Source organism: Caballeronia sp. RCC_10 (genome assembly GCF_041360715.1).
GTDB classification, from domain to species: Bacteria; Pseudomonadota; Gammaproteobacteria; order Burkholderiales; family Burkholderiaceae; genus Caballeronia; species Caballeronia grimmiae.
This window is the reverse complement of sequence record NZ_JBFUPT010000016.1, coordinates 1-104,915: the sequence shown is the minus strand read 5'-3', so window position 1 is coordinate 104,915 and position 104,915 is coordinate 1. Positions and strand designations below refer to the sequence as shown.

General features: G+C 62.9%; 73 protein-coding genes and 5 pseudogenes. 24 read left to right on the top strand and 54 right to left on the bottom strand.

The window, feature by feature from the left end; genetic code table 11:
- Nucleotides 1-259: 259 nt before the first annotated feature.
- From AB6804_RS23660 to AB6804_RS23650, 3 genes are all read right to left on the bottom strand, one after another.
- Complete coding sequence (locus AB6804_RS23660; RefSeq protein ID WP_370888549.1) at nucleotides 260-3,013, bottom strand: type VI secretion system Vgr family protein; 2,754 nt, start codon at nucleotides 3,011-3,013, stop codon at nucleotides 260-262.
- A gap of 16 nt (nucleotides 3,014-3,029) precedes the next feature.
- Nucleotides 3,030-4,946, bottom strand: coding sequence for a type VI secretion system baseplate subunit TssF (tssF, locus tag AB6804_RS23655; RefSeq protein ID WP_370888548.1), 1,917 nt, complete (start codon nucleotides 4,944-4,946; stop codon nucleotides 3,030-3,032).
- A gap of 1,002 nt (nucleotides 4,947-5,948) precedes the next feature.
- A complete protein-coding gene (locus AB6804_RS23650) occupies nucleotides 5,949-6,632 on the bottom strand; it encodes a CBS domain-containing protein (RefSeq protein ID WP_370888547.1) in 684 nt (227 codons plus the stop codon).
- A gap of 192 nt (nucleotides 6,633-6,824) precedes the next feature.
- Between AB6804_RS23650 and ptsP the strand changes: the two genes are divergently transcribed.
- Together ptsP and ptsG are read left to right on the top strand one after the other, a co-directional pair.
- Nucleotides 6,825-9,362: a phosphoenolpyruvate--protein phosphotransferase gene (gene ptsP / locus AB6804_RS23645; RefSeq protein WP_370888546.1), complete on the top strand. Its 2,538-nt coding sequence runs from the start codon at nucleotides 6,825-6,827 to the stop codon at nucleotides 9,360-9,362.
- Nucleotides 9,363-9,406: 44 nt separating this feature from the next.
- Complete coding sequence (gene ptsG, locus AB6804_RS23640; RefSeq protein ID WP_370888545.1) at nucleotides 9,407-11,191, top strand: PTS glucose transporter subunit IIBC; 1,785 nt, start codon at nucleotides 9,407-9,409, stop codon at nucleotides 11,189-11,191.
- Between the two features lie 46 nt (nucleotides 11,192-11,237).
- On the opposite strand, the gene AB6804_RS23635 is transcribed toward ptsG, so the two are convergent.
- Nucleotides 11,238-12,341 (bottom strand): AI-2E family transporter, encoded by a 1,104-nt coding sequence (locus AB6804_RS23635; RefSeq protein WP_370888544.1) that lies wholly within the window; start codon nucleotides 12,339-12,341, stop codon nucleotides 11,238-11,240.
- Nucleotides 12,342-12,822: 481 nt separating this feature from the next.
- Between AB6804_RS23635 and AB6804_RS23630 the strand changes: the two genes are divergently transcribed.
- Genes AB6804_RS23630 through AB6804_RS23605 form a run of 6 tightly spaced genes read left to right on the top strand, consistent with a single transcriptional unit; the run spans nucleotide 12,823 to nucleotide 22,335 of the window.
- The gene (locus tag AB6804_RS23630; RefSeq protein WP_370888543.1) at nucleotides 12,823-14,112 is read left to right on the top strand and encodes an efflux RND transporter periplasmic adaptor subunit; all 1,290 of its coding nucleotides are present in this window, start codon (nucleotides 12,823-12,825) and stop codon (nucleotides 14,110-14,112) included.
- A gap of 59 nt (nucleotides 14,113-14,171) precedes the next feature.
- Nucleotides 14,172-17,387, top strand: a complete 3,216-nt coding sequence (locus tag AB6804_RS23625; RefSeq protein ID WP_370888542.1) for an efflux RND transporter permease subunit — start codon at nucleotides 14,172-14,174, stop codon at nucleotides 17,385-17,387.
- Nucleotide 17,388: 1 nt separating this feature from the next.
- The gene (locus AB6804_RS23620; RefSeq protein WP_370888541.1) at nucleotides 17,389-18,876 is read left to right on the top strand and encodes an efflux transporter outer membrane subunit; all 1,488 of its coding nucleotides are present in this window, start codon (nucleotides 17,389-17,391) and stop codon (nucleotides 18,874-18,876) included.
- Nucleotides 18,877-18,878: 2 nt separating this feature from the next.
- Nucleotides 18,879-20,159: a paraquat-inducible protein A gene (locus AB6804_RS23615; protein WP_370888540.1), complete on the top strand. Its 1,281-nt coding sequence runs from the start codon at nucleotides 18,879-18,881 to the stop codon at nucleotides 20,157-20,159.
- Complete coding sequence (locus AB6804_RS23610) at nucleotides 20,156-21,757, top strand: intermembrane transport protein PqiB (protein WP_370888539.1); 1,602 nt, start codon at nucleotides 20,156-20,158, stop codon at nucleotides 21,755-21,757. Before AB6804_RS23615 ends, AB6804_RS23610 begins: the two co-directional genes overlap by 4 nt.
- Nucleotides 21,757-22,335 carry a membrane integrity-associated transporter subunit PqiC gene (locus AB6804_RS23605; protein ID WP_370888556.1) on the top strand — a complete coding sequence of 193 codons (579 nt, stop codon included), beginning with the start codon at nucleotides 21,757-21,759 and terminating at the stop codon, nucleotides 22,333-22,335. The genes AB6804_RS23610 and AB6804_RS23605 overlap by 1 nt, the downstream gene beginning before the upstream one ends.
- Nucleotides 22,336-22,468: 133 nt before the next feature.
- Here the strand turns inward: AB6804_RS23605 and AB6804_RS23600 are convergent, their stop codons facing one another.
- The 8 genes from AB6804_RS23600 to AB6804_RS23565 all read right to left on the bottom strand — a co-directional run bounded on the left by AB6804_RS23600 (nucleotide 22,469) and on the right by AB6804_RS23565 (nucleotide 30,314).
- Nucleotides 22,469-23,434 (bottom strand): hypothetical protein, encoded by a 966-nt coding sequence (locus AB6804_RS23600; protein ID WP_370888538.1) that lies wholly within the window; start codon nucleotides 23,432-23,434, stop codon nucleotides 22,469-22,471.
- Between the two features lie 59 nt (nucleotides 23,435-23,493).
- Nucleotides 23,494-24,276 (bottom strand): enoyl-ACP reductase FabI, encoded by a 783-nt coding sequence (fabI, locus tag AB6804_RS23595; protein WP_370888537.1) that lies wholly within the window; start codon nucleotides 24,274-24,276, stop codon nucleotides 23,494-23,496.
- Complete coding sequence (locus AB6804_RS23590; RefSeq protein WP_370888536.1) at nucleotides 24,273-25,466, bottom strand: acetate/propionate family kinase; 1,194 nt, start codon at nucleotides 25,464-25,466, stop codon at nucleotides 24,273-24,275. Before AB6804_RS23590 ends, fabI begins: the two co-directional genes overlap by 4 nt.
- Before the next feature lie 4 nt (nucleotides 25,467-25,470).
- Nucleotides 25,471-26,409 (bottom strand): phosphate acetyltransferase, encoded by a 939-nt coding sequence (locus AB6804_RS23585; RefSeq protein ID WP_370888535.1) that lies wholly within the window; start codon nucleotides 26,407-26,409, stop codon nucleotides 25,471-25,473.
- 10 nt (nucleotides 26,410-26,419) lie between these two features.
- Entirely contained in the window at nucleotides 26,420-28,735 is a 2,316-nt protein-coding gene (locus tag AB6804_RS23580; protein ID WP_370888534.1) for a DUF3141 domain-containing protein, read from the bottom strand.
- A gap of 177 nt (nucleotides 28,736-28,912) precedes the next feature.
- Nucleotides 28,913-29,716 carry a polyphosphate kinase 2 gene (ppk2, locus tag AB6804_RS23575; protein WP_370888533.1) on the bottom strand — a complete coding sequence of 268 codons (804 nt, stop codon included), beginning with the start codon at nucleotides 29,714-29,716 and terminating at the stop codon, nucleotides 28,913-28,915.
- Nucleotides 29,717-29,735: 19 nt separating this feature from the next.
- Nucleotides 29,736-29,993: an RNA recognition motif domain-containing protein gene (locus tag AB6804_RS23570; RefSeq protein ID WP_370888532.1), complete on the bottom strand. Its 258-nt coding sequence runs from the start codon at nucleotides 29,991-29,993 to the stop codon at nucleotides 29,736-29,738.
- 132 nt (nucleotides 29,994-30,125) lie between these two features.
- Nucleotides 30,126-30,314, bottom strand: coding sequence for a DUF2964 family protein (locus AB6804_RS23565; RefSeq protein WP_244796426.1), 189 nt, complete (start codon nucleotides 30,312-30,314; stop codon nucleotides 30,126-30,128).
- Between the two features lie 177 nt (nucleotides 30,315-30,491).
- Here AB6804_RS23565 and AB6804_RS23560 point away from each other — a divergent pair, with 177 nt between their 5' ends.
- The gene (locus AB6804_RS23560; RefSeq protein ID WP_370888531.1) at nucleotides 30,492-31,478 is read left to right on the top strand and encodes a hypothetical protein; all 987 of its coding nucleotides are present in this window, start codon (nucleotides 30,492-30,494) and stop codon (nucleotides 31,476-31,478) included.
- Between the two features lie 24 nt (nucleotides 31,479-31,502).
- On the opposite strand, the gene AB6804_RS23555 is transcribed toward AB6804_RS23560, so the two are convergent.
- The 29 genes from AB6804_RS23555 to AB6804_RS23415 form a co-directional block, all read right to left on the bottom strand.
- Nucleotides 31,503-31,901, bottom strand: a complete 399-nt coding sequence (locus tag AB6804_RS23555) for a hypothetical protein (RefSeq protein ID WP_370888530.1) — start codon at nucleotides 31,899-31,901, stop codon at nucleotides 31,503-31,505.
- 13 nt (nucleotides 31,902-31,914) lie between these two features.
- Nucleotides 31,915-32,418, bottom strand: a complete 504-nt coding sequence (locus tag AB6804_RS23550) for a hypothetical protein (protein WP_370888529.1) — start codon at nucleotides 32,416-32,418, stop codon at nucleotides 31,915-31,917.
- Nucleotides 32,415-33,002, bottom strand: a complete 588-nt coding sequence (locus AB6804_RS23545) for a hypothetical protein (RefSeq protein ID WP_370888555.1) — start codon at nucleotides 33,000-33,002, stop codon at nucleotides 32,415-32,417. Before AB6804_RS23545 ends, AB6804_RS23550 begins: the two co-directional genes overlap by 4 nt.
- A gap of 38 nt (nucleotides 33,003-33,040) precedes the next feature.
- On the bottom strand, nucleotides 33,041-33,514 hold the full coding sequence (locus AB6804_RS23540) for a glycine zipper domain-containing protein (protein WP_370888528.1): 474 nt from the start codon (nucleotides 33,512-33,514) through the stop codon (nucleotides 33,041-33,043).
- Between the two features lie 18 nt (nucleotides 33,515-33,532).
- Nucleotides 33,533-34,462: a DUF2950 domain-containing protein gene (locus AB6804_RS23535; RefSeq protein WP_370888527.1), complete on the bottom strand. Its 930-nt coding sequence runs from the start codon at nucleotides 34,460-34,462 to the stop codon at nucleotides 33,533-33,535.
- Between the two features lie 10 nt (nucleotides 34,463-34,472).
- On the bottom strand, nucleotides 34,473-35,720 hold the full coding sequence (locus tag AB6804_RS23530; protein ID WP_370888526.1) for a DUF3300 domain-containing protein: 1,248 nt from the start codon (nucleotides 35,718-35,720) through the stop codon (nucleotides 34,473-34,475).
- A 370-nt stretch (nucleotides 35,721-36,090) separates the two neighbouring features.
- Nucleotides 36,091-37,086, bottom strand: coding sequence for a 2-hydroxyacid dehydrogenase (locus AB6804_RS23525; protein ID WP_370888525.1), 996 nt, complete (start codon nucleotides 37,084-37,086; stop codon nucleotides 36,091-36,093).
- 37 nt (nucleotides 37,087-37,123) lie between these two features.
- Nucleotides 37,124-38,713, bottom strand: coding sequence for an aspartate:alanine exchanger family transporter (locus AB6804_RS23520; protein ID WP_370888524.1), 1,590 nt, complete (start codon nucleotides 38,711-38,713; stop codon nucleotides 37,124-37,126).
- A gap of 87 nt (nucleotides 38,714-38,800) precedes the next feature.
- Nucleotides 38,801-40,894, bottom strand: a complete 2,094-nt coding sequence (glgX, locus tag AB6804_RS23515) for a glycogen debranching protein GlgX (RefSeq protein ID WP_370888523.1) — start codon at nucleotides 40,892-40,894, stop codon at nucleotides 38,801-38,803.
- Nucleotides 40,887-43,388 (bottom strand): glycogen/starch/alpha-glucan phosphorylase, encoded by a 2,502-nt coding sequence (locus AB6804_RS23510; protein ID WP_370888522.1) that lies wholly within the window; start codon nucleotides 43,386-43,388, stop codon nucleotides 40,887-40,889. Before AB6804_RS23510 ends, glgX begins: the two co-directional genes overlap by 8 nt.
- A gap of 154 nt (nucleotides 43,389-43,542) precedes the next feature.
- Complete coding sequence (locus AB6804_RS23505; RefSeq protein WP_370888521.1) at nucleotides 43,543-44,445, bottom strand: SMP-30/gluconolactonase/LRE family protein; 903 nt, start codon at nucleotides 44,443-44,445, stop codon at nucleotides 43,543-43,545.
- 22 nt (nucleotides 44,446-44,467) lie between these two features.
- Complete coding sequence (locus AB6804_RS23500) at nucleotides 44,468-45,409, bottom strand: 3-hydroxyacyl-CoA dehydrogenase (protein WP_370888520.1); 942 nt, start codon at nucleotides 45,407-45,409, stop codon at nucleotides 44,468-44,470.
- A 23-nt stretch (nucleotides 45,410-45,432) separates the two neighbouring features.
- Nucleotides 45,433-47,532: an ABC transporter permease gene (locus AB6804_RS23495; protein ID WP_370888519.1), complete on the bottom strand. Its 2,100-nt coding sequence runs from the start codon at nucleotides 47,530-47,532 to the stop codon at nucleotides 45,433-45,435.
- Nucleotides 47,533-47,559: 27 nt separating this feature from the next.
- Nucleotides 47,560-49,101 carry a sugar ABC transporter ATP-binding protein gene (locus AB6804_RS23490; protein WP_370888518.1) on the bottom strand — a complete coding sequence of 514 codons (1,542 nt, stop codon included), beginning with the start codon at nucleotides 49,099-49,101 and terminating at the stop codon, nucleotides 47,560-47,562.
- Between the two features lie 25 nt (nucleotides 49,102-49,126).
- Complete coding sequence (locus AB6804_RS23485) at nucleotides 49,127-50,254, bottom strand: sugar ABC transporter substrate-binding protein (protein ID WP_370888517.1); 1,128 nt, start codon at nucleotides 50,252-50,254, stop codon at nucleotides 49,127-49,129.
- 64 nt (nucleotides 50,255-50,318) lie between these two features.
- On the bottom strand, nucleotides 50,319-51,065 hold the full coding sequence (locus AB6804_RS23480; protein ID WP_370888554.1) for an N-acyl homoserine lactonase family protein: 747 nt from the start codon (nucleotides 51,063-51,065) through the stop codon (nucleotides 50,319-50,321).
- Between the two features lie 52 nt (nucleotides 51,066-51,117).
- Nucleotides 51,118-52,050: a 3-keto-5-aminohexanoate cleavage protein gene (locus tag AB6804_RS23475; RefSeq protein WP_035966552.1), complete on the bottom strand. Its 933-nt coding sequence runs from the start codon at nucleotides 52,048-52,050 to the stop codon at nucleotides 51,118-51,120.
- Nucleotides 52,051-52,071: 21 nt separating this feature from the next.
- Entirely contained in the window at nucleotides 52,072-52,878 is an 807-nt protein-coding gene (locus AB6804_RS23470; protein WP_370888516.1) for an SDR family oxidoreductase, read from the bottom strand.
- Between the two features lie 34 nt (nucleotides 52,879-52,912).
- The gene (locus AB6804_RS23465) at nucleotides 52,913-53,653 is read right to left on the bottom strand and encodes a GntR family transcriptional regulator (protein WP_370888515.1); all 741 of its coding nucleotides are present in this window, start codon (nucleotides 53,651-53,653) and stop codon (nucleotides 52,913-52,915) included.
- A 133-nt stretch (nucleotides 53,654-53,786) separates the two neighbouring features.
- The gene (locus tag AB6804_RS23460; protein WP_370888514.1) at nucleotides 53,787-54,062 is read right to left on the bottom strand and encodes a DUF3325 domain-containing protein; all 276 of its coding nucleotides are present in this window, start codon (nucleotides 54,060-54,062) and stop codon (nucleotides 53,787-53,789) included.
- Nucleotides 54,059-55,660 (bottom strand): PepSY-associated TM helix domain-containing protein, encoded by a 1,602-nt coding sequence (locus AB6804_RS23455; RefSeq protein ID WP_370888553.1) that lies wholly within the window; start codon nucleotides 55,658-55,660, stop codon nucleotides 54,059-54,061. The genes AB6804_RS23460 and AB6804_RS23455 overlap by 4 nt, the downstream gene beginning before the upstream one ends.
- A gap of 14 nt (nucleotides 55,661-55,674) precedes the next feature.
- Complete coding sequence (locus AB6804_RS23450; protein ID WP_370888513.1) at nucleotides 55,675-55,950, bottom strand: DUF3649 domain-containing protein; 276 nt, start codon at nucleotides 55,948-55,950, stop codon at nucleotides 55,675-55,677.
- A gap of 25 nt (nucleotides 55,951-55,975) precedes the next feature.
- On the bottom strand, nucleotides 55,976-58,198 hold the full coding sequence (locus AB6804_RS23445) for a TonB-dependent receptor (protein ID WP_370888512.1): 2,223 nt from the start codon (nucleotides 58,196-58,198) through the stop codon (nucleotides 55,976-55,978).
- Between the two features lie 231 nt (nucleotides 58,199-58,429).
- Nucleotides 58,430-59,764 carry an MFS transporter gene (locus AB6804_RS23440; protein ID WP_370888511.1) on the bottom strand — a complete coding sequence of 445 codons (1,335 nt, stop codon included), beginning with the start codon at nucleotides 59,762-59,764 and terminating at the stop codon, nucleotides 58,430-58,432.
- Nucleotides 59,765-59,831: 67 nt separating this feature from the next.
- Nucleotides 59,832-60,617: an SDR family oxidoreductase gene (locus tag AB6804_RS23435; RefSeq protein WP_370888510.1), complete on the bottom strand. Its 786-nt coding sequence runs from the start codon at nucleotides 60,615-60,617 to the stop codon at nucleotides 59,832-59,834.
- Between the two features lie 389 nt (nucleotides 60,618-61,006).
- Entirely contained in the window at nucleotides 61,007-62,566 is a 1,560-nt protein-coding gene (locus AB6804_RS23430) for a SulP family inorganic anion transporter (RefSeq protein WP_370888509.1), read from the bottom strand.
- An 81-nt stretch (nucleotides 62,567-62,647) separates the two neighbouring features.
- Complete coding sequence (locus tag AB6804_RS23425) at nucleotides 62,648-63,310, bottom strand: carbonic anhydrase (protein WP_370888508.1); 663 nt, start codon at nucleotides 63,308-63,310, stop codon at nucleotides 62,648-62,650.
- A gap of 179 nt (nucleotides 63,311-63,489) precedes the next feature.
- A complete protein-coding gene (locus AB6804_RS23420) occupies nucleotides 63,490-64,281 on the bottom strand; it encodes a DUF2182 domain-containing protein (protein ID WP_370888507.1) in 792 nt (263 codons plus the stop codon).
- A gap of 23 nt (nucleotides 64,282-64,304) precedes the next feature.
- Nucleotides 64,305-64,907 carry a DUF1326 domain-containing protein gene (locus AB6804_RS23415; RefSeq protein WP_370888506.1) on the bottom strand — a complete coding sequence of 201 codons (603 nt, stop codon included), beginning with the start codon at nucleotides 64,905-64,907 and terminating at the stop codon, nucleotides 64,305-64,307.
- Nucleotides 64,908-65,077: 170 nt separating this feature from the next.
- Between AB6804_RS23415 and AB6804_RS23410 the strand changes: the two genes are divergently transcribed.
- Nucleotides 65,078-65,848, top strand: a complete 771-nt coding sequence (locus AB6804_RS23410; RefSeq protein WP_370888505.1) for a CpsD/CapB family tyrosine-protein kinase — start codon at nucleotides 65,078-65,080, stop codon at nucleotides 65,846-65,848.
- A gap of 1 nt (nucleotide 65,849) precedes the next feature.
- On the opposite strand, the gene AB6804_RS23405 is transcribed toward AB6804_RS23410, so the two are convergent.
- On the bottom strand, nucleotides 65,850-66,752 hold the full coding sequence (locus tag AB6804_RS23405; protein ID WP_370888552.1) for an ATP-grasp fold amidoligase family protein: 903 nt from the start codon (nucleotides 66,750-66,752) through the stop codon (nucleotides 65,850-65,852).
- 449 nt (nucleotides 66,753-67,201) lie between these two features.
- Here AB6804_RS23405 and AB6804_RS23400 point away from each other — a divergent pair, with 449 nt between their 5' ends.
- The 8 genes from AB6804_RS23400 (at nucleotide 67,202) to AB6804_RS23365 (ending at nucleotide 77,538) form a co-directional block, all read left to right on the top strand.
- On the top strand, nucleotides 67,202-68,701 hold the full coding sequence (locus tag AB6804_RS23400; protein ID WP_370888504.1) for a tyrosinase family protein: 1,500 nt from the start codon (nucleotides 67,202-67,204) through the stop codon (nucleotides 68,699-68,701).
- Nucleotides 68,702-69,048: 347 nt separating this feature from the next.
- Complete coding sequence (locus AB6804_RS23395) at nucleotides 69,049-70,008, top strand: ABC transporter substrate-binding protein (RefSeq protein WP_370888503.1); 960 nt, start codon at nucleotides 69,049-69,051, stop codon at nucleotides 70,006-70,008.
- 6 nt (nucleotides 70,009-70,014) lie between these two features.
- The gene (locus tag AB6804_RS23390; RefSeq protein WP_370888502.1) at nucleotides 70,015-71,556 is read left to right on the top strand and encodes a sugar ABC transporter ATP-binding protein; all 1,542 of its coding nucleotides are present in this window, start codon (nucleotides 70,015-70,017) and stop codon (nucleotides 71,554-71,556) included.
- Complete coding sequence (locus AB6804_RS23385; protein WP_370888501.1) at nucleotides 71,549-72,607, top strand: ABC transporter permease; 1,059 nt, start codon at nucleotides 71,549-71,551, stop codon at nucleotides 72,605-72,607. Before AB6804_RS23390 ends, AB6804_RS23385 begins: the two co-directional genes overlap by 8 nt.
- The gene (gene yjfF / locus AB6804_RS23380) at nucleotides 72,604-73,638 is read left to right on the top strand and encodes a galactofuranose ABC transporter, permease protein YjfF (RefSeq protein WP_370888500.1); all 1,035 of its coding nucleotides are present in this window, start codon (nucleotides 72,604-72,606) and stop codon (nucleotides 73,636-73,638) included. The genes AB6804_RS23385 and yjfF overlap by 4 nt, the downstream gene beginning before the upstream one ends.
- An 8-nt stretch (nucleotides 73,639-73,646) precedes the next feature.
- Nucleotides 73,647-74,369 (top strand): FadR/GntR family transcriptional regulator, encoded by a 723-nt coding sequence (locus AB6804_RS23375; RefSeq protein ID WP_370888499.1) that lies wholly within the window; start codon nucleotides 73,647-73,649, stop codon nucleotides 74,367-74,369.
- Between the two features lie 201 nt (nucleotides 74,370-74,570).
- On the top strand, nucleotides 74,571-75,017 hold the full coding sequence (locus AB6804_RS23370; RefSeq protein ID WP_370888498.1) for an SgcJ/EcaC family oxidoreductase: 447 nt from the start codon (nucleotides 74,571-74,573) through the stop codon (nucleotides 75,015-75,017).
- A 166-nt stretch (nucleotides 75,018-75,183) separates the two neighbouring features.
- Entirely contained in the window at nucleotides 75,184-77,538 is a 2,355-nt protein-coding gene (locus AB6804_RS23365; RefSeq protein ID WP_370888497.1) for an EAL domain-containing protein, read from the top strand.
- Between the two features lie 515 nt (nucleotides 77,539-78,053).
- On the opposite strand, the gene AB6804_RS23360 is transcribed toward AB6804_RS23365, so the two are convergent.
- Both AB6804_RS23360 and AB6804_RS23355 read right to left on the bottom strand, forming a co-directional pair.
- Nucleotides 78,054-78,398 carry a hypothetical protein gene (locus tag AB6804_RS23360; RefSeq protein ID WP_370888496.1) on the bottom strand — a complete coding sequence of 115 codons (345 nt, stop codon included), beginning with the start codon at nucleotides 78,396-78,398 and terminating at the stop codon, nucleotides 78,054-78,056.
- A 332-nt stretch (nucleotides 78,399-78,730) separates the two neighbouring features.
- A pseudogene (locus tag AB6804_RS23355) lies at nucleotides 78,731-80,302 on the bottom strand (methyl-accepting chemotaxis protein); the annotation flags it as partial.
- Between the two features lie 311 nt (nucleotides 80,303-80,613).
- Between AB6804_RS23355 and AB6804_RS23350 the strand changes: the two are divergent.
- On the top strand, nucleotides 80,614-81,720 hold the full coding sequence (locus AB6804_RS23350) for a helix-turn-helix domain-containing protein (protein ID WP_370888495.1): 1,107 nt from the start codon (nucleotides 80,614-80,616) through the stop codon (nucleotides 81,718-81,720).
- Between the two features lie 150 nt (nucleotides 81,721-81,870).
- Here the strand turns inward: AB6804_RS23350 and AB6804_RS23345 are convergent.
- Together AB6804_RS23345 and AB6804_RS23340 are read right to left on the bottom strand one after the other, a co-directional pair.
- Nucleotides 81,871-83,364: pseudogene (locus tag AB6804_RS23345) on the bottom strand (ShlB/FhaC/HecB family hemolysin secretion/activation protein); the annotation flags it as partial.
- A complete protein-coding gene (locus AB6804_RS23340) occupies nucleotides 83,265-85,916 on the bottom strand; it encodes a hemagglutinin repeat-containing protein (RefSeq protein WP_370888551.1) in 2,652 nt (883 codons plus the stop codon). The gene AB6804_RS23340 and the pseudogene AB6804_RS23345, both read right to left, overlap by 100 nt.
- A 1,719-nt stretch (nucleotides 85,917-87,635) precedes the next feature.
- Here AB6804_RS23340 and AB6804_RS23335 point away from each other — a divergent pair.
- Together AB6804_RS23335 and AB6804_RS23330 are read left to right on the top strand one after the other, a co-directional pair.
- The gene (locus AB6804_RS23335; protein ID WP_370888494.1) at nucleotides 87,636-89,423 is read left to right on the top strand and encodes a CoA transferase; all 1,788 of its coding nucleotides are present in this window, start codon (nucleotides 87,636-87,638) and stop codon (nucleotides 89,421-89,423) included.
- 56 nt (nucleotides 89,424-89,479) lie between these two features.
- Nucleotides 89,480-89,923, top strand: a pseudogene (locus AB6804_RS23330) (GMC family oxidoreductase); the annotation flags it as partial.
- Nucleotides 89,924-89,977: 54 nt separating this feature from the next.
- Here AB6804_RS23330 and AB6804_RS23325 read toward each other — a convergent pair.
- The 6 genes and pseudogenes from AB6804_RS23325 to AB6804_RS23300 form a co-directional block, all read right to left on the bottom strand.
- Nucleotides 89,978-90,670, bottom strand: coding sequence for a glutathione S-transferase C-terminal domain-containing protein (locus AB6804_RS23325; RefSeq protein WP_370888550.1), 693 nt, complete (start codon nucleotides 90,668-90,670; stop codon nucleotides 89,978-89,980).
- Nucleotides 90,671-91,989: 1,319 nt separating this feature from the next.
- Nucleotides 91,990-92,804, bottom strand: a pseudogene (locus AB6804_RS23320) (2-hydroxyacid dehydrogenase).
- Between the two features lie 104 nt (nucleotides 92,805-92,908).
- Nucleotides 92,909-93,286: a septal ring lytic transglycosylase RlpA family protein gene (locus tag AB6804_RS23315; protein ID WP_370888493.1), complete on the bottom strand. Its 378-nt coding sequence runs from the start codon at nucleotides 93,284-93,286 to the stop codon at nucleotides 92,909-92,911.
- Between the two features lie 380 nt (nucleotides 93,287-93,666).
- The gene (locus tag AB6804_RS23310; protein WP_370888492.1) at nucleotides 93,667-96,420 is read right to left on the bottom strand and encodes a putative bifunctional diguanylate cyclase/phosphodiesterase; all 2,754 of its coding nucleotides are present in this window, start codon (nucleotides 96,418-96,420) and stop codon (nucleotides 93,667-93,669) included.
- 1,166 nt (nucleotides 96,421-97,586) lie between these two features.
- Nucleotides 97,587-98,042 carry a methyl-accepting chemotaxis protein gene (locus AB6804_RS23305; protein ID WP_370888491.1) on the bottom strand — a complete coding sequence of 152 codons (456 nt, stop codon included), beginning with the start codon at nucleotides 98,040-98,042 and terminating at the stop codon, nucleotides 97,587-97,589.
- A gap of 10 nt (nucleotides 98,043-98,052) precedes the next feature.
- Entirely contained in the window at nucleotides 98,053-99,339 is a 1,287-nt protein-coding gene (locus AB6804_RS23300; protein ID WP_370888490.1) for an NRAMP family divalent metal transporter, read from the bottom strand.
- Between the two features lie 632 nt (nucleotides 99,340-99,971).
- On the opposite strand from AB6804_RS23300, the gene AB6804_RS23295 reads away from it, so the two are divergent.
- Both AB6804_RS23295 and AB6804_RS23290 read left to right on the top strand, forming a co-directional pair.
- Complete coding sequence (locus tag AB6804_RS23295; RefSeq protein WP_370888489.1) at nucleotides 99,972-100,544, top strand: hypothetical protein; 573 nt, start codon at nucleotides 99,972-99,974, stop codon at nucleotides 100,542-100,544.
- A 39-nt stretch (nucleotides 100,545-100,583) separates the two neighbouring features.
- The gene (locus tag AB6804_RS23290; protein ID WP_370888488.1) at nucleotides 100,584-101,168 is read left to right on the top strand and encodes a hypothetical protein; all 585 of its coding nucleotides are present in this window, start codon (nucleotides 100,584-100,586) and stop codon (nucleotides 101,166-101,168) included.
- A 10-nt stretch (nucleotides 101,169-101,178) separates the two neighbouring features.
- On the opposite strand, the gene AB6804_RS23285 is transcribed toward AB6804_RS23290, so the two are convergent.
- Together AB6804_RS23285 and AB6804_RS23280 are read right to left on the bottom strand one after the other, a co-directional pair.
- Nucleotides 101,179-101,457: a hypothetical protein gene (locus AB6804_RS23285; RefSeq protein ID WP_370888487.1), complete on the bottom strand. Its 279-nt coding sequence runs from the start codon at nucleotides 101,455-101,457 to the stop codon at nucleotides 101,179-101,181.
- Nucleotides 101,458-102,551: 1,094 nt separating this feature from the next.
- On the bottom strand, nucleotides 102,552-104,186 hold the full coding sequence (locus AB6804_RS23280) for an MFS transporter (RefSeq protein ID WP_370888486.1): 1,635 nt from the start codon (nucleotides 104,184-104,186) through the stop codon (nucleotides 102,552-102,554).
- Between the two features lie 255 nt (nucleotides 104,187-104,441).
- On the opposite strand from AB6804_RS23280, the pseudogene AB6804_RS23275 reads away from it, so the two are divergent.
- Nucleotides 104,442-104,915: pseudogene (locus AB6804_RS23275) on the top strand (hypothetical protein); the annotation flags it as partial.

Below are 104,915 nucleotides of genomic sequence, written 5' to 3'. Positions count from 1 at the left end.
GCCTCAAGGGTTCGCTGCGCGGACCTTACGCTCGCCCTTGACCCGCCAAACCACCCACTGAGAATTCAAAAGAGGCCAAATTGCATTAAACCGTGCGCGTCAGTGCTCGAAGCGTGGTATACATCCTTCGCCTTTTCGCCTAATCCTCGAATCTCAATCTCTAGCCCCTGAATCGCGCCTCCCAATCGGTCTTGCAGCCGCAGTGAGACGTTAGAAATGAGGCTTACTTCTTGTGAGCTATGATTGTTTAAATTTTTAGTCACGGGAACACCTCATAATTTCTATTAACGTAGCTATGTTCGCCCTCTTTGCCCGCGTCGGGACTTTCGAATGCGCCATTTCCGCTTGATTCGACAAGCCAGCCTCCACTCGGTCCAACCAGAAGGTCCAGTTCCTCAGCGGTTTCAGTGTATATTCGTGCCGTCCGTCCATGCTCGTCGAGTAATCCACTTTCCACGACCTCTCCGCTCGCGCGACGCGCTATGTATTTAACGCTGTCAAAATCGGCTAGCCAATAGTCATCGTAAACGTCAAGACGATTACTATACGGTTCTGGCATTCCAGGAAAACAGCCTTGCGACGGCAGCCTTCTTTGTTCTGGAAAGTCATGACTGGCCGCATAGGCTGTCCAGTTTCCCAACGTTCCATGTTCGATACCCGCGCCGTTTATACGGATATAACTACCTCGAGCATGCAACAGGATTTCCTCAGCAGCGGCGATTTCAATACGCTTCTTCTCGCTGATTAGCTTGAGCACCTGATTTGCTACAATTTCGATATCGCCTTTTTGCGCTGCAATATCGACCTGCCCAGATGCAGCAATCAATTTAATTCCAAACTTTTGGACGAATATTGCTAGACGCTCTCGAATACTTGCAAAAAATGACTTCTCACTGGCGATCGCAACGTTTGAACCGGATGTAAGCGCAATGTTTTGGTTGCTCGCGATGTGAGTATGCGAAGATGCTGACATCGCTATACCCGATGCACTGGACAGCACAATATCGGGACGACCGAGTTCGGGAAAACTTCCATATTCGTTAGTGAGACTGCCTTTGATCGCATCGGTTTGTGCATCAAGGGTGCTGGCAATTTCGCTTTGGTCAGCCTGAGACAACTGAGCTCCATGCTGTTGTGCGAGATGAGCCAACTGCTTATGGTGATGGCTTGCTTCCTGAAGCCTCTGGACGGTTTGCGGAATGTCTTTGGCCGGAGCAGACGCCCCTGACTTCGCTTCGGTGGTGACTAAAACGCCTCGATTCGCCCGAACGACGCCATGCGCTTCGGTTGCCAATTCGAACCCTTCCCCTCGCGCCTTCTGTCGCCCTTTGTCTCCATCGATGTGGGTGTTGTACCCCAACACTAGCCGTGAGTTCGCATAATCGCTCGCCACCTGCACCTGCAGTTGGCCCGGCGTGTCGTCCGTCACCACCATGTTCGACCCCTTGTACATCCCATCCAGGTCTTGGCTGCGCCAGCCCGAAAGCGCATGATTCGCGTATAGATCCCAAGGCGCCTCGTTACCGTCCGTCACGTGGCTGCCTAGAATGAATGGCCTGTCTGGATCCGAGTTCAGGTAACCGACATATACATGATCTCTCACGCGGGGAATCCACATCGCTCCATAGCGCTGTCCCTGCCACACCTGCGCGAGCGGCACCCAGCAAGACGCGTTCTCGTCGCGCGAGTTCACCCGGTCCCATACGAACCAAATGCGGATGCGCGCCATTGCATCGCTCAGCACGCCCTTGTTCTCATAGCCCGTCACCACCGCCTTTTCAGCGAAGGCACGCGGCTTCTTCGCCTTCAGTGGCGTGCGGTAAACGTGGTCGGAGGGCTGCGCTGTGAACCTGGTCCGGCATGTGTACTCACGCGTCAGTTCCCCGCTTTGCGTACGCATGTCGTTGTTCACAATCTCGAGCTTTGTGGCAACTACAAGGTATCGCCGGTTCACGGGTGCGACCGGGTGCCCTATCAGACTGAACTGCCGCCCGGCTCGGACGCCGCGCAAATTGCCTTCCGCCTTGATGCGCAGCGACTTATTGCGGTGCGCGTCGGCTCTAACCGTCGCCAGGTGATCGGCTTCGAACTCTTCGTTGTTATGCGGCGCGTTGAGCCCCATCGCACCTTGTTGCGGCTGCGCATAGTCCGCCCAGGCGTACTCTTCGGCGTTGTCGTGTGTCGCGTCCCGGTGATTCGACGTGGTTCGTTCGAGCCGTGCGGTAGATCGGGTGTAGTCGTAGTCGATCACCGCGACCTTTCCAGTGGTGAGTCCGCGTGAGTACTTCAGCTTGTGAATATGCTCTTCATCGATGCGCTGACCGTCCCGTTCGAGGTAACGGATTGTCTCGTAGGCCGGTCCCTGCATTGGGTAGCCCTGATTGTCCATAAGTACCAGCGTATCGCCATCGAAGTAAAACGTTATGCCCCACTCTTGCCACAGGCGATCGAGATAGCTCCAGTCCGACTCCCAGAATTGCCGTTGGTAGTCGCGTTTAGGATAGGGTCCGTGTCCGTTGAACGCACCCAGCAACTTCCATCGGACGCTTAGAGGATATGGTTTAAGAATCTCGTCCGAAATCTCTCGTACGTCCATATCTCTGAAAGTACGATTTTCGCGATTCAAGCTTGCTAGCCATAAGGCGGGCCGTAGACGGAAGCGGTAGAACACGCGCCGCTCGTCGGAGCCCAGACACGTTGCCTCGGAAATGATCCCGATGATTTCGCGCACCTCGGCACCGACGTTTGCTTCGTCTGCACCATCGCAACCTTCGATTGCGATCTTCACGCAGAGCCGCTTGCCGATGAGCGTGTTCACATCGACGTACTTGTGCATCTCGTTTACGTACAAGCCACTGGCTTCAATAGTCGAAACGTCAACCAAGTAGTCGTAAAGCTTGCCGAGCTTCTCGACCCCGCTCAAGCGGGCGGCCTCGAAGATATCCTGCCCGAAGTATTTCGGGAACGCATCGCTGGCCACTGCCAAGGTGCGCGGCTGATTGTTCCAAGCCATCTTATAAACCTCTTTCTCAGAAAACGCCGCGCATGCCGTTACGTGTCGGCCAAGTGAAAATCACACCCCGCTGCCGCGTCTGCAGCACGGTGCGCGTGAAGCTATGCGAAGAAACATGCCGCGCCACGTACCGCTCGAGCGCGAGCGCAAACGTGAACGGCGACCATCCATCCAGCCGGTGTTCATCAAATGTAAGCGTGATCGCCATGCCGCGCGTGAGCTGCAACTCGTTGTCAATGGGGTGCATGTCGTACACAGGCATCACGCTTGCACCGATAAGGCTGTCGAGCCAGCGCGCCATCGTGGGGTCACCTGCACCCAGATAAGGAAGCAACATTTGGCGTAGGCCTTCCCCTGGCTTCGATTCGTCGAACTCATCGTCGAATATCGCCAATTCGAGTTGAAGCTGGCGCACCAGCGCCCAGGCGGTCTGGCCGCGCGCGCCAAGCGCCAAGGGTGGCTTGGGTACAGTCGGCCCGCGAACGAAGCCAACGGACGCCACAGCCTTGGCATCCTTGACTACGAGATCGTTAATCCCGTCACTGGGCAGCATGCACGGCAACTCGCCATTAGTCAGCCATGTCTGCAAGGTGACGTACTGAACGCCGCTGTCGTCTGGCTCCCCATCCAAGCCGAACAACTTCAAGCGCGTGCGGGTGTGCACGAACTGCTGACGGACCTCATAGCGGCGTTCGTTGTCAGCACTGACGTCCAGTTCACGCCACAGCATGAAATAGCGTGGTTGACGTAGCGTATCGTCAGGGAGCGCCGTATCAAGAGGCTGAAAGACGACTTTCTCTGAGTCCTTTTCGACCTGCCCCGAAACAAGATCGACCGAATGCACTTCGTAATCGTCGGGTGCGTCGGTAATTGGCGTGATCCTGTGCTCAGTCTTCTTTCCGTCGATCGCTAGCCGCGTGGTGGTCTTCGGAAACAGGTTCGAGACGGGAGTACAAAACAACGCAAACTGCGTCACATCGATTTGCTGGTCCAAAGACGCCACCTCACACGAGAGCAGGAGCACGATCTCGACTTCGGGACCGCGGATCCGTTTTAGACCGGCAGCCAAACCAGTGAGTGCAAAGAACCAGAACCGCGCGGGCAGCGCAAAGAACTCATGCACCAGCATGCATCCGTGGAATTGCTGAATGACCGGACGCAACATACTCTCGCCGGACTTCAAACCCTCGTATTCCACGTTCATATAGGGTCTGCCAGGCAACCTCGCCCCAAAGACCTCGCCCGTCTCGAACTGACCGGGCACCCCCATAACTATTCCGATCACGGAGGTATGAATCAATTCGAAAAGACGGGACGCGAGGCGCTCGTCGCCGCTGAGATAAATCGGAAGCCGGTTGAGCCCTTCCAGCTTGCAGAACGGCATGCCGTTGAGCGTGGCTAGCCGCAAACGCAATGCGCCGCACACGCGAGCGGAACGCTGACTCTCGCTCACAAACCGGTACAAAGAAGGAATATCGGCGGGGACGCCGGTTGCGCGCACCGTGGCTATCTCGATAGGCCAGACGGTCACAGGCTGGCTGGTGCGAAATTCGGCACTCGGACCCCGAACCTTCGTATGCGGCGTTAATTGGGTGCCCCGCTGCAAAGTAAGTCCATGCGGATTGTGCGCGGCCTGCGCGTCGGGATAAAACCGCGCTACCGCTACCGATGGTAGAGGTGCTGCAAAATTTGGGTTGACGCGCTCGAGTGTTCGCAGTGGAATATCCAAAGACCAGCGATCGATACGCATCTGCGATCGCGCGGCGACGAAGGCAAAACCCTGGAGCAGACGCATTGCGTAGCGGTCTCTCACATCGCCTGCCTGCGCACCGAGCCTGCCTGCGATCTTAGGATACGTGTGGGCAAACACACCGAACGACTCGATGATGTAATGAGATTCCCGTTGGTAGTACTCACGAATTTCCGGATCCATGGCCGTTCCACCCGAACGCTGCAGGTCTTATATAGTTGGTCAGCACGAGCTCTCACCAGTCATCGATAGACCGATTTGGCAGCGCGTTCGTTCGAGACGGCCTCTCCCCAGCCGAACTGAAACTACCGGCACGATTCGTTCGCGATGCGCCAAGTTGGAGGGAATTTATCTCAAGCGACCACTGCGGAGTAGCCGGCCAGGCCACAATTTCACAAAACTTTGCATTGTTTGCGATCAGCCAGCGCTTGAAAAGCACAGTGATATCAAAAGGCGGCACATATTTTCTTAATGGTCGTGACGCAACCAGTCGCAAAGAAGCTCCAAAAGGAAGCGCGAATGTCCGTGTGCAACACGCGGTGGCTAGCGAGCGTCGCTGACTTCGCTGGGCTAGTCCAATGATAAGTAGCGTTGTCATGCACCGAATTAACGAGCATAGGAAAAGGGGCGAGGTCGTGCGCACGTCGGAACGCTGCCGCGCACCGTCCGCAACTACACGGGATACTTGATAAGCGCTGTGGTCTCTTAGTTCATCTAACTCAAGTGGGTTGCGGAAGGCTCCGCCTTCAAGGCAAAAAACGCGCCCAAGAACACCTGATGCTCCCACACCAAGCCAAGCATCCGCTTGGCGGCTCACGCGGTCAATACTGCGACTTTGGCCAGAAGAACGCGCTAATCGAGCAAGGCGGTGCGCAAGATGGGTCACCACTTCGGCCAGCCACCCGGCGCCGCCAAGCCGACCGCAGACAGTAACCAGCGTAACGCCACAGGTCGCCAACAGTGCTCGCATCGAGGTGCCACCCAACCGCAACGTCAGCTTCGAGCCGGTTGCGATTCCTAAGCACTATCGACGCTTCACTGACTCTGCCCGCGAGATCCTCGCCATGTATGCCCGAGGCGTAATGTGCGCGAGATTCAGGGGTTTCTTCGTAAGCAATACGCACCAATTCCCAACACCCCGGTGCCCCGCAAGGTCAAGACTGAAAAGAGGCTACGTCGACCCCTTCACTCCCCCTCCCCCTCCCCAAAATGCGTCACCACCCCCCGCACCCCCGCCACGTTCTCTGCCGCGACCCTCAGCGCATTCCCCTCTTCCGCGCTCTTCACAGCACCCCATAAATGCACCGTCCCCTGCTCGACGACCACGCTCTCACGCGCAATCGCCCACGGATGCCCTTCCATCGCCAGCAGCACCGCGTCACGCAGCGCGGAGTCGTCGCATTCCCCGGCATCGGGCGGACATGGCGTCCTCGTCACCAGCGCGCGAATCAGATTCGCCCGGCTGATCACGCCGACCACGCGGCCATCGCGCATCACGGGCACTCGCTTGATATGCCGCTGTGCAAACAGATCGGCGATGTCCCCGATCGGGCACGATTCCGTGATCGTCGCCACGTCCGTCGACATCACGTCCTTCACCTTCCGCGCGTGCTCCTTCACGTACTGACTCGCCATGTCGCGCGCCGACGGCAGCATCTCCAGCCACCACGCGCGATCCTTCAGTCCCGTTCCAAGCTCCGCGCGATGCATCAAATCGCCCTCGGTGACGATGCCAAGCAGCTTGCCCTCCTCGTCGATGACAGGCATCCCGCTGATGCCCGCGAAGACCATCGTCCCCGCCGCGTCGCGCACCGACATTTCAGGACTCGCAGAAATAATTGACTTCGTCATGATGTCGGATGCTTGCATGTCTGGCTCCATCGAAACCGAAAGGACATCGAACCGGAAGGAAATCGATTCCTACGTTATACGCATTCGATGCGCAAAACACGAATCTTTTGCCTATGATTCGACTCAGGATCGTGAAAGCACTTTGCAGGCATCTTCCAGTACGTCTCACGTCCGCGACTGCGAACCGTCCGCGGCCAAGGAGTCGTTCCCATGAAAGCTCCACAGCGTTCGACGCGGGTCGCGCTGATGGCGCCGCTCTCCGGCGTCATGGTCCCGATCGAATCCGTGCCCGATCCGGTATTCGCCCAAAAGATGGTCGGCGACGGCGTCTCCATCGACCCGGTCTCCGACCAACTGCTCGCTCCCCTCGCCGGCAAGATCACCCAGCTGCACCGCGCCGCGCACGCCGTCACCGTGACGGGCGACAGCGGCATCGAAGTGCTGATCCACATCGGCCTCGACACCGTCATGCTGCGCGGCGAAGGCTTCACGGCGCTCGTGCGCGAAGGCGACACGGTCGCAACCGGCCAGCCATTGATCCGTTTCGATCCGCTCTTCGTCGGCGCCAGAGCGGTCAGCCTGCTTACGCAAATGGTCATCGCCAGTGGCGAACTCGTGACGCGCTACGAACCCGCGACAGGCATCGTCACGGCGGGCAAGGAGGTCGCACTGTCGGTGGAGTTCGTCGGCGCGGCGCGGGGCGCATCGGGCGACGACACCAGCAGCGCCGTCGTCTCCGATGAAGTCGCGCTGCCGAATCCGGCCGGGCTGCACGCGCGGCCCGCGGCGGTCGTCGCGAGCGAAGCGAAGAAGTTCAAATGCGACATCCGTCTCGTGCGCGGCTGCGATAGCGCGAACGCGAAGTCGGTCGTGTCGATCATGAAGCTCGTCACGCGCATGGGCGACAAGGTGCGCGTCGAAGCCACCGGTCCCGATGCGGGAGCCGCCGCCGCCGCGCTCACCGCCCTGCTCGCCGCCGGCTCGGGCGAGAAAGCCGCCGATGCGCCCGTTCCGAAAGCAGCAGACGCAGGCGCGCCACCCGCGCCCGAAGTGCTGCGCGCGACGCGCACCGACGCGAACGAGTTCACGGGCGTTTCCGCGTCGCCGGGAATCGCGGTCGGCGCCATCGTCCAGTTCCGCCAGGAAGTGATCGATGTCGCCGAAACCGGCGAATCCCCGCAGCGCGAGCGCGCCCGGCTCGACGCCGCCCTGCACGACGCGCGCCAGCAGATCGAATCACTGAAGCTCAAGTTGAGCGGCCCGAAGGCGCAGATTATCGACGCGCATCTCGAACTGCTCGACGATCCCGATCTCAACGATCTCGCGATCGCCGGCGTCAGCACCGGCAAAAGCGCGGCCTTCGCGTGGCGCGAGGCTTTCCAGCAACAAGCCGCGAGCCTCGAAGCACTCGACGATGCGTTGCTGCGCGAACGGGCAAGCGATATCCGCGATGTCGGACGCCGCGTGCTCGCGCTCATCGCCGGGGTGAAAGAGGCGCGCATCGGCGTGCCGGCCGATTCGATCCTCGTCGCGGAGGAGTTGTCGCCGTCGGACACGGCGTCGCTCGACCGCGAGAAGGTGCGCGGCTTCTGCACGACAACCGGCGGCGCAACGAGCCATGTCGCCATACTCGCGCGCTCGCTCGGCATTCCGGCTATCTGCGGCATCGACGAAGACGCGCTGCAACTCGCCGACGGCACGCTCGTCGTGCTCGACGGCTCACGCGGCATCTTGCGCCGCAATCCGGACGCTGCGGAACTGAAAGCTGCACGCGACGGCATCGCGCGGCAGGCGGCGCGGCGCGAACAGGAGCAGCTTGCCGCGAGCAAGCCCGCCATGACGGCGGATGGTCATCGCGTGGAAGTGGCCGCGAACATCCGCAATGCCCAGGAGGCGCGCGATGCCGTCGCGGCGGGCGCGGAAGGCGTGGGCCTGTTGCGCTCGGAGTTTCTTTTCGACAACCGCGACACCGCCCCGGGCGAAGACGAGCAGGCCGCCGCCTATTGCGCCGTGGCCGAAGCGTTGGGCCGCGAACGGACGCTCGTCGTGCGAACGCTCGATGTCGGCGGCGACAAGCCGCTTTCCTATCTGCCGCTGCCGCACGAGGACAACCCGTTCCTCGGCTTGCGCGGCGTGCGCGTGAGCCTCGACCGTCCCGACATGTTCCGCACGCAACTGCGCGCGATTCTGCGCGCGGCGTCCATCGGCAAGCTGCACGTGATGTTTCCGATGATCACGACGATCGAGGAAGTGCGCGCGGCGCGGCAGATGTTGCGCGAAGAAGCGGGCGATCATGCGAGCGAGGTGAAGGTCGGCGTGATGATCGAAGTGCCGGCCGCCGCGCTGATCGCGGAGCCGCTCGCGCGCGAAGTCGACTTTTTCTCGATCGGCACGAACGATCTGACGCAATACACGCTCGCGATGGATCGCGGTCATCCGAAGCTCGCGCGGCAAGCCGACGCGCTGCATCCGGCCGTGCTGCGGCTGATGCAGATGACCGTCGAGGGCGCGCACCGGCATGGCGCGTGGGTCGGTGTGTGCGGCGGCATCGCATCGGACGCGATGGCGGTGCCCGTGCTCGTCGGCATCGGCATCGACGAGTTGTCGGTCAGCGTGCCCGCCGTCGGCTCGATCAAGGCGCAGCTCGCGCGCTTCACCCTCGACGAAGCCCGCGCCCTCGCCGCCGATGTCCTCGCGCTCGGCACGGCCGCCGAAGTCCGCGCACGTCTCGCGCCTTACGCGGGCTGAAGCGCGTCCACACGCCATCCTCGTCCGGATCCGGAGCGATCGCCATGTTCAAGAATGCCTTCGGCGTCGTGCAGAAAGTCGGCAAGTCGTTGATGCTGCCCGTTGCCGTGCTGCCCGTCGCGGGTCTGCTGCTCGGCCTCGGCGCCACCGATTTCCACGGCCACGTGCCCGCCATCGTGCTCGCGCTGATGCGCAACGCGGGCGATGTCATCTTCGCGAACCTGCCGCTCATCTTTGCCATCGGCGTCGCGCTCGGCTTCACCGAGAACGACGGCGTGTCGGGCATCGCCGCGACCATCGGCTTTCTCGTGATGACGGCGACGCTCGGCGTGATCGCGAAAGCGCAAGGCGTCGAGACGGACGCCATCATGGGCATTCCGTCGATCCAGACCGGCGTGTTCGGCGGCATTCTCGCGGGCGGGCTCGCCGCCTGGATGTTCAACCGCTATTACAAGATTTCCCTGCCGCCCTATCTCGGCTTCTTCGCGGGCAAACGCTTCGTGCCGATCGTGACGGCCATCGGCGCTATCGTGCTGGGCGCTATCCTTTCCGTCGTATGGCCGCCGATCGGCGGGCTCATCAAGGCGTTCTCGCACTGGGCGGCGGTGTCCGATCCGCGCATGGCGGCGACCATCTACGGTTTCGTCGAACGGCTGCTGATTCCGTTCGGGCTGCATCACATCTGGAACGTGCCGTTCTTCTTCGAAGCCGGCAGCTTCCTCGATCCGGCGACAGGGAAGATCGTTCACGGCGACATCAACCGCTTCTTCGCCGGGGACCCGACCGCCGGCATCCTCTCGGGCGCTTTCATCTTCAAGATGTTCGGCCTGCCCGCCGCGGCAATCGCCATCTGGCATTGCGCGAAGCCCGAAAAGAAAGTCGCGGTCGGCGGCATGATGGTGTCGGCGGCGCTCACGTCGTTTCTGACCGGCATCACCGAGCCGATCGAGTTCGCGTTCCTGTTCGTCGCGCCGGTGCTCTATCTGGTCCATGCGTGCCTCGCGGCGCTGGCGCAGTTCGTCGCGAACACGCTCAACATGCACATGGGCTTCACGTTCTCGCAAGGGGCCATCGACTTCGTCATGTTCAACCTGATCGGCAACAAGTCGACGCACGCCTGGTACGTCTTCTTTCTCGGTCCGATCTATGCAGTGATCTACTACGCCGTGTTCCGCTTCTTCATTTCGCGATTCGATCTGAAGACGCCCGGCCGCGAAGACGATGTTGCCGACGCTGCGTCACCCGGCGCTGCGCCAGGCCCCGGCGGACGCTCACGCGATCTCGTGCTCGCATTCGGCGGACGTTCGAACATCACGAGCCTCGACGCGTGCATCACGCGCTTGCGCATCACCGTCGATAACCCCGCGCTCGTCGACGATGCCAGGCTGAAGGCGCTCGGCGCGGCGGGCGTGCTGCGCATGGGCAACGGCGTGCAGGCGATCTTCGGCCCGCTCTCGGAGAACATGAAGACGGACATGCAGGAATACATGAAGACGGCGGGCAGCGAGGCCGATCTCGCGCCTGCAGATGCCGCCGCCGCAGCCGCGCCGCCCGCCACGGCAACGGCCGCCGCGCCCCCGGCGCTCGCGATGACGGATCTGTCAGCGCGGGCCGAACGGATTCGCGCGGCGCTCGGCGGTGCGGGCAACATCGGCTCGCTCGATGCGCTCGCGCTCACCCGCCTGCGCGTGCGGCTCGCGGACCCGGCGCGGCTCGACGCCGCCGCGCTCCGCTCGGCGGGCGTCCCGGCGACGCAGCCGTTGGCGAACGGCGAGATCGATTTGATCGTCGGACTCGGCGCGGCCGATCTCGCAGGCGCGATGCGCTGACACAGCTGCGCGCCGACAGAGCACCACACGGCCCGCGAACCGCATCTCAAGGCCCCGACGACTCCGCCGCCGTCACCGCCTCCCGATCGCGCCGCACCCAGCGCCAGAAAAGCTGATAGCCGACGGCCAGCATCACGGGTCCGATGAAAAGCCCGATCACGCCGCTCGTCACCATGCCGCCGAGCGCGCCGATCAGCACGACGGGCATCGGCACGGAAACGCCGCGCCCGAGCAGCAGCGGCTTCAGCACGTTATCGACGAGTCCCGCGATAAACACGTACACGGAGAACACGATGGTCGCGACGTTCACGCCATGGGTGACGATCACGAACACAATGACCGGTCCGGTGATGAGCGTCGCCGGCAGCTGCATGATGCCGATGAGCAGCACCGCGAGCGCCAGCAGCCCCGCGCCGGGCAGCTTCATCATCACGAACGCGACACCGATCAGCACCGTTTGAATGAAAGCGATTCCGACGACGCCCTGCGCCACCGCGCGGATCGTCTTCGTGCAAAGCTCGACGATGCGTGGCCCGTTGTCCGCGCCGGAGATGCGCGAGGCGATCTGCAGCGCATTGCGATGTCCCTTCTCGCCGTGCGCCATCACGATGCCCGCGACGATGAGCGCCACGAAGAAGATCACGAGCCCCGCGCCGAAGCCCGTGACCGTGCCCAGCACGGTGCGTCCCGCGACCTTCAGCTCAGGCGCGAAGCGATGCAGCACGCCGGCGAGATCGGTCGACGCCTGCGACCAGAAATCGAACACGCGCTGGCCGATGAGCGGCCAGCTTGCCACCGATGCATCCGGCGGCGGAACGTGGATGCTTTCGCTGCGAAGCACCGCAAACGCATGCTCGACCGAATCCGCGAGCGCGAGCGCGAGCATGCACGTCGGCGCCAGCACGACGGCGAACGCGACGAGCACGATCAGTGTTGCAGCGAGGCCGTCACGCGCGCCGAAGCGCTGGCGCAACATCGTCTGCAGCGGATAGAGCGTGACCGCGAGAATCAGCGCCCAGATCATCAGGTTGAGAAACGGCGCGAAGATGCGAAAGCAGAACACCGCGAGCACCGCGATCAAACCGACCCGGATCAACACATCGAGCAGCTCTCTGGACAGCTCACGTTGAAGCGGTCGCGGGTGCAGCATGGTCGTCTCCTGCCGGACGCAGCCGGCTGGCCGGCACTGCGTTCCAGTCTAGGACAGCCGCGCACGACGATCAACGCACATGCGAGGCACGTTTGCACGCGAGGAAGAAACATTTACTTCGGACAAGAAAGCATTCACGTTGTCAGTCAGCGTTTCATAAATCGATATGAAAGAGGCGCTTGCCGGAAGCTCACGAACCCTATGGCGTTTTCATCGGTATTCGGCTATTAGTAGATTCGTCAGCGCACTGCATCGAAGCGTGACCGCCCATGCCGATCGCGCAAGCGGCTCTCTCGCCATAACGCAAATCATCGAAAACGGAGGCAGCGACGGCACATTCGAAGCTCGGGGCTCGCGTCCGGTGACATCGGCACGTCCATCCGTTTTCGCGCGTGGTTCACCGCGTACTGCGAGCAATCGACGGCGAGCGCGCCACCCTGCGCCCGCAACCTGTTAAGGCCATCCCACGGGGGAGGCGCTCATGGCGTTGGTGTCGGAACGAATACTGAATGGCTGGTTCGCGCGGGCATCGCGGGAAACGCACCGGATGCGCGCTCATCGGTGTCTGCCGGTCGCCGCGCTGGCGCTGATCTCGCTGGCCGCTTGCAGAAAGCCGCCTGCCGAAGCGCCGCGCGCCGCCGTCGATGTGACCGTCGTGACGGTTGCCACCAAGACGACGCCGGTGGAGTTCGAATTCACCGCGCAAACTCAAAGCTCGCGTGAAGTCGAGATACGCGCGCGCGTCGACGGCTTCCTCGAAAAGCGCATGTACACGGAAGGCGCACTCGTCGAAGCCAACCAGATCATGTTCCTGATGGACAAGCGCCCCTTCGAGGCCGCCCTGCAAACGGCCAAGGGCGCGCTGTCCCAGCAGCAGGCGCGGCTCCTCGTCACGAAGCAGAACCTCGGCCGCGTGCAGCCGCTCGCCGCGATGAACGCATTGAGCAAGAAGGATCTCGACGACGCCGTCGGCAACGAAAAGAGTGCGGAAGCCGCCGTGATCGCCGCGCAAGGCGAAGTGCAGACCGCGCAGCTCAATCTGAGCTATACGACGATCCGCTCGCCGCTCAAGGGCCTGTCCAGTTTTGCACGCGTGCAGGAAGGCAGTTACGTGACGCCGACGCAATCAGGCCTGCTCACGTATGTCTATCAGCTCGACCCGATGTGGGTGAACTTCAGCATCTCGGAGAACGAGTTGCTGACGTATCGCGAGCAGATACAGAAAGGCCAGTTGCGTTTTCCGCCCGACAACAAGTTCGATGTGACCGTCATTCAGGCCGATGGCTCCGTCTATCCGCAGACCGGGCGGATCGATTTCACGAATCCGGCCTTCAGCACGCAGACGGGCACCTTCCTCGTGCGCGCATCGTTTTCGAATCCCAAGGGCACGCTGCGTCCGGGCCAGTTCGTGAAGGCGCGCGTGTCGGGGGCGCTGCGGCCGAACGCGATTCTCGTGCCGCAACGCGCGGTGCTGCAAGGCGCGAAAAGCCACTTCGTATGGGTGCTCGACGATCAGTCGAAGCCGCATCAGCGTGTGATCGATGTCGGCGAGTGGCATGGCGACGACTGGTTCATTACCAGCGGCTTGCGCGCGGGCGAGCGTGTGATCGTCGATGGCGCGATCCGCGTCGGGGCCGATTCGCAAGTGCGCGTCGTAAGCGCGCCGGCTGAAGGCGCGCCGCCTGCCGCACCCGCCTCCGCTGCGATGTCGGCATCGGGCGCGCAGGCGTCGATCGGCAGCGCAAAGGCATCAGGCGAGAGCCAGCAGTGAGCAGGCCAGACTAAGCGGCTTAATCGAATAAGCGGAGCCACGGCGAGCGGAAAAGGCCAATGAACATCTCACATTTCTGCATCGACCGCCCGATTTTTGCCTCGGTCATCTCCATCATCATCACGCTCGGCGGCGCGCTGACGATGCTCGCGCTGCCGACCGCGCAATATCCCGACATCACGCCGCCGCAGATCACCATCTCCGCGACGTATCCGGGCGCGAGCGCCGACGTCGTCGCGAACAACGTGGCCGCGCCGATCGAGCAGCAGGTCAACGGCGCGGACAACATGATCTACATGAGCTCGTCGAGTTCATCGACGGGCAACCTGACGATCAACGCGTACTTCGAAATCGGCACGAACCCGGAACTCGCGCAAGTGGACGTGCAGAATCGCGTGAACCTCGCGTTGCCGCAACTGCCGCAATCGGTGACGGCGCAAGGCGTGCAGGTGCAGAAGAAGTCGCAGGCCTTCATGATGGTCGTCGCGATCTATTCGCCCGACGAGCGTTACGACGCCACTTACATCGCCAATTACGCGAACGTCTATGTGCTCGATGCGCTGAAGCGCATCCCGGGCGCGAATCAGTCGAGCATCTTCGGCACGCCGGACTACGCGATGCGCATCTGGCTCAAGCCCGACCGCATGGCGCAGCTCGGCATCACCGCCGCCGATATCCAACGCGCGGTCGCCAATCAGAATCAGCAGTTCGCGGTCGGCCGTCTCGGGCAATCGCCGACGGGCGCGCCGGTCGAGCAGTCGTTCGCGGTCACGACGACCGGGCGTCTCACCGAGCCTGCCGAATTCGAGAACATCATCATTCGCGCGGAATCGGGTGGCGCGGCGATCGTGCGGCTGAAGGACGTCGGGCGCGCGGAACTGGGGCAGAAGGATTACTCGATCCGCAGCCGCTTTCAGGGCAAGTCGGCGACGGTGCTAGCGGTGTATCAGCAGCCGGGCGCGAACGCGCTCGACGTATCGAAGCAGGTGCGCGCGCGTCTTGCGGAGATGAAGAAGACGTTCCCGGAAGGCATCGACTACCAGATCGCGATGGACACGACCGAGTTCACCCGCGCGTCCATCAGCGATGTCGTGCACACGTTCTTCGAAGCCGTGGTGCTCGTGGTGATCGTCGTGTTCGTGTTCCTGCAAAGCCTGCGCGCGACGCTGATTCCGGTGCTTGCAGTGCCGGTCTCCATCGTCGGCACGTTCATGGGCATGCAGGCGCTCGGCTTCTCGATCAACATGCTGACGCTGTTCGGCATGGTGCTCGCCATCGGCATCGTCGTGGACGATGCGATCGTCGTGATCGAAAACGTCGAGCGCAACATGACGGTCAACAAGCTGGACCCGAAGACCGCCGCGAAAAAGGCGATGGACGAAGTGGCCGGGCCGGTCGTCGCGATCGTGCTCGTGCTGTGCGCGGTGTTCGTGCCGGTGGCGTTTCTCGGCGGCATCACCGGGCAGATGTACAAGCAGTTCGCCATCACCATTGCGATATCGGTGGTGATATCGGGCATCGTCGCGCTGACGCTGTCGCCCGCGCTGGCCGCGCTGCTGCTGAAGCCCGGCCATCACGAGAAGAAAGGCTTCTTCCGCTGGTTCGATAACCAGTTCCTGCGGATGACGCACGGTTATACGCGCGTCGTGCGGCTCATCATCCGGCGCTTCGTGATCGCGCTGCTGCTCTTCGTGGGCATGATCGCGCTCGCCGTCGTGATGATGAAGGACATTCCCACTGCGTTCCTTCCGCCCGAAGATCAGGGCTATCTGCTGGGCGCGGTCATCATGCCCGACGCCGCATCGCTCGACCGCACGGGCGCGGTGTCCGATCGCGTGACCGAGTACTTCATGAAGCAGCCGGCCGTCGGCAGCATCGCGACGGTCGATGGCTTCAGCCTGCTCGACAGCCAGAACAAGAACAACGCATCGACGTTCTTCGTCGGCCTGAAGAGCTTCGACGACCGCTACAAGTCCGCGAACATCCGCACGCAAAACGCACGCGCCGTGCTCGTCGACGCATACAAGACGCTTTCGCAGATCAGTCAGGGCATCGTGGTGCCGCTGAATCCGCCGTCGATTCCGGGTCTCGGCACGACGGGCGGCACCGAAGTGTGGATACAGAGCAAGGGCGATACGACCATCGCGCAGTTCGCGGGCGTCGTGCAGGATTTCGTGCTCAAGGCGAAGTCGCGGCCGGAGCTGACCGGCGTCACATCGACCTTCAACGCGTCGTCGCAGCAACTGCTCGCCGACGTCGACCGCGACAAGGCCGAGACGCTCGGCGTGCCCGTCGAAGACGTCTATAGCGCGATGCAGACGATGTTCGGCTCGCTCTATGTCTCACAGTTCAACCGGTCGAGCCGGCTGTGGCAGGTGATTCTCCAGGCGGAGCCTTCGTACCGGCTGAAACCCGGCGACCTCACGCAGATTTTCGTGAAGAGCAAGACCGGCAGCATGGTGCCGCTCAAGTCCGTGGTCACCACGCGCTACGTGACCGGGCCGGATCTCATCACGCGCTTCAACAACTTCCCGGCGGTGAAGATCACCGCGAACGCCGCGCCGGGTTATTCGTCGGGTCAGGTGATTCAGGCGCTGGAGGAAGTCGGCGCGGGGCTGTCTTCCGACTACGGCCTCGCGTGGAGCGGCGAGGCGTACGAGGCGAAGCAGTCGGGCGGCACCTCGGGCCTCGTCTTCGTGTTCGGGCTCATCATGGTGTTCCTGATACTCGCCGCGCAATACGAGAAGTGGAGCCTGCCGCTCGGCGTGCTGATGGCCGTGCCGTTCGCCATCTTCGGCGCGCTGCTCGCGATTCTCTTGCGCGGGCTCAATAACGACGTGTACTTCCAGATCGGGCTCACGATGCTCGTCGCGCTGGCCGCGAAGAACGCGATCCTGATCTTCGAGTTCGCCGTGCTGAACGTGGAGGCCGGCAAGTCCGTGTTCGACGCTGCGATGTCCGCCGCCGAAGAGCGCCTGCGTCCGATCGTGATGACATCGCTCGCGTTCATCCTCGGCTGCGTGCCGCTCGCGATCGCGACGGGCGCATCGGCGAACAGCCGGCATTCGATCGGCACCGGCGTGATCGGCGGGATGCTCGGCGCGACGGCCATCGCCGTGTTCTTCATTCCGATGTTCTTCTGGGGACTCGAAACGATGTCCACGCGCAGGAAGAAAAAGGCCGCACAGGTGCCCGCGCCGACGCCGACCGATACCCACACACCCGGCGGAAGCGGCCCGAATGCGACGCCGTCGGCTCCGGACAAGGGGCACTGAGATGCGGCCCGACCGGTTTTTTCGCACACTGTCGGGCGTGATCGCCGCCGTATCGCTCGGCGGCTGCCTGCTCGGACCGAACTATTCTCGCCAGCCCGTGGAGACGCCCGCTACTTATCGCTTCGCCGCCACCGATGTCGCCGATACCGCCAACACCGAATGGTGGAAGCAGTTTCAGGACCCCGTTCTGGACGAACTGATTGCGACCGCGCTCGCCAACAACAAGGACGTGAAGATCGCGGCGGCGCGCGTCGAACAGTTCATGGGGCAGTTCGTCACGACGCGCTCCGCGTTGTTTCCGCAGATCGGCGCGGGCGCGACGGCGGCGCGGCAACGCTCGCCGCTCGGCGCGCTCCAGCAATTGCCGGGCGGCGTCGGGCCGGTCTATAACAGCTTCGAGTTGTCGGTGTCGGCTGCGTGGGAACTCGATCTGTTCGGACGCACCCGCCGCCTGACGGAAGCGGCGCGCGCCAATCTGCTGTCGAGCGAAGAAGGCAGGCGCGCGACGATTCTCTCGCTGGTCGCGTCGGTGGCGTCGTCGTATCTGAACCTGCGCAGTCTCGACAAGCAACTCGAGATCGCCAAGGCGACGACGGAAAGCCGCGCCGAATCCGTGCATGTGTTCACGCTGCGCTTCGAAGGCGGCGAAGTCTCGCAGATGGAACTCGCGCAGAGCCAGTCCGAATACGAAGCCTCGCTCGCGACGATTCCCCAGCTCGAAACGCAAATCGCGCAGCAGGAAGACGCGCTCTCGGTCCTGCTCGGCAGCAATCCCGGGCCGATCGTGCGCGGCTTGCAACTCGGCGCACTCGCGACGCCCGTGATACCGGCAGGCCTGCCGTCGGACCTGCTCGAACGGCGGCCCGACCTCTTGCAGGCGGAACAGGATCTGGTCGCGGCGAACGCGCTGATCGGCGCGGCGCGTGCGCTCTACTTCCCGCAAATCTCGCTGACGGGACTGCTCGGCACCGCGAGCACGCAATTCTCGTCGCTGTTCACCGGGCCGGCGCGCTTGTGGTCGTTCGCGGGTCAGGTCACGCAGCCGATCTTCACGGCGGGCAACATATCGGGCCAGGTGCAGACGGCGGAAGCGCAGCAACGCGCGGCGCTGCTCACGTATCAGAAGGCGATACAGGTGGCGTTTCAGGAAGTCGACGACGCGCTCATCCAGTCGCAAAAGCTCCACGAACAACTCGAAGTGCAGGGCCGTCAGGTAACGGCGCTATCGACCTACGCAAGGCTCGCGCGGGCGCGCTACGAAGGCGGCTATACGAGCTATATCGAAGTGCTGGACGCCGAGCGCAGCCTCTTCAACGCGCAGCTATCGGAGACGCAGACGCATGCGGCGGCCCTGGCATCGTTCGTCACGCTGTACAAGGCGATGGGCGGCGGCTGGGTCGTCACTGCCGACCAGATGACGACGCAGACGGCGACGACGCCCGCTGACGGAGCGAAGCCGGCCGCACCCGCGGCCCCGACGGTGCAATGAACATGGCAACCTCCACGGCGGCGCAGGATCGCGAGCTGACCGCGTGCCCCGAATGCGACCTGCTCCAGTTCGAGCATCCGGTGCCGCCCGGCGGCGCGCTGCGTTGCTGCCGATGCCGCGCCGTGCTCTACCGGCGGCGCCAGCGCGGTTTCGACCGCGCCCTTGCCTGCGCGATCGCGGCCTGCGTGCTGTGGCTGATCTCGAATGCGTTTCCGATCGTCGGATTGTCGGTCAATGGCGATCTCGTCGAGACGACGCTCTTCGGCGCGGTCCGCGTGCTGTATCGCGACGGCATGTGGCCGCTTGCGGGACTGATCTTCGTCACGACGATACTGATGCCAGCCGCGCACGCGCTCGGCATGGTCTGGCTGCTGTTGCCGCTCCATGTGCACCGGCGGCCGTATCGTGCGGACGCGGCGTTCCGGCTCTTGCGCATCGCGCGCGAGTGGGGCATGACCGAAGTGCTGATGCTCGGCCTCCTCGTCGCGGTCGTGAAGCTCGCGCATATCGCATCGGTGGTGACGGGGCCGGCGCTGTGGTCGCTCGCCGCGCTGATGCTGCTGCTCGTCGCGGCGGCGTCGGCGTTCGACGAGCGCGCGATGTGGCGCGGCGTCGACAGTGCATCGCTTGCAATGCCGGAAAGCCCGACGCTTAAAGGACGCACCGCATCGTCGAGCGGCATATGCGTCTGTCACGACTGCGGTCTCGCCACGCGCGGCGTGCTGCGGCATGAACATACGTGCTGCCCGCGATGCGGCGCGCGGCTGCATCTGCGCAAGCCGGCGAGTCTCTCGCGGACATGGGCGTATCTGATCGCGGCGGCGGTGCTCTACATACCCGCGAACCTGCTGCCGGTGATGAACACCAGTTCGCTTTTCGGCGCGCAGAAGGACACGATCATGAGCGGTGTCGCGTATCTGTGGACGTCGGGGTCGTGGCCGCTCGCGATCATCGTGTTCATTGCGAGCATCGCGGTGCCGATGCTCAAGATTCTCGCAATCGGCTATCTCGCGGCGAGCGTCAATCTGCGCATGACCCAGTACACGGCGCAACGCGCGCGCATCTACCGCATCGTCGAGATGGTCGGACGCTGGTCGATGCTCGATATCTACGTGATCGCCGTGCTCGTCGCGCTCGTGCAGTTCAGCGCGATGGCGACGATCGAAGCCGGGCCGGCCGCGATCGCGTTCGGCGCGGTCGTCGTGCTGACGATGCTCGCCGCGATGTCCTTCGATCCGCGCCTGATCTGGGACACGAGCGATGCGAAGGAGACGCCGCGATGAGCTCCCCGGGCGACCTTCCCGATGCCGAAGTCGTGCCGAAGAAGCGCTGGCGCATCCCGTGGATATGGGTCGTGCCGGCGCTCGCGGTGCTGATCGGCATCTGGCTCGCGGTGCAGACAGTGCTGCAAAAAGGCCCGGTCGTGACCATCACGTTCAAGACCGGCGAAGGGCTCGAAGCGGGCAAGACCAAGATCAAGTTCAAGGACGTGGACATCGGCATCGTCAAATCGGTGGCCCTTTCCAAGGACTACACGCGCGTCGTCGCGACGGCCGAGCTGACGCGCGATGCCGCGAACATGCTCGTCGACGATACGCGCTTCTGGGTCGTGCGTCCCCGCGTCGCGGGCGGCTCGGTGTCGGGCATCAGCACGCTGTTGTCGGGCGCGTATATCGGCATGGATATCGGGCGTCACAAGAACGTGCAGCGCGACTACGTGGGGCTGGAGACGCCGCCCGTCTTCGCGAGCGACGTGCCGGGGCGGCGGTTCATCCTTCGCTCGCCGGATCTCGGTTCCATCGATGTCGGCGCGCCAGTCTATTTCCGCCGGCTGCAAGTGGGCCAGGTGACGTCGTTCGAGCTCGACAAGGACGGCAGCGGCGTCACGCTGCAAGTGTTCATCAATTCGCCCTACGACCGCTACGTCAACGCCGATTCGCGCTTCTGGCAGGCGAGCGGACTCGATGTCACGCTCAGCACGGAGGGTCTCAAGGTCAACACGCAGTCGCTTGTCTCGATGCTGATCGGCGGTCTCGCGTTCGAAACGCCCGCCGTGTCGCTGAGCTGGGCGGAGGCCCCGGCCGATACGAGCTTCACGCTGTTCCAGACGCGTTCGGAAGCGCTGCGTGTGCAGGAACGCATCGTCGAGCATTATGTGTTCAACTTCACGGGTTCGGTGCGCGGCCTCGCAATCGGCGCGCCGGTGGAATTCCGGGGCATTCCCATCGGCGAGGTATCGGCCATCAATACCCGATTCGATCCGGCGACGGGGCGGATCAGCATTCCTGTCGAAGTGAAGCTGTATCCGGAGCGTTTCACGTCCCGCTTCGCGTCAGGCCCGAAGGGCGGGCGCATGGTGAGCGACCCGAAGGCGCTCGCGGATATGCTCGTCGCACAGGGCTTGCGCGCGCAGTTGCGCACCGGCAGCCTGCTGACCGGGCAGCTATACGTCGCGCTCGAATTTTTCCCGACCGCGAAGAAGGCGAGCGTCGACTGGAGCCGCACGCCGCCCGAACTGCCGACGACGCCGAGCGGACTCGATTCGCTGCAGGATTCGATCAACCGCATCATGACGCGCATCGACAAGCTGCCGATCGAGCAGCTTACCGCCAGCGCGCAGCAGACGCTCGACAACACGAGCCGGCTGATGCAGAACCTCAACACCGAGGTCGTGCCGCAAGCGGCGACGACGTTGATGGCCGCGCGCGCCGCGCTCGACGCCGCGCGATCGACCTTGCTGCCAGGCTCCGGCTTGCAGCAGGACACGACCGAAGCGATTCGCGAATTGACGCGCACGGCGGCGTCGTTCCGCAGCCTGGCGGATTATCTGCAGGAGCATCCCGAAGCGTTGCTGCGCGGAAAACCGGAGGACAAGAAGTGATGCGCCTTGCGTGGCTGTCCCTTACGATCATCGCCATGCTGGCGGCATGCGCGTCGCCGCGCGCGAGTTTCTATCGGCTGAGCACGGACGACACGCTGACGGCGACGGCTGTGCAACCGCCGGCGCGGCCGGTCATCGTGGGTCCGGTGACGGTGCCCGATCTCGTGGATCGCCCGCAGATCGTGACGCGCAACACGGACAACGAAGTGGCGCTCAATGAGTTCGCGCGCTGGGGCGAGCCGCTCAAGAGCAGTATCGCGGATGCGATCGCCGGCGATCTGACGGTCCTGCTTGGCTCGGACCGGGTGGCGGTGGCGTCGCGTGCGATACCCGAGACGCAGGCGTTGCGGGTGCGTGTGGATATTCAGCAATTTGAATCGATTGCGGGCGATGCGGTGACGATCGACGCGCGCTGGAGCGTGCGCGGCAATATGGACGATGCGGGGGCGACGGGGCGTTCGCTCGTGCGGGAAGCGGTGACGGGGCCGGATTTCGATGCGCTGGTGGCGGCGCATAGCCGCGCGTTGGGGAGGGTTAGCCGGGATATTGCGGGCGCGGTGGGGGGTGGGGGGCGTTGAGGGTGTGATCGCTATGCTGTTGCGAAATCTTCGATTGGCGGTTGCGATCGAAGACCAACGACGCGTCTCTCGCCGTACCACGGCGGCACGCCCGCTGTCATTATCTGAATTGAGTCCCTGACCACGCGCCGCCTCACAACACCCACCGCACAGCATCATCGAGCGCGGTTCCAGCGGGCGGCAAGTCCCGCCGCGCGATCCGCACGATCTCGACCGCACGCGTTTCCGGCGGCTGCATCGGCAGATACGCAAGCTCGAGCGTCACATTGGCGGCGGGCTCGTCGCTGCCCTCGTCCACGATCAGGTTCATCTGATTCACACGCAACGCGCGCTGCGTCACGCGAATCAACCTCGACGGCTCCCCGAACACGTCGATGATCGCGCCCAGCTGCTGCTCGACCGCTTCAGCGCGAGAGCCGAGCGCGGCGATCGCGGCTTCGTTATCGGCGATATCGTGCTGAAGCCGCGCAACGTCCGTCGACGCATCGGCGGACGCGGACGACGCGCCGCTCAAACCCGACATCCCCGCGCCGCGTCGTCCGAGCATCTGCATTCGTGCCGACAGCAGCGCCCGCGCTTCCTGTAGCGCCTCGCGCTGCGCTTCCCTTGCGCCGACGCGAGACATGCCTTCGAGCGCAAGCTGTTCGACCACGCGCAGCACGATCTCGTGCCTGAGCGCAGCGTCGGTCTCGTCGAAGATGCGGATGCGTTTGTCGTCGAAGCTCACCGCGACGCGCGGCACATCCGAGCGCAGCACGCCGCCTTCGTGAGCCACCGCCAGCACGCGTCGTTCGACGAAGCGGCTGCTCAGCACCGCATAAGCGTGCTCCGCGACGTAATGGACGTCGAACCAGCCGCGCAATTCGTGCGACTTGCCGATGGCTCGCGTGACGTCGTCCGCCGTCGCGAACATCGTCCGCAGATGCGGATCGTCGGCCCATGCAGCGGGGTTGGCATCGCGCGGCGCGGGCAAGCCATCGACGAGTGCTCGCGCATAACGCAGCGCCCCGCCGATGACCGGCGCGAGCCGCGCATCGTAGCGATTCGCCAGCCGAACATGCGGCGCAATCCGCACGACGCGGTCCAGTGCTTCACGCACGTCCCCTTTCGAAGCGCGCGCATCATCGCTCGCATTTCCGAATATTCGACGAAGGATGTTCATGCCATGATGTGCACGCCGCCATCGACATACAGGGTCTCTCCTGATACGCGCCGCGCGTAGGGCGTCGCGAGAAACGCGCACGTGAAGCCGACGTCCATGATGTCGACCAGTTCACCGAGCGGCGCACGCGCGGCGGCCTCGGTCAGCAACAGGTCGAAGTCCTTCAACCCCGATGCGGCGCGCGTCTTCAGCGGACCGGGCGATATCGCATGCACGCGGATGCCCTGCGGACCGAGTTCATAAGCGAGATAGCGCGCGCATGCCTCGAGCGCGGCCTTCACCGGACCCATGACGTTGTAGTTTGGAACGACCTTGTTCGCGCCGTGATAGCTCATCGTGAACATCGTGCCGCCGTTCTTCATCAGCGGGGCCGCGAGCCGCGCCATCCTCACGAACGAATGACACGAGATGTCCATTGCCGCCGCGAAGCCTTGCGCCGAGCAATTCAGCAAGCCGCCCTGAAGATCGTCCTTCGGCGCCCATGCAATCGAATGCACGAGGATATCGAGCACGCCCCATTCGCGTTCGATGCGCTCGAAGACCGCATCGAGTTCATCTTGCCGCGATGCATCGAGCGCCATGAACACCGGCGCTTCCAGTTGCCGCGCGAGCGGTTCGACATGAGGCTTCGCCTTGTCGCCGGCATACGTGATGGCAAGCTCCGCGCCCAGTTCGCGAAACGCCTTCGCGCAGCCATACGCGATCGAGTGCTCATTGGCGATGCCCGTAACCAGCGCCTTCGCGCCTTTGAGCGGCGGTTGCGGTGCGAGTGGCGTCATGCCGATGCTCCTTGTGTCAACGCGAGCGTATGGCGCGCGATCATCAGTTCCTCGTTGGTCGGCACGACCCACGCGCTGACCTTGCTCGATGGCGTGCTGACGCGCGGGCCGCCGCGCGCGTTGGCGGCGTCATCGAGTTCGATGCCCCACCATCGCGCCTCCTCGCACACGCGCCGCCGGATCTCCGCCGAATGCTGGCCGATGCCCGCCGTGAAGACGAGCGCATCGAGGCCGTGCAGCGCGGCGCCCATCGACCCGAGCTCGCGGCAGATGCGGTACACGTAGAGGTCGATGGCGAAGACGGCGCGCGCGTCGTCGGCGGCAAGCAGCGCACGCATGTCGCCCGAGATCCCCGATACGCCGAGCAGCCCCGAACGCCGGTACAGCAAGTCTTCGATTTCGCGCGCATCCATGCCCAGTTCATCGAGCAGATAGAGCACGACGCCCGGATCGAGCGTGCCGCAGCGGGTGCCCATCATGAGACCGTCGACGGCAGTAAAGCCCATCGTGCTCGCGACACTCCTGCCCGCCCGCAGCGCGCACAGGCTCGCCCCGTTGCCCAAATGCGCGACCACGGTGCGCCCCGTCGCCGCTTCCGGCGCGATATCCGGCAACACGCTCGCGATGTACTCATACGACAGGCCATGAAAGCCGTAGCGCCGCACACCCTTCTTCGTCACCGACTCCGGCAGCGCGAAGGCCTGCGCAAGCGGCGGTTGCGTCGTGTGGAACGCGGTGTCGAAACAGGCGACTTGCGGCATCGACGGCATGCGCTCTGCGATGATTCGCATCGGCCTCAGGTTGTGCGGCTGATGCAGCGGCGCGAGCGGCGCGAGCGTTTCGAGTTCGTCGAGGATATCGGCGGTGGCGAGCACCGGCTGCGTGAAATGCGCGCCGCCATGCACCACGCGATGCCCCACCGCGACAAGCCGATGCCCGCCGCCCTGCCCGCGCAGAAAGTCAGCGATATGCGTGATGGCTTCGGCGTGCGAAAGCTGCACGCCTTCGCCCCACGCGTGTTCGCCGGCCGGCTGGCCGTGCGCATCGAACGCGGCGAAGCGCGGCGAACTGAAGAGCCCTTCGGCCTGCCCGTGTACCACGAGCGCGAGACCGCCGGAGCCGCCGGCATCGAACGCGCAGAACTTCAGGCTCGACGAACCCGCGTTCAGAACGAGAATGAGGTCGGCCATCGCATTACCCCAGCAGTTGCGCTTCCTCGGCGCGCTTGGCGGCGACGAGCGACGCCACGGCGCACGACGCCAGCCGCGATTGCAGCGAGTCGGCCCGGCTCGTGAGGATGATCGGCACGCGCGCACCGAGCACGATGCCCGCCGCATCCGCACCCGCGAGAAACGACAGGCTCTTCGCGAGCATGTTGCCGGCTTCGAGATCGGGAACGAGCAGCACGTTCGCACGCCCCGCGACCGGCGAATCGATCTTCTTGGCACGCGCGGCTTCGGGGTCGATCGCGTTGTCGAGCGCGAGCGGGCCGTCGACGAGCGCGCCCGTGATCTGATGCCGGTCCACCATCTTGCAGAGCGCGGCGGCTTCGAGCGTCGATGGCACCTTCGGGTTCACCGTCTCCATCGCGGAGAGAATCGCTACGCGCACTTCGGGCATGCGCAGCGCGTGGCCCAGATCGATCGCGTTTTGCAGGATATCGACCTTGTCCGCAAGCGTGGGCGCGATGTTGATCGCCGCATCGGTGATGAGAAGCACGTTCTCGTGGCCCGGCACGTCCATCAGAAAGCAATGACTCACGCGCCGCGCGGTGCGCAGTCCGCCTTCGCGCGCGACGACGGCGGCCATCAGTTCGTCGGTATGCAGGCTGCCTTTCATCAACGCTTCTGCCTTGGCTTCGCGCACCAGCTCGACTGCCAGCTTCGCGGCTGCGTGGCTGTGCGGGGCATCGACGATAGGAAAGCCGGCGATCTTCAGGCCATGCTCCTCGGCCACTTCTTGGATACGTTCGCGCGGCCCGACCAGATAAGGCTTGATCAGCCCCATTGCCGCCGCTTCGACCGCGCTTTCCAGCGATGTGCGGTCACACGGATGCGCGATCGCGGTCGCGAGCGGCGGCAGCGTCTTGCAGATTTCGATGAGCCGCTGGTACTTCTCGTGCGTGTGCTCCATATCATCTCCTTCAATGCGCTTGCGCCGATCCCTTCGCCTGCCTCGGCTGCTTCGCCGGCTTCTCGGCCTGCACGGGCAGCACCGCACGGATGCGCGCGAGCATCTCGCGCTGCGCGGCGGTCGGCTCCACACTTTGCACGCGGCTATCGGCGAGCAGCGTATCGATGAATGTGAGCAGCTTCTTGCGTTCATCAGAATCGCGAAGTAACTCCGGCAGTGTCGCGAGCGCCTGCTCGGGCTCCAGCCGCACGACGATCTCCTGCTCGCCGCGCAGCCTCCGCCATGCGTCGGGCGGCATCTGCGGCACGTAGTGCGCGTACTCTCGCGTGAGTTCCTGCCGCAGCAGCATGCGTGCGAACGGAATCGGCTGGTCATGCTGCACCAGCAGACACGCGACACGCGCGAGCGCCTCCGGATAGCCGCCACGCGCGATCCCCGCCAGCGCTTCCTGCACGAACGGCAGATCGCGCGGATCGGCCGGTTCGTGCGTGGCCGCCCGGCCATCGGCGGTTTGCGCGTGGTGCGTCGAGAACATGTTTCCGTAGATGGAGAAGAAAAGGCTCTCGGTGGCCGCATCGCGCATCGCGCGATAGAAGTCGAGGCCCGCGCTCAGCATGTCCGATCCGAAATGCTCGGCTGCATGCCATGCGCCCGGCGCGGCCTCGGGCTTGCGCGCGGCTTTCGCCGCATCGGCTGCGGGGCCGAGCCACGCGAGCCACGGATTCATATCGGACACCATCCAGCGTTGCGCGCGCAACGGATGAAACTGCCGCAGCCAGGTCGCGCTCACATCGTTAGACATCGCCTGCACGAACGGCTGCGCGAAAAGCTCGTAGGCGCGCTGATTGAAGTCCGATACCTGCTGAACCGCCTTGAACGGCAATTCGTCGATGCGTTCGAAGCGATTGAAGCGCGCGACGACCTCCTCCAGCCGATGCTCACGGAACGAGACGTCGTATTCAGTCGCGCCGTCCGCCGTCTTTCGCTCGGCGATCTCCATGCCGTACAGCCCCGGCGGAAACGATTCGATCGCCTCCAGCACCGATGCAATCTGCGTGTATTCCTTCTTCGCGACCTTGCCGCTCACGAAGATGCCGAGATGCCCGATATCCTGATGCATGAGCCCGACGATCACCTGTCCGCGCGACTTTATTTCCTCGGTGCTGCCATAGACATCGGCGACCCAGTTGAACGCCTGTTGCGGCGGCGTGATGTTGTCGCCGAGCGAGGCAAAAAGAACGATCGGCGACTTGATCGCGCGAAGATCGAACGACACGCCTTCCATGCCGCGCACTTCGCCCGACCACAGCTTGTTGCCGACGAAAAGATTGCGCGTGATCCATTCGATCTCGTCGCGGTTCATCAGGTAGTAGGCGCCCCACCATCGTTCGAAGTCGAGGAAGCGCGGCGGCTCGCTGTCGATGTTCGCGTAGAGGTGATAGTACTTGTCCCACAGGCTGTTCGCCGGGTTGAGCGATTCGAAGTTCTGCACCAGATGCGCGCCGTCGAACTTGCCGTTGCCGAGGTCCGCGGTGAACGACGCGAGCCACGTGCCGCCCAGCATGCCGCCGGAATAGCGCATCGGGTTATCGCCCTCGCCTTCGCTCCATGCGCCACTCCAGTACGACATCGGCGCACCGTTGATGACGAGCGGGCCTGTTTCGTCCGGCTCGGAACTGGCCAGCATCATCGCGGCCCAGCCGCCCTGGCAGTTGCCGACGATCGCGGGCTTGCGGCTCTCGGGATGCAATGCGCGCACGTGCTTCACGAAGCGCTGTTCGGCGGCGCAGACATCGAGCAGCGTCTGGCCCGGCTGTGGATCGCGAAAGAACGTGACGAAGTAGACCGGATGACCCGCACGCAATGCGACGCCCACTTGCGAGTCGTCCTTGAAGCCGCCGATGCCCGGACCATGCCCCGCGCGGGGATCGATGATGAGGTAAGGCCGCTTCTTGTCGTCGATCACGACGCCTTGCGGCGGCACGATACGCAGCAACGCATAGTTCACCGGCCGCGAAAAGCCGCGACCGTCGAGAAGCATTTCGTACTCGAAATGCAGCACCGGTTCGGAGCCGCGCTTCGCCTGCTCGACGAACTGATTGCCGCGCCGGCGCAGCGTATCCCAGAAGAGGATCGAACGCTGAAACACGTCGACCGCATAGTCGTAGCCGTTCGAACTGGCGTGGCCGTTGTCGAGCAGATGCTTGCCCGCCGCGCGGACCCGCTCATCGTATTGCTGCTGCGCGGTTTGCGCGCGCTTCTGAAACACCCGTGTGACCTTGCCCGCAATGTCCTGACTGCGGGCGAACTGATCTGCATACGTCATGGCGCGGCCTCCGCGACGAGAGCTTGAGAGGGAAACGCTTACAACAGAGACGGGGGCTGCTCTCGTGGATGATTCGATTCGTTCAGCCCAACTGATCGATGGCACGACATGGCATTGATACCATCGACGAAGCCCGCGCGCAACGTGGCTTCCATCGGCAGATGAAGCGGACCGCGCCTAGAAGCGCTCGGGCACGTACCGCAAAGGACGATCGTTCTCGCGATAGCCCTCGGGCTTCTGCCGCTTCGGCAGCTTCACCTTCTCGCGCGGAACGTCGGTGTAGGGGATGTTCGTCAGCATGTGGCTGATCATGTTGAGCCGCGCCCGCCGCTTGTCGTCCGAGCGCACGACGTACCACGGCGCGTGCTCGGTGTCGGTTGCGGCGAACATCTCGTCGCGTGCGCGCGAGTAGTCGTACCAGCGGCTATAGGAGCGCAGGTCCATCGGCGAGAGCTTCCAGATCTTGCGCTCGTCGCGGATGCGCGCCTCCAGGCGGCGCGTCTGTTCCTCCTGACCCACTTCGAGCCAGTACTTCAGCAGGATCACACCCGAATCGATGATCGCGCGCTCGACGAGCGGCACGCCGCGCAAGAAGGTGTCCGCCTGTTCCTGCGTGCAGAAGCCCATCACGCGTTCGACGCCCGCGCGGTTGTACCAGCTCCGGTCGAAGAGCGTGATCTCGCCTGCTGCGGGCAGATGCGGCAGATACCGCTGCACGTACATCTGCGTCTTTTCGCGTTCGGTCGGCGCGGGCAGCGCCACCACGCGAAAGATGCGCGGGCTCACGCGCTCGGTGATCGCCTTGATGGTGCCGCCCTTGCCGGCGCCATCGCGTCCCTCGAACACGACGCAGATCTTCGCGCCGGCATGCACGACCCATTGCTGCACCTTCACGAGTTCCACGTGCAGGCGCGCCAGTTCCTTTTCATAAGCCTTGGCGCTCAAACGCTCATGCTCCGCGACGGCCTCGTTCACGTTCATTGCGTTTCTCCCGCGTCATTCAATGCTCGTGACGCTCCGGCATGACCTGCACCACGAGCTTGCGATCCTTCCAGAGCATGTTGTGCAGGCGCGGCTGGAAGCGGCGCAGCACATGCGGCTCCACCGAGTCGAAGGTCACCACCGCCGCCGGACGTTCGCCGGTGCCCGGCACGCGTTTGATCGAATCGAAAGAAGGGAACCCGTATTTACAGAGGAACTCGCGGATCTCATCATCCGTCGTGTCCTCGTCGACATTGCCTAGCCAGAGATCGCCCATTGCGACACCCTCCATCGCCTGGCGGGCTATCCCGCCGCTTCGGTCAGCATCCGATTCGTTCGCCCGCCCCGCGTTGCAGCTTTTATAGCGTAGTACACATTCGGGCCGATCATCACGCTTACGCGCATATTTCTACTTGCGTTGCGCGAGCGGATTCAGCGCGGCCACGAAGATGACGATGCCGATGGCGAGCGCCAGCATCCCATAACGGAATTCCGGCCGTATGTCATAGATGAGGCCGTGGATGGTTCCGTAGAGCCCGCCCAGCCAGATGAACACACCAATGGCCGCGATCACCATTCGAAGCTCGGTTCGTTGCATCGATGCCTCCATGACGTGCGTGATGCGTGGGACTTGGCGCGCGTGAATGCTTGCATTACATTGTTTCCGTGCGCATTCCAGGCAAGCGCGCGGACAACCGCTTTGCTCGTACAACCGTAGATGGCGCAAAGCGACGTGCGGCCATCAACCGTTCAACGTATCGCCGGGACGCCTTGCATGCAACAGCCGATACGCTCATTGCGCCGGTCCTGCGCCGCGTCGTTGCTCGCGGCGTCGGTGGCCCTGGCATCCGCGGCAGCGCACGCGCAAGCCGCGCCGGCGGCGCCGGGGGACCGCACCGTCATCGCCGGCAACGTGAAGCGCTACGCCGACGCCGTGCTCGCCATCATGTCCTACACCGCCGTGCCCGACGTGACGACCAGTTCGCTTTCGATCAACAGCGGCTCCACGGGCGATCCCGGATTCGGCCAGACGCAGCTCGGCGGCGGCTTCACCATCAGCAAGTCCTTTCCTCTCTATCTCGAAGGCACGCTCGCGTATAGCCGCTACGATCCGACCTTTGTCGCCACGGACGGCAACCAGCAACGCGCCGTCCCGACACGATGGAACACCGCGAGCACGACAGTCGGCATCGGCTGGGACTTTCCCATCACCGACGAACTGCGCATCCGGCCGATACTCAACGGCATGGTCGGCCGCGTTGCGAGCGACCTGCGCGTCGCGCAAACGCTTTTCAATCACGCAGCCGACGCCAACCTCCAGTTTCTCGAAGACGGCGCGCTCAACGCGTATGGCGTCGGCGGCTCGCTGATGCTCGATCTGGAGCACTATCGCGAGCACTACGAGGTCGATGTCGAACTGCGCGCCACCGATATTCATCTGCGCAGTTTCGGCAGTTCGTCGGACGCCGTGCAAGGCTCGGCGAACTCACAGCAGTTCAGCCTGTGGGCGCGCTGGCGTGCGCCGACCGGGCTCGTCGCACTCGACAAGCCGCTGCGCTACGTGCTCGAAACCGCCTACACGCACTACTTTGGCGACAGCGCCGGCGTGCTCGGTTTCAACGACCTGACATCGCTCGGCGTCGGGCTCGAACTCGACAGCAGCAAATATCCGATCGTCATCACGCGCACGCGGGCGATGGTGCGATACGTCTTCGGCCATAACGTGCACGGCGTGTCCTTCGGCTTCGCGGTCAGCTTCTGATGCACGCTTCGACGCCTCGCCGGGCTACTTTTTCTTGATGCGCCGCTCGCCGCCGGCGGTCTTGCAGGCCGTCGGCGTCCAGCTTTGCGTCTGTCCTTTCGCGACGGCCACCAGCGTCACCTGACGGCATCGCTCGCCGCCGTTGGATGCCGTATCGCGAGGCGTCACCGTCCCTTCGATATGCACCGGATTGCCCGTGCCCTCGTTGCTCCACTTCATCGTTTCGCCATCCTTGTTCGATTCGAGCGCGCGTTGCGCCGCGCGATTCAATGCTTGCCGGTCAGGCGGCTTCATGTAGCTGACCGGCGTGTCCTTCAGGAAGTTGAGGTTATTGGCGAAGACGCTCGCGCACGGCAGCGCCAGCGCGGCGCACAGGATGCATCGCGTGAGACGGCACGACGAAACGCGGGATGGCGCAATCATCGTTGAGGTCCTGTCATAACACGTTCCGCTGGCTCGGATCGTAGCGGGGATCGGGCTGCCTTTGCGTCTGCCGGAGCACGCCCTGCGGGTCGAAATAAAAATGGAACAGCAGATGGTCGATGTTGTTCTCGACATATCGATACGACCACACTTCGCGATCCATCCGCTTGAAATACGACGTCTCGAACGGGCGGCCGAAATGCGTCAGCACGTCGTCGCGCGTCCACTTGCCGATTTCCGCGCGATAAAACTCGTTGTCCTGAAGCACTTGCCGCACACTCAGGACTTTGCCCGATGCGTCGACGTCGACGGCCGTAGTGGTCGAACCCATCGGCTGAGTCGGCCACATCAGGCGCTTGCCGCCGCCGGGCAGATCGTAGCTTTCCTTCGGCGGGCCCAGACGCGCGACGATCGCCTGCTGATCCATCCCGGCGTCGACGCGCGCCTCCTGCTGCGCACAACCGGCGAAGGCCAGCACGGCGCATGCGATTGCAAGGCCCCCTGCGTTGGGTTTCATTGGGTCTTCGCTGGTTCGACGGAAATGGCCAGCGCCTCTGTAAAGACCGCCTTTACCTGGTTGCCCTTCTTGACCTGCTTCAGGCGATCGGGGTCCTCGACGAGCAGATGCACCGTCTCGCCGCGCGGCCCGCGCAGCGTCACCGTTTTCGAGTTGCGATCGACCGCGATCACATCGGCGATGATCGTCACCTCGCGGCCGATCTCGCCGCCCGGCTTCGCGCCCTTCGGCGCACGCGCTTCGATATCCTTCTCGGTGCGCGAGACCGGGGTCTTCGCATCGACGAGGCTCAAAGTCAGCGATTCGCGATACTGCGTGGTAACGATGTCGCCGATCTTGAGCTGGTCGAAGTTGCGCGCTTCCTGCGTCACTTCGAGTTCGAGCACCTTGCCCGCCTTGGTCTTGAGCGTGACCGTGCGCGTGGCCGGGTCGATGCCGACGATCGTTGCCGTCACTTTCGCGACGCCCTGCACCGATGCGCTATCCGGTCCTCTCACGATGCTCATGTCCGTTTCGGGTTCGGCGGACAGGACGCTTGCGGAAACCGCAAGGCATGACAGCAAAAGCAGGCTCATGCGCTTCATCATCTCCCTCCTTTGAAAACGCTCGTGACGGTTCGCCGTTACTGGATCGAGTAGCCGCGCCCTTGCATGCAAGCCGCCCACGCTCGGTAATAGGTGGACATCGCGCCCTGACTCTGCGCCTGTGCATTGGCCTGCTGTTCGCGCCGGTTCTGCCGCGCGCGCGCGCCGCCCGCCATCGTGCCGGCTGTTGCGCCGATGGCCGCGCCCTTGCCCGCGTCGCCCGCGATGGCGCCGATCACCGCGCCGCCCGCAGCGCCGCGCGCCGCACCGCCGACGCGCTCGCCGCCGCCGACAGCCGGTCCGCTTTGCGGCGGCGGCGCCGTCGATGCGGTCGCCGGATCGATGCCCGTGTTGCTTTTAGCCCAGCTATAGCAGGCGCCGTCGTCCTGCTGCTGCTTTTGCGCGCTCTGCCCTTTCGACGGATAAGCGATCGGCTTGCCTTGCGCCATGACGTCGAGCGTCAGGGCGGCGATCACGATGGCACAGCTGGCTCGCAATGTCTTTGCGTTCATGTGGCAACTCCTTCCAAGTCATGGGTCCTGCACGCGCGTCCACGATGCATCCGGATCGAATTCCGTCAGCGGCGGCGCAGATGCGCCCCGGTTCTTCTGATACACCACCCCGTTGTTATTGACAATGAAAGTCATCACGCCGCTTTCGCCGTATTGCGCCGGATACGCGGCCATCGCAAAGCCGGCCAGCATGCGGCCATTGATGAGATAGCTGAATGCGCCGCCCGGGGCGTTCTTTCCCTGTTTCGTCAGGATTCGGAAGTGATATCCGTGATAAGCGTCACCGGCTTTTCGATCCTTGAAATATTGCGAGCTGGCGGCAATCAGCGGCCCGAACGGACTGGGTTCCTCGCCGCGTGCTGGGTCGGCGGGCCAGTACAGGCCGTCCTGCTTGCCGGGTGAACTGCCCAGCTTGCGCGCGTACTGCAGCACACCGTCGCCCATGCGGTCGCGCGTTGCATACTCGCGCTGCGCATCGAGATAGGCGCGCAGCACCTTGATCGCTTCGCGTTCGTTCGCCCCGATACGCCGATCAAGCACCTCTTGCGCGCCTTCTTCGGTCGCGAACCGCCATGCGCCGTTTGCGCGCACGAGCGGAATCGGCATGGGCCACGCTTCGTCGCCGATACGCAGGATGCGACGGTCGGGCGAGGTCTCCTCGAGCGCATGGAACGTCTTCAGTTCCTGCAAGGCATTGGCGCGAAGCGCGCGGTCCTCGGCTTCGTCGGATGTCACGACGAGACGGCTGTGCGCTTCCCCGAAGATGCCGATGAGCGCATCGTCGTCATTGGACTCCAGCGCTTGTTCCAGGGCGCTGACGGCTTCTTCGGGCGTCGCGAAAGCGCGTTGTTGATCGGCGGCGAGCGCGCGATGCAGCGGAAGCAGCATCGCAAGACACATGGCGACGCCGAGGCATGCTCGGACCAAGGCGACAGTGCGATGATTCATGGCGCGCCTCCTAACGACGGCCGCCACGGCCGCCCCCGCCGAAGTTGCGGCCGCCGCCCGAATAGCCGCCGCCGGCACTGCGCCCGCCGCCGGAATAGCCGCCTCTGTTCGAGAAATCACGGCCGCCCTGACCGGCGCTCGACATCGACTGCCGGCTTGCCGCGCCGCGTGCGCTGTCCGCTCGCGCCGCTTGCGCCGAACCGTAGCCGCTGAATGCATCGCCGCCGCGGCCTTCGAAGCCGCCCGCGCCCGGCGATCGCGCCGCGTTTTGCGTCGGGGACGTCGCGCCCGGCGTGCGTGCGGCGACACGCTGCGCGCCTCCCGCCGCCCCACTGCCGCCGATACCGCCGCCGCCCGCACGCGATGGCGCGTCGCCGACGCGCTGGGTCGATGCACGCGCCGTCCCGCCCGACACCTGTCCCGGCTTCTTCTCGGAGCGCCACGTGCTCGATTGCGCTCCGGTCGTCGAACGGTTGGCCTGCCGCTCGCTGATATTGGTCTTGACCTCGCTGCGATTGATGTTCTGCTCGCGATTGATGTTGATCGTGTTATTGCCGCCGCTGTAGTTGGCCTCGTAGTGTCCGCCATGCCACGCGGCGGTGATCGCGGCGCCCCAGACCAGTCCCGTTGCGAATGCAGCGCCGGGCGCATACGGGTAGTAATAGACCGGGTAAGGCGCGGGCGCATAGGCATAGACGGGCGTGGGGCTGCTGACCACGACCGTGGACGGGTTGTATTGCGGCACGTAGATGACTTCGGGATTGGACGGCACGATCTTGATCACCTCCTTCTCCACGACGATCGTCTGCTTGTCGTCGGTCTTGAGATTGCCGACCGATTGCGTCTGACGTCTGAAGCGCTGCACGCCTTCGAGCACGGCGCTCTGGTCCGCGACGACCGCTTCGCCCAGCGCCACTGTCCAGTCGAGTTCGCTGCTCATCTTCCTGATGACTTCCGGATAGTTCAGCAGCGCCTTCACGGAGTCGTGCCACGCTTCGTTCACGGGCAAGTCCTTCTCCGTCTTCCTCTTCTCGATGAACCGGTCAGCCTGAACGACTTCGATCGGATACGTCGACGCGGGAAGAATGATCGCGATGAGATCGTCCGGATAGAGCGCGATGGGTCCGACGAGTTTGTCCACCTGCGCGGACGACAACGTGGCCGGCTCCGCGCCGCTCGCCGCCGGAGCCTGCGCGTGAGCTGCCGTCTCGCAGACGAGCGTCCACGCGATGATGAGCGCAATGAGGTAATGTCGCATCGTCGTCCAGCTTGCGAGCCTGTCATGGCGGGGACACGGCCTGGTGGTTGCATTGCCGGCGCGTTTCGACGCCATGACGTCGTGCCGCAGGCTTCCCGCCTGCAAGGCGCGCCCTCGTCCGTTGCGCGGGCGCGGCCCGGTAAGCGGTGAAAACGCCGGCATCGCGCTATCGGGCCGCTTGGTTTAGCTCCTTCGAACGCTTTTCTCGCCGCGGCCTTCTTGTCCTGTCTATTGCCGGCCGCCGCTTGCAATTCTGCCCGCCCTGAGCGATTCAGCGCCTCATGCGACGAGTCGATTCATCGCGCGCTCCCATGCACTTTGAAGATATGCAAACGCCGTTGTGTTTTCAAGCGTCGCGGGCGTCGGGTTGTCAGCTCGCTTTTACTTCGTTCTCCAAGGGTTCATTCTTTTCGAAGGCCGTCACGCTTTGCAACGTCGTCTCGCAGATGGTCGTCAGCGCTTCGCGCGTCAGATACGCCTGATGCCCCGTCACGATCACATTCGGAAACGAGACGAGACGCTGCATCACATCGTCCTGAATGATCTCGTTCGACAGGTCGCGGAAGAAAAGACTGCTTTCCTGCTCGTACACGTCGATGGCGAGCCCGCCCAACTGGCCGCTCTTCAGCGCCTCGATGACGGCTTCGGTGTCGATCAGCGCGCCACGGCTCGTGTTGATGAGCAACGCGCCGGGCTTCGAGCGACGGAGCATGTCCGCGTTGATGATGTGATGCGTCTCGGGCGTCAAGGGGCAATGCAATGAAACGATGTCCGATTTGGAGCCGATCTCGCCGGGCTTCGCATAACGCCCGCCCAGCGCCTCGAATTCCGCTGAATGATACGGGTCGTAGCCGATCACGTCGCAGCCGAAGCCGATCATGATCTGCGCGAACACGCAGCCGATCTTGCCGGTGCCGACCACCGCCACCGTCTTGCCGAACAGATCGAAGCCGATGAGGCCATCGAGCGAGAAGTTGGAATCGCGCGTGCGGTTGTAGGCGCGATGCACCTTGCGGTTGATCGCGAGCAGCAAGGCCACGGCGAACTCCGCGACCGAATTCGGCGAGTACGTGACGACGCGCACCACCTTGATGCCGAGCCGCGCCGCCGCCTCGAGATCCACGTTGTTGAAGCCGGTGCAGCGCAGCGCGAGCAGCCGCGTGCCGCCGCGATGCAGCGCTTCGAGCGTCGGCGCGTCGGCCTTGTCGTTGACAAAGATGCAGACCGCGCCGAAGCCGGCAGCGAGTCCGACGGTGTCGGGCCCGAGTTGAACGTCGAGGTAGCGCAACGTGTGTTGCTCGGCCTTGTTCGCCTCGTCGAGAAACTTGCGCTCGTAAGGGGTCGAACTGAAAATCGCGACTTCCATGATGCCCTCCCTAAGAGATGTGGCCGACGCCTGGCGGCTAGCCGCTTGCGAGCGATATGGCGATCTGCACGAACAGCACTTTGACGATGGTCATCGACGGGAAAATCATCGCGTACATGATGTCGGGCTGTTCGGTCGGCGCGATGCGGTTGGCAAACGCAAGGATGGCCGGGTTCCCCGTCGCGCCGCAGATGACGCCCACGGTCGTATCGAACGGCAGCTTAAAAATCCACAGGCAGCACGCGGCGGTGACGCCAACGAGCACGATCAGCGTGATCGCGCCGTAGAGCAGCAGCAGCGGGCCGGCGGTGCCGACCGTCGCGATGAATTTCGGCCCGCACGAGATGCCGACCTGCGCGAGAAAGATCGTGAGCCCGAGGTTGCGCAACACGAGATTCGCGGAGAGCGGCATGACCCACACGAACGGGCCGTTGCGTCGCAGCTTGCCGAGGCACAGCGCGAGCAGAAGCAGCGCCGCGAGCCCCAAACTAAATGCGCCGAGGCCCGGCACGGGCAGCGGCAACGCGCCGATCAGCAGGCCCGCCGCCGCGCCGATGCCCAGGCAGACGAAGCTGAGATCCGCCGTGCTCTTGATCGAATCGCCGAAGAACGCGCGAATGGTCGCCTGATGCGCGCGATTGACGAGCAGGCCGACGCGATCGCCCGCTTCGATCACGAGATCGGGCGTCGACAGCAGATCGGCGTCGCCGCGCCGCACGTGAGCGACCGCGCACTTCACGCCATCGGGAAAGCGGAGATTGCCGAGCGTCATGCCGACGACCGCCGGATTCGATGCGAACACGCGCATATAGTCGAGGTCCTCGCGACGGCTCGTCAGCCGTCCCGGCTGCAACTCGCCGCATAGCGCGGTGGCCTGTTCGAGCAGGCCGCGATCGGTGCCGGTGGCGAGCAGCACATCGTCGGAACGGAGGATGAAGTCGTCGGCCGGCAACTGGTTGTGATGCTCGCGCCGCACCGCCGCGATCGACACGCCGGCAGGCAGGCGCGTCGTGAGTTCGGCCAGCGTGAGGCCGAAAAAGCTCTCGTTTCTCAACGCGATCTCCGCCGTTTCGAGCAGTTTCGCGGGCGGCTTCTCGATCTTCACTTTCAGCAGGACGTTCAGCGCGTACAGCAACAGAATCGGACCGGCGACGCCGAACGGATACGCGACGCTATACGCGACGGCCGGGTCGTTGCTTTTCATCGATGCAATCGCAACTTGCAGGCTGGCCGTGCTGGTGCCGCTGCCGGCGAACATGCCGAGTGCATCGGCGAGCCGGATGCCGAGCGGAATGAACGCGCACGACACGAGGCCCGCGATGATCACGCCAACGCACGCGGCGGCGTTCGCTTTCGCGCCCTCGCGGCTCGTGAGGCCCTTGAAGAATTGCGCGCCGTATTGAATGCCGATGCCATACAGGAACAACAGGAGCCCGAGCGTGCCGAGCAAGGCCGGAGGCGCGGACTTAGGCGCGAACGCACCCACGGCGAGCCCGACGAACAGCACCGCCCCGGAGCCGAGCGCGACGCCCTTGATGTTGATCTCGCCGATCAGATAGCCGAGCGCGATGGTCAAAAACAGCGCGAACAACGACTGATTCTCGAGAAACGTTCTGACTGCGTCCATGCGGCCTCCTGTCGATACGCAGCGTCGCACCGTCGCCATACCTAGGACATTAAAGACGCTCGGCCGGGCGCAGTCCAGGGCGATGCATCAGCCGCGCCGGTGCGATTCGAGCACCACCACGCTGCGGGCTTCGAGACGGATCGAACTGCGCGCATCCGCCGACGTTTTGGCTGGCGAAACAATATCGCGCGGCGGATCGGCGGCCGTATCGACGATGCAGCCCCAGCAAAGACCATCTATATCAGGAAGCGCGGCCGTGCGGGCATCGCCGTTCATGTTGAGCGCGATATGCAGCATCGCTTCGTCCGCCACCGTCCCTGCCAGTGTGAAAGCGACGAAGCGTGCATCGGGATCGTGCCAGGCCGGCTCGTTGAGCCGCTCGCCGTGCCATGCGACATCGGCGTGATCCTGTCCGGCTGCCGGACGCCCTGTCAGGAAGGTGCGGCGCCGCAGGCTCGGATGACGCTTGCGCAACGCGATCAGTTCGCGTACGAAACGGAGCATCGCGCGGCCATCGTCCGTAAAGTCCCAGTTCAGCCAGGAGAGTTCGTTGTTCTGGCAGAACGCGTTGTTGTTGCCGCGCTGGCCGCGCAGGCATTCATCGCCGGCGAGAATCATCGGCACGCCCTGACTCAGCAGCAGAATCGCCATGAAGTTGCGCGCCTGACGATTGCGCATGCGCGTGACTGCCGCATCGTCCGTGTCGCCTTCGACGCCGCAATTCCACGAGAGGTTGTCGTTCGTGCCGTCGCGGTTGTCTTCGCCATTGGCCTCGTTGTGCTTCGCCTCATACGTCACGAGATCGCGCAGCGTGAAGCCGTCGTGACTCGTCACGAAGTTGATGCTGCTCGCGGGCAGGCGGCCATCGCGCTGATAGAGGTCGGCGCTTCCCGACATGCACGTACATACTTGGCCGATGAGACCCGCATCGCCGCGCACGAAACGGCGGATCACATCGCGATAGCGCCCGTTCCATTCCGCCCACGCCATGCCGGGAAACGCGCCCACGTGATACAGCCCCGCCGCATCCCACGCCTCGGCGATCAACGGCACGCGCGCAAGCACCGGCGACGCTTCCATCGCCCACGGCAAAGGCGGCGTGCCGAGCAGCTCGCCGTGTTCGCCGCGCGTGAAGATACTCGCGAGATCGAAGCGAAAGCCATCGACGCCGAGTTCGCGCACCCAATATTCGAGGCTTTGAAGAATGAACGCCGTCACCAGCGGATGATTGCAGTTGACCGTGTTGCCGCAGCCGGTGAAGTCGCGGTAATGGCGTGGATCGGCACGGTCCGTCAGATAGAAGATATCGTTCGCCAGCGCCTTGAAGTTGATGACCGGTCCCGCCAGCCCCGCTTCCGACGTGTGATTGAACACGACGTCCAGCAGCACGCGAATGCCCGCTGCATGCAGCGCATGGACGAGCGCGCGAAACTCCTGCGGCGCGCGATGCGGCTCGACGCAATAGCGCGGATGCGGGCTATGAAAGCTATGCGTGCTGTAGCCCCAGAAATTGCACAACCCTCTTTCGGCGGCGGACGCAGGCACGTCCTGTTCGTCGAACGCCATGACCGGCAGCAGTTCCACGTGCGTAACGCCGAGCGCCTGCAAATAAGGAATCTTTTCGGCGAGCCCCGCAAATGTTCCCGGCTGCGCGACGCCGCTCGATGCATGCCGCGTGAAGCCGCCGACGTGCAGCTCATAGATGATGGCGTCATCGAGCGTTCGCACCTCGGCGCTTGCAGGCGCGTTGATCGGCTCGGCGACGATGGCCCGCATCGACGCACGATCGTCACCCGCCGCATCGGCGGCCTGCTGGCGGTCATAGAAACGGTCGCTCAGGGCACGCGCGTTCGGATCGAGCAATTGCTTGCGGCTCGCGGCTTTGTCGTCCATTTGCGCCAAGCCGTGTGGGCCATGCGCGCGCCACGTATAGCAAGAATGAACCGGCAGCCCCTCGATGAAAACGTGCCAGTAATAGAACGTGCGGTTCTCTTCCGGCACGAGCGTGACGATCTGAAACGGCTCCATGCTTTCGACCGAAGCAAAGAGCAGCAAGTCGACGCGTGTCGCGTACCGGCAGAACACGCAGAAGTTGACGCCGCCCGGCATCACCGTCGCGCCCGAAGGAAAGCGCGAGCCGGGCTGTGTGCGATACGCCGGGCTCACGTCCGCATCACGCATGAGCAAGGTCGATCCTCACGGCGCGCGCTTCCCAGATGCGCTCGCAATATTCCTGGATGGCGCGATCGGATGAGAACTTGCCCGATCGCGCCGTGTTGATGATCGACATGCGCGTCCACTGCCGCACGTCGCGCCATGCTTCGCTCACGCGCTCCTGGCACGCGGCGTAATCCGCGAAATCGGCGAGCACGAGGAACGGATCGTGATGCAGCAGGTTGTCGAGCAGCGGGCGGAACATGTCGGTATCGCCGCGCGAGAAGCGTCCTTGCGCGATCTGCTCGAGCGCGTCGCGCAGCTCGTCGTTCGCTTCGACATACCGCTGCGGGCGATAGCCTGCGCGCTTGCTGTCCTCGACCTGTTGCGCGGTCAGTCCGAAGAGAAAGAAGTTCTCCGGCCCGGCTTCCTCGCGAATCTCGACGTTCGCGCCGTCCAGCGTGCCGATGGTCAGCGCGCCGTTCATCATGAACTTCATGTTGCCCGTACCGGATGCTTCCTTGCCCGCCGTCGATATCTGCTCCGACAGATCGGCGGCCGGATAGATCCAGTGACCGTGCTTCACGTTGAAGTCCGGATAGAACACGACCTTGATGCGGCCGCGCGTCGCCGGATCATGGTTGACCACTTCCGCCACGCCCGTAATCAGACGGATGATGAGCTTGGCCATTGCGTATCCCGGCGCGGCCTTTCCTCCGAAGATGAAGCAGCGCGGCGCGGTCACGAGATCGGGATTGCGGCAGAGCCGTCGATAGAGCGCGATGATGTATAGCGCATTGAGATGCTGCCGCTTGTACTCGTGAATGCGCTTCACCTGAACGTCGAACAGCATGTCCGGATCGACGTCGATGCCGACCGTCTTCTGGATGCGCAATGCGAGCGCGGCCTTGTTGTCGCGCCGGATCGCACGCCATGCTTCGTGAAAGGCGGGGTCGTCGGCATGGGCGGCGAGCGCGCCCAGACGCGAAAGGTCGCTTCTCCACTCGTCGCCGATCGTCTTGTCCAGCAGTTGCGCGAGACCGGGATTGCTCAACATCACGAAGCGGCGCGGGGTAACGCCGTTGGTCACATTAAGAAAGCGCTCCGGAAACATTTCCGCGAAGTCGCGCATCACCGTCTGCTTCAGCAGTTCGGAATGCAGTTCGGCCACGCCGTTGACCGCGTGACTGCCGACCGTCGCGAGATGCGCCATGCGCACCTTCTTGCCGCCCGTCTCGTCGATCAGTGACATTCGGGCGACGCGTTCCTCATCGCCGGGGAACGCGCGGCGCACGTCTTCGAGGAAGCGGCGATTGATCTCGTAGATGATTTCGAGCAGCCGCGGCGACTGGCTATTGAACAGCGGCAAGCTCCATGTTTCGAGCGCTTCGGGCAGGAGCGTGTGATTCGTGTACGCAAAGGTCCGCTGCGTGATGGACCATGCCGCATCCCATGAAAGCTCGCGCACGTCGATGAGAAGGCGCATGAGTTCCGCCACCGCAATCGACGGATGCGTATCGTTGAGCTGCACCGCGAAGTGCTCCGCGAAATCCTCGATCGGCGTCCCGGTGATATCCATCAGACGCAGCATGTCCTGCAGCGAGCACGACACGAAGAAGTACTGCTGCGCAAGACGCAGGCGCTTGCCGATTTCCGGTTCGTCGTTCGGATAAAGCACTTTCGAGAGCGTCTCCGAGTGGACCTTCTCGTGCACGGCCTCGTAGTATTCGCCTGCATTGAAGTCCTCGAAATCGAACGACTCGACCGCCTCGCTTTTCCACAGGCGCAGAAGATTGCAGGTATCGACGCGAAAGCCCTGCATTGGCATGTCGCATGCGACGCCCTTCACTTGCCGCGCCGGAATCCAGCGCACGCGCAGATGCCCGCTGGCATCGGCTGCGTGCTCGGTGTGCCCGCCAAAGCCGACGTAGTAGCACACTTCAGGACGAATGATTTCCCACGCGTTGCCTTTCTCGAGCCACTTGTCGGTGCGCTCGACTTGCCAGCCATCGCGGATTTCCTGATCGAAGATGCCGAACTCGTAGCGAATGCCATAGCCGATCGCGGGAATCTGGAGCGAGGCGAGCGAATCCAGATAACACGCGGCGAGCCGTCCAAGGCCGCCGTTGCCGAGTCCCGGCTCTTCCTCGACTGCCAATAGCTCGTCGAGATCGAGCCCGAGCGCTGACATCGCTTTGCGGGCGTCGTCTTCGATACCGAGATTCAGCAGGTTATTGCCGAGCTGAGGACCGATCAGGAACTCGGCCGACAAATAGCAGGCGACTTTTACGCCCTGAATCGAGTACGTTCTCGCCGATGCGACCCAGCGCGCCAGCATGCGATCGCGAACGGTGTAGGCGAGTGCGAGATACCAGTCGTGCGCGCTGGCGATATCCGGATAGCGGCCCTGCCGGGAGATGAGGTTGCGGATCACGTCGTCCAGCAACGCGGCGCCTTTGGTGACGGCTTCCGCTGTGGTGCTCGCATCGGCGCGCACGTGTGTTGCAAGGTCATCGGCCATGATCGGTTCCTCGCGGTTGGCTCTTTTCCCTCAGGAAGAATATGCCAACCTCTTTGGATTACCAATCAAGGCACGAAATCACGCGGCAGGCGCGTTGTTGACGTAAGCGAAATAGCGGCGGCGTGACCCGCCGCTTTCGAAACGCGTGCCGATGTCAACCGGCGAAGCGCGGCTCCGGCAATCCTCGTACGCCTAAGCCCGTCACCGCGAACAATCCGCCCTTGTCGCGTTCTTTCTGCGGAATACCCCACATCGGGCGGCCCATCGTCGTGACATAGAGCGTGTCGAGGTTCGGCCCGCCGAACATCACGCTCGTGAGATTGCGCACTGGAAACGGCACCACGCGATCGAGCGTGCCATCCGGCGCAAAGCGCACGATGCGCCCGCCGAACACGAGCGCCGACCAGATGAATCCTTCCTCGTCGACGGTCGCGCCATCGAAGGTGCCCGCCATGTTCTGCGCCGATACGAAAAGACGCCGGTTGGTCGCCGCGCCCGTTTCGATGTCGTAGTCGTAGGCGTACATCTCCTTGCTGTAGGTATCGGTGAAATAAAGCGTGCGGTTATCGGGGCTCCAGCACGGCCCGTTCGAGCAACTAATGCCGCTGTCGAGCCGCGTGACCTTGCCGTTCGTGTCGAGCCGGTACAGTCCGCCGCTGCGTGTCGAGCGTTGGCCGCGATCGGCATCGTAGCGGTCGAAGTCGTAGGCCATGGTGCCGGCGATGAAGCGGCCCTGGCGATCCACCTTGCCGTCGTTGAAGCGCGTTTCGGGATCGTCGGCCTCGGGGTCGGCGATGAACTCTACCGTCTGCGAATCGAAGTCGTAGAAATGCAGCCCGTTCGCGAGTGCGACGACCGCGCCGCCCTTTTCGCGCAGGGCCATCGAACCGATGTGACGCGGCACGAAGAATCGCTCGACATCGCTGCCGTCCGCGCGGCATCGGTAGATTTCCGCAGCCGTGCTGTCGATCCAGTAGAGCCGTTCTTCCCGCACGTCCCACAGCGGGCCTTCGCCCAGATGATTGTTCGCGTCCACGAGCAAGCGCACTTCGGCCATCGTCGTCTCCTTGAGCTTAGGTTCAGTCTTGGTCTTTCAGCGACCGCCGATGCGCGAGCAACGCCATCAGCCGGCGATCCCGCCAGCGGCTGCGCTCTTCGATGCGCTCCCGGTCGAGCACCGCGCGGCGTTCGGCATCGAGCCGCGCGAGCGTTTCATCGGACCAGTGGAATGGCACGCGCGTCCCGGCGATGCTGCGATACGTGCCGCCATAGCGCGATGCGTAATCGGCGACGCCGCCGGGCGCGTTCAGGTCGATAGTCTCGAACGGACCCATGAACGACCAGCGCATCGCGAGGCCATCGCGCATCACGGTGTCCAGGTCGGCGGCGCTCGCATAGCCCTGTTCGTAGAGGCTCAAGGCTTCGTCGAGCACCGCGCCTTGCAGCCGGTTCAGCAGGAAGCCCGAAATCTCGCGATTGACCAAGACGGGCTTCTGTCCCGCTTCCTCGTACAGCGCGCGCGCACGTTCGAGCGTTTCCGGCGCGGTCCACGGCGCACCGCACAATTCGACGAGCGGCACGAGCGACGGCGGATTGACCGGATGCGCAACGAGGCAACGCGCACGCCCTTCCAGCCCTTCGGTAAAAGTGGATGCCGGCAGGCCCGATGTCGAACTCGCGAGCAGCGCATCGGGTTTCGTCAGGCGATCCAGCTCCGTGAACAGCGCACGCTTCGCTTCGACCACCTCCGCGATGTTCTCCTGCACGAGGTCGGCGTCCGCGACCGTTTCGACAAGCGTGTCGCAAGTCGAGATACGCGCGACGATCGTATCGACGGATTCGTCGACGAGACCGAACGACGCGAGGTCTTCGACGCTTTCGCGTATCGCTGGAATCGCGCCCGTCAGCATGTCTTTCGATGCGTCGTGGATCCTCACCGTAAAGCCGTTGCGCGCAAACACGATGGCCCACGCGCGGCCGATGCGCCCCGACCCGATGACCGCGATGTGTCTTCCTTGCATTCGATGCATCCTCGATGATGGTTTCAGGCCCGCTTGTCGCGCAGCGTGATGACCGCAGCCAGCACGACGAGCCCGTTGATGATGTCCCTGACCGCAGGCGGCACGGTCGTGCCCGCGAGCAGGGTGCCGAGCGCGGTCAGCAGAAGCGCGCCCCCGAATACGCCGAGATAGTGTCCGCGCCCGCCGGTGATGAGCGCGCCGCCCACGACGACGACCGCGATCGATGGCAGCAGATACGGATCGCCCATGCCGAGGAACGCCTGCGAGCTGAAGCCTGCCAGCAGGAGCCCGACGATGGCCGAGCAAAGACCCGAGAGGCAGTACACCGCGATCAGCGTCGCGCCGACGCGCACACCCGAAAGCCGTGCCGCGACTTGCGAATTGCCGACCGCATACACGCGCCGTCCGAACGGCGTGCGATGCAGCAGCAATAACGCGACGACGAGAAACACGGGCACGCTCCACGCTGCGAGCGACAGCGGCCCGAGCCGTCCGTTGGTGAACTCGCTGATCACGGACGGCGACCAGCCTTGGGGCGAGCCGTTGCAGTAGATGAGCGTGAGCCCTTGCAGCAGGCCGTTGGCTGCGAGCGTCACGACGATGGGCGGCAGCCCCAGCATCACGACGCCCACGCCGTTGAAGATGCCGACGAGCAGGCCGACGCCGAGCACGACCGGCACCGCCCACGCTGCCGCTCCGTTCGCGCCGTGCGTGAGACCCGTCAGCAAGACGCCGGACAAGGTGATGAGCCACGGCATCGACAGATCCAGACCGCCCGTCAGAATGACCGCGCCCTGACCGAGGCCGAGAATGGCGAGGAACAGCGTAAGCGTGAGCAGACTGCTGTAGAAGCCCGCGCTCGCGAGCACGCCCGGCCCGTAGACGAAGCCGGTCACGACGACGACCGCGATGAAGAGCAGGTACGCGGGCATTACGTACTTCACCCATTCGCGATTGCGCTCGATCCAGTCCGACAGCGCGCGGCCCTTCAGCTCCGTGTTCTTCATCGGCTGATAGTCGCTCACCTCGAACGACACGCGCCGCGCATGCGGATCCTCCTTTGCTCGCGTGCCCGTTCGCACCGCCTTGAGCCATTGCGCGGCGTGGCGCGCGCACTCGTGCGCTGCCGATTGCTTGCCGATCGACGAGCCGAGTACCGCGAGAATGAGGATCACCGCTTCGGCGATCGTCGTGAAAAACGCCGACACGTTTAGCACGAGCAGGATGTTCACGGTGATCATCAGCGTCATCGCGGCGAACACGGTGCCGGTGCACCCGCCGCGCCCTCCGCCGAGCAGCGTGCCGCCGAGCACCACGGCCGTGAACATGGACAGCAACAGCGGCCTGCCGACGAGCGGATCAGCCGAGCCTGTCTGCGCCGAGACGTACAGGCCCGCCGCTGCATAGAAAACGCCGGCGAGCGCATACGTGGCGATGCGATAGCGCGTGACCGGCATGCCGTTGGCGAATGCGCCGTCGGGGTCGCTGCCGAGCGCATACAGCCCGACGCCGAAGCGTGTGCGCCGGATAAACGCCCACACCAGCAACGCGATAATCAGCACCCCCGCCGACATCGGCAGCTTCTCGGGAATCAGGTCAGACGTGATGAACGCGCCGAACTGCTCGCCTACCGCGCCGCCCGGCTTGTTCTGGATCAGCAGCGTGAGACCTTGCACCATGAACATCGTCGCGAGCGTGACGACGATGGATTGCAGCCGGAACCACGCGATCAACGCGCCGTTCACGAGCCCGATGCCGCCGCCGATCGCGAGGATGAGCGCCGCGCCTGCCCATTGCTCCATCGGCGTGCCGGCGACGAAGCGCACCGCGAGCACGTTGGCGAGGGACACCACCGCGGACGCGGACAGATCGAAGCCGCCCGACAGCACCACGATGGTCTGCCCGATGGCCGCGAGTGCGAGCGTCGTCGAGCTCGAAATGACCGAGCCGATGTCGTACATGCCCACCGGCGTCGCGGACAGCGACACCCAGGCGGCCAGCATCGCGACGAGTGCGCTGATCGCGATGATGAGCCCGCGATGATGATCGATGCGCGCGCCCCATCCCACGCGCGCGCCCGGCCGCACGATCCCGCTTTCGGGCGACGCAATCGCAATCTTCATGAACACTTCTCCGTAGCGTTGGACGGCTTAACTGGACAGCATCTTGCGCATCACGCTTTCTTCGGTGAGCGCGTCGCCTTCCAGCTCCCCGACATTGCGCCCGCGATACATCACCGACACGCGATCGCACACGTTCACCAGTTCGGGCACGTCGGTCGAATAGAACAGCACCGCGCCGCCCGCCGCTGCGAACGCGCGCATCAGCACGAAAATCTGATGCTTCGTGCCGACATCGATGCCGCGCGTCGGATCGAACATCAGCCACACGCGGCTTTGCGTGAGCAGCCACTTGGCCATCGCGATCTTTTGCTGGTTGCCGCCGGAGAACGACAGACACGGCTTGTAGAGCGCACGCGGATTCACTTCCATTTGCGCAAGCGATTTCGCGATGGCGGCCCGCTCGCGCTTGCGGTCGATGAGTCCAAAACGCGCATAGCGTCCGATCACCGGCAGCGAGACGTTCTCGCCGCCGGGCAGCCGCAGAAACAAACCTTCGGTCTTGCGGTCTTCGGGCAGAAAGCTCGTCGAGACGCCGGCCTTCAGCGAATCGGCGGTGCAGGTCAACGTGACCGGCTTGCCGTCGATGCGAATCTCGCCCTCGTCGATGTACTGCGCGCCGAACAGCGCCTCGAAGAGTTCGCGCTGCCCCATGCCTTGCAGCGCCGCGATACCGTGCACTTCACCCGCTTTCAGCGTGAGGTCGAAGTCGCTCACGACGCCATCGACACGAATGCCGCGCGCTTCCATCGCGGGCGGCTGCGCCGCCGCTTGCGTGAGCGCGGGCGGCGTCACCTTCGGCGGATACTTCGCTTCCATCGAGCGTCCGATGACGAGGCGAATGACTTCCTCGTCCGAGATGTCGGCCGCATCGAACGCACCGACATCGCGCCCGTTGCGATACACCGTGAGGCTGTCGCAGAACTCGCGCACTTCCTGCATGCGATGCGAGATGAACACGAACGTGACGCCGTCCGCCTTCAGTTCGTCGATGCGGCGCGCGAGCCACGCGACGTCGGCACCGGAGAGCGCGGACGTCGGCTCGTCTAGCAACAATACCTTCGGACGCCGAACGATTGCTTTCGCTATCTCGATCTTCTGTCGCACCGGCAACGCGAGATCGCGGATATAGGCGCTCGGGCGGACATCCGATAGCTCAAGTCGCTCGAGCCATTCGGACGCCTGCCGCTGCGCCTCGCGCTTCCTGATGCGACCGAGAAAGCCCGTCGGTTCATACGACATCAGCAGGTTCTGCTCGACGGTCAGGTCGCGCACCAGGGTCATCTCCTGATACGCGGTCTGCACGCCCGCGCGATGCGCGTCCTTCGGGCCGCGCATCGTCACTTCGCTGCCCATCACGTGGATGCTGCCGCTATCCGGCTGCATCAGCCCGGACAGCAGCTTGACGGTGGTGGACTTGCCCGCGCCGTTCTCGCCGAGCAGTGCGTGCACCGTCCCGCGCCTGACCTTGAACGACGCGCCGTCGAGGGCGACCGTCGCGCCGAAGCGCTTGGTCACGTTCGCGACGTCGATCGCCAGCGCGCCGTTCCCGGTCATGGATGCGCTCGTCATTGCTCGCCTCCTCGCGTTGGCCGCGTCAGTCCTGGTTGCCGGTCAGCGCCGCGTTGAAGCCGACTTCGCGCGTGTCTTCCGAATAGATGTCGGCGAACCAGCCCGGCGGCACCTTGTCCGGCGGGAACGCCGTGCAGCCCGCCTTCAGTTCGTCGATACTGCCGCTCTTGCAGAGCTTCGATTCGGACGTCAGCACGAGCGGAAGCTTGAGCGTCACTCGCTGCGGGAACTCCTTGCCGTCGAGCTTCTGCACGGCCATCTTGAGCGCCATCGCACCCGAATACGGCGGCGCGCCATACGAGATCGACCGATACCCGATCGAGCGATAACTGCCCTCGCCCTTCACCGTTCCCGGCGGCAGCATTTGCACGCGATGGCCGTTCGACGATTCGCCCGCACACGGCTTGATCTTGTCGTCGGGGATGCCCGCTTCGAGCTGCATCGACGCCGCCGTGAAGCAGCCGACCTGCATCCACAGGCCGTCGATCTTGTCCCAGCTATTCGTCGCGAGAATCTTCGACAGTTCGGTCTTGGCCGTCGCCTGACTCCACATGCCGGTGCCCTCCGCGACGACCTTGATGTCGGGATGCTTCGCGAACACCGCCTTCGCGGCCTCCGTGCGCGCACGGTCGACCGAGGTTCCCGGCACGCCGTTGATCATCACGATATTGCCCTTGCCGTTGATGGTCTTCGCGAGCCATTCAGCGGTCACGGTGCCCGCCTGATGCTGGTCGATGGTCACGTTGTGCGCGCACGGCTCGGTCACTTCCCCATCGTAGGCGGCCACGACCACGCCCTTCGAACACGCGTTCTTGATCGCGCGATTGAGCGCCGTCGGCGAAATCGGATAGATGATGATGGCCTTCGCTCCCGCCTGCACCATCGAGTTGATCTGCTGTATCTGTTTCTGCGCGTCGGTGCCCGCGACCTGTACTTCGAGATCGACCTTGTCCTTCAGCGCGGGCGTGTTGGCCATCGCCTTCACCATGTTCGCGGCTTCGGTCTGCCAGTCGTTGCCGACATAGCTCATCGACAGGAACACCTTGTATTTGCCCGCTGCTTCCGCGTGCGCCGATACCCCGAGCGCCGCCGCGATAGCGACGCCGAGCGCTGCCCGGCCCGCACGGCGAATCGAATGCGTCCATGCTTTCATGTCTTCCTCCGGTCCTTCGTTATTGGTATCCCGACTACAGCTCGTGGTTCTGCGACTGTGCAGCTCACTTCGCGACATGCGGAAGACGTGCGCTCGCAGGCAGCGCAATGCCCGCGCTTCCCGGCACCACGTTCGGATCATGTCCGGGTATCACGAGGTCCGCAATCTGCCGGATGCGCGCGAGCGAGCTCATTTCCGCGAGCGTCTCATGCACGATGCCGACCGGCACGAGATCGACGATGTTCTCCATGCAGTTCGCGCAGTCGCCCGCGATCAGCACGACGCCTTCTTCCGTATCCACCGCCACCGATTGATGCCCCGGCGTGTGTCCCGGCGTCGGCACCACGCGCACGCCGGGCACGATATCCGTCACGCCATGCGCGAATTGCCAGCGGAAGTAGGCGAGCGGTTCGCGGCCAATCAGGAACTCCTGGTAATACGTAGCCTGCGTCGGTAGCGGATGCCCCGCATATTCCCACTCGGCCGCCTGCACGACGAAGCGCGCATTGCGGAACAGCGTGTTGCCGCCCGAATGGTCGTAGTGCAGATGCGTGTTGATGACGATATCGACTTCGTCCGCGCTCCAGCCCACGTACTCCTTCAGCGCGCGTTCGAGCCGCTCTTCCGGCGCCTGGTCGCACGGACAAACGAAGTTCGACACCCAGCCCGGATCGTGGATGCCGGTATCCACGACGATCTTCTTCTCCGCCCCGACGATGGCCGTCGACCATACCGGCACCTTGATCTGCTGTCCGAAATACCGGCCATAGACCTGCGACGAGCGATCGACGGTGAGCCAGCCCGTCGGCATGGCGACTACCTTCAGCTTGCGCCTTGCACTGTCGTTCACGATGCCCTCCGCATCAGAAGTTGGTGTCGCTGCCGCCCTTGAGTTGAAGCATCTCGCGCGCTTCGTCGGGCGTCGCGATATCGAGCGACAGCCCTTCGATCACCTGCTTGATCTTGCGCACTTGCGCGGCGCTGGATTCGGCGAGCTTGCCCGGCTCGATCCACAGCGAATCTTCCAGACCCACGCGCACGTTCGAGCCTTGCGCGACGCCCATCGAGCCGAGCGTGATCTGGTTGCGGCCCGCGCCGAGAATCGACCAGACATAGTCCTTGCCGAAAAGCCGGTCCGCGGTGCGGCGCATGTGCGCCAGGTCTTCCGGATGCGGACCGATGCCGCCCAGCAGCCCGAACACGCTCTGCACGAAGAACGGCGGCTTCGCGAGCCCGCGATCGACGAAATGCGCGAGGTTATACAGGTGCGAGATGTCGTAGCACTCGTACTCGAAGCGCGTGCCGTTCGCGCTGCACGAAGTGAGGATGTACTCGATATCCGCGAAGGTGTTCTTGAAGACGAGATCGCGGCTGTTTTCCAGATGCTTGCGCTCCCAGTCGTGCTTCAGTTCCTTGAAGCGATCGAGCATCGGATAGAGGCCGAAGTTCATCGATCCCATGTTGAGCGATGCAACTTCCGGCTTGAAGTGATGCGCGGGCTTGAGGCGCTCCGCAACCGTCATATGCGGGCTGCCGCCCGTGGTGATGTTGATGACCGCATCCGTTTCCGCCTTGATGCGGGGCAGAAACTCCTGGAACACGGCGGGATCCTGCGTCGGATGGCCGTCGTTCGGATCGCGTGCGTGCAGGTGCAGAATGGCCGCGCCTTCCTGTGCGGCGGCGAGAGCCGCATCGGCGATTTGCTGCGGCGTCACCGGAAGATAAGGCGACATGGACGGCGTATGAATCGCACCGGTCGGCGCGCACGTGATGATGACCTTGCGTTTGGTTGCCATGTGGTCCTCTGAGTCTTTGTATCAAAGCACTTCGACGTTGCCGCACACCGAGATGGCCTGCCCCGAAATGCCGCTGCCGGCCGGCGAGCACAGGAATAGCGTGGTGGCCGCGACTTCTTCGGGCGTCGTCATGCGGCGCAGCGAAATCTTCGCGAGATACTGCTTTTCCATGTCTTCGTAGGAGAGGTTCATCTGCTTCGCGCGCGCGGCGATCACGCGCTCGATGCGCGGGCCTTTCACGATGCCCGGCTGAATCGCATTGACGCGAATGTTCGTCGGGCCAAGTTCGATCGCAAGGCTTTTCACCATGCCGACCACGGCCCATTTCGTCGCGGCATACGGCGTTCTGAACGCGTAGCCGAGCCTGCCCGCCACCGACGACAGCGCGACGATCGCTCCGCCATTCGGCGCCTCGCGCAGCAGCGGCACTGCGCGCCGCGCGAAGTAGAACTGCGCGTTGAGATTGACGTCGACGGTGTCTTCCCACTCCTTCACGTCGATCTCTTCGACGCCGCCCGTGGGCCCCGCAATGCCCGCGTTATTCACGAGCACATCGAGGCCGCCGAGCTGGCTCTGCACATCGGCGAATACGCGATCGACTGCTTCGCGGTCCGAAACGTCGGCGAGTGTCGCGGTGATGGGGTTCAGCTCCGCATTGGCCTCCGCCTTGGCGAGGGCGTCGATCGCTTCGGGGCTTGCATCGCAGACATGCACGCGTGCGCCTGCGTCGATGAAAGCCCGCGCGATCACGAGCCCGATGCCCGACGCGCCGCCCGTGATGAGCACGCGCAAGCCCGCCTGCGGTTTCAACATCTGAAGAACCGTCATTCGCTGTCTCCGTTTGTTTTGATCTTTATTGCTGCTAGGCGCTCGCCTGCGCGCCGCCTTTCTTGCCGCTTTCTTCGTTGTCTTGATCCGCGCCCTGCAGACGCTCCGCGAGGTCCGCCGCTGCATCGCCGATATCTTCTTCGATGCCCGCGCGTGCGCCTTCGCCGTCACCGCGCCACAGCGCCTCGACGATATGCCGGTGCGCGGCCATCGAACGCCGCATATGCGGAATGTCGGGCGCGACGAGGTTCAGGAACGGACCGATGCGCATCCACAGGTTCTGGATCGTCGCAAGCGTGATGTCGCTCGCGCCGTGCGTGTAGATGGCGATGTGGAATTCGAAATTGCTGCGCAGATAAGCGGGTACGTCGCCCGCTTCGACATGCGCGTCCATCACGTCGTAGACGGCTTGCAGCGCGGTGAGATGTGCGCGCGTCATGCGGGACGCCGCTCGCTTCGCGACTGCGCCTTCGAGCGCGATGCGCACGTCGCGCAATTCGCCGAGCAACTCGAGCGTCATGGGCGGGACCATCAGCGCGCGGCCCGCTCCGTCGATCAATGCGCCTTCCGCTTGCAAGCGCGTGAGCGCGGCACGCACCGGCATCGTCGATGATCCGACCGCTTCGGCGACGCTGCGCAGGCTCAACAACTGGCCCGGCGCGAAGCGTCCGGTCATGATCGCCTCGCGCAATTGCGCATAGACGCGGCCGGCCATCGTTTCTCGTGCCACGAGTTCCAACGCGGGAAGATCCGTTGCGGAGCGTGTCGGCGCCATGCGTTTCCGGTCCTGTGCCTGAGAGTGCGCTGCGAAACTGTGACCTGTGATCACAGTGCGATGTTTGAATTCTGGTACGTGAACGGTCGAGCGTCAACGAAGATTCGCTAGGGGAAAACGCGGACTGAGTTCGTCAGATTGATGGGCGCGGACTAAAACGCTCGCACGCAATCAACGCAAGATAGACGATGCCCGCGCCAAGACTCGTGTCGCCGCTATAGCGAACGAGACCCATCGCCCAGCCTTCATTCGCGACGGCGATGACAAGCGCAAGCAAGAGTCCGCACCAGCCAGCGACGCGAAGACTGCGGGTGTGCCCGCGCAGAATCGGCCGTTGGTGACGCTCCATCGCGAGGGCGAGACATGCGAACGAAGCGACGCAGCAGAGCAACGCGATGATGTGCATCATGCGCTCTCTTTCTCGCGCTCAGGTTCGACGACGTCTGACCGATGACCCGTCGAACGCGTAATTCGCGGACGATGACGCGCCACGCGCAGCGCCAGAACCGCATGCAGCGCCGCGAACGCCCACAGCATCAGTTCGAAGCCTGCGAACACCGGGTCGCCTTCCACGATGCTGCGCCAGAGCGGCCGTTGAGTCGTGACCGCGTTGAGCAATGGCAGCAGCGCGAGCAAGCCAGCCGCGAGCCACAACAATTCAATCCATGCGCGCCGCGCGGATCGCGTCGTCGCAAAGAGGAGCGTTGCGCTCCATACGGCGAAGAACACGTTGACTTCGGCATTCGCGCGATCCGCCATCGCAACGGGCAGCAGCCGGTTTGCCCACAAGTAAGCCGCCATCGCGACCGAAAGCCCCGCAATGCTGGCGATGTTCAATCGCTCGACGAGCCGGAAGCCAAAGTAAGGCCGCGCAGGATCGCGCAGTTTCTGACGGCGCTTGACGGTCCACATCACGAGCCCGGTGCCGACCATCGCAGTGCCGCCGAGGCTTACGATGAAATAGAGCCAGCGCAATTGGAGATCGCTGAAGCGTCCGAGATGCAGCGCATACAGCACGCCACGCGTCTCAGCCGCGCCGCCGACGCGCTCCTTCACGTCGATCAGCTTGCCGGTGACGCCATCGAACAGCATGTATTGCGGGCTCATCGACACGCGCGCCGCTTCTCCGCGCGATACGGCGACGCGAGCGTTCGCATCGCCGGGAAGCGTGATGGTCACGCGCCCCACGTTGTCCCGGCCCCAGCGCGCTTGCGCCTGGCGAACCATCGCATCGACGGATGCAAGCGGCGCCGCCCGACCGCTCGGTTTGCCGGGCTGAATGAACGTGCTCGTCTGCGCCGTCATCGCCTGACGTTGCGCGGGCGTCCTGAATGCGGTCTGCGCGCCCCACGGCATGTACATCGTCATCAAGGTGACGAGGCCGGTATAAGTGATCATCGCGTGAAAGGGCAGGCCGAACACGGAGAGCGCGTTATGCGCGTCGAGCCATGAACGCTGACCCTTGCCGCCGCGAAACGTGAAGAAGTCGACGAAGAGCTTCTTGTGCGTGATGACGCCGCTCACAATGGCGATCAGCATGAACATCGCGCAAAAGCCCGCGATCCAGCGTCCCCATAGCGGCGGCATGTAGTAAAACTGGAAGTGGAAGCGGTAGAAGAACTCGCCACCTAGCGTGTCGCGGGAATTAGTTCGGAGTCCAGTCGATTGGTCGAACGTGCCTTCCTGGAACGCGCGCCTGCCCGGCGTTGCCTGAGGCACGCGCCAGAACGCGCTCATCACGTTCGTGCGCTCCAATGGCAGATCCAAGCTCCATTGCGTGCTTCCCGCGGCGAGCGTGCCGAGCGTCGCGGTCACGCGCTCGGCCGCCCGCGCCGCATCCACCGTCTGCCGGTGATGCGGCACTTCCGGGCGCATCCATTGCGAAGTCTCGTCCTTGAAGTAGCTGACCGTGCCGGTCAGGAACATCGCGTAGAGCATCCAGCCGGCGAGAAGGCCCGCCCACGTGTGCAACTCCGACATGGTCTGACGGATGCCGCGCGGCTTCATATCGGCGGCTTCTTTCACGAGGCACGCCCCGTGAGCCACACGCTCGCCGCCGCGAGCAACAGCGGCGCCGCGCCGGCGATGAGGCCGCACCAGGCGCGCGTCGCGCTTCGCACGGCGAACACCCAGATCACCGCGCACGCATACACGATGAAGCTCAGCAACATGCCGGTGAGCACCGCTTGCGTTGCGTCGATCGGCAAGGCGAGCGCGGCGACGCTCGTCAGCGCGGCGAGCGCATAACCGCCGAACATCGCAGCGACGATACGCGAGACCAGAGGCGCGGCTTTCATCGGCTCTGCTCTTCTGCGTTCAGCCTCAGAAGTTGAATTCCGCCGACAGCAACAGCGTGCGCGGCGCGGCGTTCGTCACGTACGTGCCTTGCTGAATCCAGTAGCGGCTGCCGAAGAGATTCTCGACATTCGCGCGCAGGATCACGTCCTTGCCGATGACGCGCATGCCGTAACGCACGCCCAGGTCATAGCGGGTCCACGAAGGCAGCCGCAGCGTGTTGCTGGGGTTGTAGTACTGCGCGCCGGTGTGAATGATGCGGCCGTTGACGCTCAGGCCCGGCACCCACGGCAAGTCGTAATCCGCGCCGAGATTGAACGCGAATTTCGGCACGCCGACAGGATCGTTGCCATCGTTCGCGCCGCCTTCGGTGCCCTGGAGCTTCGGATCGTAGAACGTCGCGCTCGCCATCATGCGCAGGTGGCGGAACACGTCGCCATACGCCGCGAGTTCGAGACCGCGAATGCGCGTCTTGCCGTCGTAGCCGTAGACGTTGGTCGTCGGATTCGTGACGCCGTTGGGCCGGCTGATCTGGAACACCGAGATCGATGTCAGCACGCGGCCCCAGTCCGCCTTCACGCCCGCTTCGTATTGATTCGACTTGTACGGTGCGAACGCCTGCCCCGCGTTGGCGGTGCCGGCGGGCGCGGTGTCGCCGTTCGTGAGACCCGACGTGAAGTTGCCGTACACCGAGATATTCGACAGCGGCTTGAACACGATGCCCGCGAGCGGCGTGATCGCCTGCTGATCGATCGTGCTGGTCTGCGCGCCGCTCGTCGGATCGTAGTTGTCGAGACCGATGGTCTGTCGACGGAAACCGCCCGTGAGCAGCAGGCGATCGTCGAAGAACGACATCGTGTCGACGATCTGCTGGCTATTGAGGCGCAACTGGCTGCTGCGTTGCGCATCGCCGCGTGCGGTAGTCATCGGCAAGAGCGGCGTCGGGCTATACAAGCTCGACGCCACCGACTCGCTCCCCAGCGCGTAGAAGTAACCCTGCTCCTGATTCAGCGAGGTCACGCCCGTCACCAGCGTGTGCTTGACGCCGAACGTGTCGAAGTGAAAGCGCAAACCGGCATCGACCGTCTTCGTGCGGTTGTACGCGTCGTAATAGCCGTTGGTCACGTCGAACGCGCCGGCAGCGGTCATGCCGCTCGCGTACGGGAAGTTCTGCTCGGACGTGCCGTAGTGCTCGCCCGCCGCGCCATACACGGTGACGTAGCGGTTGATGTCGTACTCGAGCCGCGTCATGACGGCCGAATCTCGCAGCTTCAGCTTCGATCCGGGATACAGATTCGCATAGCCCGATGGCGCGGCTGGCACTGCCGTCGCCGTGCCGAAGCCGATTTGCGAGCGGAACTCGTCGGTATTCTCGGAGACGTTGTAGGCGTCGAAGGACCAGCGCAACTGCTTGCCGCGATAGTCGAGACCGATCGCGCCATCGCCCTGAAGCTGATTGCCGTGCGCGATGCCCGTCTGGCCATCCTTGAACTGGCCGTTCACGCGGATGCCCCACTGCCCTTCATCGCCGAAGCGGCGGCCTACGTCGGCGGCCACGCCGAACTGTCCCTTCGACTGAAAGAGCGCGGTGAGACGCGTCAACGGTTGATCGTCGGCGCGCTTCGTGACGATGTTGATCGCCCCGCCGATACTGCCCGATGGTCCCATCCCGTACATCAGCGAACCGGGCCCTTGCAGCACCTCGACGCGCTCCGCGAGATTCACCGGCATCTTCGCCCCCGACACCATGCCGTACAGGCCGTTGAGCGCAACATCCGTCGCCTGCACGTCGAAGCCGCGAATCTCGAAGACATCGCCGAACCCGCCGCTGCTCTGCTGCGTACGCACCGACGCGTTGTTCACGACGATATCGCCGAGCGTGCGCGCCTGGATGTCCTGCATCGCCTGCTCGGTGTAGTTGGTCGTGTTGAACGGCTGATCCATCACGTTCGACGTTCCCAGCACGCCGATGCCGCCGCCCTTCGCGAGCTGGCCGCCTGCATACGGTGCGGGCAGCTCGCCGGTCGTTGCCGTGCTCTTGACGACAACGGCCGGCAGCACCGTGGAAGACCGCGCCGCGCCCGATTCCGCCTGCTGTCCGGCTTCCGGCGTGGCCGCTTCCTGCGCGATCGCGACGCCCGGCGCGGCGATCGCCGCCGCGACGCCCACGAACCCGGCGAAAAAGCTATGCGCCGCCCACGATACCGCCGTGCGCCGGCAACGCGGCGCTTCGATTACCCGTTGAGACATTGTTCTTTGATTTTTACTGGATGGTAGGACGGCAGGTCGAACGTCGCCGCTGAATTGCGAATCGTTCGCAATTGTAGGCGAAGCGAGTGGCGCGCGGTGAAGAATTGTTGCAATTACTTGACTAAAAGGGGAGTTCGTTGAGCGAAGCGACGAGGATTATGCGGCCGGCCAGCGCCCCGGTTCACGTGGCGCTGGCGGTAAGGGATGGTTGAGAGACCGGCGTGCGCCCGTCTATTCGACGCGCGACGTCCGTGCGTCGCGGAAACGGATCTTGTGCGGCATGGCCCACGCGATCAGCGCCGACGTGAAGATGCAGACGACCGCGATCGCATACAGCCCCATCGACGCGCTGCCGAGCAAGTCCTTCACCTTGCCGACCATGTACGGCGCGACGATCCCGCCGAACTGCCCCAGCGAATTGATCAGCGCAAGTCCGGCCGCCGCCGCCGCGCCCGTGAGAATCCGCGCGGGAAACATCCAGAAGATGCCGAACGAAGCAATCACGCCCGTCGCCGAGATGCTCAGGCCGAGCACGAGCAGCACCGTGCTCGTCGGCCATGTCGCGCTGATCAGATAGCCGAACGCAGCGGCAAGCGCGCAACCCGTCAGATGCCAGCGCCGCTCGCCGGTGCGGTCGGAGTTGCGGCTGATGAGCACCGTGCCGACCATCGCGGCGAGATAGGGAATCATCGTGATGAGGCCGATGATCAGCGGATCGCTGTTGCCCGCGCTTTTCACGAGCTGCGGCATCCAGAAGAGGAAGCCGTAGATGCCCATGCACAGCCCGAAGTAGATGAGCGAGAACAGATAGATGACCGGCCAGCGCAGCGCAACTAGAAACGAATGCGTGCTGTCCACCTTGCGGTCCCGCGCGATGATCGCGGAAAGCAGGCTCTTTTCGGCGGGCGTCAGCCACTTTGCATCCTCGACGCGATCATCGAGTACGAAGAGCACCATCAGGCCGAGCGCGATGGACGGCAATCCTTCGAGCAGGAACAGCCACTGCCAGCCCGGCATGCCGTTGACGCCATCGAAGTACTTGAGGATGCCGCCCGAGATCGGTCCGCCGATGATTCCGCACAGCGCAATCGCGCCGAAGAACAGCGAGTTCATGCGGCCGCGCCGTTCCGCCGGGAACCATTGCGTGTAGAAGTACAGCACGCCCGGCACGAAGCCGGCTTCGAGCGCGCCGAGCAGGAAGCGGAGGATGTAGAACCACGTTTCGTCGCGCACGAACATCATCGCCGCCGATGCGAGACCCCATGAAATCATGATGCGCGCAATCCAGCGGCGCGCGCCGGTCCGCACCATGATCGCGTTGCTCGGTATTTCGAACAGCAGATAGCCGATGAAGAACACGCTCGCGCCCAGGCCGTATGCCGCTTCGCTCAGGCCGAGTTGCGACTGCATCTGCAGCTTCGCGAAACTGATGTTCACGCGGTCGAGATACGCGGCCACGAAGCACGCGAGAATGAGCGGCACGATGCGCCAGGTCACCTTGTTGAAGATGCGCGCCTCATCGGGCGCGCCGGCTTTCGAGCCGACATCCGCCAGGGTATCGAGCATGGTGTGTCTCCGTCGAAGTATTCTTGTCGAGTGCGGCTTTATGTTGAGACGCGATGATGTGCCGCTGCTATCCGCGTCCGATGAACGGCATCTTCGTCGCCATGACGGTCATGTACTGCAGGTTCGCTTCGAGCGGCAGGCTCGCCATGTGAGCAACGGAGCGCGCTGCATGCGGGAGGTCCATCGTCGGTTCGGGCGCGCGTTCGCCATTCGCCTGCAGCACGCCGCCCTGCATCTTCGCGGCCATTTCGGTGAGCACGTTGCCGAAATCAATCTGGCAAACGGCGATGTCGTACTTGCGGCCATCGAGCGCGCACGCTTTCGTGAGGCCGCTCACCGCATGCTTGCTCGCGGTGTAGTCGGCGGAATGGAGACGCGGCGTATGCGCGGACAGCGAGCCGTTATTGATGATGCGTCCGCCGCCCGGGTGTTGCGCGCGCATCTGACGAAAGGCGGCCTGCGTGCACAGCAGCGTTCCGGTGACGTTGATGTCGAGCATGGTGCGAAAGCGCTCGATCGATAAGTCTTCGACCGATACGCCTTCGACGCCGAGGCCCGCATTGTTGAACAGCAGATCGAGCCGGCCGAAGCGGCGCTGCACCGTTTCAAATAGATGCTGCACCGATGCGGGATCGGCGACATCGGTCGCGACTGCGAGCAGGCGATCGGCGGTCTCCGGATGGCGCTGCGCGTAGCTGCGAATCACCGCATCGAGCGCCTCGTGCCGACGGCCCGCGAGCGCGACATGCCAGCCGTCGTCGGCAAGTGCGTGCACCGTTGCGCTGCCAATGCCGCTTCCCGCGCCCGTGACGATGGCGACTCGCAATGCGTGCGGCTTTTCTTGCTGACTCATCGCTCGTGTCCCCTGTTCTTTTCGTTTGATCTGGCTGTTGCACTGACTTGCGAATCTAGCGAAAAGAAAGGCAACCTAATATTGACAGTTGGCGATAGGGGTATGAGGGACTGTTATATCTCTGCGTCGATGACGGCGTTCTTGCACGGCGCGCTGTTGCACCGAAGCCTTACGCTGCAAGCGTCCGCACGTTATTGCAGCACAGCGGCCGCTTCGTGCTACGACAGCAGCAGGCGGTTGACGGCAAATGTGAATAGGGGAAGACGCGAACGGGCCTTAGTCCTGGAGCTTTTAGACATCGCCCGTTCGCGTTGCTCAGTCTACCTATAGACTGTTCGACTGGCAGGATGTGTCGCCCTGACCTCGGGCGAAGCCACGTTCAACTACGGTCAACTTCCCCGTTGCCGCATCAGGCCGAGCCAGCCGTTCTTCGCCGGTTGCGCGCCCGCACGCGGCATTTGCCGGCATTCGACGTGCATGCGCCGTGCTGGCGCATCGGCCATGAACTTCTCGATGAGTTCGCGTACATCGGGGTCGATGTAATCGGCGCGCGAGGCATCGAAGATGACGGTCGCACCATCGGGGATCGTATGAAGATGCTGCCTGAGCGCCACCTTGCCGAGAAACGATACGTCCTTGCGGAACGACAGCAGGTAGTGATCGTCATGCTGCGCGATGGTGATGGGCCGCTTCAGGTTCGCACGCACGGCGAGCGCGAGACTGCACGCGATGCCCAGCAGAATGCCCATCAGCAGATCGGTCAGCAACACGCCAGCGATGGTCACGATGAACGGCGCGAACCGCTCGATGCCCTGCTTTGCGACAGCCGCGAACAGCGATGGCTTGGCGAGCTTGAGCCCCGTGAAGATCAGGATCGCCGCGAGGCACGCGAGCGGAATCAGGTTGATGATGCTCGTCAGCGCAAACACACTCACGAGCAGCAGCACGCCGTGTATGAACGATGACCAGCGGCTCTGCGCGCCCGCATGCACGTTGGCGGAACTGCGCACGATCACCGACGTGATCGGCAGCGCGCCGATCGCGCCCGCCATCATGTTGCCGATGCCTTGCGCCTTGAGTTCGCGGTCGGGCTGCGCCGCGCGCTTCTTCGGATCGATCTGCTCGACCGCTTCGAGGCACAGCAAGGTTTCCAGGCTGGCGACGATGGCAAGCGTCAGCGCAAGCCGCCATACATCGGGATTCATCAACTGCGATACGTCGGGCAACGAAAGCGCATGAGTGAAAGATGCAAACGTTTGCATCGACGGCAATGCGACGCGATGCTGCGCGGGCGGCGAGAAGCCCGGCGCGACGGCATCGAGCAGCAGCGTCACGCCAATACCGAACGCAACGACAGCAAGCGGTGCGGGCACCGCGCGCACGAGCGCAAAGCGCCGCATCGCGCGTGTTTCCCACGCGGCCAGCATCGCCAGCGAGACGAGTGCGACGAAGCACGCCGCGATCGACATCGTGCCGAACGGGGTAGCGATCATGCCCGCACCGCTTGCGGCCTTTGCGCCTTCGTTCGCGAACCCGGCGGCAAGCGGTATCTGTTTGATAACCAGCAGCAGGCCGATCGCGGCGAGCATTCCCTTGATGACCGACGACGGCACATAGGCCGCGAAGCGCCCCGCCTTCAGCATGCCGAAGCCGAACTGGATCGCGCCGGACAGGAGCACGGCGAGCAGGAACGACGAAAAGCTGCCGAGTCCCGCGATGCCATCGACGACGATGACGATGAGCCCGGCCGCGGGTCCGCTGACGCTCAGATGCGAGCCGCTCAGCAACGCGACGACGAGACCGCCGATGATGCCGGACAGGAGCCCCGCAAAGGCATCGACGCCGGATGCATTAGCGATGCCAAGACAAAGCGGCATGGCGACGAGAAAGACGACCGTGCCCGCGAAAATATCGCGTGGAAAGTGAGTCAGGCGGTTTATTGAGTTCATGGTTTCTTGAAGCGAGTTGGGGCCTGCAACGCGATCTACGCCACGTCGCATGCAAAGAAATGCCTGGGAAAACTTAGTCGATTATCGGTCGGCCAATTCGACCGCTTCGAGCATGTCGGCCTGCGATGCGCGCCGCGTATCGCGCACGGGTTCGTCGTCGTAGCCCGAGGACAGCACCTTGATGAGCCCGTCAGAGAGCCCGAAGATCCAGCCGTGCACGAGTGGGGGCGTGTCTCGATCGCAAACGATTGCGGATTGACGCAACAGGCGCACTTGTTCGAGCACGTTGAGTTCGGCAAGGCGATTCGCCCGCGCATCCAGATCGGCGCACGCGTCCAGCTCTTTTCTATGGCGATCGCCCAGTGCACACAACGGCGCAATCCGGCGATTCACATGCGGCAACTCATTCGATAACGGCAGCAGCGATGCACGAACGCCGCCGCAGCCGTAATGCCCGCATACGATCACGTGATCGACTTCGAGCACGCGCACGGCGTACTCGAGCACGCTCATGGTGTTGTCGTCGGACGGGGAAAACAGATTGGCGATATTACGGTGAACGAAGAGATCGCCGGGATTGGCGTTCGTCACGGTTTCCGCCGGAACGCGGCTGTCGGAGCAGCCTATCCATAGCACCTTCGGGCTTTGCCCTCGCGCCAGTCCTGGAAAGAACTGCGGGTCTGCATGCGCGGTCTCGCGAGCCCACGCAATGTTTTCAACGAGCATCCGTTTCGGTCGATTCATGCGTTCTCTCTCCAAAGATTGTCGCTGGCGCCGCCGCTTGTCGACGCACAGATCCTTACGAATAACTTTCGCATGAAAAGTTCAGAAATGTCTAAGGAAAAACAATTGGCCCTACGAGATTTTTGATTGGTTCCATATCGAAGAACCAAAACCGTGCATCTTTGCTTCATGTTGGTGCGTCATCCCGCGTGCATCAAGCCAATCCCGCACGCCCATGCAATTAACGCAACGCCTACCGCTTGTCCGATGAATCGTCCCCACGGCAAATTCTTCTCTGCCGCCATGACCGCGCCCAAACCGAGCATCCAGCCAATGCTTCCCGTGCCCACCGCGAACATCAGCAGCATGAGTGTCCAGCAGCAACCGACGCAAAACGCGCCGTGACTGACGCCCAACATGAAACTGTTGCGCCGAACATTTAGTCCGGTCCAGTGCTCCATGACGAACAGGAGCGGCGACCGGCACTTCTCCAGGCATCGATATTTAATGCGAGTGAACTGATAAGCACCCGCCAGCCCGACGACGCCAGCGCCCAAAAGCCACGCATACAGCGATATCACGGGCACGCGCTCCGCAACCTGATGCAAGGCCGCATCGAAGACATGCGCGGCCACGCCGAATAGCGCCCACACGCTCGCATAGCCCGACACGAGCAACGCAAGCAGTACGCGTCTGTCCGGGCGCGCGGCAGTGAGGCGTCTGAAGCCCGCCAGCAACGGAAAAACCGTGGGCAGCATCATCGCGGCGATCATCAGTAGCCAGGCCGCGCTGTGGAGCAATGCGTCGAGTAGGAGGCTGCCGCCGGGAATGGCTTCGCAGATCGCCGCCACGCCCGGCAAGTCCGACCAGCTTGCGTGATGAACATAACGCGCATACGGTCCCGCGCCCCATGCCCAAAGGACGATCCATGCGCTCGCCACCAACGCGGTGAAGATCGGTGCGAACAGCCGGGCGCGTGCGTCGTTGCGCATTTTCACCACTCATTTCCTGGCCGCTATGACGCGAAGCTGAAAGAACCTTGAATGGCGTTATGACCTGTGAGCGAAAGGTCGATGCCCAGTCTCTCGTCTCGCAGACGGAACAGATTCGCTTTGCCGACGTAAGCTGGCGAACCGGGTATCGTCGAGAAGATGCTTTCGACGAGTTTGGTCGGCTCGCCCGTGGGGCCGCGATACGGCTCCATTTCGGCATCGATCGTCTGCCCGACGGTCAGCCTGCCCTTGCCGTCCTGCACCGTGAATTCGATGGGCGCGCGTTCGACCGCGACGACCTCGCCAATCAGCTTGACGAGTTCGGCGAGCGGCCCGCCGCGCTCACCGCGATGCACGCTGAGCAGCGCGTCGAATTGCGCATCGGTCGCCTTGTCATCGACGAACATCGCAACGCGCCAGTTACCGCTCAGCACGTTGCCCGGAATGAATGCGGCGAACGCGACGGTCACGCCGGACACGTCGACACCGTCGATCACGCCTTTCTCGTAGTGATAAGCCAGCGCACTACGGCATGTACCGTTATCCGGATCTTCTCCGATCCAGCACGGGCAAAGCACTTTGCATTCGCATACTTCAAGAATGCTGCCTTCCAGTTGATAGCTCATTTCCGCCCTCATCCGTTGATATCGAACGTTCGGGCCGTCGTTACCATGATCGATTGAACTCTCTTTCGAGCGACGTCCGCCCGCGGCGGCTCCATGCATCGAGCCGGCCTCGTTCCTGTTGTAGGCGTTCGGGCGCCGGATGAAAAGCGAAAGTCGCGAACGCGTTTCGCTTGCCCCTGTCCATCCGAAATTCGGTGTACTACGCTGACCGATTGCAGGTCGGTATCGGCGGCGAAGCGTGCGACCGTACGTTTTTGCTCGCCGCATCGAAATCATTCACCGAGGAGCGCTTCGTGATCATGTCGCTCGAATACTCTCAATTCGGAAGACGGCAACGGTCAGTCCTGGCTGCAGGCCGTAACGGGTCGCATGTTCTCGTCGTCGCGGGGCCGACTGCCGGTGTCGGCAAGACCTTCATCGCCGCCAATCTTGCCGACGTCAACGCGCGAGGCGGAAAGCGCGTGTTGCTGATCGATGCGGACTTGCGTCACGGCCGGGTGGCGGCAATATTCGGATTGCCGCCCGGCGCGGGACTGGCGCATTGGCTCACGGGCCGAATCGACGCCGCGTCGGCTGTTCGCCACGTCGATGTACCGGGTCTCGACGTGATGACAGCCGGCGGCGCGCTCGCCGATCCATCCGAACTGCTCGCTAACGGGCGTCTGCCGGAACTGCTGCAACAGCTATCGCCGCTTTATGACCTCATCATCATCGATACCCCCGCGATACTCGCGTTCGATGATGCGAGCACCGTGGCCGCGCTCGGCGGCTCGACCATCGTCGTCGCGCGCCCCGGCCCACGCAGCGAGGAAGAGATCGACGATGCCGTCAGCGCGCTTCAGCGAAGCGGCGCGAACGTCGCCGGCGTCGTATTCAACACCGCGCCGCGCCGTGCTGGCGAAATGGTGGCGCGACGTCGCCGTGTGTCCGCTGCTTCGTGAATTAACCGTTCCATGCCCGCGCGCGCTGAAGAAACGGGCGGTTCATGAGCCGGCCCCATTCATAGTCGAGATGCTCGGGGTCCATCGGAAACACGCCCGCGCCCGGCGTGAAAGTCAACTCGCCGAAATAGATCCGGTCACCGGGCGCGTACAGATCGACACGCACATACTCGAAGCCTTCCGCAAGCGACGTCGCAACCGATAGCAGCGCATCGAGGTTCGCAGGACGCGGCGCTGGCTGGGGACTGCGCGGATAGTGACCGATTGCGACATCGAGACGGTTCCAGTTGCCGTCATACATATCGCCACGCGGATGTTCGCCGAAACGATCCGAAATCACCGCGATGTAAATCGTCGGCTTGGCTTGGCCCTCACTGAAGAAGCAATGAATCTTGATGTCGGCGGGAATCTCGTCGTTCGACTCAATCAGAAGCTGCTCGAAGTAGATGCGCGGCTTGATCGTGCGATAGTGACGTTCGCGAGCCACGCGATAGAAGTCAGTCGCGAGCCAGCGTTGCGCGAGGCGCTGCAATTCATCGAACGATGTTTTCGACTTGTCGCGCACCACTTCGACAAAGCCACTGCCGTGATTCGCTTTCATCACGAAGGCGCGCGGCAATGCATCGAACACGTCGCGAGTGAACGCGGGTGGCGTGGCGATGAGCGGTATCAGATATTGCTCACCCACTTTTCGACGCACGTAGTCGCGCACGGTAAGCTTGTCGGTGAGATCGACGAAGCGCGCATCCGGATAGAGACAGCGATGCAGTATCTTCTCGTTGAACGTCTTCGGATGGCTGATGTTCGGAAATCTGCCGACCTTGCGCCGATGCGCGATACTCAAGAACACGCGGTCTGGAAGACAATCCAATACTGCTTTCACAAGGCCTTTGCCGATCGACATCATCGCTCTCCTGAACTGCTCCGGTCTGTTTCAATTCCTGTGACGTTATTCTGCAGAGGATTATCGAATGACGAATGGATTTCATTGATTTACTAACGCATTCGATATTTTCGCGGCCTGCAATTGGCTGAAAATAAGTTCGGCGCTGTCGTCACAGTGCGACAACACATGTATAAACGACATTAGTCGGATATTTACGTGCGGAAGCGCACGATAAAAGGACGACTGATCGGCGTACATTTCTTTCTGACAACCCACGACGTATATCGACTGCAAGGCACGCGTTCCTTTCTCGATGGCCTGACTGTAAAGGCACGTTGTTCGTCGCCACGGTCTCCCAGTTCGTCATCCAGCACGAGCAACGAAGCGCGATCCACCGCAAGATCGCCGGCTTCGCATGGACTGATCGTGTCGTGTTTAATTCGTCGTACTATGTACCGGAGAATATCTTGAGCCGCCTTAAAATTTCCCGACGAGCATTCCTCGGCGGCGCTGCATCGACGCTTTCATGGGCTGCGTTTCCCTATATGGCCGTTGCGGCGACCAACGTGGTCCGCGTGGAGTGGCAGCAGTACAAGCAGACCCCGCAGTACGCATCGTTTCTTAACTGCGTGCGCTCCATGATGGCCAATACCAACGCCAACGATCCGAACTCGTGGCAGTACTGGACGAATGTGCATGCGAACTACTGCCCGCATCGCTCACCGTACTTCCTCGCCTGGCACCGCGGTTATCTCTACTATCTCGAGCAGCAGATGAAGCGCATCACCGGCGATGCGAACTTCACGCTGCCGTACTGGGACTGGTTCAAGAACCCGCATATTCCCAGTGAATTCACCGACAACGCGAGCGGCAATCCGCTGTACTGTCCGCGTCTCAACACAAACGTGTACAGCGCACTGGATCTGTCGCCGTTCTCGTATTCAGTCGTGAACTTCCAGCGCGGCACGGCTAACTCGTTCGAAGAGAAGTTCGAGAGCGCTCCGCACAATCCTGTGCATAACATCATCGGTAATGCAATGGCGACGATGCAATCGCCGCGCGATCCGATCTTCTACCTGCATCACGCGAACGTCGACCGTCTGTGGCACGCATGGGCGCTGCCTGATGGACGAACCATGCCGCCGCCGAGCGATCCGTACTGGGCGGGCACGTTCACTTATGCGCCGGGTCTCACGATCAACAAGGAACAGACGTACTCGAACCGCTCGCGCCTTGGCTATGACTATGCGGACACCACGCGTCCCACGACGATGCCGCCGTCCGCGCAACGAGGGGGCATCATCCGCGTGCAGGCGCAGGTCGCGCAGATTCGGGCTCGCCCGCCGATCGCCAGCTTCGCTGCAACGGCGGCGCGCAACGTTGGAAACGGCCGCCGCTCGATTGGCGGCATCAAGGGCCTGACGCTGAGGGAAGCGTCGGTCAGTGCGCGCGTGATCGGCGAAGCGAATTCGACCAAGCCGTTGCAAGATCTCTTGTCGACGACTGCGGAGAGCTTCGATGCAGCATCGCGCGGCGCGTCGAACGCCGCATCGCCTGCAGCCAACAAGTCGAGCCAGTACAAGTCCGTCAAGATCGTCCTCGACGACGTGATGCTGACGACTGCCGGCGCAGCGGGCGGCTACTTCTATAACGTCTATCTGAATCTGCCGGACGGCGTCGATATCGATGAAGTGCGTTCCAAGCATTTCCTCGGGACGGTCGGTGCATTCGAAGTCGCCGGGGCCGCGCATCACGGCATGGTGACGCTCGAGTTTCCGGCAACCGCGGCGCTCCTGAAGATGGGTGGCCCAGCCGGGCGGGAGTATGCGGTGTCGTTCGTGCGCGTGAACGGCGGTGCCGCACCCAAGGGCGATGTGATGTCCGTCGGAGAAGTGCGAGTTGAGTTGAGTACCGAGGCCCCGTACATCGTTTCCACGAGCGTGCGCGCGCCGGCTGGCACTTACTGATTCAGCGGTCCGGCTTCAAGCCGGACTTGTTGTGCAAGAAACCCGTCGAAGTTCGGCGGGTTTTTTTTCGTGCTCGAGTTGGCCGGGCCGTCATTCGCCTGCGGCGGGCAGCGCCGAGATCGTCAGACTATGTCCTCCCCCAAGCGGGTTTACATGGATAAAAACCCGCCGAAGACCTTCATATAGTCTACCTATCTCGACGCCGCGCCATCGCAAAGACAAAAAACCCAAATAGCGAGAGGACAGCCCTCTAGCGGCCGCGGGATACCTGAAAACAGATTCAGACGTGCATTCCACAAGCATTCGAAGACCAATAAATCAACAGCGAACGAATGGAGGAAACACTGATGAGACGCCGCACCGTATTGGCCGCGATGGCCGCTGCATCATTGAGCGGCATGTTGCCGGCAGTGAGTTTCGCGCAAAAACCCATCGTGCTCGGCTTCGCGCAAGTCGGCGCCGAGAGCGAATGGCGCACCGCGAATACGCAGTCGATCAAGTCGAGCGCAAAAGATGCGGGCATCGACCTGAAGTTCTCCGACGCACAGCAAAAGCAGGAGAACCAGATCAAGGCGATCCGCTCGTACATCGCGCAACGAGTCGATGTGATTGCGTTTTCGCCCGTCGTAGAAACAGGATGGGACACCGTGCTCATCGAAGCGAAGAACGCAAAAATCCCCGTCGTACTCACCGATCGCGCAATCAGCAGCAAGGACGAATCGCTTTACGTCACCTTCATCGGCTCCGACTTCACCGAGGAAGGCCGCAAGGCAGGCCGCTGGCTCGTCGACAAGATGAAGAGCAATCCGGGGCCTGTGAATATCGTCGAATTGCAAGGCACGGTCGGCTCCGCGCCCGCTATCGACCGGAAGAAGGGCTTCGAGGAAGTCATCAAGGCGGACCCGAAGTACAAGATCATCCGCTCGCAGACCGGCGACTTCACACGCGCCAAAGGCAAGGAGGTGATGGAAGCGTTCCTCAAGGCCGACGGCAAGAAGATCAACGTGCTCTACGCACACAACGACGACATGGCGATCGGCGCGATTCAGGCGATCGAAGAAGCGGGCATGAAGCCGGGCAAGGACATCATCATCATTTCGGTCGATGGCGTGAAGGGCGCGTTCGAAGCGATGATGGCCGGCAAGCTGAATGTATCCGTCGAATGCAGTCCGCTGCTCGGGCCGCAGTTGATGTCGGTAGTGAAGGACATCAAGGCGGGCAAGCCCGTCCCGAAGCGCATCGTGACGCAGGAAAGCATCTTCCCGATGGAAGTCGCGGCGAAGGAATTTCCGAACCGCAAGTACTGAGCGACGATGACATTGCCAAGGCCGACGGACGCCGCGCCCGTACTCGAGCTGCGCGGCATCGACAAGCGCTTCGCCGGCGTGCATGCGCTGGCCGGCGTGAACCTCACCCTCTATCCGGGCGAGGTTCATGCGCTGATGGGGCAGAACGGCGCGGGCAAGTCGACGCTCATCAAGGTGCTCACCGGCGTCGTCAGTCTCGACGCCGGCGACATCATGCTCGATGGCCGCGCAATCCGCCCCGGCTCGCCGCAAGAGGCGCAGCGGCTTGGCATCAGCACGGTCTATCAGGAAGTGAATCTCTGCCCTAACCTGTCCGTCGCCGAGAACATCCTGAGCGGATCGTTCCCAAGGCGCGGGGCGCTGCATGCGTTCCGCATCGACTGGGACGCGACGAATCGCGAAGCGCGCGAGTTGCTCGCACGCATCGGCCTCGATATCGATGTGACGCGCCTGCTCACGAGTTACTCGGTCGCCGTTCAGCAGATGGTGGCGATCGCACGTGCGTTGAAGCTGTCATCGAAAGTGCTGATTCTCGATGAGCCGACGTCCAGTCTCGACGAAGAAGAAGTGCGCCTCCTCTTCGACGTGCTGCGCCGCTTGCGCGCGCAAGGTCTCGCGATTCTCTTCGTCACGCACTTTCTCAACCAGGTCTATGCGATCTCGGATCGCATCACCGTGTTGCGCAATAGCCGCCTCGTCGGCGCATGGCCCGCGAGCGAGTTGAATGCGCAAGCACTGATCGCCGCGATGCTTGGCCGTGAACTGGCCGCCGCGCAGGCGCGCCAAGCACCGCCCGAAGAAACCGATACGGCCTCAGCCGACGACGCGCTGCTCGACGCCTCACGCCTCGGCCAGAAGGGGCAATTGCAGCCGCTGGATCTGCGCGTGCGCGCGGGTGAAGTCGTCGGCGTCGCCGGCTTGCTCGGCTCGGGCCGCACGGAACTCGCGAAACTGTTGTTTGGACTCGAAAAGCCCGACGAGGGCGAATTGCGGATCGACGGCGTCCCGGTCGAATTCGCAACGCCCGCGCACGCGATCCGTCACGGTCTCGCGTTTTGCCCAGAGGAGCGCAAGGCGGACGGCATCGTCGCCGAGCTGTCGTTGCGCGAGAACATCGCGCTCGCGTTGCAGGCGCGGCTCGGCGCACGGCGCTGCCTGTCGCGTACAGAGCAGAACGCGCTCGCCGAACGATTCGTGCGTGCGCTCGGCATCAAGGCCGCGACGCTGGACATGCCTATCGGGCTTCTGTCGGGCGGCAATCAGCAAAAGGCGCTCATCGCGCGATGGCTTGCGACCGAACCACGCCTGTTAATCCTCGACGAACCCACGCGCGGCATCGACGTGGCGGCGAAGCAGGAAATCATGGATGAAATTCTGCGGCTTGCTTCGACGGGCATGGCGGTGCTCTTCATCTCGTCGGAGATATCGGAGATCGTTCGGATAGCGAATCGTATCGTCGTGATGCGCGACCGGCGCAAGGTCGGCGAATTGCCTGCGGGCACGAGCGAGGACACCGTGTGCGAAATGATCGGAGCCGAACATGGATGATGCCGTGCGACCCAACGCGCTGCGCGCTGCGCTCGAACATCGGCTGGGCTGGCCCATCGTCACGCTCGCGCTGCTGCTCGCGTTGAACGCGGCGTTCAATCCCGGCTTCCTGCACATCGAATGGCGCGATGGCCATCTGTACGGCAGCCTCATCGACATTCTCAATCGCGCGGCGCCGCTCGCCGTGGTGTCGCTCGGCATGACGATCGTGATCGCCACGCGCGGCATCGACATTTCCGTGGGTGCGATCGTCGCGATTGCGGGCGCGGTCGCAGCGTGGGCCATCGGCGGGTCGATTGCAGGCAACGTCACGCGCTTCCCGCTGCCCGTTGTGCTGTTGGCGGCGCTCGGCGTCGCGTTGTTATGCGGCGTGTGGAACGGCTTGCTCGTCGCGCGTGCGGGCATGCAGCCTATCATCGCGACACTGATTCTGATGGTCGCGGGACGCGGCATCGCGCAACTCATCACGAGCGGCCAGATCATCACCATCTACTATTCGCCGTACTTCTTCTTCGGCGGCGGGTATCTCCTCGGCCTGCCCGTATCGATTCTGATTGTCGCGCTCGTGTTCGCGCTGCTGTATCTCGCCATCACGCGCACGGCGCTCGGGCTCTTTCTGCAGGCCGTCGGCATCAATCCGACCGCAGCGCGCGTCGCGGGCGTGCAGGCGCGGCGGCTGACGCTCGGCGCTTATGCGTTCAGCGGCCTGTGTGCGGGCGTCGCGGGCATTTTGATCAGTTCCAACGTGAAGAGCGCCGATGGCAACAACGCCGGCCTGCTGCTCGAACTCGATGCGATCCTCGCCGTCACGCTCGGCGGCACGGCGCTTACGGGCGGGCGCTTCACGTTGGCGGGCAGCGTGATCGGCGCACTGATCATCCAGACGCTCACCTATCTCATCTATTCGCTGGGCGTGCCGCCGGAAGTGAATCTCGTCGTCAAGGCGATCGTCGTGTTCGCGGTGATGATGCTGCAATCCGGCGAGTTTCGTGCAACGGTCGCGAAGTTCGCGCGCCGCCCTGCCCTTTCCGATCGTGAGGTTCACCGATGAATTCGCGCTTGCCGAAACCGCCGAGCGTGCCGATCACGCCGGGTCATGGCGGCCGCGCACCATGGCGCAGCCGCACCCGGAGCCGCTATTTGCCGCTCGCCGCGACGATCGCGCTGTTCATCGCAGTCTCGCTAATCGGCTCGACGATGTACACCGGCTTTCTCTCGCCGCAAGTCTTCCTCAATCTGTTGATCGATAACGCGTTCCTGATCGTCGTCGCGGTCGGTCAGACGTTCGTGATTTTGTCGGGCGGTATCGATCTGTCCGTGGGATCGGTGATCGCGCTGACGACGATGGTCTCCGCCGCGCTCGTCGAAAAGGCGGGCTGGCATCCGCTCGCGGTCATCCCGCTCGTGCTCCTGATGGGCACGGCATTCGGCACGTTCATGGGCTGGCTCATTGCGCGCTTCCGGCTGCAGCCGTTCATCGTGACGCTCGCGGGCATGTTCCTCGCGCGCGGGCTGTGCTATCTGATCAGCATCGATTCGATCAGCATCACGCATCCGTGGTATGCGGCCGTGTCGCAGATTCGCATACCGGTGATGAGCGATGCATCGCTTTCTATCGGCGCGGTCATTGCGCTCATCGTGCTCGCGATTGCCGTGTTCGTCGCGCATTACACGCCGTTCGGCCGTTCCATCTATGCGGTCGGCGGCAATCCGCACTCCGCGTTGCTGATGGGCCTGCCGGTGCACGGCGCCACCATCGGCGCCTATGCGCTGTCGGGCTTCTGCTCGTCGCTCGGCGGCGTGCTGTTCACGTTCTACATGCTCTCGGGATACGGCCTGCATGCAATGGGCCTCGAACTCGATGCCATTGCGTCCGTCGTCATCGGCGGGACGCTACTGACTGGCGGTGTCGGCTATGTGATCGGCACGCTGTTCGGCGTGCTGTTGCTCGGCATCATTCAAACGCTGATCTCGTTCGACGGTTCGCTTAGTTCGTGGTGGACGAAGATCGCGGTGGGCGCGCTGCTGCTCGTGTTCTGCCTGTCGCAGCGCGCGTTCGGTCATCGCGCGGCGTCGCGCTGAGGAACGGCATGGACTATCGCCATCCCCTGCCCCGCAAGAGCATGCACGCGCGCATCGTGCAGGAGCTTGGCATCGAGATCGTGAGCGGCAGGCTTTCGCCCGGCGAGCGCCTGCCCGCCGAGGCGAAGCTGTGCGAGTCCTACGGCGTTAGCCGGCCGGTTCTGCGCGAAGCAACCCGCGTGCTGGTCGCGAAGGGGCTCGTGCTGTCGAAGCCGCGTCTCGGCAGCATCGTGCGGCCGCGCGACGAATGGCACATGCTCGATCCCGACGTGCTCTTCTGGACCATGAACAGCGTGAACGAGGGCACGTTCTTCAACTCGCTGCTGGTCGTGCGAAGGATCATCGAGCCGGCAGCGGCGGCGCTTGCGGCATCGAACGCGACGGACGACGATCTCGCGCGCATCCGCGATGCCTTCGAGCGCATGTCCCATGCGGAGACACCCGAAGCGCTGCTCGCGCCCGACCTCGACTTTCATCGCGCGATCATGTCGGCGACGCACAACGACATGCTGATGTATATCGGCCATATGCTGTCGCTGGCGCTGTCGGAGTCGATCAAGCTGACGAGCCGTCATCCGGATACGCACGCGCTGTCGCTGCCCCGCCATAAGGCGATCCTCACTGCAATCGTGAACCGCGACCCGCTCGGCGCGCGTCATGCGAGCCTCGTCCAACTGGATAACGCACAGACGGATGCGGAGAACGTGCTGTCGGCGGTTTATCAGGAATAGCGGCGCGGCATTGCAAAACGCGCCTAAACCCCGCATGCCGTGCGAACGTTCATGCCTCGATCTCCCGTTAATTGCTTACGTCGTTGCGCGCTTCCTATACTTCGTGCGCCACACACTGCAGGCATCGCCGCACGCCGACTACGGCAGCGTCTCGCATTGTCGGTACTTGTACGTACGACGAAACAATCATGGAGACGAGCGATGAAGAAGACAATTGCGTGCCTGAGCGCCTGCACCGCGCTGTTTGCCGCCGCGCCGTATATCGTTCATGCAGCGGATGACGCTATGGTTCAGAAGGCCAACGCGGCCTGGGACAAGACCTTCAACAGCGGCGACGCGAAGAAACTCGCATCGCTTTATGACGAGAACGCCGTGGTATCGCCGGGAAATGGCAAGACGGTCAAGGGCCGTGCGGATATCGAGAAACTATTCGACGGCTATTTCAAGGCAGGCGTCGGCAACCACACGACGGATGTCGTCAATGCGCGCCGCGTCGGCAACGTCATATACGAAACCGCCAACTGGACCGCCGTAGCGGACAAGGACGGCAAGAAAACGCAATATCAAGGCGTGCTGCTCAAGGTGATGACCAAGAGCAGCGACGGACAGTGGCGCACCACCGCGCATACGTGGAATGCAGCGCAATAGAGCGGCTCCCGCTTAGCCGAGGATCGGCGCGCCGCCGCCGATCCTTCGATCCTCCGCACGATCACCCTAAAGCATCGCGTCCTCGCGACGTAAACCAGCTATAGCCCTTCGGCCACTTCGGGCCGAGCTGGCCGCTCGTCCACCGCACGTCGGTATTGTTTCGCACATGCCTCAAACCATTCGTCCCGGAGCTTCGGCAGCCCTCCCTATTCGCGGCGAGACACCGCGAATCGCGTCGTCCGCCCGTAACCAGGGCTTTCTCTCCTTTTTCCTGTCGATGCGCGCGAGAAGCGCCACGTCGCTGCCGCTCGCGAGCATCGCGCAGATTTTTCTCGCGGCTGCCGGCGCGTGGGCGCTGGCCTGGTTCGCGCTCGCATCGGTATCGGAGGAAGCGGCTTTCTGCATCGGCGCGGGGGCGGCTATGCTCGTCCTCATGGCCGGGCTGCGTCATGCGCGCCGTCAGCACGCACGCGCGAACGCGACATCGGCGCTCGCGAAAGCCTTGCTCGATGCCAACCGCGAATGCCTGAAGCTGCTCGATACCGATGGCCGCATGTTGCGCATCTCCGAATACGGCGCCGAACTGATGCAGGCGAGCGGCCCCGAACAACTCGCGGGCGCGAACTGGCTGGGCTTCTGGTCCGGCGATGAAGCGAGCGCCGCGCGCAACGCCTTCGATGCCGCGCTCAAGGGCTCGCGCAGCGCGTTCGTCGCCTCGTGTCCGACCACGGCGGGCGTGCCGAAAAAGTGGCAATCGCGCCTTATTCCGATCGACGACGGCCACGGCGGCGTGCACGCGATTCTCTGCGCATCGCTCGATATCACGCACGAGGCGGAGCTTGCCGCCGACCTGCGAGCAAAAGAACTGCTCATGTCCGAAATGGAGGCGCACGTCGGCCTCTGCTTCTATTCGTACAGCGCGGACTACACCTATTTTCACCACGTCAGCGCGGGATGCGCGTCCGTCTTCGGCATCGACGCGCGGACGATGCGCGAGCGTCCGCAGGCGTGGATCGATCTCGTGCTGCCCGAGGACCGGCAGCAGCTTCACGACGCGATGCAGCGCATCACGCGACTAAAGACGGGCGGCCGCGCGCGTTACCGCATTCAACATCCGCGCCGCGGCGTACGCTGGATTCAAAGCACTGGCAATCCCGTGTTCGATGCGCGCGGCGATCTGGTGCGTATCGTCGGCATCAGCGAGGACATCACCGTCGAACAGGAACGGCTCGCCGAGCTTGACCGGCTGGCTTTCTCGGATTCGCTGACGGGACTCGCAAACCGTGGCGCGCTGGTGCTCAAGATAGAGGAGCGGTGCCGGCGCAACGCGGCGTTCGCGCTGATGTTCATCGACCTCGATCGGTTCAAGGTGCTCAACGATACGCTCGGCCATACCGCCGCCGATCGCCTGCTCAAGTCACTGAGCGAGCTGATTCAGGCCGCGCTGCCTCACGACGCCGTGCTTGCGCGCCTCGGCGGCGATGAGTTCGCCGTGCTGATCGATCATGCTCCGGACAAGCAGCGCCTTGCCGGCATCGCGAAGGACATTCTGGCCGCGCTCGCGCGATCGGGCGACCCATCGCGCGCCGATGCGTTCGTCACGGCGTCCATCGGCATCTCGGTGTTTCCGGAGAACGGCGCGGACCACGAGACGCTGCTGACGAGCGCGGACATCGCGATGTATGCCGCAAAAAAGGCGGGACGTAATGGCTTTTCGTTCGCGGACAAGGCGTCGACCGAGCGCATAGTCGACTTCAAGCTGGAGCGCGATCTGCCCGCCGCGCTCGCGAATCGCCAGTTCCTGCTGCACTATCAGGCGATCCACGAGCCGCGGACGCTCGAAGTCCGCAGCGTCGAAGCGCTGATACGCTGGCGGCATCCGACGCGCGGGCTGGTATCGCCGGGCGTGTTCATTCCGATCCTCGAAGAAACGGGCTTTATCAACGAGATCGGCGCATGGGTGATGGACGAAGCGTTGCGCCAGCTTGCGCTCTGGCGGCGTGCGGGCGCGCGCGCACTGGGCGTGTCGGTGAACGTGTCGTCGCGGCAGTTGCGTGATGCGGCCATCGTCCAAGTCGTCAATGATGCGCTGAGCCGCTATGAATTGCCGGCGTCGAGCCTGCAAGTCGAGCTGACTGAGAGCGCGTTGATGGAGAATCCCGCGCTCGCGCAGCGCACGTTGTCGGCGCTGAAGGCGCTGGGCGTGCGGATCGCTATCGATGATTTCGGCACGGGTTACTCGAGCCTGCGCTATCTCGCCGATTTCTCGCCTGATACGCTGAAGATCGACCGCTCGTTCGTTGCGCGGCTGCAGGATGATCGCGCGACGCAGGGCATCGTGAGCGGGATCATTCAGATGGCGCGCACGCTGGGCGTCAGTGTGACGGCCGAGGGCGTCGAGCAGACGGCGCAGCTGGAGTTGCTGCGGGAGTCCGCATGTGATCTCGTGCAGGGGTTCTTGTTGAGCCGGCCTGTGGCGCCGGACGAGGTGTTGGGGCTGTCGATCGAGGCGGTGGATTGATTCAGATGCGGGCTTCAACGCAAGTGTGCAATCGTCACGATGATGCATACGGTGGTCCATTGCGCCGCTGCGGTGGCGACGGCTGATTTCATCAGCCGCACCACGCCCTGAGCGCGAAGGTGTAACGGGCGACCCGAGTTGCGGGCATCGAGCCAGCCGAGGGTTGTTAGTGCGTGGTCGAGATGCGGTAGTGTGCCTTCAACATTTGATTCGGATTCCGAATCATTGGTGACCGCTGCGTCCGCCCAGTGCTGCGAACAGACGGCGGTCGATCGCTGTGCGAACGCTGAACCATAGCGTCATCAGGCCTGATATCGCGCTCGCCGCGAGCAGTGTGGCAGTCAACGCCTGCGGTGGCATTTCACGGCTTTCAACGCCTAGCGCTGGGAACCGCTGATTGCGCGGCCCGCGCCAACGAGGCGACAACTACGCGCGTGCTGAAAACAGGCCATCGTTGGATAATTTATCGTGGCACACCATTGCGTGGACGAAGCGAAAGCAAGAACAACGTCTGCTCATGCTTCGCCGGTCTTTGGTGCCGCCGTCACCGCATCGACCGTGCATCCGCCAGCTTGCTGCAGCATCGCTTCGACCTCTTTTGCGCGCGCCTCTTCCACCTGCGCGGTAAGAATAAAGCGTGACACTTCGCCCTGATGCCTGAACCGGGCGTCGTATTCCTCCTTCCAGCCGATCGAATCGGTGCTGTCGCCGGTCAGAAAATTGCCGCGTACCGGGCCGGCTTCGTCCGCCTGGAAGCTAAGGTCGATTGCATCGCGGGGAACGCCCGACTGCACGAGCGCGTCGCGTGCCTTGTCCGCTTCTTCCATGGACTGAAATATTCGTGCGATCGTCGTTTCCAATTGAGGCTCCTTGCGGTGCTCGCTCGATGAGCGCTGGTCCGACGATGCACGCAAGCCGCATGCCGCGCGGGTGACTGCGACGTCGCAGACTCGCGTCCTCGCGGCGATGCGCGTTCATGTTCAGCGCAAAGGGTCAGCGCAGGCCGACGAAAATACCCGGTACGCCGAACGCGAGCCATGCAAGCGCGCGCTCGGCCGAACACGAACATCACCGACAAGATCCTGACCGCAAGCGATGCGTGAACAGCGCGACTCTGGCGTTGACGTCGCCCAATAGCACCGCCATTCTCCACGCACGACATCCTCCCAGCACCGCACGTCCCTCAAACAACCGCCCCTTCCATTCGAAACTGCGACACAGTCCGCGACAGCACCCGCCCCTGATCATCGAGCGCCTGCGAAGCCGCCGCCGCCTGCTCGACGAGCGCGGCGTTCTGCTGCGTGACGCGATCCATTTGCGCGATCGCCTGATTAACCTGCTCGATGCCGCGGCTTTGTTCGCCCGAAGCTGCCGCGATCTCGTCCATGATGTCTGACACGCGCGTCACCGCTCGCAGCACGTCGCTCATCGTCGTTCCCGCATCCTGAGCGAGCGCGAAGCCCGCCTCGACTTTCGAAACCGACGCGCCGATCAGTTCCTTGATTTCCTTCGCCGCAAGCGAGGAACGCTGCGCGAGCGAGCGCACTTCCGCCGCCACCACCGCAAACCCGCGGCCCTGCTCGCCGGCGCGTGCCGCCTCGACCGCCGCGTTCAGCGCGAGAATGTTGGTCTGAAACGCGATGCCTTCGATAATCCCGATGATGTCCGCGATCTTCAGCGAGCTGTCGCTGATGGCGGTCATCGTCTCGACGACGCGCGTCACCACAGCGTTGCCTTGCTGTGCCACGTGCGACGCGTTCGCCGACAGGGTGCTCGCCTGTTGCGCGTTGTCGGCGTTCTGCCGAACCGTCGACGTCAGTTCTTCCATGCTGGCCGCCGTCTGCTGAAGCGACGATGCCTGCTCTTCCGTCCGTGCGGAAAGGTCTGCGTTGCCGGAAGCGATCTGCATCGAACCCGTGGCGATGCCGTCGGCCGCCATGCGCACTTCGCCAATCAGCGCGACGAGGCTCTTCTGCATCGCATCCATCGACGAGAGCACGCTGCCTGCGGGCGCTGTACGCGTCATTGCGACCGGGCTGAGATCGCCCGAGGCGACACGCTGCGTGATTTCCTTGAGCGTCGCCGGCTCCGTGCCGAGCGCACGCGTCAGCCCGCGCGTGATGAGCACGCCCGCCAGCACCGCAGCGGCAAGCGAGCCCAGGCAGATGGCAGCAAGAATTTGCATCTGCGCCACATAGTGTTCGTGCGCGTCCGCCACGAGTTCGTCGGCGCGCCGATGCGTGTGGGTCGAGTAGGCGTCGGTCGCGGCGACGAGCGCGGCCAGCAGCGGCCGGCATTCGTCGTTGATCTTCCGCACGGCTTCCTCCTGCCGATGCTCGCTCGCGAGTTCGACGATGGATCGTGCGACCGGCGCATAAAGCGATTCGACGCGTTCGATCTCGGCGATCAGCGCGCGTGCCTGCGCCGTCGTGTCGCTGCTCGAAGCGATCATCGTGTCGAGCTTGGCGAGATTCGCGGTGACATCGGCCTGCGCGCGGGCTTCGGCTTCCTTCTCGAGGGCGAAGTCGGCGGGCGACGTGACGAGCGCCATGTTGCGCGCTGCGATCGCACGCCGGTCGACCGCCGTGCGAACCTGCGCGGCCATCGCGGCCCGCGCGTTGGCGCCGTCCACATAGCCCGAGAAGCGCCGGTTCGCATCGCCGAGCGCGTTGATCGATACCGCCGATACGACGAGCACGACCCCCGTAAGGAAACTGAATGACAAGGCGAGTTTCGCCCTGACCGACATGGTGTTGAGATTCATGGCTTTGTTATGTGTTGCGCCGTGGTCCGCGGCGTTGCCGGCGATTCGCGCCCGCTTCGTTTTCGAGACATTCCGTTTTTATCAATTCCAGCCGTCTTGCTGATCGACTCGATGGCAGCCATAATTACCTACGCTCCTCGTAACTGCGGGTAATAGCGACCGATGAATACAGATGACAGCGCGATAGCCGCGTTAAGCGTAGATTTAACTGACAAAGCGCGCAAGCGAAAAATTGCCGTTTCTATCACATTCGGCGATTGTGCTTTAAGCCGAAGCCAGCTATCGTTTGCGACCTCAACTCAAGGAGCCTCATGTCAACCAACGACGATCCCATTCTGACCAGCCGAGACGCAGCGGCCATTCTTGGCGTGTCGGTCAAGACGGCGCAGACGTGGATCGAACAGGGGATGATCGAATCGTGGAAGACGCCGGGCGGTCATCGCCGCGTGCGCAGAAGTGCGGTCATCGCGTTGCGCGAGCAGCTCGGAAACGGGCGGCAGGCTGCGGCGCGCATAGAGAATGCGATGGCGCTCGTCGTGGCATCGGAAGCCGCGCTGCCGGACTTCCTGGAGGCGGTGGCTGCGGCGGGAATGCACGGCATCGGTCAGAGCGATCCGTTCAACGCGATGCTCGACGCGGGCGTCGCCATGCCGGCTGTCATCGCGATCGAACTGATGCGCGGCGACTGGGAACGCCTGTCGATGGCGCGACGTCTCCTGCAGTCGCGCGACCTTGCGCATATGCGAATGCTCGTCGTGACCGACCTTAGCAGCGCGCAACTCGAGGCGGACCTCGGCAGCCTGTGCCGCGTGACGCTGCTGCACACGCCAGCCGACCGCCCCGCGTTCGCGGCGGCGCTGCTTCAATCTCTTGCGCTTACGCCTTCCGACGATGCCGCATCGTCCTATCCTGTCGCGCCGAATGAAGATGCGCGCGTGCAGGCCGTGGCGCGCACGGGTCTCGTCGACACGCTGAGCGAGCCGGAGTTCGATGAAATCGTTCAGCTGACGGCCGAGATACTGCGTGTGCCGATCAGCTTGATGACGCTGTTGACGCCGGATCGTCAATGGTTCAAGGCGCGTTGGGGACTCAATGCGCAAGAGACGCCGCGTCCGTGGGCGTTTTGCAATTTCACGATCATGCAGAACGATGTTTTTATCGTCGATGACGCCGCCGCCGATGAGCGCTTCAGTGCGAATCCGCTCGTGACCGGCGAGCCGCGCATTCGCTTCTATGCCGGTGCGCCGTTGCGCGATGCGCAGGGCAATGCGCTGGGCGCGCTGTGCGGCATCGACCGGCAACCCCGCTCGATCGATGCGGTGCAGAAGCGACGGCTGGTGAATCTGGCGGCGCTTGCGTCGGATCGGATTGCGCTGGTGACACGCAAGCGTTTCGAGCGGTGGAACAAGGGTGTGTGACGGCTAATCAGCGGGGACAGTTGGAGGTTGCCGGCGCGGCGTAACGCTCCATGCCCGCGTGATATGCCCCGGTGTTCGCTCGACGGCTACCGCCGGCCTTATTAGTTGTGCGTTGACGATGCGCGACCGCGCCTTCTATGCGGGCCTTCCTCAGAGTTGCGCCATCACCTGGAAGCCGACGGTTACGCGGGATGTCGCAAACGCCGATGGCTTGTGAATCGGCGTTCCTGCAAAGAAGTCGTAGCTGAGTCCGGCATACTTGCCCGGGATACCGCCTCGCACGCCAACGACTGCACCGACCAATTGCGTGCCCGCCAGAAACGCGGTGTTCGGACCAAACACCCGTCCATAGTCGATACCCGCATAGAACGCTTGCCCGGTCCTGCCGATCGGCGCCTGCAATTCGTTGCGCCAGTAAAAACCTTTTTCGCCTGCCAGCATCTGCTCGCCATCGAAGCCGCGCACCGTGTAGCGACTGCCGATGGTTATATCGTCGACGTAGAACAGTGTGTCGTTCGTGTATTGACCGTGGAACGTCGTCACATAGCGCAGCGCCTGCGATGCGACGGCAAACGGCACCGACAGATTGGCGTCGAACACCGCCATGTGGAAACGATACGTCGGGCCGCTCGGTTTAGTCGCGGGCGTCGGCGCGATGACGCCATCGTCGGGCGGCAATGCCGGATCCGGCGTCGCGCCCAGCCCGCCGATGCCTTGCCGATACGCCAGCGTCCCATCGAACTGCGCACCGCCGAAGTAATGCCGATCGGTCAGCCCCGCTTCGAAGAACGTGTTGTTGCGGTGTTGCAGCGTGATTTCGGTGTCGTCGATGAAGCTCGCACCGAAGCGCTTCGACAATTGCACGTAACCGCCGAACACATCGTTCTGATCACGGCGCAGCACGCGGGCCAGCTTCAACCCCGCCGATTGCGAATTGCCGCTCGAAACGAAGGTCTGATTCACGCCCGCGATCTGCTGACAGTAGGTGTTGGTGTTGCCGAACAGCGTCGCCGTCCAGTAGCCCCACGGCATCGAGTACGAACCGTTGAAGCCGTGCGAGCCGAGCGCCTTGTCCTCGAAGTACAAGTCCTGGCTGGCGCCAAGCGTCATGATGTCGTTCAACCCAAGCAGGTTGTCGATGCCGAGACTGACGTTGCCTTGCAGCTTGCCCGTCGCGCGGCTGCCCGAGTTGTCGACCGACGCGACGAAGCTCCACGGCTTTGAACGCTTGAGCGTGAGCACGACATCGCTTTCGCCGGGCACGCTGGTGGGCTCGATCTTCATCGCGACGTCCTGGCTGGCGACGCGCTTCATCTGTTCGAGGCCTTGCTCGAGGTCGCGCAGATTGAGCACGTCACCGGGTCTCGCGGGGAAGGCGGTTTTCCAAGTGCCCCACGAGACGGGATCGGCAAAGCGCACTTCCCGGATCAGCCCCGGCACCAGCGCGACCTTGAGCGTGCCGTTCGACAGGTCTTGTTCGGGCAGCAGCACGCGCGTCGTGACCAAACCGCGGCTGAGGATTGCTTGCTGGAGGCCCTTGGTGATCAGATTGACGCCATCCTTGCCGACGCATTGGCCTTTGTAGTGATCGAGCCATTCACGCGCGAACGCGAATGGGTCCATCGGCAGTGACGATGCGCCTTTACCGTGCCGTCCGCGTTGGTCGTGAGCGTGTTGTAGTAGAGCGTCGTGGGCGTGCCGTTGATGTTCACGACGACCGCCCGATCGACTGCGCCGGCGCCGCTCGTGCTCGACACCACGTCCGCCGCGCTGAAGGTATCGTTTCGCGGCTTGCTGTAGTAGTCGTCCCATACTTCCTGCGTACAGGACGTGTGACTGTCCGGGCCGCCTGTGCCGCAAGGCATGTACTTGGAGCGTTTGGTCTGGAACAGCGTTTCGACCCCGGTCGTCACCGTCTCGACCGTCGGCGCGGGCCGCGTGTTATACAGCGTGTTCGTCGCGACTTCGATATTGCCTTGCGCTTCGATCGTCGATTGATCGTTGGTGACCGTGTTCGCACGATTGGCAAGCAGGCCATTGGCGTCGCGCGTGGCGTCGCCCGCGATGTTGATGTCGCCCAGGCTGAAGATGTTCGCGCCGTGGGTGTTGCTGATATCGCCGCGCGAGTACAGGTTCAGCTCCGATGCCGCGGCCACCGCCTGGTCACTGCTCGCGATCACCCCGCCCTTCAGATCCGTGTTGCCCTTCACGTTCAGCTGGAAGCCGCCATCGCCCGCCTGAATGCCCGACTGCTCGGTCACGCTCGCATAGTCGCTGTTCAGCTTCTGCTGGTTGAAATTCGCCGATACGCTGGACGCGCCCGCGCAAATCGGCGGCACGCACACGCTCACCGATACGCCCCCGCTCGTCTGCTTCGAGTCGTAGTGGCTCGTTTCCTGGAGGCTCTCAATGTTCAGGTTGCCGCCCACGTCCGCCACCACCTGCTGGCCGTCCACGACTGCACCCTTCAGGTTCGTGTCGCCACCCGAGTGCAAGCTCGTCGTGCCGCCCGCATTGACGTGCGTGTTGGTCCACGTCTGACCGTCGCCATCTCCATGGCCCTTCGTACCCGACGCGCCGGCTTGGAACGATAGGCCGTTCTGCGCCCCGCCGACGCTGAACGTCGCGCCAATGCTCGCACTCGATCCGCTGTTCGAACTGCGCATGCTGTCGGTGTTCTGCGCCGCCTGCAGATTGATGCTGCCTTGTGCATCAAGCGCCGCATCGTGGCCGGCGGTCACGTCGCTGCCAATGATGTTGATGTTGCTGTTCGCACCCGCGCCCGTCGCCGTGATATGTACGTCGTTGCCCGCGCTCACGGTGCTGCCAGCAGCAGTCGTCGACGCTTGCGTCGCACTGCTGTGGCTGTGGTTTGTGCCCAACGAAACGCTCACGCCAATCCCGCCAAGCTGACTAGGATTGCTCGCCACCGCGTCATAGGCATTCTTGCCCGCCAGGCCGGTGGTCGCCGCCGCCAGTGCGTCCAGTCGGGCGTCGCCTTTGGTGCGCTTCACGTCCTGGCGCATCTGGTTAGCCGTTTGCACGGCGGCAAGCACCGGACTGCTTAGGCCCGCCGTGACTCCCGTTTGGCTGAACGATTGCTGCTCGCTCTGCGCAGATGCGTTCTGCGCCGCGTCGATCGTGACCGTCTTGCCCGTAAGGCTCACGTCATTGCCTGCATGCATCGTGCTGCCGGTGACGTGCAGGTCGTTGCCGGAGGTGACAACGAGGTTGCCGTCAAGCGAGCCGATCATGCTGCCGTTGTTCGTGACCTGCGTGGCCTGTTCGGCATCTGTCGTCTTGCGCGTGCCGATACTGTAGCCCTGCAACCCGCCATCGAGCTGATTCACTAGCGTCATCCCGGAGAGGAAGCCTGATTCGCGCTGCTCATAGGAGCTTTGCGAACGCTCGGTGTCCTGGGATGTGGTAATGGTTACGTCACCCACTGCATTGAGCTTTACGTCATGCGTGCCCACGACGTTACTGCCTTGGATCGTCACATCCTTGCCGCTTTGAACGTTCACCGAGTCGCCCGACACGATGCTGCCCACGCCGATGTTGGCCTGCGTGTTCTGCATTTGCTCGGTGGTCGTGCTCTTCACAACGCTGCCGCGCGTGGACTCTTCCCAGTAGTACCGGTCGTGCTCCTCGCGCGCCTCGTTGAGCGTCACATCGCCCGTCGCGACGATGTTTGCCGCACCCGTATCCGCACTCAGCGACGAGCCCGTGAGTGTCACATTACCCTTGCTCTTGTCGGTCGCGACCGCCGCGAGCGTCGCATTGCCGCCCGCTGAGAAGTTTGTGCCCACAGCCTGCTCATCGTAGTCATGTACTTCCTGGCTACGCTTCTTGCTGTGATAGACATCGTCGACTTTGGCGCTATCGGTGACGCTGCTCGCGCTCAGATTGCCGCCTGCCACGACCGTCATATCCGTCCCGGCGCTCACTTGCGCGCCCTTGAACGTCATGTCGTTGCCCGACTGCATCCCGAGACTGCCACCCGTGCTGATGCCGCTCGTCTCGTTGATGGTGCTCTCGCGGTTCGCGTAACGATCCGCCCGATACGTCGTCGTTTGCGACGTGTTCGACTGCACCGTATCGACGAGGATGTTGTTGCCCGCCGTGATCTGCGCGTTGCCGCCCGCCGCGATGTTCGCGCCATGCACCGTCAAATCGTGCCCCGCGCCGATGAGCATGTCGCCCGTCGATTCGATCGTGCCTTGCGCGCCGACCAGCGTCTGATTGACCTTGCTGCTGCCCGCCGCCGAAGTGACACCGACCGCATCGACAAGCGTCGTGTTGACGATGTCATTACCCGCAAGCACCGCCACGCGATTACCCGAGATGCGGCCCGAGGCGTTGATCGCATCGTTGGTTGCGGAAATGACGGTCGTGCCGTTGCTGCCGATCGAGCCGCCGCGATTCAGAATGTCAGTGCCGGTAATGACCGTCTGCGTGCCGCCCTTGATGACACCGCTATTGATGACACTGCCGGTCGCGTGAATCTGCACATCGTCGGCCGCGATGAGCGCGCCCGTCGGCTTCAGATCGTTTGCATGCGCCTGCGCCATGTACACCACCGGCGCGAGGACGTGCTGCACGCTGCCATCGGGCAGCGTCACCGTCTGGTCGACCAGCCACACGATGTCGCTGGTGAGCGCATCCATCTGAGCCGCCGTGAGCGCCATGCCCGGCACGAGGTTGAACTCGTGCGCAAAGCTAACACCGTTGTTCATCAACGCGCGGTATTGATCCTCATTGCTCGTATAGCCTTCCAGATACACACGGCCCGTCAGTTGCGTGATCTGGTTTCGGATCAGTTGCTCTTCATACAAGCCATCGCCCAGGCGCTTCTCGATCTTCATCGGATCGAAATTCAGCGCCTTCAACATATAGTCGCTGGAGATGAAGTTTGCGTAACTCGTCAGGCGCGGATCAGTCGCAATCAGATACTGCGCGTTGGGCGACGTGTTGTAGCGATACAAGCCGCTCGTCGGCAGCGGAATGTTCAGCGCGCCTGTGGGGCCCGCGACCGACTGAGGTGCGTTGATCGTCTGCGCACTGCCGCTCGCACTGGCAGTCGAAGATCCACTTGCGCCATTGACCGACGCGCCGCCCGCGTTACTGACACCTGCAACGCTGCCGCCTGCAAGCGACGTCATCGCGGAGTTCGCGCCGAGCGTGCCGCCGGTGGCGCCCGTCGATGAGTTCGCCGCCGCCACGTTCACGTTGTTCACATCGCGCGCGATGATGCTAATGGCATTGTTCGCGATGATCGTGCCGCCGATGCCACCGAGCGCAACCGGGGGCAAGATGACCGATGGTTGCACGATGTTGTGATCGACATCACGGCTGATGTCCTCGTTCCACGCATAGGTCGAAACGATGTCCTGCCGCTGATACTGATACAGCGTCTGCCCAATGTTATTGACGGTCGTGCCGCCCACGTTGCCATTGCCGGCCGGATCGAGCGCGCCGTTCTGCACCGCATTGCCGATCTGAATGGCATTGCCCGCCGCGATCGCGCTATACGCGTTGTTGATCGTGCCGACATTGGCGAGCGTCATCGTGCCGCCCGCGAGCAGTTGCGCCTGGGTGGCCTGTGGGCCGCTGACCTGATCCTGTTGCGTGGTCGTCGTGGTCGTGCGATCCACTTCGATGCGGTGCCAGCCCTTGTGCGCCTGCTCATCGCCCGGGTACTCGGTGGCCGGATCGTAGTTGATGTGCGGATCGTAGTCGGCCCAATAGTTGACGGTTATCGCGCACCGCCTCGGGCAACGTCGCAGGCGTATCGAGCGCGAATGTGTCGATACGAAAGCACGGCGATTCGTTCGGCAGGTCGGGATAGACACCGGCTGCGCTACAAAACGCTCCGCGAAAAGGAGGTCGAGCGCCGTCGGGCAAACGGATTGCCGATGGATCTCTCGTACGAGGCCTTGCAGGAATATCTCGACCCGTTTTATCGCACCTACGAATGTGCCGATGGGCGCAAGTTCTACGCGGTTTGCCCCTCGCATAATGCACACGCCAAGCGTTGCCTCATGGCGATGGGTCTCTACGAAGAAATGGTTGAGGCCGGACTGCCGACGGTCGCCGATTGCTATCGCCCTGTGGGTGAATGGGAAGGCGACGCATCGCTCGGCGTGTACCCGCTGCCGGCGCACTGGGCTACGCGCATTTCCGCGCGCATGAAGGCGGTCTTCCTGACCAAGACCTCGGCCGAATGGGAGCGAATTTTCGGAGAAGGCGGCTTTCCTGGCGCCGCACTCCGCAGCACGCAGGAATGGCTGCACGACGAGCATGCGAACGCCGCCGGCCTGGTGCTGGAATCTCACGATGGCGAGTTTGGCATGATGAAACAGCCAGGGCCGGTTGCCTGGCTCGAAGACAGTGCCGAAGCGATGCTGTCGCCCGAGCCACGTCGTACGGTGCCCGTCGCCGAGGCCATCGCCGCATTGGACGACACGGCGCAGCCGATGCGCGCCGTCAAGCCGCACGATGGCGTGGGCGGCTGGCTCGATGGTGTGCGCGTTCTGGATCTGACCAACGTGATCGCCGGTCCGCATTCGACGTCGTTCCTCGGACGCTTCGGTGCGGAGGTCATCAAACTGGATCCCGTGTCGCCGAATTACGATCCGTGGAATACGGTTGTCTTTGGAATGTCGTCGGGGCGCGGCAAACAAAGCATTCTGGTCGATCTCGGCAAGGACGAGGGGCGGCAGGTGTTCCAGACGCTGGCCCGCTCGGTCGATGTGATCGTGATGAATGCGCCGGACCGGCAACTTGCCCCGCTGGGTCTGGACGAGGCGAGCCTGCGCGCGCTCAATCCCGGTGTCGTGTTCTGCCAGCTCGATTGCTTCGGCGGCCCACGCCGTGGCCCGCGAACCGACTATCTGGGCTATGACGATTTGATCCAGGCCTGCACGGGCATCATGGTGCGCTTTGGCGGTGGCATGGCTACGCCGGAGGAGCACGCTCATGTCGGCACCATCGACGTGATGTGCGGCTTCGCAGCGGCGCTGGGTGTGGCCGCCGCGTTGTACCGGAAGGCCCGCACCGGAGAGGGCGGCCGCGCGCGGACGTCGCTGGCCGCGCTCGGCAACCTGGTGCAGATTCCGTTCTGCTATGACTACGCTGGCCGCGCGCCGTTCGATGAACCGTCGGGACGCGAGGCATCGGGATTCGGGCCACTGTCGAGGTTTTTCCGCGCGGCAGACGGCTGGATCTACATGCATACGGACGCAAGCGAGTTCGAACGGCTCGACGATGTCGAGGGTCTGCGCGGCATCGCTGCGTCTCCGGCACCGGCAGATTTTCTTGCCCGGGCGATCGCATCGGACGGTGCTGAAAGGTGGCAAACGAGGCTGCAAGCCGCAAACATTGCGGCCGCCGTACCCGACAATCTGGACAATCTGCGTCGCAGCGCCAGCCGCCCCGCCGACGGCCAACCCGGTATCGATCTGGGCAGCTATGCATTCAGTGTCTACGAATCGCATCCCAGCGGCCACCGTGTTACGCAGCTCGATCCGGTAGCGGTTCGCCCGACGCATGCAACTATTCGTGCCCTCGCGCCCGCCGAAAAATTCGGCGCTTCGACGCGCGCGGTCATGCGTTCGCTCGGCTACTCCGAAGGGCTGATTGATGCGCTTATCGACCGCGGCGCAATTGGCGTGAGCTGGTCGAGCGAATATCTGCCCAGCTGATCGACCGTCAGTTCAATCGATTTAGATCCAACACATTGTCAGTTATGCAAAATGAAATGACATCGAAACGGCAGTCACTCGGCGAATTCGACTATATCGTGATTGGTGGCGGGACTGCGGGATGTGCGCTCGCCAATCGTCTGAGCGAAGATGCCAGGGCATCGGTGCTACTGCTCGAGGCCGGCGGAAAAGACAACTATCACTGGATCCATGTGCCGGTGGGCTATTTGTACTGTATCGGCAATCCGCGCACCGATTGGAAATTCCACACCGAGGAGGAGCAAGGCCTAAACGGCCGTTCGCTCAGCTATCCACGCGGGCGCGTGCTGGGCGGCTGCTCGTCGATCAACGGCATGATCTATATGCGCGGCCAGCGCGAAGACTATGACGATTGGGCGCAAAGCACCGGCGACGCGGGTTGGCGCTGGGAATCAGTCCTGCCGGTGTTCCGCCGCAGCGAGAATTACCATGGCGGTGCGAGCGAATTGGATGGCGCGGGTGAAGAGAAGCAGTGTCCATGTGCGGAATGATACAAAAACCGCGGCATCGGCCTGTTAGCTAACTACCCTTTCGTGGATCGCAACGCAATGGCGGACGAGGGTCGGCCTCGACAGCACGTAGCGCTTCAACGGCGTATCAATGTCGTAGTAGTAGATGTTTGCGACGCAGCCGTAGATAGCGGCATCGACCGTGGCGGGCTCGGGCCCGAAGACAAAGCCGCTGTCGCCGATCAGATCGGCTACGACGCGCAGGTCGGCGATGCCCCGCTCGTACACCTGACCCGGCTCATAGCGGCCGATGCCCTGATAGTGATACCGCAGCCGGTTGTACTCGCTTGCGGCTTCGAGCGCACTCGCGGCGACCTCTGGGTGCGCCGCCATGAAGGCAGTGCAGAAAGCGGGGCGAAAGCGCTCGTCGCGCCACCGAGAGAAGCTCATCGGCCAATAAAGGTCGTCCAGTGTGCGTCGCACGAAGAAGTCGAGATTCGCTTGGCCTGTTGAAAGCGCTCTGTCGATGCCTAAATTGTTTTCTCGCTTGAGATAGTCGATGATCGCATCGCTATCGCCGATGGACGTCTCGCCGTCGACCAAATACGGCAACTGCCCTCGCGGCGCCGCTTTCGTATCAAGAATGTGCTTGTGCTCGAAGACCAGGCCGCACAAGCGCATGAACGCATAGACCTTCAGGCCGAACGGATTGTTGTCGGGGACGCCGAACAGGTCCGGATAAGAATAGAGCGTCAGCATGGAGCTCTCCCCTGATGAGGACATGATGCGGCCGGCACCGAAGGGATAGTAGCCCGGCCAGTGAACGATCGTGTCACATGAGTGGCCGATCAGTTTGCGGCCCATCGAACGCAACCAGCTTGAATGGACGCGATGAGCGCCGGCCGTGCACAACCGCGGAATAGAAGAGATGCGACGATGCGACACATCTTTACGGCATGGCCGTTGATATGGACGTCGTCGTTTCGCAAACGCACCGCGTCCAACGAGAGCTGCACGCTGACCGATAGTTTCGAGAAGTATATGCGTCTATTTCTGTCGCAAGACGGAGCGATGCGTCCGTCGGCTCCAAAGCATTTACCGACGTTCGAATGACCGCACCTTTCTTAATCGGATGTCTGCTGCTGGCCCGGTTGCCGAAGTCGGAGGAGCGAATCAGCGCCCTAGACACTGCCCTTTCGGCGAACACCAAACTGCCGCAGCTCCTGAGCGCTTGACCGAACACGTCGGTGTTTATCGGGGCCACTGGTTTTTCTCGGTACCACGCTCTGGCCCAGGTCTAAGCCCCTCGCTCACTCCGCTCTTTACGATCGCCCGATTTTGCACCTGGAGCAAGACGAGGCGATCGACGACCAAGGGCACAGGTCGACGGCCATTCTAATTCTGATAATTCGTATTATCAGGGAAAACAGCTTGTCGAATTGCTAAGGGAGTCCGCTGAAAGGCCCGCCAGCCAACAAATCCGAACCGTTCGGCATGGTCGATCGATAAAATCCTTTTATCAAATCCAGGTCCGATTGAAGCGTGTGCACGCAAAAGCCGGGGATGAATTCGCCGGTACTCGCGTGTCCACCGCAGGATCCGCTTTGAGCAGAAACCGTCACGGAGCCGCTCGCGCTTGCCCGTCAGAGTGGCGCGCACCGGTTCGAAGCCTTCAGCCTGAAGCTAGCCCGGCGGCTGACGTTATACAGACGCGCCTTGCTTGAGCGGTCGGACGAACTGACGCTATATTTCGTTCGCACTGCAAACAAACGTGTCACTGCCAGGGGCAGCGGTCCGATGTTTCGCGGCCTGGTGTGACACATTCAATGTGGTCTACGCCAGCGAGGCCATCAGGCTCGTTGAGTCACCGGGGGCGTGCGCGCACAAAGGCAGTGCGGCAACGTTGTTCACTCGGAGGCTTCGAGCCATGTGCGCGGCCCTCGCCCGGTGATTATTTGCTTCCCTTTACGCACGGGCCCAAATCGCTTTTTGGTGGACGTTTCCGTTGTCGATAGGAACGAAGCGAATCAGGCTGCGAAGAAACCGAAACAATAATTCGCTTGCCCGAGGCGATAAACCTATTGGACAGGAGTAAGCGCGCAACTACCGTCGAGTACGCGATGTATGTTGTCCAGTGCAAGACGGAGCATGGTATGCCTGGTTTCCTCGGTCGCAGAGCCGGCGTGTGGGGTAAGCACCACGTTGCTGAAGGTGGCCAGCTTGGATCCAATTAGTGGTTCTTTCTCGAAAACATCCAACGCGGCACCACGGATCAAGCCATTCGCCAGTGCGTCGATGAGGGCCGCTTCATCGACTACCGTGCCGCGCGAAACATTTACCAGGAAACCGCTGGAACCGAGTGCGGACAGGACCGCGCCGTTGATGAGATGGCGAGTCTTGTCGCCACCAGGACAGCACACGATCAAGATGTCCGCGAAAGTCGCAAGCTCCTGCACGTCGGCAAGCATCACGTATGGCACTCCCTCGACCTTCGCGCCGCAATAGGCAATCTCCACGTCAAAGCCAGCCAGACGACGTGCGATACCTTGGCCGAGCCGACCGAGACCCACAATGCCGGTCCTTTTGCCAGCCAGGCTCGACGTCAACGGGAAGAACTCATGAGCCCATGCCTCGTCCCTGACAAACCGGTCTGCCGACGGAATACGCCGTAACAGGGACAGCAGCAGTCCGATCGCAAGTTCGCAGACCGCCGCGTCCAGGACCCCTGGAGTGTTCGTTACGATACCCCCCTGCTACGCGCAGCGTCGACGGGGATGCCATCAAATCCCACTCCTGAGGTCGCGATGATCTTCAGGTTTGGCAAACTTTCCAACAACGACGCTGGAAGTTGGTAGCTGCTGCGCGTCAAGATGGCTTCGATTCCCTCGGACACCGCAGGATTCCGCTGCAGGTCTTCCTCCGCGTAGCGACGCACCTCAGGGTCGATGATGTCCTGCTGTGCAGAGTGAAATTCGCCAATCTGTAGCGAGTCCGCGTTTATCGCGCCCCTGCGCCCGGCTTAGCGGAGCCGTCGAGCGGCGGCACGTCGATCGGCTTGACCTCGACGAGGGCCGTGCCGTCCTTCTTCATCCCCAGCTTGTCTGCCGTTTTAGGCGATACGTCGACAATTCGACCCTTGGCGTAGGGGCCGCGATCCCTGATCCGCACAACGTCGCTATTGCCGTTTTGGAGATTCTTGACTCGGGCGCGGGTGCCGAGCGGAAGCGTCTTGCTCGCAGCGGCATTGGATTGCGGATTCATCCTGGTCCCGTCCGACATTTTCTTGCGATAAAAGCTCCGGCCATAGTACGACGCCTTGCCTTTGCGGGCCTTGCCGGACCGGTCGAGACCTCCGTCCCGCGCGGTCTTCGACACCGAGTGCTGATGACGATGACTGGCGGACGCGCTCGTGTGCGCCGCCACCGACGCGTTCAACCCGCATGAAAAGATCAGAGCTGCGAATATGCGAAGCCAGCCACGGCTTCGGCAACGCAGACTACAGGAGCCATACGGCTTCATTGGTCATTCCCCCTTGACCGCCCGGACGACGGATTGATCGATAGCGGATTTGCGCTGTTCGAATCGAACGTAGGTGGCTGACATGGCTGATGCGCAATGCCCCTATTGGCCTAGCAGGTGGCGGACCTCTTCCGTCTATTCATTCCGCGACGTGACGTCTCTTGATTCAAGCGAGGAAGAACCGTGTCCTTATGCCCGATAAAGACTGCAAATGCCGTGATGCCATCGAAGCGCTTCTAGGTATCACCGAATTCAAGTGCTTTCTCGATGTGCAAGCGGCTGAGGTCATTCGCGAACGAAAGCGCGTGTCCCGCTTGCACCGCTGACATCGGCGGAGCAAAGAGATAACCCTGAACCTGATCGCATTGGTGGCTTGCAAGAAATTCGAACTGTGCGGCCGTTTCGACGCCTTCGGCGACAACTCGCATATCGAGCGTGTGCGCCATTGCGATGACCGCTCGGACGATGACCTCGTCGTTTGTTGACTTGCCGATACCGTGCACGAACGACATGTCGATCTTGACGCAGTCGGCCTTGAAGTCGCGGATGTACGCCAGGCTGGAGAATCCGGTACCGAAGTCATCGATGGCGATAGAGACGCCGAGTCGGCGGATCTCGTGCAGGGCGGTCAGTGCTGCGGGCGTCACCACTACGCTTTCAGTGATTTCCAGTTCGATGTTTCGCGGGTCCACGCCGACGGCTCGAAGTGTCTGGCGCAACGTCTTCGGGAAGTCGGAGCGGGAGAACTGCAGAGGTGAGACGTTGATCGAGACGACGATGTCCGGCTGCACGCGAGCCCACTCTTTCGCCTGCTCGCATGCTGTTCGGAGCACCCATTCGCCGATTGGCACGATGAGTCCTCGCTCTTCGGCAAGCGGTATGAAGGTCGCTGGACTGATATCGCCCCGCTCCGAATCGGACCATCGCAACAATGCCTCGAAGGCGACGGTCTTCGATCCTGCTGCCTCGACGCGTGGTTGATAGGCAACCCGAAGCTGACCGCTCTTCAGTGCATGCTGCAACCGCTGCGTCAAGTGATGACGTTCCGCATGATCAACCGCGATGGAACGATTGAAGACCCGCAGACTGCCGTCACGCTGACGTTTGGCCTCGTACATTGCTGCGTCCGCATAGCGAATGAGGTCGTCAGCGTTCGTCGCGTCATCGGGGAAGACGGCGACGCCCGCGCTCGCGCGTGAGGCGACGATGTCTTGCCCGATCCGCATCTCGCCTATCACGAGGCGGTGTAAATCGCGGGCTCTATCGACGAGTTGGTCGATATCCGGACCGCATAGCAGTGCCACGAATTCGTCTCCCGCAAATCGGGCAACCATCTCCGGCTCGCATAAAGCGGTCGAAAGCCTGCGCGCGACTTCCCTGATGACCTCGTCGCCGGCCGCGTGACCCAACGAGTCGTTGATCTCCTTGAAGTTGTCGAGGTCGATGAAGACCGCGGCCACGCGATCTGCCCGGCACGAAGCGCCTTCCAGTAGTTCGCCCAGTCTGGACTGAAGCGTCGCGCGGTTGGGCAAGTGCGTGAGCGAGTCGAAGCAGGCGAGCCAACTCAGGCGCTGCTGGTCGCGCATGCGGTCAGAGATATCGCTGAAGACAGTGACCGCGTGCGTCGCCACGCCTCGGGTATCCATGACCGGCGAGACGTGCCGCTGCGCCCAGAACACGGTGCCGTCCCGGCGCCTGCCACTGACTACTGTCGCCAGATCGTTATCGCATGCGCTCTCGTCGCCGAAGACGCTGGATAGCGTAGTGTCCGCAAGTTGTCCCATGACTTCGTGCACGGAAAGGCCGGTCAGAGTCTCGAACGCGGGGTTGGCATAGACCACCCGGCTTTGCTTCAGCGATTGTTGCGCCTCGGTGATTAGCACTGCGTTCGGCGAGGCTTCGAGGGCGCTGCTGTGGAAACGCAGCTCTGCACGCGCTGCCTCCCGTTCGCTCACGTCCGCTGCGGTGATGAAACACGCGGGACGGCCGGCGTATTCCAGAAAGTGATACGACACGTCGACGTGGATGGATCGGCCATCCAGACAGGTGTGATGTCGAACACCACCCCATCCACTTTTGGATCCCGAGCGCAAATAACTGCGAAGGTCGTGTCTGAACGGTTCAATCTCGTTGATGGGGCGAAGCTGGTCGATGGTGACGGCCCTGAGGTTCTCGAGGTTGCCGCCGTATTGCCGCTGCGCGGCAGCGTTGGCGGTCTGGATGAAACCCGTCTCGATATCGAATATGAGCATGGCGAGCGGATGCTGCTCGAAGTACTCGATGAAGCGGTCGTGTGCCTGGCGGGCGACGATGTTCGCCGCGCTGCGTGCGAGCGACGCTTTATGCGCGAACCGCAGCACATAGCCGAGGCAACATAGACCCAGCGCGAGCGCGACAGCAAAGGTCATTCGCTGCCAGGCCAGTTGCGTCTCTGCTTTCGATTGCATGGCGGCGAGCTTTGCACTCTGCGCAAGCTGCAAACGAGAGAGCGCGTGCATGATCGCTTGCAGCGTGATGTTGGCCGCCTCGAGCCGGCCCGCGTCGACCATCCGGGCGTGGCCTGTGCGCGCAACGTCGTTTGCCGCATTCTCCAGTTGAGACGCCAGCACGGCGGTGTGAGCCCGGAGGGCGGTCACTTCATATTGCGACGTCGAGTCACCTGCAAATGACTGTTCGAGAAAATCGTACGAACGCGTGACCGTCACTGTGCGGGCGACAGGCCAGGCGTTTGACCCGAACCGCGCCGTGCCGACTCCCGTGAGGAAGTCGGCATTGGCATCGATATGCAACGTTGCGAGCAGTTCGAGTTGCGCACTGACGGACAGCGCATTGGCCAGTGCGAACTGCTCTCGGGCGCGTGCGGCGGTCGCCCAGTAACACGCCATGGCGGCACTGAGCGTCACTGCAAGCAGGAAGGCGCTCGTGAACGATCGCTGGTACCGTTTGCGACCGCTAATCGTCCCTAGAAACCACTTGATGCCATTTGCCATTTTTCTCGGCGCCTGTGCGACGCTCGACACGCCAGAAACACACTTCGGAAGAACGCGGGACCAACGGCGACATGCGTCAAACGAACTGTCCGTGACGATTTCTTGCAGCCTTTCGCGGGTTCGCTATCGCAGTTGCCCTATATCCGATATCGGCCCTGAAGACGGAAACCTTAATCGGGAAATGCCCGATAGCGATATTCGATGGTAGAGCTTTGGTACGGGTCGGCGCCGAGGCCGGAGGTGGCCGCGTCGCTTGAAAAGCAGCAGCGTGAAGCGGTGGGCGCGTCATTGCTCGCGGTGTATGGCACGTGGCAATGCGAGGGTGAAGTCCGACACTTGGTCGCACAGCGACTCGTCGACATGTCGCATCTTCTTGGTGGATTCGTATGCTTCCCTAACGGTTAGACGTTAAGTTGTAGAATTTCGGGGCCTCCATGCATCGGAGATTGCCTTGAAGAAAAGTAGATTCACGGAAAGCGTTCGTCTGTTTCATTCTTGGTACAAGTCTTTGAAAGCTATGCCTGACAACAGGCGCGAGATGGCAGCGCAGTTTAGCGAATACTTCAACACTGTAACTGGGAATCCCTACGGGCGACGTCGCGGGGAAGAACTTATTCGGTACTATGAAGCAATATAGTGCTACCGTGCAGAGCGGTCGCGCAAGAATCTAAGGACCGCGCGCGTCCACAACATCCAGTGCCCGCATCCCTAGGCTGAACTTACTCGCTCAAAAAGAACAACGTCCTTGTGTCGGACGTAATTCGATCGCGTGTCAACGATCGGTGTGGATGGTCGAGTCGCCATCACGCGGGCGAAAAACGAATGTCCGCGAAGGCCGACGAGCGCGCGTTGAATATCGGGCGGGTTTCGGACTGGACCGGCCATTCGAGTGACCACTGGACGGCTCAGGCGAGGGGCGGAAAGTGGCCGCTGGCTGCCTCGCGCGGCCGACCGGCAGAACGCGACCCGATCCGGCCGTTCGGCGCTCGGCACGCCGAGCGTCTCTTAACCAGATCCTGCTGCCAGTCGCCCGCGATACCCCCCGACGCGGTGTCGTTTGACCACGGTGCGTCGGCGGGCTTGACTACCCCTCGGGAGTAGCTGCATGTCAGCAATGCGAGATCAGCGCAAAAGGCTGACCACTCGCCTGTGAGCGACGGCTTGGCCTACCGGCAAGGTTTCACCGTTGGTTTTCCATGGGGCGCTATTGCAAGCACGGCTGTCTTAGCCGCGAGCGCCCCGACGGATGGTCGTGGTTCTCGAATACGGATGCCGGACCGGATTTCTGTTGCCGACTCACCCGTTTGCGACATCTTGAAAACAGCCACTGCGCTTCGCAGGTGCGCCGCTTGTTCTTCCATCGAGCCGGCGGCTGCGGCGGCCTGCTTGACAAGCGCGGCGTTTTGCTGCGTGACTGCGTCCATCTGGCCAATGGCTTGATCGACTTGCTCGATTCCGCAGGTTTGCTCATGCGACGCCGACGCGATCTCGTCCATGATGTCGGTCACGCGCTCCATTGCAGATGTCATTCTCTCCATCGTCTCGCCGGCCTTTGTGACAAGTTCGGTGCCCGCATGCACGCGACCCGCTGAGGCTTCGATCAGCGCGCGGATTGGCGCCAACGCTTTCGCTTCACACGAACTCCAGCACGAAGTGTGCGACGATGGCCGCGCCCGTCGCGAGCGTGGCGAACCAGCTCAACACACGCACCGTCCAGTGCGCGACGAAATCGCCGACGACTTCCCGCTTGGCACCGAGCAGCACGAGGAGCGCGAGCACCGGCGTAACCGTCATGCCGTTGGCCACCGCGCTCCAGTACAGCGCATGAACGGGCTCGACGCGCAGCACTGCGAGCACCATCGCCGCCGCTGCGCCGAGTCCCGTCACGCCGACAAGCAGCCACGCGATCCGCCGGTCGCGTTGTTCGCCGCGCGGCCAATTGAACGAACTCGCCACAGCCTGCGCCGCGGAGCCCGCCAGGGGCGGCAAGGCCAGCAATGCAGAGCCGATCAGCGCGACCGCAAGCACATGGCTCGCATAGCCATGCGCGAGCGGCGCCAGTACACGCGCCATGTCGACCGGCTCGCCTACGGGCGTCTTTTGCATGACATGCAGCGTCGCGGCGGCCGCGATCATCATGCACAGCGCGGCCACGTTCGAAAGCGCGGTCCGCAGCAGCGTGTCGCGACGAATCTTGCGCATCTGCCCGTTTAGCGCCTTCTGGTCTCGACGGCCGCCGTCCCGCACTTCCTGTTCGGCTTGCGCAAACATCAAATAAGGGCTGACCGTGGTGCCGAGCACGGCAATCAGCATCGTGATGTAGTCCTCGTTCCAGTCCACTCGCGGCACGAACGCGCGCATGAGAACCGTCTGCCAGGGCACTTCGACCACCACGATAACGCCGACATACGCGAACATCGCGAGCGCCATCCACTTCACGATCCGCGCGTACCGTGCGTACGGAACGAGGCATTGGAGGGCGATCGACGCAGCGCCCGACAGCAGTGTGAGCCATGCAACGGATCCACCGATGAAGACGTGCAACGCCACGCCCATCGCGAGTAAATCGACGGCGACGTTGAACGTGTTGGCAAAGAGAAAGCGCGCCACCGCGAAGAAATAAAAGAGCGACGAGTAGTGCGCCCGCATGTTGGTGGTCAAGCCACGCCCGGTCACTACCGCGACGCGCGCTGCGATGAGCTGCAGCGCAACGGTAGACGGATACGACAGCACGCACATCCACAGAAGGTCGAATCCGTACCACGCGCCTGCGAGCGTGTAAGTCGCGATGCCGCCCGGATCGTTGTCCGATGCCATGCTCGCTAATCCCGGCCCGACGTCCGCGGCCCACGAGTGCGCCGCCCGCTTGCTCGCGCGCACGCTTTCATCCGCTAGCTCTTTTTCCTGATGAGTGACCATCGCCCAATCCGCCAACGCGATTGACGGAGCGGTCCGCATGAAGCGTTCCTCCCGGCGATGATGCAGTGCAGTGACATACAACGGCTACAGCGTCTGGAGGTGCCATGCAAATCGAACAGAGGAAATAACGGAGGGTTTAGACGCGCTGTCACATGACCTCTAAATGTTATGTTTTTGATCATGTTGGTACCGTTGATTCCATGGGCACAAGCCATGGCAGAGCAGGCGAACAGCCTTCACCGGGCGGTCTCCGTCTTCAAGGTGAGCCCGCTTTGATCCCGCAGCGAGACGGTGTGCGCTGACTGTGGGGCAGCGCTGGTTCTGCGATGGCTCGGATTCCTTGGTTGCCCGTGGCAGCCGAGGCTCGCAGCCTCGTTCGGCAGCCCGCGGGCCGCATCATCAAACGTACTTTACCGTGCCATACAGACTTGATAAGGCACTCTCGCGCCAATTGGCGTTTGCTTAGTGGTCGCGCAAGTCCTATATTGCAATCAAATGGCGCTCCCCTCAGCGCTTTGCGTCGCGATAGAGAGAGCCTTGTGCAGGTGCTTCGTAACTCTTGAGCGATCGCGAACGTTACGCTGCAGACACCTAAGCTTGACCAGACGGTCAGCGCTATACGATCCGACACCATGAAGTTCGGCTTCGGAAAATTCCCTCTTGCCTTCCTCGTCTTCCTGATTTTCACGTCGAACACACTTGCCAACGACGATGGAGGCGGTGAGAGCGACCGCGATCGCCACGATGGTCCTGGAAAGCTGCGGGTATTCGACAGCAGGGGCATTGTGGTCGGCCCGCTCGTTGATGCTCCATTCTCGAGTTTCTCGAGTGGCGTTCTCATCACTGTCAACGGCGCGACTGTCGTTGTCCCCATAAGGCGAATGACGGATAGCGGCGGTCACGTCTCGTCCACTCAATATGCGTGGGCGGAAGGAAATCCGTGGTACCCAACAACTGATTGCAGCGGGCCTCCTGCAATCATCGACACCTTTTCCGTGCTAAGACCGGTAGAAGTTGTACGACGCGGCACCGATGTGACGGCCTACATTGCTTCCGATACCTACACGGCTTCGGCCGACCTCAGATCCTACTCCGACGCTAAAGATCGATGCATCGCCTTCATAGGCGTGGGTGGGGCCTGGACGGCTGGGTCCGCTTATTCGCTAATTCAGAACTTCCTGGAGCCGCTTACCGTTCACTATTGAACGCTATGACACGACTCCGAGTACGCGAAGGAGTTTCTCGTGAAAGCTACAGTCAAGACTGCGGTGATTGTAGTTGCCCTTGCCTCGATTTGGAGCGGCGGCGGAGCTGCCGAAGATGCACGTACACGGCATGAAGGTGAACATCGCTCTCTGGCAGTTGTCGATGCACACGGAAGTTTCGTTGGCACCTTAACGTCCGGCCGCACTGACTTTTTCGGCAACTCGGCCCCTGGTGTGGTGCTGACGGTGAATGGGGCTATCGTATTCGTACCGATTCGCCGGGCAAGCGGTGCGAACGGCCATACTTTGGCGTCGCAGTACGTCTGGGGCGATGTTTCTTACGCGTTCTCCTTCAGAACGAGCGACTGCAGCGGCCCGCCTTTCGTACGGGGCGAGCCCGTCGGCAACTTACGCCCGGCCGCCGTTGTGCGGCAGGGTGGCGAAGCGACGCTTTACATAGCGCCCGACTCTTTCTCGTCCGACTTTGCACCGTCGGTACGCTCCATGCAGTATGTCGACGGCCCATGCACAGGCATAACGCCCGTTAATCGAGAGGAAGGCTGGACGCCCGAGAGCAGCTTTTCGCTCACCGAACGCTTCCCCGAGCCGCTGACCGTGCGGTAGCTCGCAAGAGTCACACTGACGGGAGACCGAGATGTGCAGATTGCTTTTTCTCGTTACGCTCTTGTTCTTCGCCACGCCGGCTTTCCCCGGCAGTTCCCACGACGGAGACGGTGTCCATGGCGACGGCCGGCGGCACGGGCACGAAGTCCTCAAGGTTTTCGACGCCAACGGAAGAGTGGTCGGCCCGCTCGCAATTGATGGCGTCGGCAAAGGCGTGATCCTGACGCTCGGAGGAGCGCGGACATTCGTGAGTGTTTATCGACCCATCGATGAATCTGGTCGGCAACATGCGTCGCAATACGCATGGTCGGCAGGCAGCCTCGCCTTCCCGACCCCAGACTGTAGCGGCCCCCCCGCCATCGTCAATGCTTGGCCCGTTCTGAGGCCATCGAGACTGATCAGAGTGGGCGCGAAGGTAACCCTCTATCTCGCGCCCGACGGCCCCAGCACGACAATGGTCGTTCATTCAACTTCGTCCTTGGGCCCTTGTTATACATACCAGGGAGGTCATTCCGGCGAACCGCCTTTCACGGCAGAAGCGTGGGGCGTCGAGGCAACTTACCCGCTCGACTACCCGGAGCCACTCACGATCCACTACTGAGTGCTCGGCGATTCCGTACGAGCACGAACAGGGCCGAACGGCCGTGCACTGCGTGTGCAAGGCAAGCAATGAGCTGGATGTCACCGAGCATGTCATTTGGCCGAGGTGCGTCGTGGGCGCGCCGCGCTTGCAGTAGAGCCTGTTTGTAACACGGCTTGCCGGACGTCAGCTCGACGGGTTCGATGGTCGACGCTCGAGGCAATGGGTTATCGAGGCCCAGCCTGTGACTCCGGCGTGACTGAACGCAGCTTGCAGCTTAGTCGTCGTCCGAAGGACCGACTCGCCGACGGGATATATGACTGCTGTTGGCCGCGCTCTGGCATGCGCTTGGCTAGACGAGTGCCAGCAATCGTACCTTTGTTACACCTCGAGCAAAGGGTGGGCTGTCCTAGAATCGCTCACGGTGCTTCACGCGTACGCCGGTGTGCTGCCGGATGCGATGTAAGCGCATTCGTTCCGAAACGTATCTTGAGTAATTTGAATGATTGACCAGATCGGTAAATACAATCATTACGTCGGCCGACGCATGCGGCGGCGTGCAGGCGGTGATCGTTCGCCATTCTCCGACGGTCGACGGTCGACGGAAGTTGATTGTCGCCGACGCTTGCGCCGCTTCAAATCTAGTACTGCAGCGTCGATGACGAACCCGCCAAGAAAAATCGGACATCGGGAATAGCAGAAGCTCAGCCGTTGCACCTTGACGCAGCGGCAGCCGAGTTTTTTGTCCGTTGGCATCAAAGTTTTTTTGCCGACAGTGGGCGCGCCGGGCAATAGGACGCGCATCATTTGCGGGCCTGGATGGTCGCCGCCGCAATACCCGCTCCGGCGAACGCGCACGCTGCGGCCACAAGTGCGACGGCACGCAGTGCCTCAGCGATTGCGTCGGCTTGCGCCAGCGCTGCGCGTGTCCGGGGCCGCGTACCCGCGTCGCCCGCTGCCGTCCCGGGTTGCGCCCTCGGCTCCAGCAACATCTCGGTCTTACGTGCGTCCTGCGCCACGTGCAACGCATCGAGCCGTGCCGATAGCGCCGCGTGGTGCGACCACACAAACACAATGCCGAGCACAGCAATCGCCAAGAGGCTCGCCACGCGCGCAATAGCGTTGTTAATGCCCGACGCGATACCTGCGCGCTCGGCTGGCACTGAGCTCATAACGGTAGTGGTCAGCGGCGCGACGGTGATGGTCATGCCGAGTCCGAGCACGGCGAGCGCAGGAAAGAATTCAGTCCAATAGCTGCCACGCACAAACGGCAGCGCCAGTAGCGCGAACCCAATGCCGGCGACGCCGGGGCCAGTCGTTAGCAGCGCACGGGAACCGAAGCGGCTGGTCAGGCCACCGGTGAAGCGCGACAGCAGACCGACAATGACGGGTACCGGTAGCAGCGATGCGCCCGCTTCGGTCGCGGTGTAGTCGTGTGCGCGGATCAGCGTGAACGGCAGGAAAAAGAATGCGCCGCCGAGGCCGAAGTAAAGCAGTAGTGTGACGAGGTTAGCGCCTGTGAAATCGCGCGAGCGGAAGACGTCGAGCGGCATCATCGGATGATCGCTCTTCGCCTCGATCATCACGAATGCGGCGAGCACAACCAGCCCGGCGCCAATCGCGCACAGCACGAACGGATGCGCAAAACCTCGCGCTGAAGCGTCGGTCAGACCGTACGTAAGTGCGGCGAGTCCCGCAGCTGCAGTTAGCGCACCGGGCCAGTCGACCTTTCGAGGCCCGTCGACCTTGTGGCTGTTGGGTATGGCAGCAACAGCGAGCGCAATCGTGACGGCTGCAAACGGGACGTTTAGAAAAAAAATCGCCCGCCACGACAACGCGTCGACGAGCCAGCCACCCGCCACGGGCCCCGCCGCCGATGTAATCGCCCCCACGCCGGCCCAGGTGCCGATCGCCCGGCCGCGCGCTTCGCCGTCGAATACGGCGCCTATGATTGCGAGACTGCTCGGTACAAGCAACGCCGCGCCCATACCTTGAATCGCGCGCGCGGCGATCAGCGCAGTCGCATTCAGTGCAAAGCCGCAAGCGGCGGACGCCACCGTGAAAAGAACAATGCCCGCGATAAAGATTGTGCGGCGGCCGAACCGGTCGCCCATTGATCCGCCCAGCAGCACGAGAGACCCAAGAAAGAGCAGGTAGGCGTTGACGACCCACTGCACCGCTGCGACGCCTGCTACCAAGTCGCGTTGAATGGCGGGCAACGCAACATTGACGACGGAGCCGTCGATGAACGCCATGCTTGAACCCAGAATCGTAGCGGCGAGCGCGAGACGTTTTCGCCGGCACGGGCGGTCCACTGTGGTAGGTTGTGTGCGGATGAAGAGTTCGTCGCACGGGCTCGCCTGCGCTGCGACCACATGCCCGTTTCCCGACTCGCAGCCGAAAGAATCCCTTTTGACCAAGCTCACTCCCGTGCTCATCAGTGACGACTAGCATAGCAAGTCCAGCGCGGCAGATTCGGCCAAGTCAGCGGCCGCGCAAGCACGGTTCCATCGTTCCTCGTACACTGCACCCTTCCCCTTCGCAGTCCCCGCACGACCCCGATAGATGGCTCGTAGCTGTGAGCGTGGACGTACGCTCGCCGAAGCGAGTCCGATTCTACGAGGAACGCCAGACCAGCGCGCGTCGCCAAAGGTCTCGGGCTGGAACCGCAACATTTTTGCTGGAGGCCGACCATGGCTGACGAGAAGTACATTCCACCACGTGTCTGGACCTGGGACAAAGACAACGGCGGCACGTTTGCGAGCATCAATCGACCTATCGCCGGGGCGACTCACGAAAAGAAACTACCCATCGGCAAGCATCAGTTGCAGTTGTACTCGCTCGGCACGCCCAATGGCGTCAAGGTGACTATCCTCCTCGAAGAACTACTGGAACTGGGTGTTCGCGAGGCAGAGTACGACGCCTGGTACATCAGCATCAGCGACGGCGACCAGTTCGGTAGCGGCTTCGTTGAAGTGAACCCGAATTCAAAAATTCCTGCTCTGCTGGATAGAAGCACTGAGTCGCCCGTCCGAGTATTCGAATCTGGCTCTATCCTTCTTTACCTTGCGAACAAGTTCGGACAGTTCCTGGGCAGCCTCAAATCTGAAGTGCAACACCCGTTTCGTATAAGGTGTTGCGATGCACGAAAGAACTCAGTATCAGCA

Bases quoted from the DNA above. Each gene is read 5' to 3' on its own strand.
- AB6804_RS23505 (WP_370888521.1), bottom strand. From the start codon at position 44,445: ATGGCCGAAGTGCGCTTGCTCGTGGACGCGAACAATCATCTGGGCGAA.
- AB6804_RS23630 (WP_370888543.1), top strand. From the start codon at position 12,823: ATGGCGTTGGTGTCGGAACGAATACTGAATGGCTGGTTCGCGCGGGCA.
- AB6804_RS23590 (WP_370888536.1), bottom strand. From the start codon at position 25,466: ATGGCCGACCTCATTCTCGTTCTGAACGCGGGTTCGTCGAGCCTGAAG.
- AB6804_RS23300 (WP_370888490.1), bottom strand. From the start codon at position 99,339: ATGGTCACTCATCAGGAAAAAGAGCTAGCGGATGAAAGCGTGCGCGCG.
- AB6804_RS23565 (WP_244796426.1), bottom strand. From the start codon at position 30,314: ATGCAACGAACCGAGCTTCGAATGGTGATCGCGGCCATTGGTGTGTTC.
- AB6804_RS23650 (WP_370888547.1), bottom strand. From the start codon at position 6,632: ATGCAAGCATCCGACATCATGACGAAGTCAATTATTTCTGCGAGTCCT.
- AB6804_RS23415 (WP_370888506.1), bottom strand. From the start codon at position 64,907: ATGAGCTATCAACTGGAAGGCAGCATTCTTGAAGTATGCGAATGCAAA.
- AB6804_RS23580 (WP_370888534.1), bottom strand. From the start codon at position 28,735: ATGACGTATGCAGATCAGTTCGCCCGCAGTCAGGACATTGCGGGCAAG.
- yjfF (WP_370888500.1), top strand. From the start codon at position 72,604: ATGAATTCGCGCTTGCCGAAACCGCCGAGCGTGCCGATCACGCCGGGT.
- AB6804_RS23550 (WP_370888529.1), bottom strand. From the start codon at position 32,418: ATGAAACCCAACGCAGGGGGCCTTGCAATCGCATGCGCCGTGCTGGCC.
- AB6804_RS23625 (WP_370888542.1), top strand. From the start codon at position 14,172: ATGAACATCTCACATTTCTGCATCGACCGCCCGATTTTTGCCTCGGTC.
- AB6804_RS23520 (WP_370888524.1), bottom strand. From the start codon at position 38,713: ATGGACGCAGTCAGAACGTTTCTCGAGAATCAGTCGTTGTTCGCGCTG.
- AB6804_RS23560 (WP_370888531.1), top strand. From the start codon at position 30,492: ATGCAACAGCCGATACGCTCATTGCGCCGGTCCTGCGCCGCGTCGTTG.
- ptsG (WP_370888545.1), top strand. From the start codon at position 9,407: ATGTTCAAGAATGCCTTCGGCGTCGTGCAGAAAGTCGGCAAGTCGTTG.
- fabI (WP_370888537.1), bottom strand. From the start codon at position 24,276: ATGACGCCACTCGCACCGCAACCGCCGCTCAAAGGCGCGAAGGCGCTG.
- AB6804_RS23445 (WP_370888512.1), bottom strand. From the start codon at position 58,198: ATGTCTCAACGGGTAATCGAAGCGCCGCGTTGCCGGCGCACGGCGGTA.
- AB6804_RS23335 (WP_370888494.1), top strand. From the start codon at position 87,636: ATGGATCTCTCGTACGAGGCCTTGCAGGAATATCTCGACCCGTTTTAT.
- AB6804_RS23450 (WP_370888513.1), bottom strand. From the start codon at position 55,950: ATGAAAGCCGCGCCTCTGGTCTCGCGTATCGTCGCTGCGATGTTCGGC.
- AB6804_RS23510 (WP_370888522.1), bottom strand. From the start codon at position 43,388: ATGGCCGATGACCTTGCAACACACGTGCGCGCCGATGCGAGCACCACA.
- AB6804_RS23425 (WP_370888508.1), bottom strand. From the start codon at position 63,310: ATGAATCGACCGAAACGGATGCTCGTTGAAAACATTGCGTGGGCTCGC.
- AB6804_RS23585 (WP_370888535.1), bottom strand. From the start codon at position 26,409: ATGGAGCACACGCACGAGAAGTACCAGCGGCTCATCGAAATCTGCAAG.
- AB6804_RS23660 (WP_370888549.1), bottom strand. From the start codon at position 3,013: ATGGCTTGGAACAATCAGCCGCGCACCTTGGCAGTGGCCAGCGATGCG.
- AB6804_RS23465 (WP_370888515.1), bottom strand. From the start codon at position 53,653: ATGGCGCCGACACGCTCCGCAACGGATCTTCCCGCGTTGGAACTCGTG.
- AB6804_RS23295 (WP_370888489.1), top strand. From the start codon at position 99,972: ATGAAGTTCGGCTTCGGAAAATTCCCTCTTGCCTTCCTCGTCTTCCTG.
- AB6804_RS23525 (WP_370888525.1), bottom strand. From the start codon at position 37,086: ATGGAAGTCGCGATTTTCAGTTCGACCCCTTACGAGCGCAAGTTTCTC.
- AB6804_RS23365 (WP_370888497.1), top strand. From the start codon at position 75,184: ATGCCTCAAACCATTCGTCCCGGAGCTTCGGCAGCCCTCCCTATTCGC.
- ptsP (WP_370888546.1), top strand. From the start codon at position 6,825: ATGAAAGCTCCACAGCGTTCGACGCGGGTCGCGCTGATGGCGCCGCTC.
- AB6804_RS23470 (WP_370888516.1), bottom strand. From the start codon at position 52,878: ATGACGGTTCTTCAGATGTTGAAACCGCAGGCGGGCTTGCGCGTGCTC.
- AB6804_RS23385 (WP_370888501.1), top strand. From the start codon at position 71,549: ATGGATGATGCCGTGCGACCCAACGCGCTGCGCGCTGCGCTCGAACAT.
- AB6804_RS23280 (WP_370888486.1), bottom strand. From the start codon at position 104,186: ATGAGCACGGGAGTGAGCTTGGTCAAAAGGGATTCTTTCGGCTGCGAG.
- AB6804_RS23440 (WP_370888511.1), bottom strand. From the start codon at position 59,764: ATGCTCGATACCCTGGCGGATGTCGGCTCGAAAGCCGGCGCGCCCGAT.
- AB6804_RS23420 (WP_370888507.1), bottom strand. From the start codon at position 64,281: ATGCGCAACGACGCACGCGCCCGGCTGTTCGCACCGATCTTCACCGCG.
- AB6804_RS23460 (WP_370888514.1), bottom strand. From the start codon at position 54,062: ATGATGCACATCATCGCGTTGCTCTGCTGCGTCGCTTCGTTCGCATGT.
- AB6804_RS23480 (WP_370888554.1), bottom strand. From the start codon at position 51,065: ATGCCGACGGGCTGGCTCACCGTCGATCGCTCGTCGCAGGTCTATGGC.
- AB6804_RS23530 (WP_370888526.1), bottom strand. From the start codon at position 35,720: ATGCGACATTACCTCATTGCGCTCATCATCGCGTGGACGCTCGTCTGC.
- AB6804_RS23555 (WP_370888530.1), bottom strand. From the start codon at position 31,901: ATGATTGCGCCATCCCGCGTTTCGTCGTGCCGTCTCACGCGATGCATC.
- AB6804_RS23350 (WP_370888495.1), top strand. From the start codon at position 80,614: ATGTCAACCAACGACGATCCCATTCTGACCAGCCGAGACGCAGCGGCC.
- AB6804_RS23430 (WP_370888509.1), bottom strand. From the start codon at position 62,566: ATGAACTCAATAAACCGCCTGACTCACTTTCCACGCGATATTTTCGCG.
- AB6804_RS23455 (WP_370888553.1), bottom strand. From the start codon at position 55,660: ATGAAGCCGCGCGGCATCCGTCAGACCATGTCGGAGTTGCACACGTGG.
- AB6804_RS23340 (WP_370888551.1), bottom strand. From the start codon at position 85,916: ATGCTCATCGGCGCGGGGCACGATTTGACGGTGCATGGCGCGAACATC.
- AB6804_RS23390 (WP_370888502.1), top strand. From the start codon at position 70,015: ATGACATTGCCAAGGCCGACGGACGCCGCGCCCGTACTCGAGCTGCGC.
- AB6804_RS23635 (WP_370888544.1), bottom strand. From the start codon at position 12,341: ATGCTGCACCCGCGACCGCTTCAACGTGAGCTGTCCAGAGAGCTGCTC.
- AB6804_RS23310 (WP_370888492.1), bottom strand. From the start codon at position 96,420: ATGGCAAATGGCATCAAGTGGTTTCTAGGGACGATTAGCGGTCGCAAA.
- AB6804_RS23325 (WP_370888550.1), bottom strand. From the start codon at position 90,670: ATGCTGACGCTCTATTCTTATCCGGACCTGTTCGGCGTCCCCGACAAC.
- AB6804_RS23535 (WP_370888527.1), bottom strand. From the start codon at position 34,462: ATGAATCATCGCACTGTCGCCTTGGTCCGAGCATGCCTCGGCGTCGCC.
- AB6804_RS23485 (WP_370888517.1), bottom strand. From the start codon at position 50,254: ATGAAAGCATGGACGCATTCGATTCGCCGTGCGGGCCGGGCAGCGCTC.
- AB6804_RS23285 (WP_370888487.1), bottom strand. From the start codon at position 101,457: ATGTTGCCGACCAGATTCATCGATGGGTCGATAAACACTCACGAATGT.
- AB6804_RS23405 (WP_370888552.1), bottom strand. From the start codon at position 66,752: ATGTCGATCGGCAAAGGCCTTGTGAAAGCAGTATTGGATTGTCTTCCA.
- AB6804_RS23545 (WP_370888555.1), bottom strand. From the start codon at position 33,002: ATGAAGCGCATGAGCCTGCTTTTGCTGTCATGCCTTGCGGTTTCCGCA.
- AB6804_RS23540 (WP_370888528.1), bottom strand. From the start codon at position 33,514: ATGAACGCAAAGACATTGCGAGCCAGCTGTGCCATCGTGATCGCCGCC.
- AB6804_RS23615 (WP_370888540.1), top strand. From the start codon at position 18,879: ATGGCAACCTCCACGGCGGCGCAGGATCGCGAGCTGACCGCGTGCCCC.
- AB6804_RS23375 (WP_370888499.1), top strand. From the start codon at position 73,647: ATGGACTATCGCCATCCCCTGCCCCGCAAGAGCATGCACGCGCGCATC.
- AB6804_RS23610 (WP_370888539.1), top strand. From the start codon at position 20,156: ATGAGCTCCCCGGGCGACCTTCCCGATGCCGAAGTCGTGCCGAAGAAG.
- AB6804_RS23370 (WP_370888498.1), top strand. From the start codon at position 74,571: ATGAAGAAGACAATTGCGTGCCTGAGCGCCTGCACCGCGCTGTTTGCC.
- AB6804_RS23620 (WP_370888541.1), top strand. From the start codon at position 17,389: ATGCGGCCCGACCGGTTTTTTCGCACACTGTCGGGCGTGATCGCCGCC.
- ppk2 (WP_370888533.1), bottom strand. From the start codon at position 29,716: ATGAACGTGAACGAGGCCGTCGCGGAGCATGAGCGTTTGAGCGCCAAG.
- tssF (WP_370888548.1), bottom strand. From the start codon at position 4,946: ATGGATCCGGAAATTCGTGAGTACTACCAACGGGAATCTCATTACATC.
- AB6804_RS23495 (WP_370888519.1), bottom strand. From the start codon at position 47,532: ATGAAGATTGCGATTGCGTCGCCCGAAAGCGGGATCGTGCGGCCGGGC.
- AB6804_RS23435 (WP_370888510.1), bottom strand. From the start codon at position 60,617: ATGAGTCAGCAAGAAAAGCCGCACGCATTGCGAGTCGCCATCGTCACG.
- AB6804_RS23395 (WP_370888503.1), top strand. From the start codon at position 69,049: ATGAGACGCCGCACCGTATTGGCCGCGATGGCCGCTGCATCATTGAGC.
- glgX (WP_370888523.1), bottom strand. From the start codon at position 40,894: ATGCGTGATGCGGACGTGAGCCCGGCGTATCGCACACAGCCCGGCTCG.
- AB6804_RS23570 (WP_370888532.1), bottom strand. From the start codon at position 29,993: ATGGGCGATCTCTGGCTAGGCAATGTCGACGAGGACACGACGGATGAT.
- AB6804_RS23490 (WP_370888518.1), bottom strand. From the start codon at position 49,101: ATGACGAGCGCATCCATGACCGGGAACGGCGCGCTGGCGATCGACGTC.
- AB6804_RS23605 (WP_370888556.1), top strand. From the start codon at position 21,757: ATGCGCCTTGCGTGGCTGTCCCTTACGATCATCGCCATGCTGGCGGCA.
- AB6804_RS23500 (WP_370888520.1), bottom strand. From the start codon at position 45,409: ATGCAAGGAAGACACATCGCGGTCATCGGGTCGGGGCGCATCGGCCGC.
- AB6804_RS23475 (WP_035966552.1), bottom strand. From the start codon at position 52,050: ATGGCAACCAAACGCAAGGTCATCATCACGTGCGCGCCGACCGGTGCG.